The 106800-nt window shown below is 66.0% G+C and carries 103 protein-coding genes, 2 pseudogenes and 1 riboswitch; of the genes and pseudogenes, 42 read left to right on the forward strand and 63 right to left on the reverse strand.

Translation table 11 applies throughout. From position 1 onward, the window contains the following. Positions 1-116: 116 nt before the first annotated feature. The 11 genes from E6O51_RS17455 to E6O51_RS17505 form a co-directional block, all read right to left on the reverse strand. Positions 117-917, reverse strand: a complete 801-nt coding sequence (locus tag E6O51_RS17455; protein ID WP_136386295.1) for a LabA-like NYN domain-containing protein — start codon at positions 915-917, stop codon at positions 117-119. 46 nt (positions 918-963) lie between these two features. Next, positions 964-1407, reverse strand: coding sequence for a hypothetical protein (locus E6O51_RS17460; RefSeq protein WP_136386296.1), 444 nt, complete (start codon positions 1405-1407; stop codon positions 964-966). Continuing rightward, positions 1397-1987: a nucleotidyltransferase domain-containing protein gene (locus E6O51_RS17465; RefSeq protein ID WP_230976832.1), complete on the reverse strand. Its 591-nt coding sequence runs from the start codon at positions 1985-1987 to the stop codon at positions 1397-1399. The genes E6O51_RS17460 and E6O51_RS17465 overlap by 11 nt, the downstream gene beginning before the upstream one ends. A 176-nt stretch (positions 1988-2163) precedes the next feature. Further along, entirely contained in the window at positions 2164-2577 is a 414-nt protein-coding gene (locus E6O51_RS17470; protein WP_136386297.1) for a type II toxin-antitoxin system VapC family toxin, read from the reverse strand. After that, complete coding sequence (locus tag E6O51_RS17475; RefSeq protein WP_136386298.1) at positions 2574-2825, reverse strand: type II toxin-antitoxin system Phd/YefM family antitoxin; 252 nt, start codon at positions 2823-2825, stop codon at positions 2574-2576. The genes E6O51_RS17470 and E6O51_RS17475 overlap by 4 nt, the downstream gene beginning before the upstream one ends. A gap of 250 nt (positions 2826-3075) precedes the next feature. Continuing rightward, the gene (locus E6O51_RS17480) at positions 3076-4485 is read right to left on the reverse strand and encodes a mannose-1-phosphate guanylyltransferase/mannose-6-phosphate isomerase (RefSeq protein WP_136386299.1); all 1410 of its coding nucleotides are present in this window, start codon (positions 4483-4485) and stop codon (positions 3076-3078) included. 24 nt (positions 4486-4509) lie between these two features. Continuing rightward, positions 4510-4977, reverse strand: a complete 468-nt coding sequence (locus tag E6O51_RS17485; protein WP_136386300.1) for a GDP-mannose mannosyl hydrolase — start codon at positions 4975-4977, stop codon at positions 4510-4512. Positions 4978-4982: 5 nt separating this feature from the next. Further along, complete coding sequence (locus E6O51_RS17490) at positions 4983-6191, reverse strand: glycosyltransferase WbuB (RefSeq protein ID WP_136386301.1); 1209 nt, start codon at positions 6189-6191, stop codon at positions 4983-4985. Further along, a complete protein-coding gene (fcl, locus tag E6O51_RS17495) occupies positions 6192-7163 on the reverse strand; it encodes a GDP-L-fucose synthase (RefSeq protein WP_136386302.1) in 972 nt (323 codons plus the stop codon). Positions 7164-7167: 4 nt separating this feature from the next. Then, positions 7168-8289, reverse strand: a complete 1122-nt coding sequence (gene gmd, locus E6O51_RS17500) for a GDP-mannose 4,6-dehydratase (RefSeq protein WP_136386303.1) — start codon at positions 8287-8289, stop codon at positions 7168-7170. A 104-nt stretch (positions 8290-8393) separates the two neighbouring features. Further along, on the reverse strand, positions 8394-9056 hold the full coding sequence (locus E6O51_RS17505; RefSeq protein WP_211091451.1) for an FkbM family methyltransferase: 663 nt from the start codon (positions 9054-9056) through the stop codon (positions 8394-8396). A gap of 185 nt (positions 9057-9241) precedes the next feature. On the opposite strand from E6O51_RS17505, the pseudogene E6O51_RS17510 reads away from it, so the two are divergent. Next, positions 9242-9981 (forward strand): annotated as a pseudogene (locus E6O51_RS17510) (IS5 family transposase). Positions 9982-10636: 655 nt separating this feature from the next. Here E6O51_RS17510 and E6O51_RS17520 read toward each other — a convergent pair. From E6O51_RS17520 to E6O51_RS17590, 15 genes and pseudogenes are all read right to left on the reverse strand, one after another. After that, the gene (locus E6O51_RS17520) at positions 10637-11845 is read right to left on the reverse strand and encodes an O-antigen ligase family protein (protein WP_136386306.1); all 1209 of its coding nucleotides are present in this window, start codon (positions 11843-11845) and stop codon (positions 10637-10639) included. A 57-nt stretch (positions 11846-11902) separates the two neighbouring features. After that, positions 11903-12808 (reverse strand): hypothetical protein, encoded by a 906-nt coding sequence (locus E6O51_RS17525; RefSeq protein ID WP_136386307.1) that lies wholly within the window; start codon positions 12806-12808, stop codon positions 11903-11905. 309 nt (positions 12809-13117) lie between these two features. Continuing rightward, positions 13118-13750 carry a PIG-L deacetylase family protein gene (locus tag E6O51_RS17530; protein ID WP_136386308.1) on the reverse strand — a complete coding sequence of 211 codons (633 nt, stop codon included), beginning with the start codon at positions 13748-13750 and terminating at the stop codon, positions 13118-13120. Then, entirely contained in the window at positions 13747-14448 is a 702-nt protein-coding gene (locus E6O51_RS17535; protein ID WP_136386309.1) for a WbqC family protein, read from the reverse strand. Before E6O51_RS17535 ends, E6O51_RS17530 begins: the two co-directional genes overlap by 4 nt. Further along, positions 14445-15323 carry a hypothetical protein gene (locus tag E6O51_RS17540; RefSeq protein WP_211091452.1) on the reverse strand — a complete coding sequence of 293 codons (879 nt, stop codon included), beginning with the start codon at positions 15321-15323 and terminating at the stop codon, positions 14445-14447. Before E6O51_RS17540 ends, E6O51_RS17535 begins: the two co-directional genes overlap by 4 nt. Positions 15324-15403: 80 nt before the next feature. Beyond that, the gene (locus E6O51_RS17545; protein WP_136386311.1) at positions 15404-16081 is read right to left on the reverse strand and encodes a cytidylyltransferase domain-containing protein; all 678 of its coding nucleotides are present in this window, start codon (positions 16079-16081) and stop codon (positions 15404-15406) included. Then, entirely contained in the window at positions 16078-17094 is a 1017-nt protein-coding gene (locus E6O51_RS17550) for an N-acetylneuraminate synthase family protein (RefSeq protein WP_136386312.1), read from the reverse strand. The genes E6O51_RS17545 and E6O51_RS17550 overlap by 4 nt, the downstream gene beginning before the upstream one ends. A 4-nt stretch (positions 17095-17098) precedes the next feature. Next, positions 17099-17674 carry an acyltransferase gene (locus E6O51_RS17555; RefSeq protein ID WP_136386313.1) on the reverse strand — a complete coding sequence of 192 codons (576 nt, stop codon included), beginning with the start codon at positions 17672-17674 and terminating at the stop codon, positions 17099-17101. Beyond that, positions 17671-18753, reverse strand: coding sequence for a radical SAM/SPASM domain-containing protein (locus E6O51_RS17560; RefSeq protein WP_136386314.1), 1083 nt, complete (start codon positions 18751-18753; stop codon positions 17671-17673). Before E6O51_RS17560 ends, E6O51_RS17555 begins: the two co-directional genes overlap by 4 nt. Further along, positions 18746-19597 carry an NAD-dependent epimerase/dehydratase family protein gene (locus E6O51_RS17565; RefSeq protein ID WP_136386315.1) on the reverse strand — a complete coding sequence of 284 codons (852 nt, stop codon included), beginning with the start codon at positions 19595-19597 and terminating at the stop codon, positions 18746-18748. Before E6O51_RS17565 ends, E6O51_RS17560 begins: the two co-directional genes overlap by 8 nt. Next, on the reverse strand, positions 19590-20303 hold the full coding sequence (locus E6O51_RS17570) for a nucleotidyltransferase family protein (protein WP_136386316.1): 714 nt from the start codon (positions 20301-20303) through the stop codon (positions 19590-19592). The genes E6O51_RS17565 and E6O51_RS17570 overlap by 8 nt, the downstream gene beginning before the upstream one ends. Next, the gene (locus E6O51_RS17575; protein ID WP_136386317.1) at positions 20296-21291 is read right to left on the reverse strand and encodes an NAD-dependent 4,6-dehydratase LegB; all 996 of its coding nucleotides are present in this window, start codon (positions 21289-21291) and stop codon (positions 20296-20298) included. Before E6O51_RS17575 ends, E6O51_RS17570 begins: the two co-directional genes overlap by 8 nt. A gap of 172 nt (positions 21292-21463) precedes the next feature. Then, positions 21464-22051 (reverse strand): annotated as a pseudogene (locus tag E6O51_RS17580) (IS5 family transposase); the annotation flags it as partial. A 140-nt stretch (positions 22052-22191) separates the two neighbouring features. Next, a complete protein-coding gene (locus E6O51_RS17585; RefSeq protein WP_136386318.1) occupies positions 22192-23463 on the reverse strand; it encodes a lipopolysaccharide biosynthesis protein in 1272 nt (423 codons plus the stop codon). A gap of 35 nt (positions 23464-23498) precedes the next feature. Beyond that, positions 23499-24335 carry a Wzz/FepE/Etk N-terminal domain-containing protein gene (locus E6O51_RS17590; protein ID WP_168735318.1) on the reverse strand — a complete coding sequence of 279 codons (837 nt, stop codon included), beginning with the start codon at positions 24333-24335 and terminating at the stop codon, positions 23499-23501. Positions 24336-24627: 292 nt separating this feature from the next. Here E6O51_RS17590 and E6O51_RS17595 point away from each other — a divergent pair, with 292 nt between their 5' ends. From E6O51_RS17595 to E6O51_RS17610, 4 genes are all read left to right on the forward strand, one after another. Then, complete coding sequence (locus E6O51_RS17595) at positions 24628-26382, forward strand: carbamoyltransferase family protein (RefSeq protein WP_136386320.1); 1755 nt, start codon at positions 24628-24630, stop codon at positions 26380-26382. 93 nt (positions 26383-26475) lie between these two features. Next, positions 26476-27459 (forward strand): glycosyltransferase family protein, encoded by a 984-nt coding sequence (locus tag E6O51_RS17600; RefSeq protein ID WP_136386321.1) that lies wholly within the window; start codon positions 26476-26478, stop codon positions 27457-27459. Positions 27460-27558: 99 nt separating this feature from the next. After that, on the forward strand, positions 27559-28377 hold the full coding sequence (locus tag E6O51_RS17605) for a glycosyltransferase family 2 protein (protein ID WP_136386322.1): 819 nt from the start codon (positions 27559-27561) through the stop codon (positions 28375-28377). A 25-nt stretch (positions 28378-28402) separates the two neighbouring features. Then, the gene (locus E6O51_RS17610; protein ID WP_211091453.1) at positions 28403-29749 is read left to right on the forward strand and encodes an O-antigen ligase family protein; all 1347 of its coding nucleotides are present in this window, start codon (positions 28403-28405) and stop codon (positions 29747-29749) included. Positions 29750-29768: 19 nt separating this feature from the next. On the opposite strand, the gene rfbC is transcribed toward E6O51_RS17610, so the two are convergent. From rfbC to E6O51_RS17630, 4 genes are all read right to left on the reverse strand, one after another. Beyond that, entirely contained in the window at positions 29769-30314 is a 546-nt protein-coding gene (rfbC, locus tag E6O51_RS17615; protein ID WP_136386324.1) for a dTDP-4-dehydrorhamnose 3,5-epimerase, read from the reverse strand. After that, the gene (gene rfbA, locus E6O51_RS17620) at positions 30314-31189 is read right to left on the reverse strand and encodes a glucose-1-phosphate thymidylyltransferase RfbA (RefSeq protein WP_136386325.1); all 876 of its coding nucleotides are present in this window, start codon (positions 31187-31189) and stop codon (positions 30314-30316) included. Before rfbA ends, rfbC begins: the two co-directional genes overlap by 1 nt. Positions 31190-31415: 226 nt before the next feature. Further along, positions 31416-32480 carry a porin gene (locus E6O51_RS17625; protein WP_136386326.1) on the reverse strand — a complete coding sequence of 355 codons (1065 nt, stop codon included), beginning with the start codon at positions 32478-32480 and terminating at the stop codon, positions 31416-31418. 273 nt (positions 32481-32753) lie between these two features. Next, positions 32754-33785, reverse strand: a complete 1032-nt coding sequence (locus tag E6O51_RS17630) for a porin (protein ID WP_136386327.1) — start codon at positions 33783-33785, stop codon at positions 32754-32756. 447 nt (positions 33786-34232) lie between these two features. Between E6O51_RS17630 and E6O51_RS17635 the strand changes: the two genes are divergently transcribed. Next, complete coding sequence (locus E6O51_RS17635; protein ID WP_269140109.1) at positions 34233-35270, forward strand: porin; 1038 nt, start codon at positions 34233-34235, stop codon at positions 35268-35270. 77 nt (positions 35271-35347) lie between these two features. Here E6O51_RS17635 and E6O51_RS22295 read toward each other — a convergent pair whose 3' ends face one another. Then, entirely contained in the window at positions 35348-35500 is a 153-nt protein-coding gene (locus E6O51_RS22295) for a DUF4160 domain-containing protein (RefSeq protein ID WP_230976834.1), read from the reverse strand. Positions 35501-35607: 107 nt separating this feature from the next. Between E6O51_RS22295 and E6O51_RS17645 the strand changes: the two genes are divergently transcribed. Continuing rightward, entirely contained in the window at positions 35608-35886 is a 279-nt protein-coding gene (locus tag E6O51_RS17645; protein ID WP_136386330.1) for a type II toxin-antitoxin system TacA family antitoxin, read from the forward strand. After that, complete coding sequence (locus E6O51_RS17650) at positions 35886-36419, forward strand: GNAT family N-acetyltransferase (RefSeq protein ID WP_136386331.1); 534 nt, start codon at positions 35886-35888, stop codon at positions 36417-36419. Before E6O51_RS17645 ends, E6O51_RS17650 begins: the two co-directional genes overlap by 1 nt. A 104-nt stretch (positions 36420-36523) precedes the next feature. Here E6O51_RS17650 and E6O51_RS17655 read toward each other — a convergent pair whose 3' ends face one another. Continuing rightward, complete coding sequence (locus E6O51_RS17655; RefSeq protein WP_230976835.1) at positions 36524-37792, reverse strand: DUF4160 domain-containing protein; 1269 nt, start codon at positions 37790-37792, stop codon at positions 36524-36526. Positions 37793-38042: 250 nt separating this feature from the next. Between E6O51_RS17655 and E6O51_RS17660 the strand changes: the two genes are divergently transcribed. Together E6O51_RS17660 and E6O51_RS17665 are read left to right on the forward strand one after the other, a co-directional pair. Continuing rightward, the gene (locus E6O51_RS17660; protein ID WP_136386333.1) at positions 38043-38282 is read left to right on the forward strand and encodes a type II toxin-antitoxin system prevent-host-death family antitoxin; all 240 of its coding nucleotides are present in this window, start codon (positions 38043-38045) and stop codon (positions 38280-38282) included. Further along, positions 38282-38659 carry a type II toxin-antitoxin system VapC family toxin gene (locus E6O51_RS17665; RefSeq protein WP_136386334.1) on the forward strand — a complete coding sequence of 126 codons (378 nt, stop codon included), beginning with the start codon at positions 38282-38284 and terminating at the stop codon, positions 38657-38659. The genes E6O51_RS17660 and E6O51_RS17665 overlap by 1 nt, the downstream gene beginning before the upstream one ends. A gap of 43 nt (positions 38660-38702) precedes the next feature. On the opposite strand, the gene E6O51_RS17670 is transcribed toward E6O51_RS17665, so the two are convergent. After that, entirely contained in the window at positions 38703-40946 is a 2244-nt protein-coding gene (locus E6O51_RS17670) for a BUD32 family EKC/KEOPS complex subunit (RefSeq protein WP_136386335.1), read from the reverse strand. A gap of 111 nt (positions 40947-41057) precedes the next feature. Between E6O51_RS17670 and msbA the strand changes: the two genes are divergently transcribed. The 3 genes from msbA to E6O51_RS17685 are packed head-to-tail and all read left to right on the forward strand — an operon-like array spanning position 41058 to position 44523. Further along, positions 41058-42911, forward strand: coding sequence for a lipid A export permease/ATP-binding protein MsbA (msbA, locus tag E6O51_RS17675; RefSeq protein ID WP_136386336.1), 1854 nt, complete (start codon positions 41058-41060; stop codon positions 42909-42911). Further along, positions 42908-43864, forward strand: coding sequence for a hypothetical protein (locus E6O51_RS17680; RefSeq protein ID WP_136386337.1), 957 nt, complete (start codon positions 42908-42910; stop codon positions 43862-43864). The genes msbA and E6O51_RS17680 overlap by 4 nt, the downstream gene beginning before the upstream one ends. Further along, entirely contained in the window at positions 43861-44523 is a 663-nt protein-coding gene (locus tag E6O51_RS17685) for a glycosyltransferase family protein (RefSeq protein WP_136386338.1), read from the forward strand. Before E6O51_RS17680 ends, E6O51_RS17685 begins: the two co-directional genes overlap by 4 nt. Positions 44524-44570: 47 nt before the next feature. Here the strand turns inward: E6O51_RS17685 and E6O51_RS17690 are convergent, their stop codons facing one another. The 16 genes from E6O51_RS17690 to cobU all read right to left on the reverse strand — a co-directional run bounded on the left by E6O51_RS17690 (position 44571) and on the right by cobU (position 57351). Beyond that, complete coding sequence (locus E6O51_RS17690) at positions 44571-46040, reverse strand: lipopolysaccharide kinase InaA family protein (RefSeq protein WP_136386339.1); 1470 nt, start codon at positions 46038-46040, stop codon at positions 44571-44573. Further along, positions 46037-46858: a lipopolysaccharide core heptose(I) kinase RfaP gene (gene rfaP, locus E6O51_RS17695; protein WP_230976836.1), complete on the reverse strand. Its 822-nt coding sequence runs from the start codon at positions 46856-46858 to the stop codon at positions 46037-46039. The genes E6O51_RS17690 and rfaP overlap by 4 nt, the downstream gene beginning before the upstream one ends. Positions 46859-46866: 8 nt before the next feature. Further along, the gene (locus E6O51_RS17700) at positions 46867-47988 is read right to left on the reverse strand and encodes a glycosyltransferase family 4 protein (RefSeq protein WP_136386341.1); all 1122 of its coding nucleotides are present in this window, start codon (positions 47986-47988) and stop codon (positions 46867-46869) included. Positions 47989-48025: 37 nt separating this feature from the next. After that, a complete protein-coding gene (locus E6O51_RS17705; RefSeq protein WP_136386342.1) occupies positions 48026-48793 on the reverse strand; it encodes a lipopolysaccharide kinase InaA family protein in 768 nt (255 codons plus the stop codon). Further along, positions 48790-49884 (reverse strand): lipopolysaccharide heptosyltransferase I, encoded by a 1095-nt coding sequence (gene waaC, locus E6O51_RS17710; RefSeq protein WP_136386343.1) that lies wholly within the window; start codon positions 49882-49884, stop codon positions 48790-48792. The genes E6O51_RS17705 and waaC overlap by 4 nt, the downstream gene beginning before the upstream one ends. A gap of 1 nt (position 49885) precedes the next feature. Further along, positions 49886-50929 carry a lipopolysaccharide heptosyltransferase II gene (gene waaF / locus E6O51_RS17715; RefSeq protein WP_408003422.1) on the reverse strand — a complete coding sequence of 348 codons (1044 nt, stop codon included), beginning with the start codon at positions 50927-50929 and terminating at the stop codon, positions 49886-49888. A 113-nt stretch (positions 50930-51042) separates the two neighbouring features. Beyond that, complete coding sequence (rfaD, locus tag E6O51_RS17720) at positions 51043-52014, reverse strand: ADP-glyceromanno-heptose 6-epimerase (RefSeq protein ID WP_136386345.1); 972 nt, start codon at positions 52012-52014, stop codon at positions 51043-51045. Beyond that, positions 52011-52970, reverse strand: coding sequence for a D-glycero-beta-D-manno-heptose-7-phosphate kinase (gene rfaE1 / locus E6O51_RS17725; protein WP_136386346.1), 960 nt, complete (start codon positions 52968-52970; stop codon positions 52011-52013). Before rfaE1 ends, rfaD begins: the two co-directional genes overlap by 4 nt. 83 nt (positions 52971-53053) lie before the next feature. After that, entirely contained in the window at positions 53054-53341 is a 288-nt protein-coding gene (locus tag E6O51_RS17730) for a type II toxin-antitoxin system RelE/ParE family toxin (protein WP_136386347.1), read from the reverse strand. 9 nt (positions 53342-53350) lie between these two features. Next, positions 53351-53611 (reverse strand): CopG family ribbon-helix-helix protein, encoded by a 261-nt coding sequence (locus tag E6O51_RS17735; protein ID WP_136386348.1) that lies wholly within the window; start codon positions 53609-53611, stop codon positions 53351-53353. A 68-nt stretch (positions 53612-53679) separates the two neighbouring features. Beyond that, complete coding sequence (cobC, locus tag E6O51_RS17740; RefSeq protein ID WP_136386349.1) at positions 53680-54231, reverse strand: alpha-ribazole phosphatase family protein; 552 nt, start codon at positions 54229-54231, stop codon at positions 53680-53682. Beyond that, on the reverse strand, positions 54216-54986 hold the full coding sequence (locus tag E6O51_RS17745) for an adenosylcobinamide-GDP ribazoletransferase (protein WP_136386350.1): 771 nt from the start codon (positions 54984-54986) through the stop codon (positions 54216-54218). The genes cobC and E6O51_RS17745 overlap by 16 nt, the downstream gene beginning before the upstream one ends. Positions 54987-54993: 7 nt before the next feature. Continuing rightward, positions 54994-55392, reverse strand: a complete 399-nt coding sequence (vapC, locus tag E6O51_RS17750; protein WP_136386351.1) for a type II toxin-antitoxin system tRNA(fMet)-specific endonuclease VapC — start codon at positions 55390-55392, stop codon at positions 54994-54996. 2 nt (positions 55393-55394) lie between these two features. Continuing rightward, positions 55395-55631 (reverse strand): type II toxin-antitoxin system VapB family antitoxin, encoded by a 237-nt coding sequence (gene vapB, locus E6O51_RS17755; RefSeq protein WP_136386352.1) that lies wholly within the window; start codon positions 55629-55631, stop codon positions 55395-55397. A 60-nt stretch (positions 55632-55691) separates the two neighbouring features. Further along, on the reverse strand, positions 55692-56729 hold the full coding sequence (cobT, locus tag E6O51_RS17760; protein ID WP_136386353.1) for a nicotinate-nucleotide--dimethylbenzimidazole phosphoribosyltransferase: 1038 nt from the start codon (positions 56727-56729) through the stop codon (positions 55692-55694). 58 nt (positions 56730-56787) lie between these two features. Beyond that, positions 56788-57351: a bifunctional adenosylcobinamide kinase/adenosylcobinamide-phosphate guanylyltransferase gene (gene cobU, locus E6O51_RS17765; protein WP_136386354.1), complete on the reverse strand. Its 564-nt coding sequence runs from the start codon at positions 57349-57351 to the stop codon at positions 56788-56790. A 76-nt stretch (positions 57352-57427) separates the two neighbouring features. After that, positions 57428-57676: riboswitch (cobalamin riboswitch) on the forward strand. A gap of 124 nt (positions 57677-57800) precedes the next feature. On the opposite strand from cobU, the gene E6O51_RS17770 reads away from it, so the two are divergent. The 8 genes from E6O51_RS17770 to bluB are packed head-to-tail and all read left to right on the forward strand — an operon-like array spanning position 57801 to position 65639. Further along, a complete protein-coding gene (locus tag E6O51_RS17770; RefSeq protein WP_136386355.1) occupies positions 57801-59612 on the forward strand; it encodes a TonB-dependent receptor domain-containing protein in 1812 nt (603 codons plus the stop codon). A gap of 5 nt (positions 59613-59617) precedes the next feature. After that, on the forward strand, positions 59618-60637 hold the full coding sequence (locus E6O51_RS17775; protein ID WP_136386356.1) for a FecCD family ABC transporter permease: 1020 nt from the start codon (positions 59618-59620) through the stop codon (positions 60635-60637). Next, complete coding sequence (locus tag E6O51_RS17780) at positions 60634-61410, forward strand: ABC transporter ATP-binding protein (RefSeq protein ID WP_136386357.1); 777 nt, start codon at positions 60634-60636, stop codon at positions 61408-61410. The genes E6O51_RS17775 and E6O51_RS17780 overlap by 4 nt, the downstream gene beginning before the upstream one ends. 5 nt (positions 61411-61415) lie before the next feature. Beyond that, positions 61416-62234: an ABC transporter substrate-binding protein gene (locus E6O51_RS17785; protein ID WP_136386358.1), complete on the forward strand. Its 819-nt coding sequence runs from the start codon at positions 61416-61418 to the stop codon at positions 62232-62234. Continuing rightward, complete coding sequence (gene cobO, locus E6O51_RS17790) at positions 62231-62836, forward strand: cob(I)yrinic acid a,c-diamide adenosyltransferase (RefSeq protein ID WP_136386359.1); 606 nt, start codon at positions 62231-62233, stop codon at positions 62834-62836. The genes E6O51_RS17785 and cobO overlap by 4 nt, the downstream gene beginning before the upstream one ends. A gap of 10 nt (positions 62837-62846) precedes the next feature. Beyond that, positions 62847-63713, forward strand: coding sequence for a uroporphyrinogen-III C-methyltransferase (gene cobA, locus E6O51_RS17795; RefSeq protein ID WP_136386360.1), 867 nt, complete (start codon positions 62847-62849; stop codon positions 63711-63713). Further along, entirely contained in the window at positions 63706-64989 is a 1284-nt protein-coding gene (locus tag E6O51_RS17800; protein ID WP_136386361.1) for a cobyrinate a,c-diamide synthase, read from the forward strand. The genes cobA and E6O51_RS17800 overlap by 8 nt, the downstream gene beginning before the upstream one ends. Then, the gene (bluB, locus tag E6O51_RS17805) at positions 64986-65639 is read left to right on the forward strand and encodes a 5,6-dimethylbenzimidazole synthase (RefSeq protein WP_136386362.1); all 654 of its coding nucleotides are present in this window, start codon (positions 64986-64988) and stop codon (positions 65637-65639) included. The genes E6O51_RS17800 and bluB overlap by 4 nt, the downstream gene beginning before the upstream one ends. Before the next feature lie 48 nt (positions 65640-65687). Here bluB and E6O51_RS17810 read toward each other — a convergent pair whose 3' ends face one another. Both E6O51_RS17810 and E6O51_RS17815 read right to left on the reverse strand, forming a co-directional pair. After that, positions 65688-65975 carry a ComEA family DNA-binding protein gene (locus E6O51_RS17810; protein ID WP_136386363.1) on the reverse strand — a complete coding sequence of 96 codons (288 nt, stop codon included), beginning with the start codon at positions 65973-65975 and terminating at the stop codon, positions 65688-65690. Between the two features lie 151 nt (positions 65976-66126). Beyond that, positions 66127-67557 carry a DEAD/DEAH box helicase gene (locus E6O51_RS17815; RefSeq protein WP_136386364.1) on the reverse strand — a complete coding sequence of 477 codons (1431 nt, stop codon included), beginning with the start codon at positions 67555-67557 and terminating at the stop codon, positions 66127-66129. A 211-nt stretch (positions 67558-67768) separates the two neighbouring features. Between E6O51_RS17815 and ampD the strand changes: the two genes are divergently transcribed. After that, positions 67769-68341 carry a 1,6-anhydro-N-acetylmuramyl-L-alanine amidase AmpD gene (gene ampD / locus E6O51_RS17820; RefSeq protein WP_136386365.1) on the forward strand — a complete coding sequence of 191 codons (573 nt, stop codon included), beginning with the start codon at positions 67769-67771 and terminating at the stop codon, positions 68339-68341. A gap of 352 nt (positions 68342-68693) precedes the next feature. Then, on the forward strand, positions 68694-69392 hold the full coding sequence (locus tag E6O51_RS17825) for a lytic transglycosylase domain-containing protein (RefSeq protein WP_136386366.1): 699 nt from the start codon (positions 68694-68696) through the stop codon (positions 69390-69392). 115 nt (positions 69393-69507) lie between these two features. On the opposite strand, the gene E6O51_RS17830 is transcribed toward E6O51_RS17825, so the two are convergent. Both E6O51_RS17830 and E6O51_RS17835 read right to left on the reverse strand, forming a co-directional pair. Beyond that, complete coding sequence (locus E6O51_RS17830; protein WP_136386367.1) at positions 69508-70683, reverse strand: pyridoxal phosphate-dependent aminotransferase; 1176 nt, start codon at positions 70681-70683, stop codon at positions 69508-69510. Between the two features lie 94 nt (positions 70684-70777). Further along, entirely contained in the window at positions 70778-72622 is a 1845-nt protein-coding gene (locus tag E6O51_RS17835; RefSeq protein WP_136386368.1) for a phosphoenolpyruvate carboxykinase (GTP), read from the reverse strand. A 328-nt stretch (positions 72623-72950) separates the two neighbouring features. On the opposite strand from E6O51_RS17835, the gene E6O51_RS17840 reads away from it, so the two are divergent. From E6O51_RS17840 to E6O51_RS17850, 3 genes are all read left to right on the forward strand, one after another. Continuing rightward, positions 72951-75224 (forward strand): NADP-dependent malic enzyme, encoded by a 2274-nt coding sequence (locus E6O51_RS17840; protein WP_136386369.1) that lies wholly within the window; start codon positions 72951-72953, stop codon positions 75222-75224. A gap of 103 nt (positions 75225-75327) precedes the next feature. Continuing rightward, positions 75328-76464 (forward strand): patatin-like phospholipase family protein, encoded by a 1137-nt coding sequence (locus E6O51_RS17845; protein WP_136386370.1) that lies wholly within the window; start codon positions 75328-75330, stop codon positions 76462-76464. Positions 76465-76634: 170 nt separating this feature from the next. After that, positions 76635-77549, forward strand: a complete 915-nt coding sequence (locus E6O51_RS17850) for a serine hydrolase (protein ID WP_136386371.1) — start codon at positions 76635-76637, stop codon at positions 77547-77549. Between the two features lie 6 nt (positions 77550-77555). On the opposite strand, the gene E6O51_RS17855 is transcribed toward E6O51_RS17850, so the two are convergent. Continuing rightward, the gene (locus tag E6O51_RS17855) at positions 77556-78278 is read right to left on the reverse strand and encodes an IclR family transcriptional regulator (protein WP_136386397.1); all 723 of its coding nucleotides are present in this window, start codon (positions 78276-78278) and stop codon (positions 77556-77558) included. Positions 78279-78458: 180 nt separating this feature from the next. On the opposite strand from E6O51_RS17855, the gene E6O51_RS17860 reads away from it, so the two are divergent. From E6O51_RS17860 to E6O51_RS17885, 6 genes are all read left to right on the forward strand, one after another. Then, complete coding sequence (locus tag E6O51_RS17860; protein ID WP_136386372.1) at positions 78459-79184, forward strand: (Fe-S)-binding protein; 726 nt, start codon at positions 78459-78461, stop codon at positions 79182-79184. After that, positions 79184-80617: a LutB/LldF family L-lactate oxidation iron-sulfur protein gene (locus E6O51_RS17865; RefSeq protein WP_136386373.1), complete on the forward strand. Its 1434-nt coding sequence runs from the start codon at positions 79184-79186 to the stop codon at positions 80615-80617. The genes E6O51_RS17860 and E6O51_RS17865 overlap by 1 nt, the downstream gene beginning before the upstream one ends. Next, the gene (locus E6O51_RS17870; RefSeq protein WP_230976839.1) at positions 80614-81561 is read left to right on the forward strand and encodes a D-2-hydroxyacid dehydrogenase; all 948 of its coding nucleotides are present in this window, start codon (positions 80614-80616) and stop codon (positions 81559-81561) included. The genes E6O51_RS17865 and E6O51_RS17870 overlap by 4 nt, the downstream gene beginning before the upstream one ends. A gap of 10 nt (positions 81562-81571) precedes the next feature. Next, on the forward strand, positions 81572-82225 hold the full coding sequence (locus E6O51_RS17875) for a LutC/YkgG family protein (RefSeq protein ID WP_136386375.1): 654 nt from the start codon (positions 81572-81574) through the stop codon (positions 82223-82225). Between the two features lie 537 nt (positions 82226-82762). After that, positions 82763-83482, forward strand: coding sequence for a pseudouridine synthase (locus E6O51_RS22310; RefSeq protein ID WP_230976840.1), 720 nt, complete (start codon positions 82763-82765; stop codon positions 83480-83482). Then, a complete protein-coding gene (locus E6O51_RS17885) occupies positions 83482-84834 on the forward strand; it encodes an AmpG family muropeptide MFS transporter (RefSeq protein ID WP_136386376.1) in 1353 nt (450 codons plus the stop codon). Before E6O51_RS22310 ends, E6O51_RS17885 begins: the two co-directional genes overlap by 1 nt. 16 nt (positions 84835-84850) lie before the next feature. Here the strand turns inward: E6O51_RS17885 and E6O51_RS17890 are convergent, their stop codons facing one another. From E6O51_RS17890 to E6O51_RS17920, 7 genes are all read right to left on the reverse strand, one after another. Continuing rightward, positions 84851-85648 (reverse strand): undecaprenyl-diphosphate phosphatase, encoded by a 798-nt coding sequence (locus E6O51_RS17890; RefSeq protein ID WP_136386377.1) that lies wholly within the window; start codon positions 85646-85648, stop codon positions 84851-84853. Between the two features lie 147 nt (positions 85649-85795). Continuing rightward, positions 85796-85996 (reverse strand): hypothetical protein, encoded by a 201-nt coding sequence (locus E6O51_RS17895; protein WP_136386378.1) that lies wholly within the window; start codon positions 85994-85996, stop codon positions 85796-85798. 127 nt (positions 85997-86123) lie between these two features. Then, positions 86124-87323 (reverse strand): ABC transporter permease, encoded by a 1200-nt coding sequence (locus E6O51_RS17900; protein ID WP_136386379.1) that lies wholly within the window; start codon positions 87321-87323, stop codon positions 86124-86126. A 3-nt stretch (positions 87324-87326) separates the two neighbouring features. Continuing rightward, positions 87327-88535, reverse strand: coding sequence for an ABC transporter permease (locus E6O51_RS17905; protein ID WP_136386380.1), 1209 nt, complete (start codon positions 88533-88535; stop codon positions 87327-87329). Further along, a complete protein-coding gene (locus E6O51_RS17910) occupies positions 88535-89242 on the reverse strand; it encodes an ABC transporter ATP-binding protein (protein ID WP_136386381.1) in 708 nt (235 codons plus the stop codon). Before E6O51_RS17910 ends, E6O51_RS17905 begins: the two co-directional genes overlap by 1 nt. 7 nt (positions 89243-89249) lie before the next feature. Then, entirely contained in the window at positions 89250-90404 is a 1155-nt protein-coding gene (locus E6O51_RS17915) for an efflux RND transporter periplasmic adaptor subunit (protein WP_136386382.1), read from the reverse strand. A 63-nt stretch (positions 90405-90467) separates the two neighbouring features. Continuing rightward, positions 90468-92192, reverse strand: coding sequence for a glutamine--tRNA ligase/YqeY domain fusion protein (locus E6O51_RS17920; RefSeq protein WP_136386383.1), 1725 nt, complete (start codon positions 92190-92192; stop codon positions 90468-90470). A gap of 109 nt (positions 92193-92301) precedes the next feature. Here E6O51_RS17920 and E6O51_RS17925 point away from each other — a divergent pair, with 109 nt between their 5' ends. The 3 genes from E6O51_RS17925 (at position 92302) to E6O51_RS17935 (ending at position 97555) form a co-directional block, all read left to right on the forward strand. After that, a complete protein-coding gene (locus E6O51_RS17925; protein ID WP_136386384.1) occupies positions 92302-93555 on the forward strand; it encodes a mechanosensitive ion channel family protein in 1254 nt (417 codons plus the stop codon). A gap of 85 nt (positions 93556-93640) precedes the next feature. Beyond that, complete coding sequence (locus E6O51_RS17930) at positions 93641-94501, forward strand: universal stress protein (RefSeq protein WP_136386385.1); 861 nt, start codon at positions 93641-93643, stop codon at positions 94499-94501. A 99-nt stretch (positions 94502-94600) separates the two neighbouring features. Then, entirely contained in the window at positions 94601-97555 is a 2955-nt protein-coding gene (locus E6O51_RS17935) for a Kelch repeat-containing protein (protein ID WP_136386386.1), read from the forward strand. A gap of 31 nt (positions 97556-97586) precedes the next feature. Here the strand turns inward: E6O51_RS17935 and E6O51_RS17940 are convergent, their stop codons facing one another. Next, complete coding sequence (locus E6O51_RS17940; RefSeq protein WP_136386387.1) at positions 97587-98333, reverse strand: cation:proton antiporter domain-containing protein; 747 nt, start codon at positions 98331-98333, stop codon at positions 97587-97589. A gap of 132 nt (positions 98334-98465) precedes the next feature. Here E6O51_RS17940 and crcB point away from each other — a divergent pair, with 132 nt between their 5' ends. Beyond that, a complete protein-coding gene (gene crcB, locus E6O51_RS17945) occupies positions 98466-98861 on the forward strand; it encodes a fluoride efflux transporter CrcB (RefSeq protein WP_136386388.1) in 396 nt (131 codons plus the stop codon). Between the two features lie 18 nt (positions 98862-98879). Then, complete coding sequence (gene hrpA / locus E6O51_RS17950; RefSeq protein ID WP_136386389.1) at positions 98880-102950, forward strand: ATP-dependent RNA helicase HrpA; 4071 nt, start codon at positions 98880-98882, stop codon at positions 102948-102950. 12 nt (positions 102951-102962) lie between these two features. On the opposite strand, the gene E6O51_RS17955 is transcribed toward hrpA, so the two are convergent. Continuing rightward, a complete protein-coding gene (locus E6O51_RS17955; protein WP_136386390.1) occupies positions 102963-103316 on the reverse strand; it encodes a hypothetical protein in 354 nt (117 codons plus the stop codon). Positions 103317-103574: 258 nt separating this feature from the next. On the opposite strand from E6O51_RS17955, the gene rpsF reads away from it, so the two are divergent. From rpsF to dnaB, 5 genes are all read left to right on the forward strand, one after another. Beyond that, positions 103575-103961 (forward strand): 30S ribosomal protein S6, encoded by a 387-nt coding sequence (rpsF, locus tag E6O51_RS17960; protein ID WP_136386391.1) that lies wholly within the window; start codon positions 103575-103577, stop codon positions 103959-103961. 1 nt (position 103962) lies between these two features. Continuing rightward, the gene (priB, locus tag E6O51_RS17965; protein WP_136386392.1) at positions 103963-104277 is read left to right on the forward strand and encodes a primosomal replication protein N; all 315 of its coding nucleotides are present in this window, start codon (positions 103963-103965) and stop codon (positions 104275-104277) included. 2 nt (positions 104278-104279) lie between these two features. Further along, positions 104280-104546, forward strand: coding sequence for a 30S ribosomal protein S18 (gene rpsR / locus E6O51_RS17970; protein WP_136386393.1), 267 nt, complete (start codon positions 104280-104282; stop codon positions 104544-104546). A 15-nt stretch (positions 104547-104561) separates the two neighbouring features. After that, positions 104562-105014 (forward strand): 50S ribosomal protein L9, encoded by a 453-nt coding sequence (rplI, locus tag E6O51_RS17975; RefSeq protein ID WP_136386394.1) that lies wholly within the window; start codon positions 104562-104564, stop codon positions 105012-105014. 120 nt (positions 105015-105134) lie between these two features. Continuing rightward, positions 105135-106538, forward strand: a complete 1404-nt coding sequence (gene dnaB, locus E6O51_RS17980) for a replicative DNA helicase (protein ID WP_136386395.1) — start codon at positions 105135-105137, stop codon at positions 106536-106538. Positions 106539-106800: the final 262 nt, after the last annotated feature.

Genomic DNA, 106800 nt, shown 5'->3' on the forward strand with positions numbered 1-106800 from the left:
AAGGAGCAAAAACGGAGGGCAACAGCCCGAGGACGACCCGATCGGAAGCGAAAAACGCCATCAAAGTCGAAAGCCCGTCACTGATACGCGCTCGAAATCGGTCCGCGGGCATTTGTTCAGCACTTCCTTAGCTTACTTGTCGTTTCACCTTCTTCCAGGTCGAACTCCAGTACCAGATCCCGGCTTGGCAGTGCTTCTGTAGCCAGCGTTGCCGGCAGTTGTGAGGCGTGCAGAAAGCAGGTTGCCCACGGCGAGGCAGTGTCCCGCGAGTCGGTGAGCCACAATGGACCTGCCGCCTTGCGCAAGAAGCGCACGAAGCCGTAGCCATTCTCGAAGTGGTAGCACACACCGCGGGCGAAGCCGCCGGCCACCCCCCAGTCGTTGCCATCGCGGCCATTACGTTTGCGTTCGGTCGATACCAGATGCGGAACCAGATAGCCCGAGGTAAAGCTATCCAGTGCATTACGCAGCGCACGCGACACATTGCGAAACGCCAGCCCCTCCACCCGGCAGCCCATGCTTTGTGCCGTCTCGACCACGCGGACGAAATCGCTGTCGCCGCTTGCCAGCAACACAGTGTCGAGTCTTGGTGCCTGCTGCAGGATGTCAAGCGCGATGTCCATGTCGCAGTCAGCCTTGGAATAGCGCCTGCCTTCGCCATCGTCGTACCAGCGCACCGGCTTGCGGAACACCTTGAAACCATTGTCGCGCAGCGCGTCGTAGAAGCGTTGCTGGCCGCTGCGGTAGGCTGAATCCGTGTCGGCACGGGCGGCATCGAAGGGCAGGTAGGCATTCAGCCGCACCAGTTCGCCGCCGTCGCGGGCGGCAAAACGGCGCAGGATGTCGAGTCGCAGGCCGTAGCCGCCGTTCATGCCGATGTTGGCGAAATCAATGAAAACGCCGGTGCGATTACACACAAAAATGTCCTTTCGGAAACAAGAGCAGATCACGCAAATGGGGCCCTCACTCCGAGGTTCCTGCGTGAAACTTGATCATTGCCAGCGCTTTCAAGCGGACGGCCTGCTCGATGCATTCTTTCAACGCCTGATCGGTGATCAGTTCGCCGTCGTAGTCGCTGAGGTTACGCTGCTTTCTGAGGCCGTCTAGGGTGCGAACGACCGTCGCCTCAACGCCAAGGGTGTGTGCCAGGCACTGGATGGTGATTTGATGGTGCCCCGGTTTGCTGGTTGCAGTCCGGTAGCCCTGTGAGAGCAAGGCAGCATCAGCGATGGCACGGATCGCCGTGTAAGCGCAATCGAACCGCGTTTCAGCGCTGTTCTCGGCGCGCTGGGCATCGGTCAATCGACTTTGTGCGGTCGCCAGCATCTTGTTCAACAAATCCTGCGAGAAGGGCACTTTGTCCAGTTGTCCGATGCGGGCCAGGTTCTCGAGTGCATCAGAGGGCATTCGCGTCTCCGATCAGCATGATCCTGGGCTTGTCGAGCACGTCCAATAGGAAGGCGTTGCCCGCCGCTTTTTTTGTTTCCCATTCGTGGGGGCTCATGACCTTGGGGTTGATCTCGCGGCTGAGCGCGGACTGAGCCTCATAGGTGGCGTTGATGATGTCGGCGAATGTCACGTCTCCGACCACCATGAGGTCGATGTCGCTGTTGGCGTTCTCGGTGGCACTGGCCATGGAGCCAAAGATAAAAGCGGCCTGGATCTGATCAGCAAGCGGCGCAAGGCTGAACCGCAGCGTGTCGGCTAGGCCGACGGTTTTTCTGATCAAGGCCTGTAGCTCGGGGAACACGGGGTGATCTTTGTTGGCGCAGAATCGCGACTGGTTGCCAACCCGTTGGCTGTGCAGAAGACCTGCCGCGCAGAGCGCATCGAGTTCCTTCTTTAGTGTGCCAGGCGCGGCATCGATCAATCTGGCGAGTTCGCGCAGATGAACTTGCTGATCTGGCCTCATGAGCAGCAAGCCCAGCACCTTGCGCCGGTACTGATTCGGGAAGAGCAGATCAGAAGCGGAGACGGGTGTTTTCAATTAGGAAACATATGTTTTTCATTCGGAAACGTTTATATGTTAAGAGAATTTCAGCTAGTGTCAAGGAAGCGCTTCAATCTTCGCCTTCCACTGCGGTAATCGTAATGTACCCACACCCACATAGCGGCCGAAGGTCGGCGATGTGTGGTCGATATCCGCTGCTACGCTATGCCAGATCAGGTTTCCCACGGATTCACGAGTTGCACGCCCAGTCCCGCGAAGTCCTTGATGTTACGCGTCACCAGCGTGAGGTCGTGCTGCAAGGCCGTCGCCGCCAGCAGTCCATCAATGGCCGGCAACGTGCGACTGGCGCTGGCTTGCACACGGCCCCAGCGGTCGGCCACTTGTTCGTCGATGCCCAGCAGTCGTCCGACGAAGTAGTTGGGCAATTCCACTTCCAACCAATCCGTGAGGGTCTGGCGAGATGCGGGATCGGTCACGCCTTCGATGCCCTTGCGGATTTCGCCGAGGCTCAAGACCGAGAGGTAAAGCGACTGGCGAGGACGCGCCTGCATCCACGCCACGACCTTGGTGTCGGCTCGTCTGTTCCGCAACTCGGACAGGACGTTGGTGTCGACGAGGTAACTCAAAGCGTGATCTCACGCGGCAGGCTGCGGTTGCGTCCGAACTCGACTTCATCGTGACCCGCCAACGGCGAAGCGCGCATGAAATCGACTAGCGACCGTTCGTTTCCGGAAAGGCGGTCGAACAGCTCGCGCGACACCACGACCGCTTTGGCCTGCCCGTGCAGCGTGATCTCCTGTGGCCCGTTCTCGACCGCGCGCTTGACCAGTTCCGAGAATCGCGCTTTAGCGGTTTGCATTTGCCAGCTTTGCATGACCCAGCCTCTTAAGACCTAACAGGTCTGACCTAACAGGTCTTAACTCTATCCGATCCCAACTCTCATGACAAATTGGATTTCCGTCCTTGCCGTTTCATGTGTCCGGTGGCCGGCTCGATGGCCTACGCCGCTTCAGGGCCTTGATGATGCAGCGCCGTCGTCCTGAGCGCAGGATGTGCCTTCCTTCGATATCCACACCTGGTAGTCCTTGCCCACGATGGCCGTGAAAGGCAATTTTCCGGTCAGATCACGCCCGCCCATACTTATCCTCGAACCTCACAATATCGTCCTCCCCCAGGTACGCCCCCGACTGCACCTCGATCAACTCCAGCGGGATCACTCCTGGGTTCTCCAGCGCATGCACCTGCCCGATCGGAATGTAGGTCGACTGGTTTTCCGTGACTAGATAGGTCTGATCCCTGTTCGTAACCTTGGCAGTGCCACTCACCACGATCCAGTGCTCTGCGCGGTGATGGTGCATTTGCACCGAAAGCTTGGCGCCTGGCTTCACCGTAATCCGCTTCACCTGATAGCGGTGGCCGTTGTCGATCGAGTTGTATATGCCCCAGGGGCGGTGCACTTCGCGGTGGCTGATGTGCTCCTGCCGCCCTTCGGCCTTCAGGCGCTCGACGACCTTCTTTACGTCCTGCACCTTGTCCCTGTGTGCCACCAGCACGGCATCCGGGGTTTCGACAACCACCAGGTCTTCTACCCCTACTGTGGCCACCATGCGGCTGTCGGCGTGCACGTAGGTGTTGCGGGTGCTCTGCCCGAGCACGTCGCCCTTGAACACGTTGCCGCCGGCATCCTTGATGCTCATATCCCACAACACGGACCACGAGCCCACGTCGCTCCAGCCCGCGTTCAGCGGCACCATCACGGCGTCCGCGGTTTTCTCCATCACCGCATAGTCGATGGAGTCTTCCGGGCACGTTTCAAAGGCGGCGGCGTCCACGCGGGTGAAGTGCATGTCCTGCGCACCGCCCTCAAGAGCTTTGCGACAGGCGGCCAGGATGTCCGGGCGGAATCGCCCCAACTCTTCGAGATACCGGCCAGCCCGGAACATGAACATGCCGCTATTCCAGAAGAAGCGACCGCTCGCCACGTAGTCCTCGGCCGTGGCGAGGTCGGGCTTCTCTACGAAGCGGGCGACTGCAAATCCGCCGTTGCTGGCGGCTGCGCCCTGTTCGATGTAGCCATAGCCGGTTTCCGGATGGCTGGGCTTGATGCCGAAGGTTACCAGCTTGCCGTCGTTCGCCAGCGGTAGCGCCGTCTCGATGGCGGCGTGGAAGCTGTCGACGTCCTGAATCAGATGATCGGCGGCGAGCACCAGCAGAACAGGATCCTCGCCTTCCGCAACTGCCTGCAGGGTAGCCAGCGCAATTGCCGGTGCGGTGTTGCGGCCCACCGGTTCGAGGAGGATGTTGGCCTCCTCCATGCCCAGCCGGCGCAGTTGCTCCGCCGCGAGGAAGCGATGTTCTTCGTTGCAGATCAGACTGGGGAGGGCGGTTTCAAGACCCTGCAGGCGCTGGATTGTGGCCTGCAGCATCGACAATCGGCCGTCGCCCAGCGCGAGAAACTGCTTCGGGTTGAGCTGGCGCGAGAGGGGCCAGAGCCGTGAGCCGGAGCCGCCGGCCATGATGATGGGCAAAAGCATGTCAATGTCCGTCAATAACAATATTCATCCAAATACTGACAGGTAGGTCCGCGTGTTCTTGTGCACTTCGGTGCTCGTCCTTGCTTCGGCGAGCGGCCACCAGCGGTAGCGCCCATGTTGTTCGCTAGGCGGGGTCAGAATGCAACCGTCTGGCAACGTGATCCGGTATGCGACAACCACGTAATGCGTATTCGGTTCGGCAGGTGCGCCGAATGCGCTGTCCGAATAGAAGTGTTCATGGACACCGAGCAACTGCGCATCACGGCGCTCGAGAGTCTGTCCCAACTCGTTGAGTGTCAGGCGGCGGAAGGCGTTGTCCAGGCGTTCGTTCTTGAGAATGCGTCCGCCGGGAACGAACCAGTAGCCCTTCGCAGGGCGGTTAAGGCGTTCGCCAAGCAGAATTTCCCCGCGTGCGTTTTGCACAACCAGATCGATCGAGACCAGCGGCGTTGCAGCCACCACCGCGCGGAACGTTTCTGCTGGTAGGTGCATGGCGCTCAAATCTCCGTCAGGAATCGACCCAGGATGCGGTCCTTGTCCAGAAACTCGCGGGCATATTCGGTGGCGATCGCATTCGGTCGCGGCATCGAGAGTGCGTGCTCGATGCCTTCGATCAGTGCGTCCACCGACTCCGGTTCAACCCGCGCCGCAATGCCTGGGAATTCCTCGCAGAGCAGACCCAGGCTCGTGTCCGGATCGGCGGTGATTACTGCGTTGCCCCCCACAGCCAGGATGTTGGTCAGCTTGGATGGCAGCACGGCGTCGGCCGCGCCCCGTCTCTGGACCACCAGATGGCAGTCTGCGGAGGCCAGCAGTGCCGGAAGGTCCTCATAGGCCTGCAAAGGCGCAAACAGCAGATTGGTCAGCCCCTTGTGCTGCGCCATCTCCACGAGACGGGCTTTTCCCGCCCCCTCGCCGACGAGCAGAAACTGCAGCTTGTGGCGATTTCGCAAGCGGTCGGCCGCCTCGACTACCGTCTCCAGCCCCTGCTTTTCGCCGATATTTCCCGAGTACAACAACACGCGTCTGTCCGGGGCTGCGCCCAGACGCGAAAGCAATGCGGAATCGCGGGCCACATCCCGGAACCGTGCAGTTTCGGACCAGTTCGGGAAGAGGCGTAGGCGATCTTCGTTCACACCCTTCTGGCGAGCCCGTTGCAGCATGCCGCTGGAAATGGTCGATACCCGATCGAAGGTACGCAGGATTGCCCGCTCGGCGGCGAACGCGAACCGCTTCAGCAGCCCGCCTTTGGCAATCCCGAGCCCGAACAGCGCATCCACCTCGTAATCCTGGATGTGCAGTACCGATTTGGCGCCACTCATTTTCGCAAGCAGCAGCGCCTGGGGCGCACAAAAGAGGGTGGGTACCACCAGGATCACCAGATCCGGCTTCCAGCGAAGTTGCCCCAATACAGTGAGCGACGATGACGCCGAAAAGCTAGCCAAGTGCAGCATGCGCTTGACCGCGCTCGGCTTCGCCGGCACGTAGAGCGGGCAGCGGGTCACCCGCACCCCGTCCTCCACACGTGTGTCGTATCGTCGACCGGAAAATGCTTGCCAGATTTTCCAGTCCGGGTAGTAGGGCGGAGTGCTTACCACCCGCACTGCATGTCCCTGCTCAGCGAACCAGCGGGCCATTTCCCCGCTGTATTTACCAATGCCTGTCAGTTCCGGGCTGTAGTTGATGCCGTACACTAGAATTTTCATTCAGCGCGTCCGGGTCTGCTCTACGTTGTCGAGATACCAGCCGTAGGTTTCACGCAGCCCATTCTTGAGGTCGATGCGTGCTCGCCACCCCAGCCGCGCCAGCCGGCTCGCATCCATCAACTTGCGCGGTGTGCCGTCCGGCTTCGTCGTGTCGAACACGAGCCTGCCCTCGTAGCCGATGACTTCAACTAGCGTTTCAGCCAACTCGCGGATGGTCACATCCGTACCGGCGCCGACGTTGATGTGCGAGCGCATCGACTCGGTTTCGCTGACGTAGCGTTCCTGCGGGATGCTCTGCAGATGCACCACGGCCTCGGCCAGGTCATCCACATGCAGAAATTCGCGCATCGGCGTGCCGCTGCCCCAGATCACCACTTCGGGTGTATCGGCGATCTTGGCCTCGTGGATGCGTCGCATCAGTGCCGGGATGACGTGGCTGTTCTCGGGGTGGAAGTTGTCGCCCGGGCCGTAGAGGTTGGTGGGCATGGCGCTACGGTAGTCGCGACCGTACTGGCGATTGTAGCTCTCGCACAGCTTGATACCGGCAATCTTGGCAATGGCGTAGGGCTCGTTGGTGGGCTCGAGCAGGCCGGTGAGCAGCGCCTCTTCCTTGATCGGCTGTTCGGCAAATTTGGGGTAGATGCACGACGAGCCGAGGAACAGCAGTTTCTGCACGCCATGAGTGTGGGCGGCGTGGATGATGTTAGCCTCGATCATCAGGTTCTGGTGGATGAACTCGGCAGGGTAGGTGTTGTTGGCGTGGATGCCGCCGACCTTGGCCGCGGCCAGATAGACTTGATCGATCCGGTGGGCAGCGAAAAAAGTGTTGACGGCGTGCTGGCTGGTGAGGTCGAGTTCGTTACGGCCCGCGGTGAGAATGTTGGCGCAGCCCAACAATTGTAGCCGGCGCACGATGGCCGAGCCGACCATGCCTCGATGGCCGGCGACGAAGAGGGTGTCGGCGGGGTTCATGGGCTCAGATTTCCGTTGTAACCGGCACGTCGTGCCCGTGCGCCTTCAGGAAGGCGTGGCGCTGGGCGATCTTGAGGTCTTCCACCACCATCTCGGCACACATCTGCTGCGCAGTAATCTCCGGCATCCAGCCGAGTTTTTCCTTGGCCTTGCTGGGATCGCCGAGCAGGGTTTCAACTTCGGCGGGGCGAAAGTAGCGTGGGTCGACGCGAACGATGACGTCACCCGTTTTCAGCGCCGGGGCCTTGTCGCCTTCTTCTATATGTGCGACCACCGCATATTCCTCGACGCCCTTGCCCTCGAAGCGCAGCGTGATGCCCAGCCCCGTCGCCGACCAGCGGATGAACTCGCGCACGGAATACTGCACGCCGGTTGCGATCACGAAATCTTCCGGCTGCTCCTGCTGCAGCATCATCCACTGCATGCGCACGTAGTCCTTGGCGTGACCCCAGTCGCGTAGCGCATCCATGTTGCCCATGTAGAGGCAACTCTCCAGACCCTGTGCGATGTTGGCGAGGCCGCGGGTGATCTTGCGGGTGACGAAGGTCTCTCCGCGGCGCGGGCTCTCGTGGTTGAACAGGATGCCGTTGCAGGCATACATGCCGTAGGCCTCGCGGTAGTTCACCGTGATCCAGTAGGCGTAAAGCTTGGCGACCGCATAGGGGCTGCGCGGATAGAAGGGGGTGGTCTCCTTCTGTGGGATTTCCTGCACCAGGCCGTAGAGCTCGGAGGTAGAGGCTTGGTAGAAGCGCGTCTTCTTGTCCAGGCCGAGCAGGCGGATGGCCTCGAGCAGGCGTAGCGTGCCCATGGCGTCGACATCGGCCGTGTATTCGGGCGACTCGAAGCTTACCGCCACGTGTGACTGCGCGCCTAGGTTATAGACCTCGTCAGGCTGCACCTGCTGGATGATGCGGGTGAGGTTGGACGAGTCGGTGAGGTCACCGTAGTGCAGGACCATGCGCGGGTTGGGTTCGTGCGGGTCCTGGTAGATGTGGTCGATGCGCTGGGTGTTGAAGCTCGAGGCGCGGCGTTTGATGCCGTGGACTTCATAGCCTCTTCCGAGCAGGAATTCAGCGAGATAGGAACCGTCCTGGCCGGTAATGCCGGTGACTAGTGCTTTTTTCAATGTTCACTCCAAAGCCAAAATTATGAAACGAATAAATCCGTCGCCTATTAAATGAACACGTCGATTACAGAGCTGCAGAACGCAAAGATTAGGCAAATTCTCAGCTATTTAAAAGTCGTAGCCCAAGGAGCAGAAAAAAGAAAGTCCGCTTGAATCGCACGACCTTTGCTGTCGTAAGTCATATTGTAAACTCCACTGACTCTGAAGTCGTGAAGATAAAGATATGCAATTACATCACAAGCCAGAGCCTGGCCCTCATACAGTTCAAGGAAAGAGCATTCAACATAGATCCAGTCGATATTCGGAAAAGCATTTGTACAGCCCTGCAAAGCATTAAGTTCGAAGCCCTGTACGTCCAGTTTTAAGAGGCATGGGCGTTGCAAGGTCGCTGCATCAAGCAGCTCGCTCAACGGCGCTTGTCGTACAGTGTCGGTATGGCTCTCTTGGGTGCCAGGGAACAGTTCGGACTGCAGGCGTCCAATCGGCAATAGGGAAGAGGAGTCGTCGCTGGCACTCACATGAATGGGGACCAGTTTATTCTCTGGGCCTATTGCAGCTTGAGTAAGGTAGAAACGAAATTCAGGGAGCAGCAGGCGGCGATATCTGTTGGCAGGTCCCTCCAGTGGCTCGAACGAGTATATGCTGCTACGTGGGAACATGTATCTAGCTATCAAGGCAAATTGTCCTTTGTTGGCACCGATGTCAATCACAGTGCCGATCGTCCCTAAGCACTTTAGTGCATTAAGATGCTCGGTAGAGGCAGCCACACCCCTCACCAAACTCCTGAGGAGTAAAGGGTGCAAAGTAACACTAACACCAATTGCTTTTTGAAGCTTTTTTATAATTGACCTAAACATACACGATGTCGCCTTTTCAGAAGCAATGATTGGTGAGGAAACTCTGATCTATTCAGAGTCGTTAAAATATTGAAGTCACAAATCACGCCACGTCCATGAAGCAAACGACCTTCGCCTCGCTGGCCTTTGACAGCAAAAAAACAGACCCGCCGGGAACGCTTCCTGTCGGAGATGGATGCGGTGGTGCCTTGGGCCGCATTGCCGACGGTGATCGAGCCGCACTATCCGACGACAGGTCGGTGTGGTCGTCCGCCGATGGCGCTGGCGACGATGCTGCGAATCTACTTCATGCAGCAGTGGTACGCGCTGTCGGGCCCGACTATCATTCATGCCCCGCCCTCGACGAAGAACCGGGACAGGAAGCTCGATCCCGAGAGGCATCAGACGAAGAAGGGCAAGCAGTGGTACTGCGGCATGAAGGTGCATGTCGGCGCCGACGTTAATTCCGGGCTCGTACATACGGTTTCGGTCACGCCGGCCAACGCCTGTGACAGCAGCCAGTTGCCGCACCTGCTGCGCGAGGGCGACCGGACGGTGTTCGGCGACAAGGGCTACATCAACAACAAGCTCAAGCGCCTGGCTCGCAAGGCCGGAGTGTTCCGGGCCGTGTCGCTCAAGGCAAGCATGGCGCACCCGCTGACCGGGGCCAACAAGCTCTTTAACCACAAGATGTCCCTCGATCCGTGTGCGGGTCGAACACGTGTTTCGCGTCATCAAGCGCCAGTTCGGCTACACGGAGGTGCGCTACAGGGGGATCGCGAAGAACGCCGCTCGGGTGTTCTCGCTGATCGGGCTGACCAATCGTTACTTGGCGAGGCGGGCGCTGATGAGTTGATAGGTGAAGTCCGTCCTCGGCGCCCGCGAACGGGCGCGTGGGGTTGAAACGGTCATGAAAAGCAGCAGTAGGAGCGGAAAAAACGATCATCAGAGTCGGCGGCGAATGGCTGGCTTGGGTGTGATAGCCCAGAACATCAATTGATCAGAGCTTCCCTAAGCTTCGTTTACGCACGGGTATCGCTGGGCTGCCATGGCACACCCAGCCAGCCGGTAAATCTCGCGTCACTATCGATCCAGCGCCAACAATACATCCGTGCCCAATACGGACATTTCCAATAATTATTGACCCAAAGCCGATCAGATTGTCGCCTTCAATTATCACGGTGCTTGGAGGGAGCCGACCTCCCCAATAGACATTCTCCGATATGCCATCAAATTTATGATCGTTACCAATGATGCTAACGCTGCTTGAGATCAAAACTCCGTCACCGATCTCAAGGTTTGTTTCAAGATGAAAATTTGCGCCTATGCTTATGTCGGTTCCAAATCTAATATATTCAGGCGGTAAGAACGTACAATTCCTACCAAAATGGAAATTTTCGCCGTGCTTAAGTTTATCTCCCAGTTTTAAGCGTAGCCTGGCAAGGCGTGCGGTTCGAACCAATGCCCTAACGAATATGAGGGGTCGTGGGATAGGCTGGAAAGGAGACGGTCTACTCATTTCTTACCTCGGTAAGTTTTCGAGAAATACATCCTGATAAATACCAGAAAAGTATCCCAAATACGGGCCATCGTAGCGTCTCGTGGAAAACACCATAAACTAATGCGGCTCCCAAAGCTGCTGATGCAGCCCTCAAGATGATGCCCATGCGTAAATCCCTCGCTGCTCTCCACGTTACCTGATAAAAGATCAGCAGTTCGATGAAGAGCCCAATTACACCTGTGCGAAAAATTGAATCTATAAATTGACTGTGCGCCGATGTGGATGGGATGACGTTTCCGAGTGGGTCAATTATGTCTATAGGGAAATACGAAGGGCCTAGTTGTCCAAAGCCAAAGAAAAAAGCCGTAGGGTGTTGAGTGAGAGTCTCTAGAAGCCCTTTCCATACTTCGATTCGAATGTTTGCAGAATAATCCTTTTCGATCACATCCTTTGAGAAAAAATATTCCTCAAATCTAGATGTTATTTGTTCTGCTATTGTGCCGTCTTGGCTAAGAGTTATCAATAACATGAAAGCCAAAAAACCTATGACTGTGACGAAAAGGGTCGCGATTTTCTTGATTGGAAGGAGTGGGATAAGAAAGAATATAACGGCAAACCATGCAACGTAAGCCGCACGTGTTAATGAGAGAAGTACTACTGCAGTTCCAAGTGCCCACGAAATAAAAAAATATTTCTTTAAGTAAATGGCAATTGCGCCGAAAGTCCAGGACCAGAATACGATTATTAATGGCATTCGCTGTTCTGTTATTTGCCTGGCAAGATACAGATCTCCGGAAAAAATAAAGAAGAGTATTAAAGATATGGTGGTGGCTAGAAAAATCAAATTAAATTTTGACAATATCGTCAATAGTTTGGCGTCTGGTATGTGTGTCAGCCGTCCGATAAAATATGGGGAGATAATAATAAATGACCACGCTAATGAGACGAATCGTGCATTGAAGGTAGTATGGGTTTCTTGGTTTATGTGAAAAGCAGTTCCAAGGAGAAAGGAAATGAATATCCAGACGATGTATATAAAAACAAATTTATCTATATTTGATTTTAATCCAATGGTTCTCGATTTTATCAAGGCAAGCTTTGCTGCTGTGGTAAAAAGAGATATGGCTAGCCATATAGCTGAAAGGTAATAGATGGGGGCCCCGCCGATAGAGTAATATAAGGGAAATATCGAGGAGGCAAATAAAAGAAGCGGAAGCATATTTTTTCAAGGATGCGGTCAGTCCGCTCAAGAAAAGAGTGAAAGATGTGTATGACGCTATATGTTTAGGTGTGCGTCTGTGACGATCGAATCTGCTGGAATTCTTTCAAATGCATCAATATATGTTTTACTGCTTGCATTTTTTATTTTGATATTGTGTGTTTTTGCGTATTCATTCAGGGTGTAATATTGATTAAAGACTTGCCCCCAGCGAATGAATATCTCTCCAATATTGAATTGTGCGTGAGCGTCCTTATAGATTGGTCTGGGCGGGGCTTCATTGTCATAGAAATGAGTTTGGTTTGCCTCGAGGATGTTTTTTTCAGTTATTTTTATTTCTTCATGCCAAGAGTGGTCTGCTCCAAAAATATATATGTTCTTGTATTTTGCTGATATTGCTAAGAATGTCGTGGCGATTAACACATTGTAGGCCGGGGGGAGTGCAAGATTTTTGTCATAAAGAATGCGGATCAAGCTTGGGAAACCTGTTGCAGGTACTCTATTGTAGTATTTTATTGAAATGTTTTTATTTGATATTTTTTCTATGAATTCAGAATTTCTTGCTTCGTATGGAACTATTAGCGTTAGGGGCCATTTTGTTTTTTGATTAAGGCTCTGTTGGAGCCCGTCGAGAAGGCTTTTGACCTCTTGCGATATATCTTTTTTCCAATGGCTTGAATCTGCTAAAACGTAGTGAGTTGGCTTTATGGATTCAAAAAAATCTGAATTTGCAAAGAGATTTACCGACCATATATCAAAATCACCTTCTCTCCTTGCGTTTTTTATGGTTTCTCTGCCGTTCTTTAGCGAGGGGCCGTTTCCAAGAACAATTGCATTGTTGGCGGTTCTAGCGGGTGTGGCTAAATTCGTTTTCTTTGAGAATAGAATTACGGCGGCAAATGAGGCTGCTGTTTGAAGTGTCAAACTGAGGATTGACGAGAGTTTTTTAAGTGTACTTTTCATTTTCTCTGGAGAAGTTACATTAAGAGACCGAATTGCTCCGCAACTTCAGGCTCCGGTCCGGTTGTTCATCTTCGCTCTTCGGGTCAAGAGCAGGCCGGCATCGAACCAGCCCATGTTTTCTGAGAAGTCAATTTCCACTGGAAACGGCGCAGAGCCGGTATGCCTCCTTGTCGAGCAAGTTGGGCCGCAGCACTAGCAAATGCCCCCGACGCCCCCTGCCGCATCAGGTCGGCTAGCAGGGTTTGCCGGCTACTCGAAGAGATCATGCATATGTAGGCTCTGTCTCCATGGCTCGGCGGCGGGATTGCCTTAAAGCTCCAGCCACTTCACCACTTCGAATATTTCGGCATAGCGCACGCCAATGCGCTGTCCCGCGTTCTCCGCCTCATTGCGGAAAAAGGCGATCCATCGCCGACCGGTCCGCTCCATTTCGGAAGCATGGGCTTCGATCGCACGCTGCTTGGTGTTCCAGTGATCCGTGATATCAGTATAGAAGTTTCCACGGAAGTCCTGGGTCGAGTGGTACCAGTTGCTGCGGTACATCAACAGCCGCGGCACATGCCGGCAGCTGTGCAGTGACGCTCTTGCAACGGCCTGGTGATCGTGGTGGATGTCACCTACCCAATGCGTGTAGACGAGGTCGATTTTCAGATCTTCAACCAACTTGAGTATCTTGATGTTCAAGGCATCGACGAATTCGACCTCCAGCGTCTTGAAGTCGCCGCAATGCAGTTGCCGGACGCCCAGGATTTTCATCGCTTCATCCGCCTCCTCACGGGCTACCGTGCTGCTGCGAACCGATTGGTCATACTGGTTTGCAAACCCGGAAACCGTGGCAACGAAGACATAGACATCGTCACCTTTGCTCGCGTGGCGGGCCAGTGTCCCACCACAACCCAGCTCGACGTCGTCGAAATGCGCACCTATCGCAAGAATCTTCATGGTCGACTCCTCAACAGGGCTCGGGTCCCCATCACCCCACAATTGAACAATGCATCCAGAACTGAAAGATTAGGCACGAATGGCCCAAATTGTTGAGCGTAAGTCGGGTGCTCAAACGATTGCCAGATCAGTTTGATGTCTGCAGCGGCAAACTTTTCGGGTTCCATGTAAGCTCGCGCACCATTACCAGACAGATAGCGCGAAGCCCCGACCTTCTTCAGCAAGTCGATCAGCAACTCATTCTTCTGTCCTTGTGGCTGGAGCGTACTGGAAAAAACGAAGGGAATGCGCACGTCCAGGAGGTCAGCTAGGGTGTCCAGCCACCGGAGGTTAAAGTCAACCATCCGTACAGGAACCGTACGATACAAATTCTCGACCACCGGCATAATCTCGGCATATGCTGGGGCCTTGCGGTAGTTCTGGCGCAGCAAGGCCAAGTTGCCGTCCACCCACTGGTTGTCCGCGGTGAGTTCGATCTGGTTGATTGGGGTACCCAAGGGCGGCTTCTTGATGCCCAAGGTCAACCAACGCTCACCGGTCTCTGTCTTGATCTTGTCGCGGTGGGTCCAGCTCCGGCTGGTATTGGTGACAAATTGCACGTGATCCAGCGCGATGAACAGGTCGGCCTGCAAGAAGCGGTGGAAGAAGCCCAGATATGGTGCGAAATCCGGCTGGTGGATAACAACCGTGCGGCTCATGAACCCTCCTCTGCTAGATTTCTCAAAGCTTTCACCACGCGGTCGCAGCCGAGCAGATCAACCGCGCGCATGCCTGCCTGGCTCATTTGGGCCATCTGTAGCCGGCGGTGGAGCACAGATAAGTCCAGATCTTGGTGGAAACCCGCAAACACGCTTCCACCTAGCCGCTCGAGCGCACGCCCTACAGGCACTTCAAAGTGTTCATTGGCCACCACAATGCAAGGCAATCCCATCGCATTCGCTTGGAATGGAGTCATTCCACCGCCTGTAATGGCAAGGTCATGTCGTGCCATCTCATCCGCCAAAGAGGGAACTCCACGGTGGTGTACCGTGAAGAAATCCGACGGAGACCGGGCCTGCACGGCCTCCACGTCCGCTACATGCTTGAATGACGGCCCCAGGACAACCGACGCGCCCTGCCCCAACGACAACAGTGCATCCATGATTCGTGGCGTGACACCCCAGGTGTCGCTGCCCCCCATCGTCACCAGCCAAGCGGAGGCGGTTTCGCGAACACGCCTCAGGCCCGCCAGCTTTGGATCGAGCACTAGGTAGTCGACCCCGCTCAGGATGCGGCGGCCGAGCAGGCTCCCGGTATCGTCGAACACGAGTGCGGCGATGTGCAGGTCGGCAACAGCCGCACCCGCCCCACGGTCATCGAAAGTCGCCAATCGGACCCCACAAGATTTAACTCGATTGGCATGATCCTCGCTGGTGTCCAGTCTGTCGTTCACCCACACTTTCACGCTCGGGTGAGCAAGCAGCCAGGAAGCTTCCCAATTGTTGTCACTGCCCAAGTTAACCACATCGACTCGATGACCGTGACCCCGAATCAGGTTGAGAGCGACCGGATCGTCATTGACGAGGAAGTGCAACGGCAAGCCGCACCCGCGCAACCCATCCGCCAATGTTAACGAGCGGTAGAGGTGGCCGAGTCCACGCGCATGCGAACTCTCTATACAGATTGCGAACACAGTCGAATCGCCTCTTCAGTTTCGAGCGGACGGCCCAGACTCGCGTTCGCCAACTGGCATGCCCTCTGCCAATCATCCAGGGTGTCTACTGTCAGACGGAGCGCGGGGGCCACCTTGGCGGCAGGAACAACAAGACGTCCGATCCGGAATGCTTCGGGCATTTCCTCGATGTACTCGTTGACATGTTCCCGATGATTGGGCTTATGCCCTTCGGCATGACTCTTCGCCAGCGCCGCTCTGCTGAAAATTTCGGCCCCAACGCCCAGAGGCATCTGCCCAAAGGAATGGCTGTAGTCGTAGCAGCCCGAAAGATGCAAATCCAGCAAGCGGTCCAGTTCCTCGATGTCGGTAAAGGGATTGTCGGCCGTCAGGCGCACCACATGCTCGAACCCGAACTGTTCAGCACACCGCCAATAGCGATCCAGCACGTCGGTCTCACTGCCACGGAAGGTCACCACTCCCTGCGAGTGGCACCACCGCGCGATCTCGTCATCCTGAACCTCGGTGGACGTCGCAACCACAATCACGACACGGTGGCGCAGATGGCCAAGGCGATCCAGCACATGCGCCAGAAGAGGGCGCCCCGCAATATCGCGCAACACTTTCCCGGGCAGGCGAGTCGAACCCATGCGCGCCTGAACGACAGCGCCGACGCTCACACCAAGTCTTCCCAGGTCAAGACGCTGTCCGGCTCCAGATCCCGCGCCAGGCGTCGCCCGAACAGATGGGAAAGGAACTTTGGCGCGATTCCATAGCCCGGTCGCTTGACCGCGACATCTCCGGCGCCAATGACATCACCGGCTTTCATGGATCGCTGCAGCACGACACTTTTCCGGTTGTTGCGCCGGGTGATCTCCTCGCTCGCGGCGGGTTCCTTGATGCCACTGCCGTGCATGACCTCGAAAGCACGAACGGCGTCAACGAGCCACTTCATTTCAGCCGGATCGGCGGAAAGCATGTGGTCCGGCCCCTCCGCATTCTTGTCCCAGGTGAAGTGACGCTCGATGACACGCGCACCCATAGCCACTGCACACAAGGACGCCACCGGTGTCAGCGTGTGATCGGAGTAACCCACGTCAATCTCGGGGAAGGTAGCCATGAGCGTCTGCATCGCAGCAAGATTCACGTTTTGCGGATGAGTCGGATAGCTGGTGATGGCATGCAGCAGCATCAACTGCCGACAACCCGCCTCCTGAATGACCGACACCGACTCTTTAACCTCGTCCAGTGTGCACATTCCGGTGGAAAGAATCAGCGGCTTTCCGGTCTTCGCTACATACCGCAGGAATGGTAGGTTCACCGCGTCATCGGATCCAATCTTGTGCGCCCCCACGCCACAAGCCTCGAGAAGGTCGACATCGAGTTCATGAGAGGGGGTCGAGAACCAGTCGAGCTGCTTGGTCTCGGCATAGCGAAAGACCTCGTGATGCAATTCGGCGTCAATTTCGTACTTCTTGAAGAGTTCATACTGGGATGCAACCCCCGTGTTTTCCATATCGAAGACCGCCCGCTTGCTCGCAACGGTCTCCGCACGGTATGTCTGCAGTTTGACAGCATCGACCCCACAAGCCGCCGCCTCGTCGATGAGACGCCGGGCTTGCTCGCGCGTGGTGAAATTTCCGCCGATCTCGGCAATGATGTAGCAGCGATCGCTGCGATAGTTCTTGAACATTGGATCAACTCCGAAACTTCACGACCCGCGCCGGCACGCCCACAGCAATGCCATAGTCAGGCACATCGCCGGTAACGACAGCATTCGCCCCGATGACGGCTCCGGTGCCAATGTGGACGTTCATCAGTATCTTGGCCCCTGCGCCAACCCATACATCGTTGCCGATCACCACCTCGCCGATGATTGCCTGCTGGTTCCGAATGGGCTGATCACGCGCAATGCCATGGCTGTGATCGATGATCTGCACATCCGATCCGAGCAGCACGTTGCTCCCGATGCGGATCAGATTCTTCGCTGTGATGATATTCCTGCGTCCGACAACGGTGTTCTCTCCGATGAACACCTTAGGGGCGGGCAGTGTCAGTTGGAAAAAACTGTGATCCTGGATGGTGCAACCATTGCCCACCTCCAGAACCGCGCCGTCCGCCAGACGGAACTCCGCACTGCGCTTGATGACCAACCCGCTTCCCGCACGACTGAGAAATCGCCAGGATTTGTACCGCGTCACCAGATGCTGCCAGACCCCACCACGGTAGCGATAGCTCGCCTTGTCCGGCGAGGAGGCCCCCTGAACTGTCATTTCCCGATCTCCTGGATCCGGAACACATAGTTCTTCACAGTGAAGGTTCGGCCACCGACCTCGGCCGCCTCGTCCTCCGTCTTGCGGGGAAGGTAGCATCGGCGGCACACGGCACTGCGCATGAATCCACGGTCCTGCTTCTGCAGTTCCCGAACCGCATTCATCTTCTCACCATGCCACACTTGGTGAACCGTCTCGGTCCTGATGTCACCGATAACCTCGCGGTTCTCCTCATCGTTGGAGCATTTCATCACCAGACCATCGGCGCCGATCACCAGCCGCTGATATTGCTGTGGGCAGGTGAAGTTCACCAGATACTCGATATGCGTGTCGTTCCCCAGGTAGTCGATCAGAGGATTGAACGCAACGAGATCGACATGGGGGGCGAAAGTGTCGTAGTACTCCTGCACGTTGTCACGTATGGCCGGCCAGATACCCTGGACTTTGATGACCGGACGATGCAGGCCACGCCCTTTTTTGTACTCGTTCATCGCGCGAATCTTTGCCATCAGGTCGTTGAACTTGATGGGCTTGCGGATCTTTTCGTAGGTCTCTCCCACACCGTCCGCAGAAATCGTGATCCAGTCGATACCGGCGGCGACGATTTCCTTGAAGAAATCCGGTGTGAGCTTGCCCCCATGGGTGAGCGTCGAAACCTCTTTTATGCCCTTGGACTTGGCGTAGCGGATGCAGTCGGCGAACCGCTTGTGCAACAGCGCTTCCCCGCGGAGCGACAGGCGGATGGCAGGAACCTTTCCACCGATCTCATCGATGATCTTGGTGAAAAGCTCCCAATCCATGCGCGTGGTGTTGACGTGCTCCTTGAACTGGTCGGTGATCGTGTAACACATGGGGCAATGGAGGTTACAGACCGACGACAACTCCAGATCGACCAGCAGGGGGTAGTCACGAACCTCTTGCCGATTGGGTAGCTCTGCCCAGTCCCGCCGGTAGATAGCGTACTCGTCCTCCCAGCCTTCGCCACGGTAACGCTCGAACTGCGCCTCCCGTTCTGCGGTGTCCATCGAATAGTTGCCCTTGTTAATAGGGACATAGCGTCCCCCGGTACCGTCAGCCATGATCAACTTCCTTTAACATGTCCTGCACACCCGTTACCAGATCAAAGTTCGGAGCCCAACCCAGAACCCGGGCAGCCAAGTCAACATCAGCGCGAACATCCAAAATTTCCTGATTCCTGGGCGCCTCTGCAGAAACCACTGGCAGAGAGGTGCCGGCCGCCTCTTGCAATGTGGCGATGATCTCTGCCACGGAATACGAACGGCCGCTTCCGATATTGAGAATATGCATGCCCCCAGGGGCGCTCAAAGCTCGCGCAAATGCGTCGATAACGTCGGGTAGATAGACATAGTCGCGCCGTGGGGCGAGGTCCATGACACAAATCTCTTTGCCTGACAGTTGGCTGATCAGGGTCGGAATCAGGAACTCGGCCCGCTGCCCTCGGCCAAAGACATTGAATATTCTCAATACCGTCGTGTCTACGCCGAAATGGCGCGCAGCAAACTCGCAGCACTGTTCCGCGACTCTCTTGCTGAACGCATAGGGGTTGTTCGGGTTGACCGGATCGGTTTCTCGTATGGGGAGGCGTAGCGGAATACCGTACACATAGGCGCTCGCCAAAACCATTCGTGCACCATGTTGTCGGCACCAATCGAGGCCACGCTGGGTGCCGATGACATTCGCCTCTAGGAATTGCGACGGGTACTGCCAGCTGTCCGGAACGTAGGTCCGGCCAGCCAGATGTACCAGCGCACGCGCCTGCGGCAGCTTAGCCCAGAAAGCCGCATCCGCTACGTCACCATCGGCATGGGTGACCGATAACACCTCGCGCCCTTCAGCCCTCAGCCTCCGGGACAGCGCCTGGCCAATGAACCCCCCCGATCCTGTCACGACAACGTCAAACACCCAGAAAATGCTCCTTCATAGCCTCGAACTCGTCGATGGCGAGTGCGTAGTCATCCGGGCGACCGATGTCGAGCCAGTATCCATCAAAGGGCCGAACCCGCGCTTGTTCACCAGCGGACAACATGTCCAGCATGAGGCTGTCGAATCCATAGGCCCTCCCGATGGGGATGTGCTCCAGAACGGCCGACGAAAGCATGTAGACCCCCATGCTGACCAAGAAAGACTCGCGCGGCTTCTCACGGAAAGCCGTGAGCTTGCCGGACGCGTCGGTTTCCAGTACACCGTAGTCTATGTGGTGCTCCCGTCGCTTGGAAGAAATAGTAAATAAATCACCAGCCTCTACATGCTCATCGTGGAAACGGGCGAAATCCAAGTCTGAAAGTATATCTCCGTTCATCACCAGGAAATTGGATGGCAAATCGGAAATTAGCTTCAGTGGCCCCATGGTTCCCAGTGGGGAGGTCTCGCAAGAATAGTCGATCCGAATCCCCCAGCGGCTGCCGTCTTGGAAGAAAGCCTTAATAATCTCTGCCTGATGATTAACAGCCATCGTAATGTGATCAAATCCATGCCTTATTAATTGGCGTAATATGACCTCCAGAATCGGGAATTCCCCGATCGGCATTAGTGGCTTGGGCAGGACCACCGTATAGGGACGAAGTCGCGTTCCTTTGCCACCAGCCAGGATAACGGCACGTCTAGACATTGTAGATCCCTGCCTTGTAGAAGCTCAGATTTTCCTTCTGAACAAACCATGCAACCGTTTCCGCTAGGCCGCGCTTGAATCCATCGAGACCGCCATATGCCGGCTGCCAATCCATCAGTGACCTAGCCTTTCCGTTCGATGCCCACAGGCGCTCCACTTCACTTTTCTCTGGCCGAAGCCGCTGGCTATCAGAGATTATCTCCACTTCGGCATTCATTACGTCTGCAATCGCACGAACGGTGTCACCGACTGAGATCTCGAAATTGCTTCCAAGGTTTATCGTTTCCCCGACACACCTGTCCGAATTCATAGCAGCTATAAACCCGGCAACCGTGTCGGAAACAAAACTGAAATCCCTAGTAGGGCGGACCGAACCGAGTTTGATCTCTCGCATACCGTTGGCAATCTGAGTGATAATTGTCGGAATGACTGCCCTTGCGGACTGGCGTGGCCCGTAGGTATTGAAGGGACGAAGTAAGGTGATGGGTGTGCCGAACGACGTGTAGAACGACATGGCTATCTGATCCGCACCGATCTTGCTCGCCGAATAGGGTGACTGCCCTTGCAGGGGGTGATCTTCGGTAATCGGGACAAACCTTGCTGTCCCATACACTTCGCTAGTGGAAGTCTGCACAACTCTTTGAACACCAAGGTCACGGGCAGCCTGGATTACATTCAATGTACCCCGGATGTTTGTGTCGACATACATGTCAGGTGAATGGTACGAATAAGGAATGGCAATCAACGCTGCCAGATGCAGAACGACGTCGCAGTCTTTTACGGCCGTTCGCACACCATTCGGATCCCGAACATCTCCAGAAAATATTTCAAATTTACCTTGGACATCTTTTTCGCAGCGATCAAGCCATCCCAAGGAACCAAAAGAATTGTACAGAACAAAGGCACGCACATCGTACCCAGCTCGAACCAACGCCTCTGTCAAATGAGACCCAATAAATCCATCAGCCCCGGTAACTAAAATACGCATATATTTCCTATTGCTAAGGAGCCCCTGATCAGTTGATTTTCTGAGCACTTACACCCAAGCCAGCCTTGTTGCGCCGACTCCGATGATCGATCTTCCCGCTTTTACCGCTGTTTTTCGGGGCCATTTCGATCCCAAACGCCCGTTTTCGGGCGCAGCAGACGGATTTCGCTCATCAACCCATCAGTGCTCGTCTCGCCAAGTAAGGATTGGTCAGCCCGATCAGCGAGAACACCTGAGCGGCGTTCTTCGCGATTCCCTTGTAGCACACCTTCGTGTAGCCGAACTGGCGCTTGATGACGCGAAACACGTGCTTGACCCGCGCACGGGTCGAGGACGCCCTGTGGTCGAAGCGCTTGTTAGCCCCGGTCAGCGGGTGCGCCGTGCTCGCCTTGAGCGACACGTCCCAAAACACGCCGGCCTTGCGCGCCAGGCGCTTGAGCTTGTTGTTGGCGTAGCCCTTGTCGCCGAACACCGCCCAGTCGTCCTCGCGCAGCAGATGCGGCAACTGGCTGATGTCACAGGCGTTGGCCGGCGTGACCGAAATCGTATGTACGAGCCCGGAATTAACGTCGGCGCCGACATGCACCTTCACGCCGAAGTACCACTGGTTGTCCTTCTTAGTCTGATGCATCTTGGGACCGCGCTTCCTGTCCTGGTTCTTCGTCGAGGGTGGGGCGTGGATGATGATCGCGTCCACTATCGTGCCGCCCTTGAGAAGCAATCCTCGCGTTTCGAGCGTATCGTTGATGACGTTCATCATCTACTTCTTGCAGCAGTGGTACGCACTGTCGGACCCGGCGATGGAAGATGCGCTCTGCGAGATCGAATCGATACACCGGTGACGAGTATGGTTTGGTCGGTAAGCATGGGTCGTGAGTAGTGACGTGTGTGTAGTACAAATCAGAGGTGGCCGTCAATGGATGCGCTACTGCGGCGGAAGGCCATGTATTTTGCTCCAAATAAAAATGCAAAGGCCGCAGCCGCTGCGGCCGGGACGGCACGATCGTCGAGAGGGGTGGTGAAGATCAGCGTGCAGATAGCAAACAGAGGTAGGGAAACGAGGTGAGTCAGGATGATGGGGCGGTCGCGGCGAAGGGCGTATAAACCATAGTGCGGCACCATGCTGAGGGCAAAGAGTACTGCGCCGAGCACCGTCCAGTACAAAAGCGGATAGTGCTGAGCATAGATCGGATTGTCGAGCCAATCGATGACCCACGGAGCAGCGATGAGCAGTCCGCTGGCGAGAACGATGACGGCCACCGTAGTCTGGATCATGAGGCGGCGCATCTGTAACTTGAGGGCCGCGTGGTCCTGCCTGCTGGCGGAGGCGATCAAGGCTGGATAGGCGAAGGAGAAAACGGCCGCATCCATGAAGCTGTTCAGAGCGTTTGCGAAACCAATGAAGAGTACATAAGCCGCAAGGACCTCGACACCGCCCAGCGATTCGATCCAGTAACGATCGACTGTATATAGGGCGCGGAGTGAAAGAGTCGCGACGAGAAAGGGGAGGGCGATACGAATGCCACGTCGGATCCAATGCCAGTCTATGGCGAGGGCCAAGGATGCCGTGTTCAGCTTGCGCAATGGAACGAGGCCAAGCACGCAGGCGGCGATGACCCCGCAGAGCCAGTTTGAAAGGACGAAATTGAGTGTGCGCTGACTAGGGTCGAACCATAGCCAGATGGCCACGACAATTGCCCACAAACCCGAACGGACAAACAGCACGATACTTGCCCAGAGTGGATACGAAAGGGCGACGAGTAAACGGTTGAGTTCCTGAGCGATATGTTCCAAGGCCAAAAGAGGAAAAAACCATATGGCAAGATGCCAAGGTAGTAACTCCACGCCGAACAGGATCAGGCAGACCGGTAGAAGAAAAGTGTAGCTAATGAGGAAGAACGCCCCCTGATCGCGAATCATCGCCGCCCATAGGTCGCGTCTGGAAACGATCATCTCGCGACTGGCATAGGTGTAGAAGTCTGCCCCCAGCCCCATGAGCACGAACATAATGGTGGCGGCAAACAGGCCGTAGAGGCCGACATCGGCGGGTTCGAGAAATTTCGCGAGCACGAAGATGAGCGCGAACTTGCTTGTAAGCGTGGCACTGCGCAAACCGATGTTGAGCAGGCGCCGGGTAATGGAAAGAGGGGGCAAGGTGCGGCGGTGCTGCACGTGGTTCGGGGGCAAGACTTGTGCTCTGTTCGGAGTTAGCTGGCGTTTTCGCTGGAAGTATTCTTGATTCTTGAAACGAACTCAGTCACAAAGGCGAGGAAAATGCCCGCCATAAGACCGAGCACGGCAGCAAGCACAAGAGCAAGTACTTTCCTGGGCTTGGATGGTTTTGCCGGTTCCACGATTTCACCGAGCAACTCGGTCGGACGGCTTTGCGGTGGTGTAACTTGCTGCGCAAGGCGCAACCTTTCCTCATCATGCTGGTTGATCGAGTTGATGATGGGGCCGCGTTCCAGCATTACGAGCGATGCCTGGACGCTGTCGCGTTCCTTGAGCAATTCGAATTGCTCGGTGATGTCGTCAAATTGCTGCTGCAGTGCCGCGCGCTGCTCTCCCAGGCGCGCAAGCCGCTCAGATATAGGCTTGAGGTTTTCCTCATAGACTGCGTTGTGCCGGGCTTGAACACTATTGGCGACATCACGCAGCAGCCGTGCCGCATCTTCGGGGGTATCGCCTTCGACGGTCAGCTGCAGAGTCGTGGTGATGCCCTTCTCGATGCTGACGCCGGTCACGAAGGGGCGGTCACGCTTGATGCCCTCGGCTACTTCCTCGCCGTGTTCCGCAATGATCCGCGCAGCTAGCTCCGTTGCATTTTCGAGCAATCCGTCGCTGGCCTGGACTTGGCCGATGCGCAGCTTGACGTTGGCCTCATATACGGGCGGGTATAGAAGCGCAAAAGCTACGCCCGTGGCGAGACAGAAAGTGAGACTTGCAAGGATGAGCAGTCTGCGCCGGACGAGGGTTTGCCACAGTTCGAACAAGTCGATTTCGCTATCCGCGTATGCCTGCGGGCTTGGCTGGCTGTTATGCATGGCTGGCTGAATCTGCGAGGGGGCGCGCATTATCGCATCATATCGAAGGGCCGGACACCCGTGATGTGTTACGCGGTTTGTGTCGATACCCTATTCCGAGTACGCCAGAAGGTGGTTCTACGGCTATCTGCCAATCGCGTTCAGACGGTCAGTTGATATGGCAAGCAGCCGTCTGGGACCGGTAGTGCTGGGGGACTGGGCCGGATGTCGCCTCGGAGGAGGTATAATCCGCCCCCTGTCTGGCCCCGGGGCTTGAGGTCGCGGGCGCCACTCCCGATTCTGAGGATTCCCTGTGGCATTGACTGTACTCGGCCTTTCCGGCGCGCTTACCCATGACCCCTCCGCTGCCCTCTACATCGACGGCAAGCTCGTTGCCGCAGCGGAGGAAGAGCGCTTCGTGCGCGATAAGCACGCCAAGAACCGCATGCCCTACGAGGCGGCGCGCTTCTGCCTGGACTTCGCCGGCATCAGGCCCAGGGACGTTACCGCGGTCGCCATCCCCTTCGCGCCCATCAGCATCTTCGAGCCGGCGCGCTGGCACTACGCCAAGCGCTACTGGTACGCGCCGGATCGCGGGTTGGACGCAATCCTTACCGGCAATAGGCGCTTCCACCGCTACAAGCGCCGCATCGAATGGTGCCTGCAGCAGCTCGGCTTCGATCTTTCCCGCACCGAGATCGTGCCCGTGGAGCACCACCTCACCCACGCCTCCAGCGCCTACCACCTCTCTGGCTTCCAGGAGAAGACCGCCATCCTCGGCATCGACGGCAAGGGCGAGTACGCCACCACCTTCTTCGGCTGGGGCGAGAACGGCCGCATCCACAAGATCAAGGAGTTCTACGATCCGGATTCGCTCGGCGGCCTGTACGGCGCAATCACCGAGTACCTCGGCTTCGAGATGCTCGACGGCGAATACAAGGTCATGGGCATGGCACCCTACGGCGACCCGTACAAGTACGATTTCTCCCGCCTGGCCCGCTTCGAGAACGGCGAACTGTTGATCGACACCGAGCTCGCCAACGTCATCGGCCTGCGGCGCTACAAGGAGAAGGGCAAGGGCTACTACTTCTCGCCCAAGCTCATCGACTGGCTAGGACCCATGCGCCACGGCGACGTCGCCGACGAGCCCTACATCCACTACGCCGCGAGCATGCAGAAGCTGTTCGAAGACCTCGCGCTGCAGATGATGGACTACTATTTGGGCGACATCCTGCGCGAAACCGGCAAGCTAGTCTTCGCCGGCGGCGGGGCGCTCAACGTCAAGCTCAACCAGAAGATCATCGCCCGGCCGGAGGTGAAGGAACTCTTCGTCCAGCCCGCCTCCGGCGATTCCGGCACGGCGGTGGGGGCGGCGTCCTACGTGTCGGTCGCGCGCGGCGTGCCGGTGGAGAAGATGGAGCACGTCTACCTCGGTCCGGCGTACAGCAACGAGGACGTCATCGCCGCCTGCGCCCGCCATCCGGCCCGGCCACAGTGGGAGAAGATCGCCGACGGCGACACCGCCGTGCCCCAGCGCATCGCCCGCATACTCGCCGACGGCCACCCGGTGGCTTGGTTCCAGGGCCGCATGGAATTCGGCCCGCGCGCGCTCGGCGGCCGTTCCATCCTCGGCTGCCCCAGCGCGCCCGGCGTGGCCGATCGCATCAACGAGCAAATCAAGTTCCGCGAGCGCTGGCGCCCGTTCTGCCCCAGCATGCTGGACACCGTCGGCTCGCAGATGCTGGGCACGGATCACCCCGCCCCCTTCATGACCTTCACCTTCGAGGTGGCCGCCGGCTGGAAGGAGCGCGTGCCCGAAGTGGTGCACGAGGACGGCACCGCCCGCGCCCAGGTTCTGAAGCGCGAGTACAACCCGCGCTACTACGACCTGATGAAGGAACTCGAACGCCTCACCGGCAACGGCGTGGTGCTTAATACCTCCCTCAACCGCCGTGGCGAGCCGATGATCTGCTCGCCCACGGATGCGTTGAACATGTTCTTCGGTTCAGATCTGCAGTACCTGATCATGGAAGACATTCTGGTGGTGAAGGGCGAAGCCACGGCGTGATGCCCGGCCCTTCGGCGATCGAGCCGCCGCAAGGGCCGCGCCGCACCTCGGCGATCTACTTCAAGACAACATTCCATACCGAGCCGAACTGACATGAAAACGATGTTGCTGCTGATGGAGCGGCGCAGGACCATTCTCGACACCTTGTACGAATCGATTTCGAGCCACCTTCCCCAGTGCGACGTCTTTCGTCTCGACGAGGCGCAGCAGCAGAACCTCGCCGGATTCTTCCGCGATCATGCCCCCTCCGGGTACGACCGGGTCGTCATCTACTCGCGTCTCAAGCGGCTCAAGGGGCAGGTGCGCGTGCTGTCGTTCGTCCCGGGCCTGGTCTTTTTCGAGTACGACGCCTGGCAGAACTACGCGTCCGAAGACAAGCGCTTCGGGCAGTACTCGAAGTTCTATCGTGCCCTTCCCGGATGTCGCGTGATCTCGTCGGGCTGCGGGGTTTCCCGGCGCCTGCGTAGCGAGGGCATCGACGCGAGGTTTGTCCCCAAGGGGTTCGACGACCGTGTGATCACGGACCTAGGCCGGGAACGCGACATCTTCGCCGCTTTTCTCGGCAGTACGAACAATCAGTCCTATGCGGCGCGCCGCAGGACGCTCGAAGCCATCGGAGAGGGGTTTCCGCTGGAAGTGACGCGCACCAACCCGGGCGGGGATTATGCGGAGATGCTGAACCGGATCCGTGTGTTCGTGAGCGTGGATACGGGCATGGGCGAATACATGCTGAAGAACTTCGAATCCATGGCCGCCGGCTGCGTCCTGCTGGCCCAGGACCAGGGGGCGGAGGAGAACGAAGCCGTCGGCTTCAAGGACATGGAAAACGTCGTGCTCTATCGAAGCGCGGAAGAAGCCGTGGAGCGGTTGAAGATGCTGCGGGATTCGCCCGAACTGTGCGACCGGCTGGCCGCTGCGGGCCGCCGCCATGCAAACGAGCACTTCACCTTCTCGAGGCTGGGCGAGCTGATCGCCCTGGCGATCGCCGCGCCGATGCCTGCAGCGAAAGCCCCGCCCTTCTTCGACCGGCTGATTGCCAGAATCAAGTACCCCTGGATGCTGCGGTGCGTCCACTGAGTATGCGCATGACCGCTTTCCGGCAGAAGTCCGTGGAGGCGGGATGCCTCCTGTCCGAACGATGCCTGCTGCAGGCAGACGGCTCACTACCGACAAAGAATGATAAAGAAACTGCGTAGACGCCTGCGTGCCCTCTGGTGCAGATTGAAACTCGCGTTGCGTTGGCGCTTCCGCCGTCCAGCGCCAGCGCACGGTCGCAACCGGGAGCTGGTCGTTTCACTGACCTCGTATCCCAAGCGTTTTTCTTCCCTGCATCTCACGCTCAGGAGCCTGCTGACGCAAAGCGTCCGCCCGGACAGGGTCATCCTGTGGCTCGCCGAGGCAGACCGGAGCGCGCTTCCGGCGGCCGTGGAAGCCTTGCAGCAGGAAGGGCTGGAGATTCGATACTGCGACGACCTGCGGTCGTTCAAGAAGATCATCCCGACGCTGTCCAGCTTTCCGGAAGCGGACATCGTCACCGCCGACGACGACCTGTACTACTGGTCCGACTGGCTGAAGGAACTGGTCGTGGCCGCGGAACGGTTTCCGGGCAAGGTCGTGGCCCACCGCCTGCACAAGGTCGCTTGCGATGGGCACGGCATCCGTTCCTATCGGGAATGGCCGAAGAACATCAGCGACCAGACCGAGGACCCGCGCAACTTCGCCACCGGCTGCCTGGGCGTGTTCTATCCGGCGGGCTGCTTCCACCCCGACGTGCTGGACCGGGATGCCTTCATGCGGCTGTGTCCCGAAGCCGACGACGTCTGGCTGTACTGGATGGTGCGCCGTAACGGCCGCTTTGAAGTGCATTCCGGCACCCGGCATGGCCAAGTCAACTGGCCGGGCAGTCAGCAGGTGAGTCTCTGGAAGCGGAACCGGCATCGGCACGGCAACGATGCCCAGATCCAAGCGATGGTCGAAACCTATGGTCGTCCATGATGATATGAAACCTGACGGTGTGGTGATGGACAATATGAAGCGTTGGTACGGGCCGGCATTCGCGTTGCTGACGATTGCTTTTCCCGCCATCTGGTTCCTCTCGGCCGGGGCCACCGACTGGTTGGCCCGTACCATGTTCTGGCTCCTGGTGCTGGGCGCGCTGATAGGTGTGCAGCCGATTCACCGGGACCGGGTGGTTCAGTTGTGTGCAGTGCTGGCGCTGCTGGTAGTGGCCGGCTACGTGTGGCAGCGGTTCACGGTGCCAGAAGCTTTACTCGGTGGTTCATCGGCAAGGAAGTACATCCCCGCTTTTTGCTTCTTCGTCGTAGTGGCATATGGTGCGGCTGTGATGCCGCGGGTCTCGCCGTTTCTGCTCCTGCTCAGTGCCGGCATCGGGCTGCTTGTTCATCTGTTGTGGTTTGTGCCCGCAGGTGACTGGGCGGCCAGTTGGCGCCTGAAACGGGTCACTTTTGGATTCCATAATTGGGAGCACGCAGCCATCCTGTTCTCAAGTGCACTGTTGGCTGCGGTGATTTTCCTGCCACGGGCCGTATCTTCCTCTCCGCCCAGGGCACGGGGGCCGGTACTGGTGCTTTCCGTTGCTTTCATCCTGATGGCAATGTACTTCGTTGTTACTCTGCAGACGCGCGCGACTTGGCTTGGGCTTCTTCTTTCCGGGTTTGTCGCGTTGCTCTTCGGCGTAGGTTCACTGTTCGTCCGGCGTCGTTCCATAGACCGCCGTACCGTCGTGCGATGGGTAGTCGCGGGTGCCGGCGTCGTACTGGTGGGATCGGCAGCGCTCTACTTCTGGGCTGGTGACATCGTCGCGAAGCGCTTGGCAGCGGAAGCAGTCAGTATCGAAACGATCAAGGAGACAGCCCGGCTGGAAACGGTACCACGTAGCAGTATCAAGGTAAGGATTGGCACGTGGGCTGCAGCACTCGACTGGATTGCCGAACGGCCGGTTTTCGGCTGGGGAGGGCGCGCCGCATCGAGGCTGATCGAGCTGTCGCCTTATTTCGATGAGCGTTTCAAGAATCAGTTCGGCCATCTCCACAACTCATACCTGGAAACCCTGCTCAACGTAGGCGGGGCCGTCATGGCATGTATGATCACCATCGTCCTGTTGGTCGCCTGGCGTACCGTGGCGGCCTGGCGTCAGGGGTGGATACCGACCGATGTATTCCTGTTCGCCTGTGCGTTCTACCCTTTCTGGGCAACGGTCAACCTGTTCGAGTCTTACATCATGTACGACTCGGGTTTCCTGCTTAACGCCCTAGTCGGCGGGTTTGTGTATTCTTGGTACCTGCGCAGCCAACATGCCACGGATGCGCGGCGCGGAGCCTTGAACGAACAAGTCCGCCGAGCGTAACTGCTGCAGGCAGGCGAACTCACCGCAGAAGCGCCCGCAGCGTACCACCCTGCCCATCCTTGGCGGAGATAACGGGCTGCATGCCATCCAGCGGCCAGTCTATCGCCAAGTCGGGGTCGTTCCAGGCGATGCAGCGTTCGTGCTCAGGGGAGTAGAAGTCGGTGGTCTTGTATAGGCACTCCGCCGTGTCGCTAAGTGTGAGGAAGCCGTGCGCGAAGCCGGGCGGAATCCACAACTGCAGCTTGTTGTCGGCGGAAAGGGTTTCACCCACCCAGCGGCCGAAGGTGGGTGAGCCGGGGCGGATGTCCACCGCCACGTCGAACACCGCACCGTGGACTACCCGTACCAGTTTGCCCTGCGCATGGGGCTCCATCTGGTAATGCAGGCCGCGCAGCACGCCGCGCACCGAGCGGCTGTGGTTGTCCTGCACGAACTCGGGCGCCAGTCCAGTGGCCTCGCGGAAGACCCGCTGGTTGTAGCTTTCGAAGAAGAAGCCGCGTTCGTCGCCGAACACCTTGGGGGTGAACAGGATGACGTCGGGGATGGCCAGGCGGGTGGCCTGCATCAGAACACCTTCGCCTGCAGCAGATTCAGCAGGTACTGGCCATAGCGGTTCCTGGCCAAGGGTTTGGCCAGCGCGCCCAGCGCGTCGTCGTCGATCCATCCGTTACGCCAGGCGATCTCTTCCGGGCAGGCCACTTTCAAGCCCTGGCGCCTTTCCAGCGTGGCGATGAACTGGCTCGCGTCCAGCAGGCTCTCGTGCGTGCCGGTGTCCAGCCACGCGTAGCCGCGGCCCATGATTTCCACCGACAGGCGACCCTGTTCCAGGTACAGCCGGTTGAGATCGGTGATCTCCAGTTCCCCCCGCGTCGAAGGCTTGAGGCTGCGCGCCAACTCCACGACCTGGGGATCGTAGAAGTACAGCCCGGTCACCGCGTAGCGGGATTTCGGGCGGGCGGGTTTTTCCTCCAGCGACAGGGCCTTGCCGGCGGTGTCGAACTCCACTACGCCGTAGCGTTCCGGATCGTGCACGTGATAGGCGAAGACGCTGGCCCCCTCGGAGCGTGCGGCGGCCTTGCTCAGCAGCAGATGGAAGTCGTGGCCGTAGAAGATGTTGTCACCCAGCACCAGGGCGCAGCGTTCGCCGGCGATGAAGTCCTCGCCGATCAGAAAGGCCTGTGCCAGTCCGTCCGGGCTGGGCTGCACCGCGTATTGCAGACGCAGGCCCCAGCGGGAACCGTCGCCCAGCAACTGCTCGAAGCGCGGTGTGTCCTGCGGCGTAGAGATGACCAGGATGTCGCGGATGCCCGCCAGCATCAGCGTGCTCAGCGGGTAATAGATCATCGGCTTGTCGAACACCGGCAGCAGTTGCTTGGAGACGGCCAGCGTGGCCGGATGCAGCCGGGTGCCGGCACCGCCGGCGAGGATGATGCCTTTCATGGGGTTCTGGCCCGATCAGGATGCCTGTGCGCGGATGCGCGATTCTACGCGCTGGGGCCAGAAGTGTCACCGCGAGGAAGTTCCGCTGGGACGGCACGGCCCTGGTTCGGCAAATAATTGCTAGTGTTCGTAAGCCAATCGATCGGAATGCGCACCGCCCTCATCGGGCGTAAACAAAAAAACGGGCGCCGAAGCGCCCGCTTGCCATTCAAACCATCCGAGATGATTAGAACTTGTGGCGGATACCGACGTTGAGGCCCTTGGCGTAATCGACGCCGGTGGTCAGGCTGCCCTTGTAAACCGAGAAGAGGCCGTCGGCTTCGTCGTTGGTGTTGATCTTGGCGTAGGCGGCGTACAGGTTGGTCCGCTTGGACAGATCGTGGGTGTAGCCCAGCGCCCACTTGCGGGCCTTGGCTTCGGGAGCGCCGTCCGCATCGATGGTGTTGCGGGCGTAGGACGCCAGCACCTTGCCGGCGGTGCCGACCGGCACGCTCGCACCGATCAGCCACTGCTTGGTCTTGAAGTCAGTGACGGCAGAGTCGGTCTTGAGCTGGCCATAGACGGCGGACAGGCGGACGGGGCCGAAGTCATAGGCGGCGCCCAGATCCCACACCTTGTCCTTGTAGTCGCCGGCGTCGATCTTGACCTGGTGGTAGTTCAGGCCGACGAACAGGGGGCCGTTGCTGTAGTTCGGGTTGATCGCCCAGATCTTGGCGTCGCCGCTGTCGGCACCATCCACGGTCAGTTCTTCGTCGCCGAGGCCGTTGCGGGTGTAGCCGGCGATGACGTTGAAGCCGCCAAAGCTCGGGGAGATATAGGCCAGCAGGTTGTTCAGACGGATGGTGTCCGGGGCAGCGAAGGCTCCGTTCAGGTACACGCCACGGCCGTAGTTGATGTCACCCACGGTGCCGGTCTCGAACGGATCGACCTTGCCCAGCAGCAGGAACTGCGGGGTGTATTGACGGCCGGCCGCGACGGTACCGAAACCGCCGGACAGGGCCAGGAAGGCTTGGCGGGTATAGTTGCCGCCGGTGCCGAGGTCCACGCCGATGGATTCTTCCAGCACAAAGGAAGCCTTCAGGCCGTTGCCCAGGTCTTCCACGCCGCGGAAGCCGATGCGGCTGCCGGACTGCAGGCCGGAATCGATGCCGGAACGGTTGTCGAGCCACTCGGAACCGGAGTAGTGCGTGAAGCCGATGTCGACGATACCGTAGATGGTCACGTTGGACTGGGCGAAAGCCGGAGCGGAAACCAGACCGGCGACAGCCAGCGCAATCAGTTTCTTCTGCATGTAAATCTCCTCTTGCTTGAAGTAGAGGCAGCGGTTTCCCGCAGCCTGTGGACCTCTCTAACGAGAAGTTGTGAGGATTCTGCTAATCGCGACAGCAGGTGACAAGTTTCCGACAAGGAAAAGTCACGGAGCTGGAAAGAAACTGTAGCGTTCTTGCAACACTGCCCGGTCGTTACGGTGATTTGCGCGTGGTGCGGTATTGGAAGGAGCAATCGGGGGCAATGAAAAACGGGCGCCGAAGCGCCCGTTGGTCATGCGGATCGTGAAAGGCGATCAGAACTTGTGGCGGATACCCAGGTTGAAGCCCTTCTCGTAGCCCGTACCGTTGTCGACTGCGCCGGAGCCGCTGGTCTTGAAGAGGATTTCATCCGAACGCTTGGCGTAGGCGACATACAGGTTGGTACGCTTGGACAGGTCGTGGAAGTAACCCACGGCGATCTGTTTGCCTTCGCGGTCCAGGTCATCGAACTCGGCGGTCACGTAGGAAACGGCGAACTTGCCGGCGCTGCCGACCGGGACGCTGGCACCCACCATCCACTGCTTGCGGGTGTCGTCGCCGTAGTTGGCATCGTTGTCGTAATCGATCTCGCCGTACAGGGCGCTCAGGCGCACGGCGCCGAAGTCGTAGGCGGCGCCCAGCTCCCAGGTGTCGGATTCACGGTCGCCAGTGGCGGCTTCCGCTTCCGTATGGATGTAGTTCAGGCCGACGTGCAGCGGGCCGTTCTTGTAAACCGGGTGCAGGGCAAAGACTTCGAGATCGGTGTCGGGCTGGCCCTTGGTAATGGCGGATTCGTCAGCGGTACCGTTGAGGGTGTAGGCGGCCGTGAGGCTGAAGCCGCCGAAATCCGGGGTGACGTAGGCGAAGACGTTGTTGAGGCGGTCGGCAGTCTTGGCGTAGACGCCATTGGCCTGGCCGACGGTACCGCCGCCGAACGGGTCGATGGCATCCACGAAGCGGTGCTGCGGAGTTTCCTGGCGGCCCAGGGCCACGGTGCCGAAGCCGCCGGACAGGGCGAGGAAGGACTGGCGTGTGTAGCCCGAGCCTTCGCCAAGGTCAGCCTTGATCGATTGCTCCAGCACGAAGGACGCCTTGAGGCCGTTGCCCAGGTCTTCCACGCCACGGAAACCGATGCGGCTGCCGGATTGCAGGCCGCTGTCGAGGGCGGTACGGGAATCGTAGGTGTCGGAACCGGAGCGGTGGTCGACGCCGATATCTACGACGCCGTAGATGGTGACGTTGGACTGGGCGAAAGCGGGGGCGGAAACCAGGCCGGCGACGGCCAGCGCGATCAGTTTCTTCTGCATGTGAATCTCCTTGCATGACGTTGGGGGGCGCGGTTTCCCGCGGCCCGTGGGACTCTCTAAGCGAGAAGTCGGGCCGATTCTGGAAGCCGTGTGCGACCCCAATGTGACGGTGCAAGGACTGGACGGGGGAACCTGTCTTTTCGGAGGTGTTCTGTTGTATTCACGCAACAATGGTGTGATGTGAGGCTCGTTCCGGGCTGGCGGTTTCGGGCAGGGCGTTGCCATGCATCGTGCCCCGCGGCCGGTACGGCCTGCGTTTGCACCGGCTGCGGGGCGTTTTGCATTGAAGTACGGTTTTTTGAACGGAATCCCGGCGGAGGGCGTGGTCAACAAGCAGCCGCATGTCTGTTGCGCCGCGTCGGAACCGTGCGCAAAAGCATGCGGGGCCTGGGGTTTCCAGGCATTCTTGGGGGCTGGGCCGGGCACATGTAAACGAAACTGATTGCACTGGCTGTCGCCGGTCTGGTTTCCGCTCCGGCTTTCGCCCAGTCCAACGTGACCATCTACGGTATCGTCGACGTCGGCGTGGCTCACCACTCCGGTTCGAGCACCCACGACAGCCGCACCGGCATCGACTCCGGCATCCAGTCCGGCAGCCGCATCGGTTTCCGCGGCGTGGAAGACTTGGGCAACGGCCTGAAGGCTGCCTTCGTGCTGGAATACGGCATCAAGAATGACCAGAACTACGGCATCGGTCACGGCACCGATAGCGATAACCTCCAGGGTTCGACTGCCCGTCAACAGTACCTCGCTCTGGTCGGCGGGTTCGGTACCGTGGCCTTGGGCCGCCTGGAAACCCCGCAGCACCAGTTCCTGGCCGGCATCGACCCCTTCGGTGACGGCACCGTCGGTACCTACGCCACTGCCTACTCCAAGGTCACCCGCCTGAACAACGTCGCCGCCTACATCTCCCCGGACTTCGGCGGTTTCACCGTCACCGCTGCCTATACCGCTGACGGCCTGGACGATGAAGAAAGCACTCCCAAGGCTCTTAAGAGCGGAGACCTCGAAGTCTGGGCCATCAACCCGGTCTACAAGAACGGTCCTCTGGTCGCCGGCGTGAACTATCAGCGCGCCGAGATCGACAACGGGGCTGTCGACTTCAAGCAATGGGACCTGGCGGGCGCCTATGACTTTGGTCCGGTGCGTTTGAGCGCCATCTACGGCCAGATCGACTATGACCAGGCCGCCGCCACTCACGACAAGCGCAAGCAGTGGGTGCTCGGCGCGGCCGTCCCGGTCGGCGCCGCCGGCAAGGTGCTGGTGTCCTACAGTGAGTTCGATCTCGAAGGCAAGGGTGCCAACAAAGATCTGGACGGCTCCAAGTGGGCCGTGGGCTACACCCACGATCTGTCCAAGCGTACCAACCTGTACGCCGCCTACGCCAAGACCTCCGATGACCTCGGTCTGAAGTCGACCTCGGGCGCCGTTGAGAACGACCCCTACACCAAGGGCTTCAACCTCGGCATCCGCCACAAGTTCTAATCGTCTTTCCGGCGTTTGAACGGCAGAACGGGCGCTTCGGCGCCCGTTTTTCATTTGTCCGCTTTCCCGCGTAGCCGCTACCGTAGCGGCTCCATCCTGAAGAATTCCCCTTCCGGCCCGCCCGCGTGCCAGTTGGCCAGCAGTTCCTCACGGTGGATTTCCACCCACGCCCTCACCAGCACCAGCTTGTGCTCGGGCAGGAAGCCGGAGATTACCGTGTTGGACGCCACGCTTGTTCCTCTGCCCTGCGGGAAAGCCCGGGAGGACGGGAGTGTCTGTGTTTGTACGCCCAACGTGCTAACATGGCACACAAAATCAATAGCGATGTGAGGTTTTCATGGGTACGACAACCGTGCGTTCGGCGCGCCTGGGCTTGCGTGCGACGCCCCAGCAGGAGGCCGTGCTGCGGCGGGCGGCCGAAATTGCCCATAAGTCGATGACGGATTTCATCCTCGACAGTGCCTGCCAGGCTGCCGAACGGACACTGCTGGATCAGTGCCTGTTCCTCGTTTCCGGCAGCCAGTCGCAGGTGTTGCTGGAATTGCTGGACCGCCCGGCGCAGGTGCATGATGGCCTCAAGGATCTGTTTTCCCGTCCCGCCCCCTGGGAGCGTTGATGCTGCTGACGGCGCCACAGGCATTGGCGGCGAGCCACTTGATCGACGATTTTGATTGCGGCAAGCCCAGTCTGAACGCTTGGCTGGTGCGCTACGCGCAGCAGGCGCAATCGAGCGGTTCGGCCCGAACCTATGTGGTCGCGGACGATCGGCGGGTTGTCGGCTATTTCAGCCTGGCCGTCGGCCAGGTTGCGACGCTGGAGGTTCCGGAGCGCATACGCAAGGGTATGGGTGCCTGTCCGATTCCGGTGGTCATCCTCGCCCGGCTGGCGGTGGCCCGGCCGATGCATGGCCGGGGCATCGGCGCAGGGCTGCTGCAGGACGCGATTCGGCGTACGGTGGCCATTTCCGAGCAGGCTGGTGTACGGGCTTTGCTGACGCATCCGGTAGATGACGAGGCGGCGCGTTTCTACCGCCGCTTCGGTTTCGAGGACTCGCCCGTGCGGGAGCAGCAGTTGCTGTTGTTGCTCAAGGATGCACGCAAGCTGCTTACATCCGCCGGCGACCCGGCATCCCGGTCTCGTTCGTCCTGAGCCTGCAGAAGGACGATTCATTGCCGGTCAAGGGCTTCGACAGGCTTGTCCTGAGCGAAGCCGAAGGGCTCAGCCCGAACGGTTGACGGTTGTGCAGAGTTTCCCTACCGCAGCGGCTCCATCCTGAAGAATTCCCCTTCCGGTCCGCCCGCGTGCCAGTTGGCCAGCAGTTCCTCACGGTGGATCTCCACCCACGCCCTCACCAGCACCAGCTTGTGCTCGGGCAGGAAGCCGGAGATTACCGTGTTCGACGCCACGTCAACCCCCGCTTCCGCGCCTTGCCACTGGGCCATGACGAAGGGCGGGCGCCCCCGCCATGCCCGGCCCGTCACGAATGCCACGACGACACCGTAGAACGCCGCGATCATCTTCAACTCGCTGCGTTTCAGGCGCGGCATGTACGGCCTGACGTAGAGGTGGGAGAGGTCGAGGCCGGCGATCTCATAGCGCTCGATGGCTTCGAACAGGGGCGGCAAGGGATACAGCTCGTTGCCGTACCTGCGGCCGGCCGACGGCGTGGTGTGCCCGGTGAGGGCGTCGCCGACCGCTTCCTCGATGCCTACGGCCCGGCACGCATCCTTGAAGGTGTGACGGAAGGAATGGAACACCTTGCGCGTATCGGTGATTCCGACCTTGTTGCGCAGCCAGGCGGAGAAGAAGGTACTGAAATACCCGCCCAACCGGCCCCGCACGTTGCGCTTGAGGTCCGGGAACAGCATGACCGCACCGTCCATCTTCTCCACGTAGTCCATGAAGCCGATGGCGAGGAGGATCGGGTGTATCGGGATGCGGCGCTTCGAGGAGACGTTCTTCAACTGCGCGTGGACCGCTTCATCGCTGATGTGGAGGTAGTGGCCCAGCCCATTGGCCGTGTGCACGTCGCGTACCAGCAGTTGGGCCAGTTCTTCGAGGCGCGCGCCCGTGAACAGCGCCAGCAACGGCAGCCAGAACGCCGCCTCCCGCCCGCCGCCCCGTGGCCGTTTGCCGGCGGTGTAGGTATCCGACCGGAACACCCGGTTCAACTCATCGGCGGTGAATGCCAGGCGCGTCTTCGCCGCCCCCTGCACGGGCGTACGCACCTGCTCGGCCGGGTTGGTGGAGATCAGTTCGTAATCGACGGCGGTGCGAAAGATCGTCCTGAGAATGCCGACCTTGTGGTTTGCCGTCGTGGCGCTTTGTCCCCGTACCAGCAGGGAATCCCGGTATGCCAGCACGTCGCGGCGTTGTACGTCGGCCAGGGGTTTGTCGGCGACGAAGGCCGCGAATGCGCCCAGCACCTTGCGGTATTCGTCCAGGGTAGTCGTCCGCCGTTTCGTGGATGACAACTGCCAAAGGTCGAACAGCGCGGAATAGGGGTCAAGGTCGGTGACCACGACTGCAGCCGCGCACGAGGCGGCCGTTTGCTGATTCTTTGATGACATGGCGAGGAGGTGGCACAAGGGTGTGTGCCGAGCATAGCGAAGCACGATGCACGGTGCTCGCCACGACATCCAGGGGGGCGGTGCTTGGACGCCAGGCCGGCGGCCGAAGGTGTTGCGAACCGAACGTGCCTGAATCACGGGATACGGCTGGCACCCATTCTCGTCGAAGTTATACTTTGTTGTGTAACTTGAAGGAGGTGCCATGGAAGCGACGACCAAGGACTTGCGCTTGCATACGGCCGAGGTGCTGGCGGCAGCGGACCGAGGGGAGCGGGTGGTCATCACCTATCGGGGGCGTTCGCGCGCCGTCCTGACCCGTTGGGAAGGCCCCGAGCGGGCCGCAAGCGACGCACGCAACCCCGCTTTCGGTTTGTGGCGCGACAGCGGCGAGACGGTCGATGAGCAAATCCGGCGCCTGCGTCAGGGCAGGGAATTGCCGTGATGCTGGTGGACACCGATGTGCTGATCTGGAATCTGCGCGGCAATGCCAGGGCGGCAGACTTGCTGGATGCGGCGCCGGGGTTCTCGATTTCCGCGGTGACGTACATGGAACTGGTGCAGGGCATGCGCGACAAGCGTGAACTCAGGACGATCAGGCAAGCGCTGTCGTTCTGGTCGGCGCGCATCGTGCAGATCGATACGGCGGTGTCGGCGCGCGCGTGCTTTCTGGTGGAACAGCACGCACAGTCCCACGCGATGCGCCTGGCCGATGCCTTGATCGCGGCGACCGCACTCGAACTGGGGATAGTTCTGCTTACGGCCAACGACAAGCATTACAAGGCGGTGGATGGGCTGGAGCTGAAAGTGTTCCGGCCGTAGTCGGCTTGGTGCAAGGCCGTGGAACCACAGGAAAACGACCAGATCAGCGCTTGAGTTTGCGGTAGAGCGCGGTCTTGCGCAGTCTGCGCTTGAGGGCGGCCTTGAGGTCGTAAAGAGCGAAGCTGGCGCGCTGCAGGGGGGTGAAGCGGCGGCCGAGGCCCTGGAGGTAGAGCGCCATGAAGGCTTCGCGGCCTTCGGGGTGGAGCTTGTGGCAGGCGCGGGCGAGGTCGGACAGGCGCTGGCGCAGGGGCACACCCTGCGGGTAGAGGCGGATGCGGGCGGTGTCGATGAGGGCGAAGTCCGGTTCGCCGGGTGCGGCGGCGCTGACCAGGATGTTGCCGCCGGAGAGGTCGCGGAAGAAGATGCCGCGCCCGTGCATGCGCAGCAGGAAGTCGGCGAGGCGGGCGTAGACCGTCTGCGCAGGGAAACCGGCGGGCTCTTCGCCGCGGGTATAGGCGGAGAACAGTTTGCCGATGGAGGTGTCCCCCGGCACGTATTCACAGGTGTACCAGTTGAGGGTGAGGTCGCGCCCGCTGCGCTGTTCGAACCAGGCCACCGGCGCTGCCGAACCCAGCCCGCGGCGCAGCAGTTCGGAGGCGCCGTTCCAGCTCCGGCGTGCCTTGGAGGGCTTGAGGCGGTCGAGCAGTTTCTTGTGCAGGTGGTGCTTGACCGGCTGCTTGACGGCGAGCCGGGCCACCGGGTTGCGCGGGTCAGATACCGTCCAGATGGCGTTGCGGGCGCGGCGCAGGGTGTCGGCCTGCCTGGGTCCGCCGACGTGCTCCGGGTGCAGGGCGCGGATCAGTGCGTCGGCTTCCGGGCCGTCCGCCGCGCGCACCATGCCGTGCCAGTCCGCGTTGCGGCAGTAGTAATGCAGGCCGCTGCCGTGGGCATGCACGGTGAGGCCGGGCAGGGGCGCGGCAGCGGGGGAAACGGCCGGCGCCTGACCCGCCGGCCAGGCGAGATAGAGCGGCTTCTCGGTCACGGCGAGGGTGACGAGGCGGGTTTCGAGGGCCGCGGTGCCGCTGAGCTCGGCGCCGTCGCGGTCGAAGATGCGCACGGCGGCGAGTGCGGCGGCATCGTAGAGGTCGGGCAGCGCCGCGGCGCGGGCGTTGGTGGTCCACACCACGTGGATGGAGCGCGTGGCGTTGTCGAAGGCGTGTACTTCCAGGTCCTGCCCGCGGTTGAGGCGGCCGCGGTAGACGCTGCCGGGGATCAGTCGGTTGAAGGCTGCCAGGGCATGGAAGGCCGGGCGCGGGCGGTAGGCCGGGCCGGTGACGGCGGCGTAGTGGGTGATGCGTTCCAGTCTGGGATAGGGCTGTCTGCCGTCGTCGACCAGGCCTTCGCGATGACAGGCAAGCGGCCCCCAGCCGGCGTGTTCGAGGGCGCCGGAGGCGGCGCACAGGACGAAATAGCGGGTGAGGTAGTCGGCCTGTTTCTGTTCGCTGTCCGGCAGGCGGCGTTCGATGCGGGGCAGGGTCCAGAACGCGGCGGGCGAGGCCAGGCGCGGCACGCCGGCCTGGGCGCCGATGCGGGCGAGCAGGCGGGCCTTCTTGACCAGGTTGAAGCGGATCAGCGGGGCGAGGCGGTGGCCGAGGATTTTGTGGTCCCAGCGTTCGGGGCGGATGGCGCGCTCGGCGAACAGGTTGTCGGTGTGGATGTCCGGCAACTGGCCACGGTCGCGCAGCAGTGAGAGCAGGCCCACGTTGTAGACCGGTTCGAAGTCGGTGATGCTGGGGCCGGCCAGCACCAGGCCGCGGCGGCGCACTTCGTCGTGGGCGACGCCCCAGGCCGCGAGCAGACCGTCCAGGCTGTAGCCCGCCCAGCGGCGGCGGTTGACCGTGGAGGTGACTTCGATGAGGTCGGCAAGCGCGCCGAAGCGGTCCAGCGTGTCGGCGACGAAGCTGCGCCAGCGTTCCTCCACGCCCGCGTCCGGCATGCGGCGGGCTTCGTCGAAGGGCTGCAGCAGGTGCAGCGTGATGCGGTAGCCGGCGGCGGCGAGCTTGGGGAAAAGGCGCCCGGCGGGACCGTCGGCGTCGCCGTAGGTGAGGTCGATGCGCACCCGGCGCACGCCCAGGCGGGCGAGGTGTTCGAGCTGCAGGTCGTCGTGGGCCGGATCGGTCGCCGCGGCCACGCCGACGCCAGTGAAGTCGTCCGGCACGCGGTGACCGGCGGGCGGCAGGTGGCCGCCCCGGTACAGGAACCCGCCGCGCAGCAGCGCGCGCAGCACGGCGAGGCCGAAACGCGTGCCGGTGCGCAGAGGGTTGGGGGTGAGGGTGCTTGCTTGCATGGGGCCGCCGGAGAAGGACTGCGGATTGTAAGTCAGGCTTCCGCCGGGCGCATGGGCCGTATGGCGGCCGTGGTACCATCGCGGCCCTGTCCGTGCCGGATGTTTCCTACGATGCAAGCTGCCGCTCCGGCGTCTTCCAGGCCGCACGAAAGTTCGTTCAGGGTCTACCTGCGGCTGCTGTCCTACGTGCGGCCCTATGTGGGGCTGTTCGTGCTCAGCCTGGTGGGCTACATCGTCTTCGCGTCGGCGCAGCCGATGCTGGCGAGCGTGCTGAAGTACTTCGTGGACGGCCTGGCGGAGCCGTCCGGCGCCGGCCTGCACGGCATCCCGCTGCTCGAAGGCATGCAGATCATGCACGGCGTGCCCCTGCTGGTGGTGCTGATCGCAGCCTGGCAGGGCGTGGGCTCCTTCCTGGGCAACTACTGCTTGGCGCGCGTTTCCCTGAGCCTGGTGCACGACTTGCGCCGCGCCCTGTTCGACGGCCTGCTGAAGCTGCCCAACAGCTATTTCGACCACCACAGTTCGGGCCACCTGATCTCGCGCATCACCTACAACGTGACCATGGTCACCGGGGCCGCGACCGATGCGATCAAGACGGTGGTGCGCGAGGGCCTGTCGGTGATCTTCCTGTTCGGCTACCTGCTGTGGATGAACTGGAAGCTGACCCTGGTGATGATGGCCATCCTGCCGGTCATCGGCCTGATGGTGGGCAGCGTCAACCGCCGGTTCCGCCGGCAGAGCCGCAAGATCCAGGTGGCGATGGGCGATCTGACCCATGTGGCTTCGGAGATGATCCAGGGCTACCGCGTGGTGCGCAGTTTCGGCGGCGAGGAGTACGAGTCGGGTCGTTTCAGCGACGCCAGCGCGGGGAACACGCGCAAGCAGCTCAAGCAGGTGAGGACCTCGGCGCTGTTCACCCCCGCGCTGCAACTGGTCACCTATTCGGCCATGGCGGTGCTGCTGTTCCTGGTGCTGCTGCTGCGCGGCGAGGCGTCCGCCGGCGAACTGGTGGCCTACATCACCGCCGCCGGCCTGCTGCCCAAGCCCATCCGCCAGTTGTCGGAGGTGAGCGCGACGATCCAGAAAGGCCTGGCCGGCGCGGAGAGCATCTTCGAGCAACTGGACGAGGCTCCCGAAACCGACCGGGGCACGGTGGAGAAGGCCAGGATCAGCGGGCACATCGAGGTGCGTGGCCTGTACTTCGCCTATCCGGGCGCGGCGCACAACGTGCTCGACGGCATCTCCTTTTCCGCCGAACCCGGCCAGATGGTGGCGGTGGTGGGACGGTCGGGCAGCGGCAAGTCCACGCTCGCCAGCCTGATTCCGCGTTTCTACCATCACGAGCGGGGGCAGATCCTGCTCGACGGCGTGGACGTGGAGAACTACACCCTGCGCAACCTGCGCCGCCACATCGCCCTGGTCGGCCAGCAGGTCACGCTGTTCAACGACACCGTCGCCAACAACATCGCCTACGGCGACCTGGCCGGCGCACCGCGCGAGGCGATCGAACGGGCCGCGGAAGCGGCCTATGCGCGGGAGTTCATCGACCGCCTGCCGCAGGGCCTGGACACCCTGGTGGGCGAGAACGGCGTGATGCTTTCCGGCGGCCAGCGGCAGCGCCTGGCGATTGCGCGGGCCATCCTCAAGGATGCGCCCATCCTGATCCTCGACGAGGCGACCTCGGCGCTGGATACCGAGTCGGAGCGGCACATCCAGGCGGCGCTCGACAGCGTCATGAAGGGTCGGACCACGCTGGTGATCGCGCACCGGCTGTCGACGATAGAGCGCGCCGACATGATCCTGGTGATGGACGGCGGACGCATCGTCGAACAGGGCCGGCACGCCGAACTGCTGGCGGCCGGCGGGGCGTATGCGAACCTGCATGCCATGCAGTTTCACGAGGGGGAAGAGCGGCGGCTGGCTCGCGGAGGGGAACCCGGGGCGGGCGCTGGCGAGAAGACATGAGCAAGCTGCATACCATCATCCGGCGCCTGCGCCTGGGCACGGCCTATCGCCATCAGCTCACCTGCCATCCGGACTTCGGTCTGGAGCGCCATGAAGACGGGTGCTCCGTGTTGTGGCGCGGCAGGCGGGTGGGGCGGGTCGGTCTCGTGGGGCCGTTGAAGAACCGTTATGGCGATCACTGCTTCACCGTCGCCACCGGCCCTTCCCTGGGCGAAGTGGACCTCGGGCGTCTGGCGGGGCATGACTGCATCAGCCTGAACTGCGCCATCCGCAAGTTCGCCGAAGCCGGCATGCGGCCGCGCCATTGCGTGATCGTCGACCGCCGGATTTTCGAGAACCAGTGGGAGTGCGTCCGGGACTCCATCACCAGCGGCGCCAACTGCTTCTTCTCGGCGGTCGGCTTGTCGCGCATCTGCGAGCGCGAGCCGGAGTTGCTGGGCCATGACAACATCTTCCTCATCGAGGCCATCGGGCGCCGTTTCGGCTTTCCCGGCGTCGACAAGGAGCGCTTCCATGCGGCCTACCGCGACGACCCCGAAGTGGTGCTCGACCCGGAGCACGCGGCGCAGGCCAGGACGATAGGCTTCAGCCTGAACGCGGACAAGGGTTTCTTCCCCGGCAAGACGGTGGCGACCTGGGCGGTGCAGCTCGCCTGCTTTCTCGGGTACCGCAGCAACTACATCCTGGGCATGGACCTGGGCGGCACGGGCAAGGCGCATTTCTATGGCGACAACCGCATGCGCCCGCCCGATTTCCTGAAGGATTATGATCCGTATATCCGCGTCGCCTTCGAGCTGGCCCGCCGCGCCGCGGATGATCGAGGCTTCCGGATCTTCAACCTGTCCGCCCACAGCACCTTGCCCGCCGAGATCATTCCCAAGATAAGCCTGGAAGAGGCGCTGGCCGATGCGAGCGGCGCTGCCATTTTTTCGGAGAGAGTTGTCCAGCCATGAAGATCGTCATTCCCCTGCAAACCTGCTCGACGCGAATTCCGAGGAAGAACATCCGCCCCTTCTACAAGGACGACTCCCTGTTCGACATCAAGGCCAAGCAGATTCTCGCCTTCGAGGCGCCGGAAAACGTCTATGTGTCGTCCGAAAGCGAGGAAGTGTGCGCCCTGTGCGACAAGTACGGATTCCACTTCATGCCGCGCGACCCGGCGCTGACGGGCAACAAGGTCTTCCAGCCCGACCTGGTCAAGGCGCTGACCGACCCCATCCCGGGTGACGACGACATCATGTGGATACAGGTGACTTCGCCCCTGTTCAATCAATTCACCGAGGCCCTGGAAGTCTGGGAGAAGGTGCGCGACGAGTACGATTCCCTCGTGGCCGTGAAGCCCTTCAAGGGCCATCTGCTCGATGAAAAGGGCAACCCGGTGAATTACGCCTTCGGCTACTGGCACAAGGTCTCGCAGGAGCTGCCGAAGCTCCATTCGGTGCTGTGGAGCCTGTTCATCCTCAAGCGCGCCACCGTCAACCGCTTCCACTACCACATCGGCGTCAAGCCCTACCTCTTCGAGACGCACGGCATGGTGGTGGACATCGACTATCACGACGATTTCGAGCTGGCCAGCCTGATCTACGAGAAGATCCACAGCGTGGTGGAATAGGCCGGGCCGGCGACGGCGCGCGATGCGCGCCCGGCCCGCGTCGCGCTTCAGCCGGGCAGGTGGGCGTCCAGCCAGCGATGGAGGGCGCTGCCCTCGGGCCAGTTGCGCAGCAGGCGCTCGCGGTCGCGCCGCCAGGCGCGGGCGTGGGTGGCCTGGCTGCGGTGCTGCCGCATGGCGTCCAGGTCGATGAACTGCACCGTCCGGCCGTCCCACAGCAGGTTGGTGGCCTTCAGGTCGCCGTGGCTGATGCGCTCCCGGTGCAGGGTGGCGAAGATGGCGACGAGAGCGGCGGCGACGTCGGGCGGCGGTTCGCGGTCGGCGTCGAGCAGGGTCAGGAGATCGGTGCCCGCGCAGTATTCGTTCACCAGCCACGCGCGGCCCCGCAGCGGGCCGCGGCGTTCCTCTACCAGCGCCAGCGGTGCCGGCGTCGGAATGCCGAACAGGCGCAGCCGATGACCCTCGCGCCACGAGTGCCAGCCACGGCTGGGGCGCCACAGGCGCGAGAGGGCGTGGCGGGCATTCTTGATGTTGTAGCGCTTGACGACCAGCGGCCGGCCATCCGCTTCGACCCGGGCGACGGTGCAGGTGTTGCCGCGCTTGAGCAGATGCCCGGCGTCGATGGCGCGGTCGGGACCGGCCAGCAGGGGCGCGAGCGCGTCGGCCTCGCCGCGCACGACGGCGCTGTAGCGATCCGGGGTGCGTTCCACCTTGAAGAGCGTGCAGTCACGCCCGGTCTTGCCGAGGTAGTCCTGCAGGCGCCAGGCGCGCGCTTTCGTGAGCGCCCGCTGCAATGCCCCATTGCCGGGCGGACGTGGATTGGTCAGGCGGTAGGCCGCCAGCAGCGCGTCCAGGTGGCCGTCCCAGGTACGCGGCAGTTGCGCGAGCAACAGCGCCAGGTCGCGGGCGGCGGTGCCTTCGGCGAGCGGGCCGGGGCCGTGGCGGCGCACCGCGTCGCCGTCGATCAGCAGCAGGCGGCCGTCGTGGCGCAGGAAGTTGCCGAAGTGGAGATCGTCGTGGGAAAGGCCCGCCACGTGCGCCTGGCCGAGCAGGGCGAAGGCCGGGGCGAGGAGGGCGGTGGCGGCGGCGAACTGCCCGTCGCCCGGCATCGCCCCGGCGAGGGGGTGCCAGCCGTCGAGCAGGGTGTCGGCGCCGTCGAGGAAGTCGGTGAGGAGCGCATGGCCGCCGCCGGCGAGTGGCCCGGCCGCGACCAGCGCCGGGGTCGGCACGCCGGCGGCGGCGAGCGCGGCGATGCCGTCCCGTTCCCGTTGCCAGTTGCGTTCGCTGTGCCCGTCGATGAAGAGTTTGACCAGGCGGCGCGCGCCGTCCGCGTCCACCGCTTCGCCCACCACCCGCTTGCCGGGCAGCACGCGCAGCAGGCGGTGCACGGTCAGCTCGGTCTCTCTTCCATCCGCCAGGCGCACGCGAAAGGGTGCGGCGGGATGGCGGCCGGCGGCGCGCAGGGCGGCGGCATCCGTCAGTGGCGGGGCGGGCGGAACGGCGGCGGGGCGGTCCGTCATTTCTGCAGGGCCGGACGGTTGGCGAACTTGCGTTCGTAGCGCCGCTTGAGGCGCGCGGCCTCCCGTGCCAGGTGGCGCAGCAGGGCGGCTTCGCGCTGCAGTGTGGCGCGCAGCGGGCCGGGGAAGTAGCGGCGCAGGAAGCGCAGCTTGTCGCGGGTGGTGAGGCCGATGTCCAGCGCCGAGAAGTACAGCGCGGCCAGATCCTTGTCGCGCCAGCGCCGCGGCGTGGCGGGCCTTACTTGCGCGCGGTGCAGGTCGATCAGCGCGAGCTGCGGGGTGTCGCCCGGCGCATCCGTGCGCAGCAGGAAGTGGCAGAGGTAGAAATCCCGGTGGTTCATGCCGCCTTCGTGCATGCGGCGCGCGATGTCGGCCACTGCGGCGATCAGCGCGCGCTTGTGGGCGGGCGTCGGCGGGGTGTCGCGCCAGCGGCGGGTGTGCACGTCCAGATCCTCGGCCGGCTCGATGGCCTCGGTGACGAGGAAGGACTCGCGCCGCGCCGGGCCGCGGCCGCGCTCGCCGTAGGCGACAGCGGTCATGGTGGGCACGCCCAGGGCGTGGCAGGTCTGGATCGCCCGCCATTCGTTGCCGGCGCCGAGCACGGGGTGGCGCAGGTGGAGCAGTTCCTCGGCGATGCGGCCCCAGCCGATGCCGGTCTGGCGCTTGAGGTAGTAGCCGCGGCCATCGATTTCGAAGCGCAGCGTGCGGCGGCCTTCCAGGTCGCGCACCACTGTGCCGTCGGCGGCGTCGCGGGCGAGCTCGGCGGCGGCGGCGAAGGCGTCGCGGTCGGCCCACAGGCCGGACAGGGGCGGGGTCAGCACCAGCCCGTTCATCCGCGTCGGCCCAGGATGATGTCCGCCGCTCGTTCGGGCTGGGAATAGAGATCGGTCCGCTCGGCGAAGGCCAGCGCGTTGCGCTGCAAGCGTGCACGCGTCTTCGGGTCTCCGAGCACTTTGGCCAGTGCTTCGTCCAGCGCCGTCTGGGTGAAGGGTTCGGGAATGACCACGCCGGCGTCGGCGTCGTTGATGTAGTGCGCATAGCCGCAGGCGGCAGTGGTCAGCACCGGCAGCCCCGCGACGACGGCTTCGAGCAGGACCATGCCCGCCGCTTCGGCGTAGGCGGGATGGATCAGCAGGTCGGCGCCGAGCAGGAAGCGCGGGATGTCGTCGCGTCCCTTGAGGAACTGCACCCGTTCGCCCAGGCCCAGGGCAGCGGCCTGCAGGCGGAAGGGTTTCGGGTCGTCCTGGCCGATGACGATCAGCCGGGTACGGCGGGCGAGCGCCTCCGGCAGCGCGGCCAGCGCGCGCAGGCTGCGGTCCACGCCCTTGGTCCTGAAGCCGGAACCGATCTGCACCAGCAGCAGGTCGTCGGCGCCCAGGCCGAATTCGCTGCGGAAGGCGGCGCGGATTTCGGCGGCGTCGGGCGGCGCGCGGCGGTCGGAGGCGATGCCGGGCGGCAGGAGGTGGAAGCGCCGGGCCGGCGTGCCGTAGTGGCGGGCGAAGAGCGGCTGCTGCATGGCCGAGATGGTCAGGATCTCGGTCTTGCTCTCGGGCGCGAACACGGCGTGCTCGTAGGCCGCGAAGTGGCGGTAGCGCCGGGTGAGGCGGTAGAGCGGGTTGCGCAGGGAGCGCGCCTTCTCCGCGAAGCAGGGGTCGGCGGCGAAATAGACGTCCAGCCCGGGCATCTTGTTGAAGCCGACGATGCGGTCGACGGGGCGGCGGGCGAGGTCGGCCTGTACCCAGGCGGTGAACTTGCGATAGCACCCGGGGTTGGTGAGCGCGCGGACCGGCACCCGCACCAGGTCGAAGCCCGGCGGCACTTCCCCCTGCCATTCCAGCGCATACACGCGGATGGTGTGGCCCCGGGCCTGGCAGGTCAGGGCGATGCGCCGGAAGTCGCGCTGCATGCCGCCGTAGGGGAAGTACTTGTACAGGCAGAACGCGAGCTGCATCAGGCGTGGGTCTCGTGGATCGGGCGATTCGTGGGGGTCATGCCTTGCCCTGCTTGCGCCGCCGCCGGTGCTCGGCGGCGTGCATGACGTGGCGGATGGCTTTCTTGCCCGTCTCGTCCAGGCGCGTTTTCCCGGCGTAATCGAGATAGAAGCGCAGGCGCTGGGTACGGCTCAGGTAGATGCGGGCGGTGTTGTCGAGGGCGGCGAGGTCCTTGGCAACGCGGTAGTTTAGCAGCGGACCGTGCCAGAACCGGCCGGTCGGGCAGTCGATGAGGAAGATCCGCCCGCTTTCCTCCTGGTAGAGCAGGTTGCGCCAGTGCAGGTCGTTGTGGGCGAAGCGGTGACCATGCAGGGTGCGGACGATCTGCGCCACGTCGGCGGAGAGCCGGGCGACGAAGGCGCGCTGGCGCAGGCGCGGGTCGCCGCTGCGTGCCATGCGCAGCAGGTCCACGGTGCCGGGGATTTCCTCGGTGACCATGGCGCCGCGGCGAAAGATCAGGCCCAGCGTGCGCTCCAGCCCCCAGGCCACCACGCGCGCGGTGGGGATGCCCCACTGCGCGAAGCGCTGCAGGTTGCGCCATTCCGCGGCGATGCGGGGCATGCCGAGAAAGCGCCGCAGGTACTTCCCCGCGGTGCCGTAGCGCTTGACGAAGTAGTTGCGGCCGTCCGCGCGGACCAGGACCACGTCGCTGATCTGGTCCTGGGTGACCCGTTGCCCCGTGAGGGAAAACGCCGCTTCCAGCGAGCGGAAGGATTCCCGCGCCGCGGGTCCGAGGACGGCGCCATCGAGGTGCCAGCCGCTCATGCTTGCAGGGCCGGGCGGTCGGCGAACGCCTCGTGGAGCAGGGGTTGCAGGCGCTCCCAGACGCGCTCGGGGGCGACGCGGGTGAAGCAGGGCGGCCAATCGTGTTCGGCGTCGAAGTGCTGGAGGTCGGCTTCCGTGGGGCGGTAGGTGCAGGTCTTGCCCAGGCAGGGGGCGCAGGGGAAGTCGCTCGCCAGGTGGATCTGGCCCGGCCCCCAGGCGCCGGTGAAGCCGGGGTTGGTGGGGCCGAAGAGGGAGATGGTGGGCACGTCCAGCGCCGCGGCGAGGTGGCCGAGGCCCGTGTCCACGGCGACGCAGGCGCGGGCACCGGCCAGTTGGGCGGCGATTCCGGCGAGCTTGAGCCGGGGCAGCACGGTGACGTCCGTAAGGCCTTCGGCCAGGCGTTGGGCGCGGGCGAGTTCGTCCTCGTTGCCCCACGGCAGGCGCACCGGCCAGCCGGCGGCGGTGGCGGTTTCCAGCAGGCGGCGCCAGCAGGCTTCCGGCCAGTGCTTGGTGGCCCAGGTGGTGCCGTGCAGGAAGACGAGGTAGGGGCGGCCGTCGGTCGCGGCGGATGGGGCATCGGCCAGCACGCGGGCCCGGTCCAGGCCGTAGCTGCCGGCGTCGGTGGGGACGGGATAGCCGAGGGCGTGGGCGAAGAGGGCACGGGTGCGTGCCACCGCGTGCTGGCCGCGGGCGACGTGGTGGCGGTGGGTGTAGAACCAGGTGGCGAGCCGTTCGCGGGCGGAGGCGCGGTCCAGGCCATGGACGGGGGCGCCCGCGTAGCGGGTCAGCAGGGCGCTCTTCAGCAGGCTCTGGGCGTCGATGGTGAGGTCGTGGCGGTTGGCGAGGAGCTCCCGGGTGAAGCGCCGCCATTCGCCGCTGGTCCAGGCCCGCAGCGGCGCCTTGCGCCAGCGCCGGATGGCCACCGGGATGACCCGGTCCACCGCCGGGTGCCAGGCGGGAATCTCGGCGAAGGCCTCTTCCACCACCCAGTCGAAGCGGATGCCGGGGATGGCGCGCGCGGCATCGGTGAGCGCCGGCAGGGTGTGGATGATGTCGCCCAGGGAGGACGTCTTGACGAGGAGTACCCGCATCTCAGCGTGGCCACACGATCATCGGTTGGGGCAGCACATCCAGTTGCGCCAGCGCGGCCACGACGCTGTCCGGCGTGATCTCGTGCAGGCAGCGGGTGTGGCCCAGGGGACAGGTGCGCTCGAAGCAGGGCGAGCATTCCAGGCGTAGGTAGCGGATCGCCACGCGCTCGGCGAGCGGCGGGGTGTGGTCGGGCGTGGAGGAGCCGTAGATGGCCACCAGCGGCACGTCGAGGGCGGCCGCCACGTGCATCAGGCCGGAGTCGTTGGTGACCGCGGCCTGCGCCATGGCGAGGAGATCCACCGCGTCGCCGAGCTGGGTGCGGCCGCACAGGTTGATGACCGACTCTTCCATGTCGGCGGCGATGACCTCGCCGAATTCGCTGTCCTTGGCCGAACCCAGCACCCAGACCTGGAAGCCGCGCTGCACGAGTTCCTCGGCCAGCGCGGCGAAGTGGGCCAGCGGCCACTGCTTGGCCGGGCCGTACTCGGCGCCGGGCATGAAGGCCACCGCGGGGCGCTCCGGGGAGAGGCCGAATTCCGTCCGCAGGCGGGCCTGGTTGGCCTGGTCCGGGACCAGCCGCGGACGCGGGAAGGGCTCCGGCAGTGGCGCGCCGGCCACCCGGCCGAGGGCGACGAAGCGCTGCACGGTCATCGGCAGCGCGGCCTTGTCCAGCGGGCGGACGTCGTTGAGCAGGCCGTAGCGCATCTCGCCGCGAAAGCCGGTGCGGCGCGGGATGCGGGCGAAGAAGGGGACCAGTGCGGACTTGAACGAGCCGGGCAGCACGATGGCCTGGTCGTAGCCGGCGCCGGCCAACTCCCGGCCCAGGGCGCGGCGCTTGCTCCAGCCGAATTCGCCGTGGCCCAGGGGCATGACGATGCCGCGGTGCACTTCCGGCATGCGCTCCAGGATGGGCAGCGACCAGCCCGGGGCGAGCACGTCGATCTCGCACGGCGCACCGGCCTTGAGGGTCTTGAACAGGCTCTGCGCCATGACCATGTCGCCGACCCAGGAGGGGCCGACGACCAGGATGCGGCGCGGGGAGATGTCGCTGCCTGTCCGGCAAACCGATACCGTTCGGGCTGAGCCTGTCGAAGCCCGGTCGACGGCATCGCCCTTCGACAGGCTCAGGGCGAACGGTGCTGGATGCTCGATGGCCATCACAGCCCGCGGGCGGCCAGCCAGTCCAGATAGCGCGGCACGCCCTGTTCCACGGTCAGGAAGGGGCGGTCGTAGCCGGCGGCGCGCAGCGCGCCCATGTCGGCTTCGGTGAAGCTCTGGTAGCGGCCCTTGAGGTGGTCCGGGAAGGCGATGTAGTCGATGCCGCCCCTGGCCGGATCGTCGCCCTGGGCGCGGAACCACTTGATGGCGGCGTGGGCCATGTCGTTGAAGCTCTGGGCGTGCCCGGTGCCGACGTTGAAGATGCCGGAGACCAGGGGGTTGTCCAGCAGCCACAGGTTGACCGCCACCACGTCGTCCACGTGGATGAAGTCGCGCCGCTGCTCGCCGGGGCCGTAGCCGTCCGAGCCCTCGAACAGGCGCACTCGGCCGGATTCGCGCAACTGGCCGTTGAAGTGGAAGGCGACGCTGGCCATGCTGCCCTTGTGCTGTTCCCGCGGGCCGTACACGTTGAAGTAGCGCAGGCCGGCGACCTGCGTGGGCAGGCTGCCCAGTTGCGGGCGCAGGTGGCAGTCGAACAGGAACTTGGAGTAGGCGTACATGTTGAGCGGGTGCTCGTGCTCGCGCGCCTCGCGGAACACCGGGCCCATGCCGTACACCGAGGCGGAGGAGGCGTAGATCAGCCGCGTGCGCTGCGCCGTACACCAGGCCAGCAGGGCCTTGGTGTATTCGTAGTTCACGCCCATGACGAAGCGCCCGTCCCACTCGGTGGTGGAGGAGCACGCGCCTTCGTGGAACACCGCCTCCACCGGGCCGAAGGTCTCGCCGGCCCGGATGCGGGCGAGGAAGTCGTCCTTGTCCAGGTAGTCGGCGATGTCCGCGTCGGACAGGTTCAGGCACTTGCGCCCGTCCGTGAGGTCGTCCACCACCAGGATGTTGCGGATGCCGCGGGCATTGAGCCCCTGCACGATGTTGCTGCCGATGAAGCCGGCGCCGCCGGTGACGATGATCATGCCTGTCCTCCGTGGGATTCGCTTGCTGCGCGCAGTTCTTCCATGCTGACCGTGGCGGTGCCGAGCTTGGCCACCACCACGCCGGCGGCGAGGTTGGCGAGCGCGGTGGCGTCCGCCAGCGCCAGCCCGCAGGCCAGCCCCGCGCCCAGCACCGCCACCACCGTGTCGCCCGCGCCGGTCACGTCGAACACGTCGCGGGCGCGGGTGGGCAGGTCCAGCGGCGCCTGGCCGCGCTGCAGCAGGGTCATGCCGCGCTCGGAGCGGGTCACCAGCAGGGCGTCGATGTCCAGCGCGTCGCGCAGGGCCTCGCCGCGGGCACGCAATGTGGCTTCGTCCGCACAGTGGCCGACGACCGCCTCGAACTCGGTCATGTTGGGGGTGAGCATGGTGGCGCCACAGTAGCGGCCGAAGTCCGTGCCCTTGGGGTCCACCACCACCGGCACCCGCCGTTCGCGCGCCACGCGGATCAGGCTGCCCACCTGGGCCAGCGTGCCCTTGCCGTAGTCGGACAGCACCACCGCATCGCAGCCGGCCAGGGCGGCCTCGAAGGCCTGCTCGATGCCGGCGGATTCCAGCACCGCGAAGTTGTCCTCGAAGTCCAGCCGGATCAGTTGCTGGTGGCGGCTGATGATGCGCAGCTTGGTGATGGTGGGGTGCTGCGGCGCTTCCAGCAGCCGGCAGGCCACGCCGCCCGCTTCCAGGCGCTCGCGCAGCAGGCGTCCCGCCTCGTCGCGCCCGACCAGCCCCACCAGTTCGGCCCTGCCGCCCAGGGAGGCGGCGTTGAGCGCCACGTTGCCGGCGCCCCCGGCGCGGAACTCGTCGTTCTCGACCCTGACCACCGGCACCGGCGCTTCCGGCGAGATGCGGTTGGTCGAGCCGTGCCAGTAGCGGTCCAGCATCACGTCGCCGACCACGAGCACGCGGCCGGCGGAAAAGTCGGGCAGGGGAGGCAGCATGAAGAACGCGGCAGCCTGTGGATGGAAAGTCGGCAATTATCCCACGAAGGCCGGGGAGCGAGCGCGTTTGTGACGGTTCGCCATCACTGGCCGGGGGGACGGTTCTCGCGCTGATGCCAGATGCGCAGGACGTGGAGCGCATCGTCCTGCAGCAGGTAGACGACGTGATACGGCGTGACCAGATCCCGCACGGCGTCGGGGTCGGGCGCCTGCGCGACGGGGCGCCCCAGGCGCGGATTCGCGCCGAGTCCGTTCATCCGGCGGATGAGATCGGCGGCAATGCGGGCTGCAGCGGTCGGGTTGTGCTCGGCGATGAAGGCACGCAGCCTCACGAGGTCATCGATGGCTTCGCGCGTGTAGCGGATGCGCATTGCGCGGGCTCAGGGAGCAGGTTTTTCCGCCGCGGAACCCCAGCTTTCCAGCCAGGCGTGGACCTCGTCGCCCGCTACCGTGCGCCCGCTGCGCACCGAATCCAGCGCCGGCAAGGTTTCCAGCCAGCGTTCTTGCTCCTGCCCCTGGCGGGCAAGGAAATCCTCGATGGCCTTGTTGATCAGCCAGTTCCGGCTGCGCTGCAGGCGGTGGGCGAGGTCGTCCAGCGGGGCTTCGAGCTCCTGCTTGAGGCGGATGCTGGTGGTGCTCATGGCCGGGTACGTCCGAATACGATGTAGCACAGTGTAGTGCGCCGGGCACCGATTGCAAGCAGCGCCGTTCAGCGATTGAACCACTTCAGCACCACGCCCCAGCTTTCCACGTCCAGGCGGGTGGCGTGGCCGCAGGCGAAGTCCAGCCCCAGCCAGCGTTCGGCCGGCAGGCCGAGCAGATGGCCGGCGATGGCGCGCAGCGGGCCGCCGTGGGCGACCACCACCACCGGGCGCTGCGGCGCGCTGGCGAGCAGGCCGTCCAGCCAGTGCAGCACGCGCGTGCTCATCTCCCGCGCGGATTCGCCGCCGGGGGCGCGGAAGCCGAGGGGGTCGTGGGCCCATTCGTCCAGCGCCGCGCCCAGGGTGGAGAAGAGTCGCCCTTCCCAGTCGCCGAAGTGGATCTCCTTCAGGCGCCCGTCCAGTTGGGGGCGGCCCAGTTCCTCCGCCAGCAGGCGGGCGCGGGCAAGGGGGCTGGCGTGCAGCTCGTAGGCGGCCGGCAGCAGCGGGCGCAGGCGGGCGGCGGTCTCCGCGGGCGGCTCGGCCAGGCCCACGTCACGCTGGCCGTAGCAGGTGCCGGGCGGCACGTCCGGCCGCGGATGGCGGATCAGGTGAAGTTCCATGCGACGAGAATGCCGAGGTAACACGCCAGTTCCGTGCCCTGCTGGGCCGCGCCGAGCAGGTCGCCGGTGTAGCCGCCCAGGCGGCGCAGGAAGATGCGTGCCGCCCACAGGGTGACCACGGCTACCGCGGCGAGGGCGGTGAGCGCCTCGGGCGGCGCGAGCAGGGTGAGCGGGACGAGGCCGAAGAATGCGGCGGCGGCCAGTTCCGCCGGGCGTAGGGCGTGGGCCAGCGGCTTCGATTTCGAACTGGCGTCGTCGCGCGCGTAGGGCAGCCAGTGGATCAGGCTGGTGGCGGCCAGCCGCGACAGCGGATGCGCCGCCAGCAGCGCGGCCGCGGCGACCTGCGGGCCGTGGGCCGCCAGCTCCACCAGCGCGGCGGCCTTGGCGAGCAGCATCAGCACCATGCCCACGGTGCCGTAGCTGCCGTTGCGCGAGTCCTTCATGATGGCCAGCACCTGCGCCTTGTCCCGGCCGCCGCCTAGCCCGTCGCAGGCGTCCGCCCAGCCGTCCTCGTGGAAGGCGCCCGTGAGCCGGATGGTGACCGCCATGGACAGGATCGCCGCCAGCGACACCGGCAGCACCAGCGCGAACGCGAGGAAGGCCCCCGCCCCCACTCCGCCCACCACCCAGCCCACCAGCGGGAAGTAGCGCGCGGCGTTGTTCAGGCGCTCCGGCGACCAGGGCACCCAGGCCGGCACCGGGATGCGGGTGAAGTAGCCCAGCGCGGTGAAGAAGAGTTCGAGCTGGTAGCGCATGGCCGGGTCAGGCCCAGTTCTCCAGGCGCAAGCCCGCCACGCGTTCGAACTCGGCGAGATTGTTGGTGACCAGGATCAGGCCGTGCGAGCGGGCATGTGCCGCGATCATCATGTCGTAGGGGCCGATGGGCTGGCCCCGGGCGAGCAGTTCGGCGCGGATCTGCCCGAAGTGGAAGGCCGCGGCTGCGTCGAAATCCAGCACGTCCAGGCGGGCGATGAAGCTTTCGAGCACTTCCATGTTCTCCCGCGGGCGGGAAGAGCGTTCCGCACCGAAGGCCAGTTCGGCCAAGGTGACCGTGGAGATGGCGAACTGGCCCTCATGCTGCCCGAAACACTCCCTGACCTGCTGCGGGCGGTTGCGCATCGTGTAGATCACGATGTTGGTGTCGAGCAGATACTTCAGCACGCCTACAGCCCTTCCCGCACCTGGTCTTCGGGCTGATCCCGCGTCTCCATGAAGTCCGCGCTGACGGTCGGTCCGTCGAACCAGGCGTCCCAGCTCTCGCCGGCCGGCGTGATGATACGGGTGTGGCCGACGGCGATCACGCTCACTTTCTTGACCGTTTCGGGGAGTTCGCACGCCTTCGGCAGGCGTACCGCCTGTGTCTTGTTGCTGCGAAAGAGGGTCGTTTGCGTGGTGCCCATGGTGTCTCCAGTCCGTCGGGGGTTTGAATATAGTTGAAGTATATCCAAGCTGCTGGGCAATCAGCAGCCCTTGTCGCTCACGCCGGCCGACTCGAAGCTCGCCATCTCATTGAGGAAGTTCACCGCCGCCTGCACCAGCGGCCAGGCCAGCGCGGCGCCGGTGCCTTCGCCCAGGCGCAGGTCCAGGTCCATCAGCGGGTCGGCGCCCAGGTGGGCGAGCTGCACCCGGTGGCCGGCCTCCTGGGAGCGGTGGGCGAACACGCAGTAGGGCAGCACGGCCGGGGCGATGGCGTGGGCCGCGAGCAGGGCGGCGGTGACGATGAAGCCGTCGATCAAGAGCAGCATGCGCCGTTCGGCCGCGCCCAGCATGGCGCCGGCCATCATCGCGATCTCGAAGCCGCCGTATTCGGCCAGCACCGCGAGGGGGCCGGCGGGACGGCCGCCGCGGGCCAGGGCCTGTTCCAGCAGGGCGCGCTTGCGTGCCAGGCCGGCATCGTCCAGCCCGGTGCCGCGGCCGGTGACGGTGGCCAGGCTCTCGCCGGTCAGGCAGTGGGTGATCAGGGAGGCGGAAGCCGTGTTGCCGATGCCCATCTCGCCGAAACCCACGCAGTTGCAGCCGTTGGCGGCCAGCGCATGGGCCAGTTCGCGTCCGCGGGCGAGCGCCGCCTGCACGGTTTCCGCGTCCATGGCCGGCCGTTCCAGATAGTTCGCCGTGCCCGGGCCGAGCCTGGCGGCGATGAGGCCGGGGCGGCGGCCGAAATCGTGGTTCACGCCGGCATCCACCACCGTGAGGTCCAGTTCCATCTGGCGGCAGAACACGTTGATCGCGGCCCCGCCGGCGAGGAAGTTCTCCACCATCTGCCAGGTCACGTCCTGCGGGAAGGCGGACACGCCCGCGCGCGCGGCGCCGTGGTCGCCGGCGAACACCATGACGTGGGGCTGGCGCAGTTCAGGCGCGTCCGTGCCCTGCACGAGGCCGATCTGCAACGCGAGCGCTTCCAGCCGGCCCAGCGCCCCGGGCGGCTTGGTCTTCTGGTCGATGCGTTGCTGCAGCCGGGGGGCGAGCGACTGGTCGGGTACGGAGATGCGGAAGTCCATGGCAGGCGGGGTTTCGTGGTGGCGGTCGAGGGCGGCAAGGGTAGCACGGCGGCGCCGGCTACCCGTTGCGGGCCGGGGCACCCTTCAGCGTGAGCGGCAGGCCGGCGGCGACGAAGGTCACGGTGTCGGCCAACCGGGCGAGCTGCTGGTTGAGGCGGCCGGCCTCGTCGCGGAACAGCCGTCCCAGCGGGTGCTCCGGCACCAGTCCGAGGCCGACCTCGTTGGCGACCAGCAGGATGGTGCCGGGCAGTTGCGGCAGCGTGGCGAGCAGGGCTTCGCGTTCGGACTTGAGGCGCGGCAGCGCATCCGCCTCGGCGCCGGGCGGCAGGTCTTCAGCGCCGGCCAGCAGGTTGGTGAGCCACAGGGTCAGGCAGTCGACGATCAGGCAGCGTTCCGCCGCCGCCTCGCGGGCGAGCGTGGCGGCCAGCGCGTGGGGGGCCTCCACGGTGCGCCAGGCGGCAGGGCGGTCGGCCTGGTGGCGGCGGATGCGCGCGGCCATTTCCTCGTCCAGCGCCTCGGCGGTGGCGATCACGGTGACGGCGGCGGCGGACGCCAGCGCGCGGGTTTCGGCGTGGCGGCTCTTGCCGGAGCGGGCGCCGCCGAGGATCAGTTCGATGGTCATGGAGATGTTCGGGCGGATGGCTCTGGCGCAGCACAAGGGGGCGCGGAAACGGTATTATCCGCCCCGCACCCGTTACAGGGTGCAACGCGTTTCAGGTGCCCGCCGGCCGTCCACGCCGCGGGTTAAACGGGAAACAGGTGCGTGACGGCGGGTGGGCTACCCGCGCCGCAATGCCTGTGCTGCCCCCGCAACGGTAAGCGAGCGCAAGGCGCATCAGCGAAGCCACTGGGCCGAACGGCCCGGGAAGGCGATGCGCCCCGGTCCGGTACGGTTCGTACCGGCACGGCTCGCGAGCCCGGATACCGGCCTCGAACGCACTGGCGGATGTGCCGCGGGGTGGCGGCGACGGGCGCGTTCCCTCCTGCTCCTCGTTTCCCCGGCGTGCGCATCGTTTCGACGACTGTCGCGGCGTGCGGGGACGCCTGTCGCGGCACAGGGAGCAAATCATAATGACAATCCGCTATTCAGCGGCCGCGCTGGCAGTGGCTGCCGTGTTTCCTCATGCCGTCCTTGCCCAGGCGGACGACGAGTCCGTGGGTGCAACCATGGTGGTCACCGCCGCGCGCATGCAGCAGCGCGCCGAGGAGGTGCTGGCCAGCACCGAAGTGATCGAGCGCGAGGCCATCGAGCGTGCCGGCCATTCGACGCTGATCGACGTGCTGCGCACGATTCCCGGGGTGCGGGTGGCGAGCAACGGCGGGCCCGGTTCGAACAGCAGCCTCTTCATCCGCGGCACCGAATCCCGCCACGTGCTGCTGATGATAGACGGCCTGCGCGTCGGCTCGGCGACCAGCGGTCAGCCCACGCTGGAAGCGATTCCGCTGGCGATGATCGAGCGCATCGAGGTCCTGCGCGGCCCGGCCAGCGCGCTGTATGGCTCGGAAGCGATCGGCGGCGTGATCCAGATCTTCACCCGCAAGGGCGCGAAAGGTTTCCGCCCGTCCGTGTTCGCCGGCTACGGCAGCGACGACACGCGGCAGATCAATGCCTCCGTCGCGGGCGGGGCCGAGCGCCTGCGCTACAGCCTCACCCTGGGCGAGGACCGCACGCGCGGCTTCGACGCCCGCACCGACGAGGTCACCCACGATCCCGACCGGGACGGCTTCCGCAACGCCTTCGCCAGCGCCAACCTGTCCCTGGGCCTGCGCGAGCGCGACGAGATCGGCCTCAACCTGTACGGCTCCAAGGGGCGCAACTGGTTCGACGCCAACCTGACCTACGATTCCCATCTCGACAAGCGCCTGGATTCCGTCGGCCTGTACGCCATCAACCAGCTCGCGCAAGGCTGGCGGAGCACGCTGCGGGTCGGCCGCTCGCGGGACCGGCTGGACAACCGCAGCACCGTGGGGGAGCCCTCCCAGTTCCACACGCGGCAGAACCAGTTCTCCTGGCAGCACGACATCGACCTGCCCGTGGGCACGCTGCTGGCGGCCTTCGACTACGTGAAGACGCACGTGGACGGCACCACCGCCTACGTGGAGGACGAGCGCACGGTCAAGGCCTGGCTGCTGGGCTGGTCCGCGAAGTTCGACGCCCACAGCGTGCAGGTGAACGTGCGCCGGGACGACAACTCCCAGTTCGGCGGCAAAACGACCGGCCTCTTCGCCTACGGCTACCAGATCGATCCGCAGTGGAGCGTGCGCGGCAGCATCGCCACCGCCTTCAACGCGCCCACGTTCAACCAGCTCTACTACCCGGATACGGGCTTCGGCGGCGGCAACCCGGACCTGGAACCGGAACGGGCGCTCAATCGCGAGGTGGGTCTGCGTTGGGACGACGGCATGCACAGCGTCGAGGCCACGTACTACGACAACAAGGTGCGCGACCTGATCAGCGGCTGGCCGCCGGCCAACGTGGATGAAGCCCGCCTGAAGGGCCTGGAACTGGCCTACCGCGTGGATATCGGCAAGCTCGCCGTGCAGGTCGGCGCGGACTGGCTGGATGCGCGCGACGAGGCGACCGACAAGCGCCTGGTACGCCGTGCCGGCAAGGCGGCCTTCCTGCGGGTGGACCACAGCATCGGCGCCTGGTCCTACGGCGTGGACGTGAACGGCCAGGGCCACCGCTACGAGAATGCCACCAACACGCAGCGCATGGGCGGCTACGGTCTGGTCGATGCCTATGTACACTACCGCCTGGCTCATGACTGGCGCGTGGAAATGCGGGCGAACAACATCCTCGACAAGAAGTACGAACTGGCGCGCAACTACGCCACCGCGGGCGCCAGCTACTTCGTCGGCGTGCGCTACGCGCCGCACTGACCGCCATGAGCACCGCCCGCGCCCAGCTTGCCCACGTTTCCCTGTCCGCCGGGCGGCGGCGGGCGTGGGCGGTGATCGCCGGGCTGGCACTGGCCGGCGCGCTGGCACTGGTGTGGGCGCTGGCGGCGGGCGAGCTGGACATCCCCGCGCGCAGTGTGCTCGGCGCGCTGTTCGGCGGCGAGCAGGGCATGGCGGCGGACGTGGTGCGCCACCTGCGCCTGCCGCGGGCGGTGGCGGTGTACGCGTGCGGCGGGCTGCTGGCCATGGCCGGCGCGCTGATGCAGGTGCTGCTGCGCAATCCGCTCGCGGACCCCTACGTGCTCGGCGTGTCCGGCGGCGCGGCGGTGGGCGCGCTGCTCGCCATGCTGCTGGGCCTCGCGCCCATGCTGGTCGATGGGGCCGCCTTCGCCGGGGCGCTCGCCGCCATGCTGCTGGTGTTCGGTCTCGCCCACGGCGACGGTTCCTGGACGCAGACGCGGCTGCTCCTCACCGGCGTCATCGTCGCCGCCGGCTGCGGCGCGGCGATCACGCTGATGCTGGCCCTCGCCCCCGATGCCCGCGTGCATTCCATGCTGTTCTGGCTGATGGGCGATGCTTCCGGCGCCACCCGGCCGTGGCCGGCGCTGGTGGTGATGGTGGCGGGGCTCGCCGCGGCGCTGCCCTGCGCGCGCGAACTCAACCTGCTGGCCCGCGGTGAACTGGCCGCCCAGGCGCTGGGCGTGCAGGTGCGGCGGCTGCGCTACCTGCTCTACGTGCTGGCCTCGCTGCTCACCGCGGTGGCCGTGACCCTGGTCGGTTCGGTCGGCTTCGTCGGCCTGGTGGTGCCGCACCTGGTGCGCTTCGTCATCGGCAACGACCAGCGCCTGCTGCTGCCCGCCGTCGCGCTGGCCGGCGGCGCGCTGCTGACGCTGGCCGACACCGCCGCGCGCACCGTGATCGCGCCGCTGCAACTGCCGGTGGGCGTGCTCACCGCGCTGATCGGTGTGCCGGTCTTCCTCTTCCTGCTGGCGAGGCACCAGCGATGACGCCGGCCGCGCCCATGCTCGAAGCCGACCGCCTCGCCCTGCGGGTGGGCAGCCGCTGGCTGTGCTGCGAGTTCAGCCAGCAGCTCGTTGCCGGGCAGTGCCTGGTGCTGCTGGGCCCCAACGGCGCCGGCAAGACCACGCTGCTGCACACCCTGGCCGGACTGCGCGAACCGGGCGCCGGCCGCGTGCTGCTGGGCGGGCGGCCCTATGCCGGATGGCGGGCGCTGGATGCGGCGCGCTTCCGCGGCGTGCTCGCCCAGCAGCAGCCGGACCACTTCTCCTCCACGGTGCTGGAGACCGTGCTGGTGGGCCGCCACCCCCACCTGGGGCGCTGGGGCTGGGAAGGGCCGGAGGACGAGCGCGTCGCCCGCGAGGCCCTGGACAGCGTGGGGCTGGCCGAACTGGCCGGGCGCGACATCCTCACCCTGTCCGGCGGCGAGCGCCAGCGCGTGGCCGTGGCCGCGCTGCTCGCCCAGGCGCCGCAACTGCTGCTGTTGGACGAACCCACCAACCATCTGGACCTGCACTACCAGATCGCCGTGCTCGACCTCATCCGCGGCCTCGCGGACCGGGGGCGTGGCGTGGTCATGGTGCTGCACGACATCAACCTCGCCGCCCGTTACGCCGACCAGGTGATCCTGCTCGACGGGCATGGCGGCGTGTGCGCCGGCGCGCGCGACGAGGTACTGCAGGCCGGGCTGCTGAGCCGCGCCTTCGGCCATCCGCTGCGCCGCTACGAACTGGACGGGCGTACGACCTTCCTACCGGATTGAAAGCCATGAAAACCAGATTGCTTTTCCTCTTTCGCACCTTCCTCGCCGGCCTGCTGCTGGCGGCCGGTCCCGTCGCGGCGGCCGGCGACTGCCCGCGCATCGTCAGCCAGTCCCCCTATCTCAGCGTCGCCCTCGACTGGCTCGGGCGCGGCCACTGCATCGTCGGCGTGTCCCGCTACGACCGCCTGTTCGACACCCTGCCGCGCACCGGCGGCGTCATGGACCCGGATGCGGAAACCATCGACCTCCTCGGACCGGACCTCCTCGTCGCCTCCAACTGGGCCTCCGAGGAGACCCTGCGCAAGGTCCTGCCGGCCGGTGCGAGGCTGCTGCGCGTGGACGGCTTCACCTCGGTGGCCGATGCGGAGAACATGCTGCGCGAGCTGGGCCGCGCCAGCGGCGCGCCCGACGTGGACGTCCGCCTGGCCGCCTTCCACAAGGAATGGACGGCCGCCGCGGCCGCCATCCGCGGCGAAGGGCGGCGCGCGCTGGTCCTGTCGGCCTGCGAAGGCTCGCCCTATTCCTTCGGGCGCGGGCACTTCGTCGGCGACGCCTTCGTGCAGGCCGGCTTCGACGTGGTGGAGACGGCCCCGCGCCTGCGCCACATCCGCCCCGGCGAAGAGATCGAAGACCTGCTGACCGCGGTCGAAACCCTCAAGCCGCAGGTGGTGTTCTCTCTGGACCGCGCCACGGCCGCCCAGTGCAGCGCGCTGCTGGGCATCCTGCCGGTGGAAGTGGTACACCTGGGCGGCGAAAACTTTTTCCATCCCGGCGCCGGCGTGCTGGCCGGCTACGCCGAACTTGCGCAGAAGATGAAGCGATGACCGAAGCCGACATGGACGCGCGCCACCGGGCGCGCATGCAGCGCAAGAAGGCGGTGGTGGAGCGGAGCATCGCCGCCGCCCGGGAAGAGCGGGGCGTGCTGCTGGTCAACACCGGTAACGGCAAGGGCAAATCCTCGGCGGCCTTCGGCCTGGTGGCGCGCGCGCTCGGCCACGGGCTGAAGGTGGGCGTGGTGCAGTTCATCAAGGGGCGCTCGGACACCGGCGAGGAAGCCTTCTTCCGCGCCCAGCCCGGTGTTTCCTGGCACGTGAGCGGCGAGGGCTTCACCTGGGACACCCAGGACCGGGCGCGGGACGTGGCCACGGCCGCCGCCGCGTGGGACAGGGCGCGCGCCTTCCTCGCCGACCCGGGCATCGGCCTGGTGGTGCTGGACGAGCTCAACATCGCGCTCAAGTACCGCTATCTTGAGATCGACACCGTGCTGGCCGACCTGCGCGCCCGTCCGGCCATGCAGCACGTGGTGGTCACCGGCCGCGCCGCGCCGCCCGAACTGGTGGCCGCCGCCGATACCGTGACCGACATGGGCGTGGTCAAGCACGCCTTTGCGGCCGGCGTGAAGGCCATGCCTGCCATGGAGTGGTGAACAGGACGCAATGCCCTTGCCCGAACTCGCCTCCCCCCGCCCTGGCCCCCAGCCCGGCCACGTGTACCTGGTCGGCGCCGGACCGGGCGACCCGGAACTGCTCACGCTGCGCGGCGCCCGTCTGGTGGCGGGGGCCGACGCGGTGGTGTACGACAACCTGGTGAGTCCGCTCATCCTCGACCTGGCGCCGGCCGCGGCCGGGCGCATCTACGTGGGCAAGAAGGCCGCCGACCACACCCTGCCCCAGGACGAGATCAACGCCCTGCTGATTCGCCTGGCGCGGGAAGGGCGGCGCGTGGTGCGGCTGAAGGGCGGCGACCCCTTCATCTTCGGGCGCGGTGGCGAGGAGATGGAGGCGCTGATCGCGGCCGGCATCACCGTGGAAGTGGTGCCCGGCGTCACCGCCGCGGCCGGCATCGCTGCCTACGCGGGCATCCCCTTGACCCACCGGGAGCATGCCCAGTCGGTGGTGTTCACCACCGGCTTCCTCAAGGACGGCGCGCTGGACCTGGACTGGCCCATGCTCGCCCGCCCCAACCAGACCCTGGTGATCTACATGGGCGTCTCGCGCCTGGCGGAGATCTGCGCCCGCCTGGTGGAACACGGCCTGGCGCCCGGCACGCCGGCCTGTGTCATCGAGCGCGGCACCACCGCGCGCCAGCGGGCGGCGGTGGGCACCCTCGCCGATCTCGCCGCGCGGGTGGCCGAGGCCGGCATTCGCCCGCCCGCGCTCACCGTGGTGGGCGGCGTGGTGGGCCTGTATCCGCGCCTGGCCTGGTTCCATCCGGCCGGCGAGGACGATCCCGGGTCGGCGCCCCACGCTGGTTGTACGGCGGTGCACCGGGACGGCGGCGGGGAAGGGGGCGCCGATGACTGAGCGCTGTCCGGCCCTGTTCGTCGCCGCGCCGGCCTCCGGCCAGGGCAAGACCACGGTGACCGCCGCGCTGGCTCGCCTGCACGCCCGCCAGGGGCGGCGGGTGCGGGTGTTCAAGTGCGGCCCGGATTTCCTCGACCCGCAGATCCATACGGTGGCGAGCGGGGCGCCGGTGTACAACCTGGACCTGGGCATGTGCGGCGAACAGGATGCCGCGTGGCGCCTGCGCGCCGCGGCCCGCGAGGCCGAGCTGATCCTGGTGGAAGGGGTGATGGGGCTCTTCGACGGCGACCCCTCCGGCGCCGACATCGCCCAGCGTTTCGGCATCCCGGTGATGGCGGTCATCGACGCCCGCGCCATGGCGCAGACCTTCGGCGCCGTGGCCTGGGGCCTCGCCCATTACCGCGCGGGGCTGCCGTTCTCCGGCGTGCTCGCCAACAACGTGGGCAGCGCGCGCCACGGGGAGTTGCTGCGCGCCGCGCTGCCCGCCGGCATGCGCTGGTACGGCGCCGTGCCGCGGGAGGCGGGGGCCGCGCTGCCGGAGCGCCACCTGGGCCTGCTGCAGGCGGCCGAGATCGCCGACCTGGGCGCGCGCCTGGATCGCATGGCCGACGCGCTGGCCGAGACCGGTGCGGGAGAACTGCCGCCGCCGGTGGATTTTCCGTCCGTGGCAGCGCCCGTGGTGGAACCGCTGCTCGCCGGGCGCACCGTGGCGGTGGCGCACGATGCGGCCTACGGCTTCATCTACCCGGCCAACCTGGACACGCTGGCGGCGCTCGGTGCGCGCATCGTCTTCTTCTCGCCGCTGGCCGGCGAGCGTCTGCCTCCCTGCGATGCCGTCTGGCTGCCCGGCGGCTACCCGGAACTGCACGGCGAGCGCCTCGCGGCCAATGCCGGATTCTGGCGGGACCTGCACGCCCACGCTGTGGCCGGCAAGCCCCTGCTCGCCGAATGCGGCGGCATGATGAGCCTGTTCGACGCGGTGGTGGACACAGCCGGCGCCGCGCACACTTTCGGCGGCCTGCTGCCGGGCCGCGCCGTGATGCAGCCGCGCCTGTCCGCCCTGGGCCTGCAGATCGCGGAACTACCGGAAGGACGGCTCGGCGGCCATACTTTCCACCATTCGCAGACGGAGACGCCGCTCGAGCCGCTGGTGCGCGCCCGCCGCCCGGACGGCGGCGAGGGCGAGGCGATCTACCGCCGCGGCCGCCTCACCGCCTCCTACGTGCATTTCTATTTCCCCTCCAATCCGGCCGCCGTGGGCCGGCTCTTCGCATGAAACCTTCTGCGCACCGCTATTCCGAACTCGAACGGCAGGCCGTCTACCGCGCCATCGCCGAACGCCGCGACATGCGCCACTTCCTGCCCGACCCGGTGGCGCCCGAGGTGCTGCAGCGCCTGCTGTGGGCGGCGCACCACGCCCCCAGCGTGGGCTACATGCAGCCCTGGCGTTTCATCCGCATCACCGACCGCGCCCTGCGCGAGGCCATGCACGGGCTGGTGGAGGAGGAGCGCCTCGCCACCGCGCGCGCCCTGGGCGAGCGGGAGGAGGAGTTCATGCGCCTGAAGGTGGAGGGCGTGCTGGACGCGGGCGAGGTGCTGGTGGTGGCGCTGGCCGACGGGCGCGAGCGCCACGTGTTCGGCCGCCGCACGCTGCCGGAGATGGACCTGGCCTCGGTGGCCTGCGCCATCGAGAACATGTGGCTGGCGGCGCGCGCCGAAGGGCTGGGCCTGGGCTGGGTGTCGATCTTCGATCCGGACAGGCTCGCCGCGCTGCTGGCCATGCCGGAGGGCGCCCGGCCGGTGGCCATCCTGTGCGTGGGCCACGTGGCCGACTTCTACCCCCGCCCGATGCTGGAGATCGAGCACTGGGCCGAGCGCCTGCCGCTGGCCGAGGTGCTGGGCGAGAACCGCTGGCCGGGCGGGTAAACGAAAACAGGCTCCCTGCGGAGCCTGTCGCAAGCCGTGGGCGGCCCGTTACTTGGCGGCCGTACGCGGGGCCGGCACGCCCACGGTGATCTGGTCGCCCAGCTTCTCCACCGTCTTGTCGCCGATGCCGGGCACCTTGGCGAGGTCCGCCGTGGTGGCGAACTTGCCGTGCTGCTGGCGGTATTCCACGATGGCCTTCGCCTTGGCGGGGCCGATTCCCTTGATCTGTTCGAGTGCCGTGGCATCCGCGGTGTTGATGTTCACCGGTCCGCCGGCGAGAGCGAGTGCGGGACCGAGGGCGAGGGCGACGACGAGGGTACGCAGGAAACGCTTCATGGTGCTGCCTCCGTGGTTGATGACCACGGAATTCTTGACTGTGACAAATGAATTTGTCAACGTGCACGTGTCATTTCGTCGGTGCGAGTGAAAACGGCCGTCCCGCAGCAGCAGGACGGCCGTTTTCTTTTTCAACTGCCGGGGGATGGGTTCAGCGCTTGCCGTCGCCCGGCTTGGAGGAGAACAGCGCGGGGCGCTGCGACGGGCGGCGGCCGGCGTCGCTGCGTGCCTCGTCGCGGCGCGGGCCGCGCGCGGGCTGTTCGCCCGCCGCCGCCTTGCGCGGCTGCTTGTTGCGCGGCGGGTTGCCGTGGGCGTCGGCGCGGGGGGCGGGGCGGCCGCCTTCCGCGGTGTGGCGCGGGCGCTTGTGCTCGTGGCGGCCGTGGGGCGGCGTGCGCGGCGGGCGGTCGTCGCCCGCGTCGTCGGCAGAGGTTGCGCTGGGCACGAAGCCCTGGGGCACGGCGCGCTCGATGCGGCGCTTGATCAGGCGCTCGATGGCGGCGAGCAGCTTGGTCTCCTCGGCGTCCACCAGGGATACCGCCGCGCCGCTGGCGCCGGCCCGGCCGGTGCGGCCGATGCGGTGCACGTAGTCTTCCGGGACGTTGGGCAGCTCGAAGTTCACCACCTGGGGCAACTGGTCGATGTCCAGGCCGCGGGCGGCGATGTCCGTGGCGACCAGCACCTGCAGCTTGCCGTCCTTGAAGTCGGCCAGCGCCCGGGTGCGGGCGGACTGGCTCTTGTTGCCGTGGATGGCGGCGGCCGGAATGCCGTGCTTGGCCAGGTATTCGGCGAGCTTGTTGGCGCCGTGCTTGGTGCGGGTGAACACCAGTACCTGGAACCACTGCCTTTCCCGGATCAGCCAGGCCAGCAGTTCGCGCTTTTGCTTCTGGGGAATGGTGTAGACCGACTGCTCCACCAGTTCGGAAGCGGTGTTGCGGCGGGCCACTTCGACGCAGCCCGGGTTGTGCAGCAGGCCGTTGGCGAGTTCGCGGATTTCGTCGGAGAAGGTGGCGGAGAACAGCAGGTTCTGGCGCTTCTTCGGCAGCAGCGCGAGCACCTTGCGGATGTCGCGGATGAAGCCCATGTCCAGCATGCGGTCGGCCTCGTCCAGCACCAGAATCTCGACGCCGGAGAGGTCCAGCGTCTTCTGGCCGACGTGGTCCAGCAGCCGGCCAGGGGTGGCGACGAGGATGTCCACGCGCTTGCGCAGCGCGGCGATCTGCGGGTTGATGCCCACGCCGCCGAACATCACCATGGAAGTGAGCGGCAGGTGCTTGCCGTAGGTCTGTACGGATTCTTCCACCTGGGCGGCGAGTTCGCGCGTCGGCGTGAGGATCAGGCAGCGCGGCCGGCCGGCGGCGCGCGGGTGGGTGTGTTCGGCCGCCAGGCGGTGCAGCACCGGCAGTGTGAAGCCGGCGGTCTTGCCGGTACCGGTCTGGGCCGCGGCGAGCAGGTCGCCGCCGGCCAGCACCAGCGGAATGGCCTGGGCCTGGATGGGCGTCGGCGTGGTGTAGCCCGCTTCGGCAATGGCGCGCAGCAGGGGTTCGGCCAGCCCGAGGCTGGCGAAATCGGTTTGGTTCGTCATGTAGGGAAAAGCTCCAGCGGCGGCCTGCCGCCCGTTGCGGGCGGCACCAATCGAGGCTGGCGGGGCAAGGCCGGCAAGGGAATGGATGCCGGCGGGGTGAAGAGGGTTTTGCGGCCGCAGCGATTGGCAAGTGCGGAGCAAGCGGCGGATTGTACGGGAATCGCGCCGCCGTGGGGGATAATCTGCACTTTTCGGCGAAGGTGGCGGCAGGATGGGCGAACAGGCGCAGAAGGCAGGGGAGTTTGCCGATGGCTGGCTGGCCGGCGTGCGCCGCGTGCCGTCGCCGAACTTCGACGCCCGCCCGCCGGGCACGGCGGTCGAACTCGTCGTGGTGCATGCCATCAGCCTGCCGCCCGACTGCTTCGGCGGCCCCGGCATCGAGCAACTCTTCACCAACTGCCTGGACCCGGCCGCGCACCCCTACTACGCCGCCATCCACGCCCTGCGCGTGTCGGCCCACTTCCTGATCCGGCGCGACGGCGAGGTGACCCAGTTCGTCAGTGTCGATGAGCGCGCCTGGCATGCCGGCGCGTCGTGCTGGCAGGGGCGGGAGCGCTGCAACGATTTTTCCGTCGGCATCGAACTGGAGGGCTGCGACAGCCTGCCCTTTGAGGCGGTGCAGTACCGTCGCCTGGCCGATCTGATCGCGTCGCTGAAGGCGGCCTACCCCATCCGCGAGGTCACCGGGCACGAGCACATCGCCCCCGGCCGCAAGACCGATCCCGGCCCGTGTTTCGACTGGGAACGGCTGCAGGCGCTGCTCGCCGGACGCGCCCCGGCGTGATCCGCGCCACGCCGGCGAGGATGGGCCGGCTTTACATTGTTTAAAAGAATCAATATCATCCGCCCGTCTGCTGCATTGCGGCAAACATTTTTCAGCATGTTTCTGGTGCGGCTCCGGGCCTGGGGCGATCTGCCTGGCCGGGTGCAACGAATGGCCGCTCGCACCGCGGGGCCCGCTGTCTGGTTGCGGCAGCGCGCTTGAACGACGACCGGCGACCGCAAGCTTTCTCCCGCCGCCGACCCCGCTCCGGGTCGTGCCGGCAAGATCTCTCCGGACCTTCCCGTACACCCCACGGTGGGGATAGGGCCGGCCTGGACCAAGCGCGCGGTACCGGCACGGAGGAACCGACCCTATGTCCGCAACTCGTTTCATCGGCGCCGCACGCAGGGGCGCCACCCTTCTCATGCACGCGATCCACGGCGGCCTGCTCGGCGCCGGGCTGATCGCCTTCGCCGCCCTGGCCGCCAATCTGATGGAGCACGGGCCGCTGCGCTATTTCGACGGCAGCATGGCCGAGGCCCATGCCGCGGTGGCGTCGCGCTACGATTTCGGCGCCGCCGCCGTGGAGCCGGAGCCGCCCACGCTGTCGGCCGAAATGGAGCGCGTGCGGGACTACGTCGCCCGGCGCTACCGCGTCTCCGCGGTGGCGCTGGAGCCGGTGCTGATCGCGGCTGAGGACAGCGCGCGCAGCGTCGGCATCGATCCGCTGCTGGTGGTGGCGGTGATCGCGGTGGAATCCAGCTTCAACCCCTACGCCGAGAGCCACGTGGGCGCCCAGGGGCTGATGCAGGTCATCCCGCGCTTCCACATGGACAAGATCGGCGCGGAGGCGGGCGAGGACGCCCTGTTCGACCCGGAACTCAACGTGCGCGTAGGCACTCTGGTGATCCACGAAGGGCTGCGCCGCTTCGGTTCGCTGCAGGCCGCGCTGCAGTACTACGGCGGCGCGCGCGGCGATCCCGAGGCGGCCTACTACCGCCGCGTGATGGCGATGAAGCAGCGCCTGGCGGCTGCGGCCGGACGCGGGCAGGCGACGACTACCGGCGTCTGAACGCCGGCAACTGGATACCCGTTCGGGCTGAGCCTGTCGAAGCCCGCTTTCCGCCCTTCGACAGGCTCAGGGCGAACGGCATTGTCACTTCACCGCTGTACCTGTTCCGGCCGCTTCAGCCGAGCAGCCGGCCCATGCGCTCGCAGGCTTCCAGCAGGCGCGCCTCCCGCGTGGTGTAGGCGATGCGCAGGTGGCGGCGCGGTAGATGGTCGCCGAAGTCCAGCCCTGGCGTGGCGGCCACGCCGGCCTCCTCGATCAGCCGGCGCGCCAGCGCCTCGCTGTCCTCGGCCAGGTGGCTGGTGTCCGCGTAGATGTAGAACGCGCCCTGGGGTTCGGTGGCGATGCCGAAGCCCAGTTGGCGCAGGGCCGGCAGCAGGGTGTCGCGGCGGCGGGCGAACTCGTGGCGGCGCTCCTCCAGGATGTCCAGTGTGGCCGGCGCGAAGGCCGCCAGCGCCGCGTGCTGCGCCGGCGTGGAGGCCGAAATGAAGAAGTGCTGGGCGAGCTTTTCCACCTCGCGCACCCAGCACCGGGGCACCACCAGCCAGCCCAGGCGCCATCCGGTCATGCCGAAGTACTTGGAGAAGCTGTTCACCACGAACAGGTCCTCGGCCGCGGCCAGCGCGGGCTGGGCCAGCACGGTGGAGGCTTCCACGCCGTAGGTCAGGCCCTGGTAGATCTCGTCCACGATCAGCAGGCCTCCCCGCGCGCTCGTTGTGCCGTGCAGCGCGGCCAGTTCGCCGGCCGTGAGCAGCGTGCCAGTGGGGTTGGACGGGGTGGCCACCATCAGGCCCCGGGTCTGGGGCTGCCAGGCGGCGTCCACCTGGGCCGGCGTGGGCTGGTAGCGGGTGGCGGCGTCCACCGGCAGCGCCCGCGCGCGGCCTTCCACGCTGCGCACCAGGTGGCGGTTGGAGGGATAGCCCGGATCGGGCTGCAGCCATTCGTCGCCCGGGTCGGTGGAGACGGCCAGGGCCAGCATCAGCGCGCCGGAGGCGCCGGGGGTGACGACGATGCGCTCGGGCGCCACGTCGGCCTGGAAGCGGTCGCGGTAGAAGCGGGCGATGGCCTCCCGCAGCGCGGGCAGGCCCAGCGCGGCGGTGTAATGCACGTCGCCGCGGGCGAGGAAGCGGGTGGCGGTTTCCACCATGGGCTGCGGCGTGGGGAAGTCCGGCTCGCCGACTTCCATGTGGATGATGTCGCGCCCCTGGGCTTCGAGCTCGCGCGCGCGGCGCAGCAGCTCCATGACGTGGAAGGGCTGGATGTCGGCCATGCGGCGGGCGGGTTGCGGGGGCATGGGGCGTCCTCGGCAGGGTGGGGCGGCAAAGCAAAAAAGCGCCGGCGGGCCGGCGCTTTCTCGGGGCGGCCGGCGCGGGGCCGGCTGGGCACGGTCAGACCGACAGGGCCAGTTCGAACAGCTCGCGCTTGAGCACCAGTTGCTTGGGCAGGCGGTCCTGCAGCTTGTCGAACCATTCCTTGTGCAGGGCCAGTTCCTGCTTCCAGGCTTCGGCGTCGACCTGGGTCAGGGCTTCGAATTCCTCGCGCGTGACCTTGGCACCGCTCCAGTCGATGTCCTCGAACTTCGGCATCCAGCCCAGCGCGGTTTCCTTGGCGGCGACGCGGCCCTTGACCCGGTCCACGATCCACTTCAGCACGCGCATGTTCTCGCCGAAGCCGGGCCACATGAACTCGCCCTTCTCGTTCATGCGGAACCAGTTCACGCAGAAGATCTGCGGGGCGTGCTCGATGACGTGGCCCATGCGCAGCCAGTGGTTGAAGTAGTCGCCCATGTGGTAGCCGCAGAAGGGCAGCATGGCGAAGGGGTCGCGGCGCACCACGCCCTGGGCGCCGAAGGCGGCGGCGGTGGTTTCCGAGCCCAGCGTGGCGGCCATGTACACGCCGAAGTTCCAGTTGAAGGCCTGGTACACCAGCGGCACGGTGGTGGCGCGGCGGCCGCCGAAGATGAAGGCGGAGATCGGCACGCCCGCCGGGTCTTCCCAGGCCGGGTCGATGGACGGGCACTGGCTGGCCGGGGCGGTGAAGCGGGAGTTGGGGTGGGCGGCCTTGCGCCCGGTTTCCTTGGCGATCTCCGGCGTCCAGTCCTTGCCCTGCCAGTCGATCAGGTGGGCGGGCGCTTCCTTGCTCATGCCTTCCCACCACACGTCGCCGTCGTCGGTGAGCGCGACGTTGGTGAAGATGATGTTCTCCTTCAGCGTCGCCATCGCGTTGTAGTTGGTCTTCTCGGAGGTGCCGGGGGCCACGCCAAAGAAGCCGGATTCGGGGTTGATGGCGTAGAACTTGCCGTCCTTGCCCGGCTTGATCCAGGCGATGTCGTCGCCCACCGTGGTGATCTTCCAGCCGCCGAAGCTCTGGGGCGGGATCAGCATGGCGAAGTTGGTCTTGCCGCAGGCCGACGGGAAGGCGGCGGCCACGTAGGTCTTCTCGCCGGTGGGCGATTCCACGCCGAGGATCAGCATGTGCTCGGCCAGCCAGCCTTCGTCGCGGGCCATGGTGGAGGCGATGCGCAGCGCGAAACACTTCTTGCCGAGCAGGGCGTTGCCGCCGTAGCCGGAGCCGTAGGACCAGATTTCCCGCGTTTCGGGGAAGTGCACGATGTACTTGGTGGTCGGGTTGCACGGCCAGCGGCTGTCCTTCTCGCCATGCGCCAGCGGGGCGCCGACCGAATGCACGCAGGGCACGAATTCGCCGTCCGTGCCGAGCACTTCCAGCGCGCCGCGGCCCATGCGGGTCATGGTGCGCATGTTGGTGACCACGTAGGGGCTGTCGGTGATCTCCACGCCGATGTGGGCGATGGGGCTGCCCAGCGGGCCCATGGAGAACGGCACCACGTACAGGGTGCGGCCGTGCATGGACGCCTTGAACAGGCCGTTCAGGGTTTCCCGCATGGTCGCCGGGTCTTCCCAGTTGTTGGTCGGGCCGGCGTCGGCCTCGTCCCGGGAGCAGATGAAGGTGCGGTCCTCGACGCGGGCGACGTCGGAGGGGTCGGAGCAGGCCAGATAGGAGTTCTTGCGCTTTTCCGGATTCAGCTTGATCAGCATGCCGGATTCGACCATCTCGGCACACAGGAGGTCGTATTCCTCCTGGGAGCCGTCGCACCATACGACGCGGTCGGGTTCGGTCAGGGCGGCGATTTCGGCCACCCATTTCTTCAGACGTTCGTGGCGGACATACGCCGGGGCTGCAGCATGGGCTGCTTCGGAAAAGCGTCGATTCATGACGTGGAGCTCTCCTCTCCTGATTGCGGATGCAGGTCTTCCCGCCGATCGAACGCCGTGCTTCTCGGCGGGGCGGCGGGCATCCTTCGCGCTGCCCCGCTTGCGGAAAATACGTGGAGTTTCCGCGGTCGGCGAAAGCCTAGAATTATGCCACGGAGCGCAGTGGCCGGCAGAAGCGCTGGTTCCACATGGCAGTTTTACTTTTCGTAATGTGGAAAATGCCGCAACGGAGTATGCTTTGCCCTTCGCATCCGGCCCTGCGGCCTTCCGGTCGCGCGGAGATACTGAACGACACAACAACCACAATAACCAGAGACGGGAAAAAGACATGGACGAACTGATTCGCGCTGCCGCGCTCGACTACCACCGCCATCCCCGCCCGGGGAAGATTTCGGTGACGCCCACCAAGGTGCTTTCCAACCAGCGCGACCTGTCGCTGGCCTATTCGCCCGGCGTGGCCGCGGCCTGCGACGCCATCGTCGAGGACGCCGGACAGGCCGCCGAGCTGACCGCGCGTTCCAACCTGATCGGCGTGGTCACCAACGGTACCGCGGTGCTGGGCCTGGGCAACATCGGCCCGCTCGCCGCCAAGCCGGTCATGGAAGGCAAGGGCGTGCTGTTCAAGAAGTTCGCCGGCATCGACGTGTTCGACCTGGAGATCAACGAGCCCGACGCGGACAAGCTGATCGACATGATCGCCGCGCTGGAACCGACCTTCGGCGGCATCAACCTGGAAGACATCAAGGCGCCCGAGTGCTTCTACATCGAGTCGAAGCTGCGCGAGCGGATGAAGATTCCGGTGTTCCACGACGACCAGCACGGCACCGCCATCGTGGTGGGCGCGGCCATCCTCAACGGCCTGCAGATGCAGGGCAAGGACCCGAAGAAGATCAAGCTGGTCACCTCCGGCGCGGGCGCGGCGGCGCTGGCCTGCCTGGACCTGCTGGTGATGCTGGGCATTCCGGTGGAGAACATCTGGGTCACCGACATCGAGGGCGTGGTGTACGAGGGCCGCACCGCGCTGATGGACCCGATCAAGGCGCGCTACGCCAAGAAGACCGAGGCCAGGAAGCTCGCTGAGGTCATCGAGGGCGCGGACGTGCTCCTGGGCCTGTCGGCCGGCGGCGTGGTCAAGGGCGAGATGGTGGCGAAGATGGCGCCCAACCCGCTGATCCTCGCGCTCGCCAACCCCACGCCCGAGATCCTGCCGGAAGAGGTCAAGGCGGTGCGCGACGACGCCATCATCGCCACCGGGCGTTCGGACTACCCGAACCAGGTCAACAACGTGCTGTGCTTCCCCTTCATCTTCCGCGGCGCGCTGGACGTGGGGGCCACCACCATCACCGACGAGATGAAGCTCGCCGCCGTGCGCGCCATCGCCGAACTGGCCCGCGCCGAGCAGAGCGACATCGTCGCCGCGGCCTACGGCGAGAAGGTGGGCGGCTTCGGCCCCGAGTACATCATCCCGCGCCCCTTCGATCCGCGCCTGATCGTCAAGATCGCCCCCGCGGTGGCGGAGGCGGCGATGGCCTCCGGCGTGGCCACCCGCCCCATCACCGACTGGGAGGCTTACCGCGGCCAGCTCAACAACTTCGTCTGGCACTCCGGCCTGATCATGAAGCCGGTGTTCGCCGCTGCGCGCGAAAATCCCAAGCGCATCATCTTCTCCGAGGGCGAATCGGAGAAGGTGCTGCGGGCGGTGCAGACCGTGGTGGACGAGGGCCTGGCGCGGCCGATCCTGATCGGCCGGCCGGAAGTGGTGAGGAACAACATCGAACGCTTCGGCCTGCGCATGGCCGTCGAGCGCGACTTCGAGCTGGTCAATCCGGAGTCCGACCCGCGCTTCAGGGAGCTGTGGCAGCACTACCACGGCCTGATGGAGCGCCGCGGCGTGTCGGTGGAATACGCCAAGAAGGAAGTGCGCCGCCGCACCACGCTGATCGGCACGCTGCTGCTCAAGTTCGGCTACGGCGACGGGCTGATCTGTGGCACCTACGGCATGCACCGCCTGCACCGGGAGTTCGTCGAGACCGTGCTCGGCCGGCGGGAGGGGGTGGATCACCTGTATACGGTGAACCTGCTCAGCCTGCCGGGCCGCACCCTGTTCCTCGCCGACACCTACGTAAACTACGACCCCACCCCCGAGCAGGTGGTGGAGATGACCCTGCTCGCCTCCGAGGAGATGAAGCGCTTCGGCGTGGAGCCGCGGGTGGCGCTGCTGTCCCACTCGTCCTTCGGCTCGGCCGATTCACCCACGGCGGAAAAGATGCGCGCCGCGCTGCGCATCCTGCACGAGCAGCATCCCGACCTGTCGGTGGAAGGCGAAATGCACGGCGACTCGGCGCTCGACGCCAAGCACCGTCTGCAGATCTTCCCCAACGCGAAGATGCGCGAGGACGCCAACCTGCTGATCTTCCCGACCCTGGACGCGGCCAACATCGCCTTCAACCTGCTCAAGAACGCCGCGGGCGAGGGCATGACCGTCGGTCCCATCCTGCTGGGTGCGGCCAAGCCGGTGCACATCCTCACCCCGTCCACCACCGTGCGGCGCATCATCAACATGACCGCGCTGACGGTCGTGGAGGCCGGGCAGGAGGGGTAAAAGCACGGATTGCCGGTGATTCCGCCGCCTGTTCCATGCCCGCACCGGGGCCTGCCGCGGTAGCATCCGGGGCATCGGCGATGGAGACGCGGGGGAGGCGGCGGTGAACCGGGACGGGGAAAGGGCGGCGCTGGTATTGACCGGCGGCGGCGCTCGCGCCGCCTACCAGGTCGGCGTGCTGGCGGCTATCCGCGAACTGCGCGGGCGCAGCCCGGGCAACCCCTTTCCCATCCTGTGCGGCACCTCGGCCGGCGGCATCAACGCCGCCGCACTGGCGGTGTTTTCCGCGGATTTCAACGCCGCGGTGCGCAAGCTGGTGTGGATCTGGCGCAATTTCCACGTGGAGCAGATCTACCGTACCGACCCCGCCGCCCTGTTCGGCTCCTTCCTGCGCTGGGGCTCCGCACTGACGCTGGGGTGGGCGTTGCGCCAGACTCCGCGCGCGCTGCTCGACAACGCGCCGCTGGGGCGCCTGCTCGCCCACGTGCTGGACTTCTCCGCGATCGAGCGGGCCATCGCCGCGGGGCACCTCTACGCCGTGTCGGTCAACGCCTCCGGCTACACCTCCGGCGAGAGCCTGGCCTTCTTCGAGGCCGCGCCCCAGGTGCAGCCCTGGCGCCGCGCGCAGCGCGTGGGCATGCGCGCCCAGCTCGGGGTCGAGCATCTGCTCGCCACCAGTGCGCTGCCTTTCGTGTTTCCGGCGGTGAAGATCCACCGCGAATACTTCGGCGACGGCTCCATGCGCCAGCTCGCGCCCATCAGCCCGGCCATCCACCTGGGGGCCGACCGCATCCTGGTGATCGGCGCCGGGCGGCTCGCCGAGGAAGGCCGCCAGCGCACCGACAGCTACCCTTCGCCGGCGCAGATCGCCGGCCATGCCCTGTCGAGCATCTTCCTCGACACGCTGGCGGGCGACCTGGAGCGCCTGGAGCGCATCAACACCACCGTCGGCGCGCTCACCCCGGCCCAGCGCGAGGCCGCCGGCATCCGCCTGCGGCCGCTGGAGACGCTGGCGATCTCGCCCTCCCGGCGCCTGGACACGATCGCCGGACGCCACCGGCGCAGCCTGCCGCCGCTGCTGCGCACCGTGCTGGGCGGCATGGGGGCGATGCGGCGCGAGGGTTCGACGCTGCTCTCTTACCTGCTGTTCGAACCGCCCTTCACCCGTGCGCTGATCGAGCTGGGATACCACGACGCCCATGCGCGGCGCGGCGAAATCGCCGATTTCCTGCGGCTTTGAGGAGGGTGGGAATGACTACGGAATGGATCGGGGGCCCGGTGCGGGCGAAGTTGTGACGGGGTGTGATGCCCACTAGTTCGCAAATAACTTCAAAAAAACTTGCTATCTCTCTATTTTTAATAACAATAACGAAGAAAACGCTGAACCCTTTCCCAACGGATCCGCTCGACATGTATCGAACCATTGCCGCCGCCCTGTTCGGGCTCGCCCTTGCCCAGGCCGGCCTGAGCGCGCCCGCGGTGGCCGCGCAGGGCACCGGGAAGCCGTCCAAGACCGCGGCGAAGCCGGCGGACGAGGCGCATGCCGGCGAGCCCAAGCTGATTTCGAGCGCCTTCGCCATCGCCCACCAGCTCACCGGCGAGATCATCGCCGAGCACAAGGGCGAAGAGGTGCTGCCCATCGCCTCCATCACCAAGCTCATGACCGCCATGGTGGTGCTCGACTCGGGCCAGGGGCTGTCCGACGCGCTCACCATCTCCCGGGCCGACTTCGATACGCTGAAGGGCACCGGCTCGCGCCTGCCGCTCGGTACGCGCCTCTCCCGCGAGCAGATGCTGCTGCTGGCGCTGATGTCGTCCGAGAACCGCGCCGCGTCGGCGCTGGCGCGCCACTATCCCGGCGGCGAGGACGCCTTCGTCAAGGCCATGAACGTCAAGGCGCGCATGATAGGGCTCAACGACACCCGCTTCTTCGACGGCACCGGCCTCGATCCGCGCAACGTCTCCAGTCCGCGCGACCTGGTGAGGATGGTGGCCGCCGCCGCCGAGTATCCGCTGATCCGCGAATTCACCACCGCCGACGAGCGCCAGGTGCGCGTCGGCCGCCGCCTGCTGCAGTACCGCAACAGCAACAGCCTGGTGCGCAAGCCCGGGTGGGACATCGGCCTGTCCAAGACCGGCTTCATCCGCGAGGCCGGCCGCTGCGTGGTGATGCAGACCTGGCTGCAGGGCGAACCGGTGATCATCGTGCTGATGAACGCGCGCAGCCGCTGGGCGCGCGACACGGACGCCAACCGGCTGCGGGAATGGCTGCAGAGCGTCGGCCTGCATCGCCTCGCCCACGCCGGCAGCCAGCACGAAGGCTGACGCGGGTCAGCGCTTCACGTACCCCATCGCCTGGGAGATTTCCTCCGCGGTCTGGCGCACCAGCGGCGCCCAGTCCGGGTTGAAGCGCTCGGACGGCGTGGACAGGGACAGGCCGGCGATCAGCTCCCCCGAGTCGTCGCGGATGCCCGCGGCGATGCAGCGCACGCCGTTCTCCACTTCGTCCAGGTCGAAGGCCACGTTGTGGCGGCGCACTTTGTCGAGTTCCCGTTCCAGCGCCGGCAGCGCGGTGATCGAAGTCGGCGTGGACGCCGGCAGGCCGGTGCGGCGCGCGTAGTCGCGTACCGTCTCCGAACCGTCTTCCACCAGGAACAGCTTGCCGGTGGCGGTGGTGTGCAGCGGCGCGCGCGCGCCGACGATGTGCACCACGCGCACCGCCGAGCGGCCGCTGGAGGTGCGTTCCACATAGACGATCTCGTCGCCGTCGCGGATGCCCAGGTTCACGCTCTCGCCGGTGGCCGCGTGCAGCTTGAGCATGGCCGGCATGGCGGTCTCCCGCAGGGAGATGCGCGACTTCACCAGGCTGCCCAGTTCCAGCAGGCGGATGCCCAGGCGGTAGACGCCCGGTTCGGTGCGCTCGACGAAGCCGCTCTGGCTCATGGCGCCGAGGATGCGGTGGGCGGTGGAGGGGTGCAGGCCGGTGTCCAGCGCGAGCTGCTTGAGCGGCACCGGGTCGTTGTGGCGCGCCAGGGCATCGAGCAGCTTCATCATGCGCTCGATGACCTGGATGGGATTCTTCGCTTCCGGCGCTGCGGCTGCCGAAGGCCGGGTCTTGGTATTGGTGGGGGCCACGTCGATCCTGCGGGTTTTCCGTAACTTGCGAATGGTAGCCGGCTGGCTTAATTTCGCCTAGTGAAATGAAGCGGCGGGCGCCGCCAGGGGGAGGGGGGAATGCGGGTAGGCCTGTTCGTGACCTGTCTGGTGGATCTGATGCGTCCGCGCATCGGCTTTGCGGCACTGAAGCTGCTGGAAGGCGCGGGCTGCGAAGTGGTGGTGCCGGAAGGCCAGACCTGTTGCGGCCAGCCCGCGTACAACGCGGGGGACGCGGCCACCGCGCGCGGCCTGGCGCTCAAGGTGCTGGACGATTTCGAAGGGCTGGACTGGGTGGTGGCTCCCTCCGGCTCCTGCGGCGGGCAGATCGTCAAGGCCTATCCCGAGCTCCTCAAGGACGACCCCGCCAACCACGCCCGCGCGCTGCAACTGGCGGCGCGCACGCGGGAGCTGACCGATTTCCTCGTCAACGTGCTCAAGCTCGAAGCCGTGCCCGGCCGCTTCGACGGCACGGTGACCTACCACGACTCCTGTTCCGGCCTGCGCGAACTGGGCGTCAAGGCCCAACCGAGGCAACTCCTCGCCAGGGTGCCCGGCCTGCTGCTCACCGAGATGGGCGGCTGCGAGGAATGCTGCGGCTTCGGCGGCACCTTCTCGGTGAAGTTCGGCGACATCTCGGCGCAGATCGCCGAGCGCAAGGCGCGCAACGTCCAGGCCAGCGGCGCGGATGCCGTGGTGCTGGGCGACCTGGGCTGCATGCTCAACATCGAGGGCAAGCTGCGCCGCATGGGCGACGAGAACACGCGCGTGCTGCACGTGGCCGAAGTGCTGGCCGGAGACGCCTGATGCGCAGCCAGGCGATGTTCTTCAAGGCGCGCGTGGGCGACAAGCTGGCCGACCCCGTGCTGCAGGAAAACCTGGGCAAGGCCAAGAGCAAGTTCGTCGATGCCCGCGCCCGCGCGGTGGCCGAATACGAGCGCGACGAGGGCGCCGACTTCGAGTCCCTGCGCGAGGCCGGCCGCGCCATCCGCAACCGCACCCTGGCCAATCTGGACGTGTGGCTGGAGACCTTCGAACAGAAGGCCGGCGAGCGCGGCGCCCAGGTGAAGTACGCTCGCGACGGGGAGGAAATCTGCCGCCTGGTGGTGGAGATCGCCCGCCGCCACGGCGTGACCAAGGTGGTCAAGTCCAAGTCCATGCTGTCGGAGGAGGCCGGGCTCAACAAGGCGCTCGCCGAGGCGGGCATCCAGCCCGTCGAGACCGACCTGGGCGAGTACATCCTGCAGATCAACGACAACGAGCCGCCGTCCCACATCATCGCGCCGGCCTTCCACAAGTCCAAGGAAGAGGTCGCGGAGCTCTTCACCCGCACCCACGGCAGGCCGAAGAAGAGCGGCATCGAGGAGATGACCCGGGAGGCGCGGGAGACCCTGCGCAGCCACTTCCTGAGTGCCGGCATGGGCATCTCCGGCGGCAACTTCCTGATCGCCGAGACCGGCTCGGTGACGCTGGTCACCAACGAGGGCAACGGCCGCATGGTGACGACCATGCCCAAGGTGCACGTGGTCATCACCGGCATCGAGAAGGTCATCCCCACGCTGGAGGACTTCGCCACCCTGATGCGCCTGCTGCCGCGCTCGGCCACGGGTCAGCACATCTCCAACTACGTCTCGGTGCTCACCGGCGTGAAGCGCCCGGAGGACCTGGACGGGCCGGAGCACCTGTATTTCATCCTGGTGGACAACGGCCGCGCCAGCCTGCTCGGCACCGAGTTCCAGGAGATGCTGCGCTGTATCCGCTGCGGCGCCTGCATGAACCACTGCCCGGTGTACCAGACCGTGGGCGGCCACGCCTACGGCTGGGTGTATCCGGGGCCCATGGGCTCGGTGCTCACGCCCCTCTACACGGGCATCGCCAACGCGCTCGACCTGCCCCACGCCGCCACCCTGTGCGGCCAGTGCAGCGTGGTGTGCCCGGTGAAAATCCCGCTGCCCGAACTGCTGCGCGGCCTGCGGGAGAAGCAGGTGGACATGGACCTGCGCCCGAAGAGCGAACGCCTGGCCTTGCGCCTGTGGGGCTGGGTCGCGCGCCGGCCGTCGCTCTACGGGCTGGCGGCGAAGCTGGCCGTGCGTTATCTCAACTGGCTGGCCGAGGGCCGCGACCGCATCCCGCTGCTGGGCATCGCGCCGGAATGGACGAAGGGGCGCGACTTCCCCGCGCCGCAAGGGCGCACCTTCCGCGAGCTGTATGCCGAACGGCGCCGGAGGGAAGGGCGGTGATCACCATCGTCTGCCTGGAGCGGGATGCCGTCGGTGCCCGTTTCCGCGCCCCGGACCTGCCCCACCGCTGGATCGAATACCCCGCCACGGAGCAGGCCGACGTGGCGGAACGCCTGGCCGGCGCCCAGGTGGCCATCATCAACAAGCTCCGGCTGGGGGAAGCGGAACTCGCCGCGCTGCCGGACCTGCGCATGGTCGCGGTGGCCGCCACCGGGGCGGACAACATCGACCTGGCCGCCTGCCGCGCGCGGGGCATCGTGGTCTCCAACGTGCGTGGCTACGCGGTGGACAGCGTGCCGGAGCACGCCCTCCTGCTGATGCTGGCCCTGCGCCGACGCCTGCTCGACTACGTCGCCGACGTGCGCGCCGGGCGCTGGGCGCGGTGCGAGAACTTCTCCTTCTTCGACCACCCCATCGTCGACCTGGCCGGCAGCACCCTGGGCATCGTCGGCCATGGCGGCCTGGGGCAGGGGGTGGCGCGTCTGGGCACGGCCTTCGGCATGCGCGTGCTGCTCGCCGAACGCCGCGGCGCGGCCGTGCCGCGCTCAGGACACACCGCCTTCGACGAGGTGCTGGCGCAGGCGGACGTGCTCTCCCTGCACTGCCCGCTCGACGACGCCACCCGCGGCCTGATCGGCGCCGCGGAACTGGCCCGCATGAGGCCGTCCGCGATCCTCGTGAACACCTCCCGCGGCGGGCTGGTGGACGAGGCGGCCCTGGCCGACGCCCTGCGCGCCGGCCGCCTCGCCGGCGCGGCCACCGACGTGCTGTCCGCCGAGCCGCCGCGCGACGGCAATCCGCTGCTCGCCCCGGACATCCCCAACCTGATCGTCACCCCCCACGTGGCCTGGGCCTCCGCCCAGGCCATGCAGCGCCTGGCGGACCAGGTCATCGCCAACATCGAAGCCTACGCCGCCGGCGCGCCGCGCAACCGGCTGTACTGAAGGACCATCCATGCAAGCCCGTGAAGACATCCTTTTCCGCGTGCGCGCCGCCCTCGGCCGCAGCGACCGCAACCGCCACGAGGGCGAGACCGACGTGCAGGCCGCCTTCGCCGCCCGCGCCCAGGGACCGCGTCCGCAACTGGGGGCGGACCTGGCGGCGCGCTTCCGCCACGAGTGCGGCGTGCAGTCCTCCACGCTGGACGAGGTCGCCGCGCTGGCCGACGTGCCCGCGGCAGTGGCGCGCTATCTCGCCGAACGGGGCCTGCCGCCGCGCGCCGTGGTGTGGCCGAAGTACGCCGGCCTGCCCTGGGCCGCGGCCGGTGTGGAGGCCGAGGCCCGTGCCGCGCGGGATGAAGACCTGGTGGGCATCACCGGCTGCTTCTGCGCCATCGCCGAAACCGGCACGCTGATGACCTGCTCCGCGCCGGACACCCCGCCCTCTACCAGCTTGTTGCCCGAAACCCACATCGCCGTCGTGCCGGTGTCGCGCATCGTTGCCGGCATGGAGGATGGCTGGGCGCTGGCCCGGGCCGAGCTGGGCGAGCTGCCGCGGGCGGTGAACTTCATCTCCGGCCCCTCCCGCACCGGCGACATCGAGCAGACCATCGTGATCGGCGCCCACGGTCCCTACCGCGTGCACCTGATCCTGGTGCGGGAAGGCTGATCGCGCGCCTGTCCGGGCGGGTCGGGATCGGGGATAATGCGCCCTTCGCCCGGCGCATCGCCGGGCCGTCCGAGGTCCGCCTTGAGCACCCCACGCAGAACGCCTCCCGCCCCGGCTCCTTCGCGCATTGCCGGCACCCTGAAAGCGCGCCCGAAACCGGAGGAAGCGCCGGCGGAGTCGCCGGCGCCGGAAACGGCCGCGGCGCCCGCGCCGAAACGCACCGGCGCGGCGAAGGTACCGGCCAGGCTGGCCGGCGAACGCAGGACGGGGGCTCCGCGGAGGGAAGGGGCGGGCAAGCCCACCGCCGGCAAGCCGGCAGCCGGTAAATCTCCTCGCCCGCAACCGGGGGGCGAACGGAAGCCGGCCGGCAAGCCGGGAGCATCCGAAACGCGCGCCCGACCCCGCCGCACCGGCGAGGACAAGCCCGCGGCACCCCGTCCGGCCGCCGCGCGCCGCGCCGAGCCCCGGCCGTCTCCCCATCCTGCCGAACCGCGTCCGGCCCCACGTCCTGCGAGCACGGCGCCGGCCGCCGAAGGCGTGCGCCTGTCCAAGGTCATGGCCGAGCGCGGGTTGTGCTCCCGGCGGGAGGCGGACGGGCTCATCGAGCGCGGCTGGGTGTTCGTGGACGGCCGCCGCATCACCGAACTGGGTACCCGCATCGACCCGCAGGCGAACATCGCCCTGGCCCCGGAAGCGCGCCGCCAGCAGGCGCAGCGGGTGACCATCCTGCTGCACAAGCCGGTGGGCTACGTCTCCGGCCAGCCCGAGCCGGGCTATGAGCCGGCCGTGGTGCTGATCACCGCCGGAAATCAATACGACCGCGGGCAGGCGCAGAACTTCCATCCTTCCCAGTTGAAGGGCCTGGCCCCGGCCGGGCGGCTGGACATCGATTCCACCGGCCTGCTGGTGCTGACCCAGGACGGGCGCATCGCGCGCCAGTTGATCGGCGAGGATTCCAAGGTGGAGAAGGAATACCTGGTGCGCGTGGAAGGCGAGTTGCCGGCCGAAGGTTTGGCGCTGCTCAACCACGGCCTGGAGCTGGACGGCCGCCGGCTGCGCCCGGCCCAGGTGGAATGGGCCAACGAGGACCAGTTGCGCTTCGTGCTGCGGGAAGGGCGCAAGCGCCAGATCCGCCGCATGTGCGAGCTGGTGGGGCTGAAGGTCACGGGCCTGAAGCGCGTGCGCATCGGCCGCGTGCCCTTGGGCGACCTGCCCGCCGGCCAGTGGCGCTATCTGCGCGAGGACGAGCGCTTCTGATGCGTACCCGGCTGGCGGCGGCCTTCGCCACCTACTGGAACCGGCGCATGCTGACGCTGCTGGCGCTGGGCTTTTCCAGTGGCCTGCCGGCGCCGCTGGTGTTCTCCAACCTGTCCATCTGGCTGCGGGACGAGGGCGTGAGCCGTACCGACATCGGCCTCTTCGCGCTGGCCGCCACGCCCTACGCCATCAACTTCCTGTGGGCGCCGGTGCTGGACCACCTGCGCCTGCCTTGGCTCACGGAGCGCTTCGGCCGCCGGCGTGGCTGGGCGCTCGCCACCCAGGTCGCGCTGATGGGCGCCGTCCTGTGGATGTCATCTGCCGCGCCGGCCCAGCACCTGTGGATGATGGCGGTGGCCACGCTGCTGGTCACCACGGCCAGCGCCACCCAGGACATCGTGATCGACGCCTACCGCATCGACGTGCTGGAGCCGGAGCAGTACGGCGCCGGCTCCGCGGTGGCGATCTGGGGTTGGCACCTGGGGGGCACGGTGGTGGGCGGCGCCGGTGGGCTGGTGCTGGCCCAGCACTTCGGCTGGCAGGCGGCCTACCAGGTGCTCGCCCTGGCAGTGCTGGTGGGCATGGTCGCCATCCTGCTGAGCCCCGAACCCGCCCGTGGCGTGCCGCGCGCGGTGGCGGCGGCGGAAGAGGCGGTGCGTGTGCGCCTCGCCCGGCGCCTGCCGGCCGCGCCAGCGGCGGTCGCGGCCTGGCTCTACAACGCGGTGGCGGCGCCCTTCGCCGAGTTCATGCGGCGGGAGGGCTGGGTGCTGGTGCTGGTGTTCGTGTTCGTATTCAAGTTCGGCGACGCCATGCTGGGACGCATGTCCGGCGTGTTCTACCGGGAGCTGGGCTTTTCGCTGACCGACATTGCGGAAGTCTCCAAGCTCTATGGCTTCGCCGCCAACCTGGCCGGGGTCTTCCTGGGCGGCGTGCTGGCGGCGCGCATCGGCGTGCTGCGGGCGCTTTTCGTCGCCGGCGTACTGGCGGCGGCCACCAACCTGACCTACGCGGCGCTGGCCGTGGTGGGCCAGCAGAAGTGGATGCTGGCGGTGGCGGTGGTGTCGGACAACTTCACCGGCGGACTGGTCACGGTGGCTTTCGTCGCCTACCTGTCCGGGCTGTGCAACGTGGCCTACACGGCCACCCAGTACGCCCTGCTGAGTTCCCTGGGCAATCTGTCGCGCATCTGGCTGTCGGCTTCGGCGGGCTACGTGGTGGACCGCCTGGACGGGGACTGGGCGACCTTCTTCATCCTCTGCGCCGGCCTCGCGCTGCTGGGCCTGCCGTTGCTGGTGTGGCTGATGCGCCGCTTCCCGTCCCACGTGGGCGCGGCGCAGCGCGCCGCGGCCTGACGCTTTCAGCCTGCGTTCAGAGGTAGATCCACAGCAGCACCGCGCCCAGCAGCAGGCGGTAGGCGACGAAGGGCTGCATGCCGATGCGGTTGATGAAGGCCAGGAACCAGTGGATGCACAGGTAGGCGCTGATGCCGGCCAGCACGGCGCCGGCGATCAGCGCGGACCAGTCCACCGGGTGGCCGTTGGTCAACAGTTCCAGGGTTTCCAGGCCGCCGGCGAGCACGATGACCGGGATGGAGAGCAGGAAGGAAAAGCGCGACGCGCCCTCCCGGCTCAGGCCGGTCAGCAGGCCGGCGGTGATGGTGATGCCGGCCCGCGAGGTGCCGGGAAACAGCGCCAGCGCCTGGGCACAGCCCACCACCAGCACGTCGCGCCAGGTGAGTTCGTGCTCCGTGCGCGTGCCGCGCCGGCGCCAGTCCGCCCAGCCCAGCAGCAGGCCGAAGGCGATCATGCCGATGGACAGGGTCACCGGCGAGCGCAGGTAGGCTTCGACGATGTCCTTGAATGCCAGTCCCGCGAGGCCCACCGGAATGGTGCCCAGGATCACCGCCCAGGCCAGCCACGCGTCGCCGTCGAGCTGGCGGGTGGTGAGCGAACGCGTCCAGCTTCTTGCCATGCCGGCCAGTTCGCCGCGGAAATAGAGCAGCACCGCGGCGAGCGTGCCCACGTGCAGGGCCACGTCGAAGGCCAGGCCCTGGTCTGGCCAGCCGGTGAGGACGGGCACCAGGATGAGGTGGGCGGAGCTGGAAATGGGGAGGAACTCGGTGAGTCCCTGTACGACCGAGAGAACGACGACTTGGAGCCAGTCCATGGAATCCGCTGAATGGGTTGCGGGTTGATGCCCGCAGCCTGCGGACACGGGAGACGCGGGCGCGTCGAAACTGCCGCCCGCGCGAAGCGCCCGGCATTCTCGCACAAAACGCCCGTTCTTCCGGTCAGACCCTTGTGTCGGCGCGTGTCACGGCGCGTGGTGGGTGGCCTGGAACTCTTCGACGTGTTCGGCATCGAGTCCGCTGACTTCGGTGAAGCAGCCTTCCAGCGGACAGATTCGGCCCGGCGGGCAATGGTGTTCGCGCGCGCATTCCTGCTGCGTTTCGTCGAGCAGGACCATCTCGTGTACCTTTTCGCAGCGCGCGATCGGGGAATCAAAGAAGCACATGATCTCCTCCTCTCGTGTCGTCGCGACCTGTGCCCTTGGACACGGTCGCTGTCCCACTCTCAATCTAGGCGAGCGCTGCGGACCGTGACGGATTAGCGCGACGCGGTTTGATCTGGCGCAAAAGACCCTACTCCGAGCGCAGGGATTCCACCGGATCGAGGCCCGCCGCGCGCCGGGCCGGCAGCACGCCGGCGGCGAGGCCGATGAGGACGGCCACCCCTTCGGCGAGCAGCGCGAAATGCCACGGGGTGGCGACCGGCAGCGCGGGCAGGACGGCGGCGACCAGTTGCGCGATGCCGGCCCCGGCCGCCAGGCCGAGCGCACCGCCCAGCGCGGAGAGCAGCACCGCTTCGGCGAGGAAGAGCAGTAGCACGGTGGCACGCCGCGCGCCCAGCGCCACCAGCAGGCCGATTTCGTTGGTGCGCTCGGCCACGGCGATGGTCATGATGGTGACGATGCCCACGCCCCCCACCGCCAGGGAGATGCCGCCCAGCGCGCCCACCGCCATGGTGAGGATGTCGAGGATGTTGGAGAGCGTGCGCAGCATATCCTCCTGGGTGGTCAGCGTGAAGTCGTCGCGGCCGTGGCGGGCGGTGAGCACGCGGCGGATGTCGGCGGCCACGCCGGCGGCCGGCACGCCTTCGGCGTAGGAGACGTTGATTTCCAGCAGTCCGTCGCGCTGGAACAGGGCCAGGCCGCGGCCGGCGGGGATGTAGGCGATGTCGTCCAGGTCGAAGCCGAGCACCTGGCCCTTTTCCTCCATGACGCCGATGACCCGGTAGCGCTCGCCGCCGATGCGCACGCGCTCGCCCAGCACGTTGGTCTCGCCGAACAGTTCGCGCTTCAACTTGGCGCCCAGAACGACGAAGGCGCGCGCATGGGCCGGATCGTCCGGCGGCAGGAAGCGGCCGCTGCTGATCCGCATCGCCACCACGTCCACGAAGCCGCTGCCCACGCCGTAGACCGAGGTGCGCCGCACCCGGTTGTTGCCATGCACCTCGGTATTGCCGAACACCACGGGGGTGACGCCGGTCACGTTGGGCAGGCGTTCCAGCGCCGCCGCATCCTCCAGCGTCAGTTCCCGAGCGGTGTTGGGCACGCCGGGCGGGCCGCCGCGGGCGCCCTGGCGGCCCGGCGTGATCTCGATGATGTTGGTGCCGAACTGGGTGAACTCGGCCAGCATGTAGCGGTGCAGGCCTTCGCCGATGGAGGTGAGCAGGATCACCGCGGCGATGCCCACGGCGATGCCGAGCAGGGTCAGGAAGCTGCGCAGGCGGTGGGCGGTCAATGCCCGCAGGGCCAGCCACAGGAAGTCGCGCCAGGCCATGGCCTATCGCTTTGCCAGCGCCTGCACCGGATCGAGCCGGGCGGCGCGGCGTGCCGGCTGCACGCCGAACAGGATGCCGGTGGCGAGCGCCGTGCCCAGCCCGGCGGCCACCGCCCAGTCCGGCGGCCAGGACGGCAGCACCGGCCAGGCCAGGCGCAGCAGCGCCGCGCCCCCCTGGCCGAGCGCCACCCCTGCCAGTCCGCCGGCCAGGGACAGCAGGCTGGCCTCGGTGAGGAAGGCGTTGCGGATGGTGCGCGGTTCGGCGCCCAGGGCCTTGAGCAGGCCGATCTCGGCGGTGCGCTGGGTCACGGACACCAGCATCACGTTCATCACCAGGATGCCCGCCACCGCCAGGCTGATGGCGGCGATGCCGGCCACCGCCATGGTCAGGGTGCCCAGGATGCGGTCGAAGGTCTCCAGCACGGCGTCCTGGGTCAGCAGGGTGATGTCCTCCTCGCCCGCGTGGCGGTTGCGGATGATGTCGGTGATGTCCGCCTTGGCCGCTTCCAGGGCGCTGCGGTCGCGGGCCTCCACCAGGATGCGGAACAGGGTGTTGGTGTCGAACATGGCCAGGGCGCTGGCCACGGGGATGATCACCTGCTCGTCGGTGTTCATGCCCAGGCCCTGGCCGGAGGCGGCCATGACGCCGATGACGCGGAAGCGCCGGTCGCCGAGGCGCACCAGGCGGCCCACCGCCGGCTCCGCGCCGAACAGCTCGCGCTGGATGGTGGCGCCGATCACCGCCACGTTGGTGGCGCGGCGCAGGTCCTCCCGGGGCAGGAAGCGGCCGGCGGCCAGATCGAGCCGGCGTACGGCGGTCATGTCGCTGCTGGTACCCACCACCACCACCTCCCGCAGGCGGCCGCCAGCGGAGATTTCGCTGTTGCCCACCAGCAGCGGTGCGATGCGGGTGACTCGGGGCGAGCGCAGCAGGGCCTCCGCGTCCTCCACGGTGAGGTCGCGGGGCGTGGAGGTGACCAGGCTGCCCGGGTTGATGCCGCCGGTCTCGGAGCGGCCCGGCAGCACGATGACCAGGTTGCTGCCCAGGGCGCCGAATTCCCCCACCACGTAGCGCCGCGCCCCGTCCCCCAGCGCGGTGAGCACCACCACCGCGGCCACGCCGATGGCCATGGCCAGCACCATCAGCACCGTGCGCAGCGGGTTGCCGGTGGCCGCGCGGGTGGCGAAGCGCAGGGTGTCGGCGGCGCGCATCAGGGGTTTGCGAAGGTGTCGGCCGGCGTTTGCCGCAGGTCGTCCACGATGCGTCCGTCCTCCATGCGGATGCAGCGCCGGGCGCGCGCGCCCATGGCGGGGTCGTGGGTGACCACGATCAGCGTCACCCCGCCGGCGTTGAGCTCTTCCAGCAGGCGGGTGACCTCCTGGCCGGTGGCACGGTCCAGGTTGCCGGTGGGTTCGTCGGCCAGCAGCAGCGCCGGGCGCATGATGGTGGCGCGCGCGATGGCCACGCGCTGGCGCTGGCCGCCGGAGAGCTGGTCCGGGCGGTGGCCGGCGCGGTCCTCGAGGCCGAAGTCGCGCAGCGCGGCGGATACCCGCGCGTGGCGCTCGGCGGCCGGAACGCCGGCCAGCATCAGGGGCAGGGCGACGTTCTCCGCCGCGGACAGGCGCGCCACGAGGTGGAAGCTCTGGAACACGAAGCCGATGCGCTCGCGCCGCACTGCGGCCTGCTCGTCGGCGTCCAGCGTGGTGACGTCGCGTCCTTCCAGGTGGTAGCGGCCGGCGTTGGGGCGGTCGAGCAGGCCCAGCAGGTTGAGCAGCGTGGACTTGCCCGAGCCGGATGGACCCATCACCGACAGGTATTCCCCCGCCTCGACCCGCAGCGCCACCGACTGCAGCGCATGCACCTGGCTGTCGCCCAGCGTGAAGATGCGCTCGATGCCGCCGAGTTCGATCAGGGCCATGGCCGCGTCAGCGCCGGGCCGCGTCTTCGGCCACCACGCGCGCGCCGGGGCGCACGCCTTCCCGCTCCAGCGAGGTGACGATGTGCTCGCCCCCGGCCAGCCCGGCGGAGACCTCGGTGTATTCCCAGTTGGCCACCCCGGTCTGCACGCGGCGTTCTTCCAGCACGCCGTCGGCGCCCACCACCAGCACGGTGTTGCCGGTGCGCAGCGCGGCGGTGGGCACGCGCAGCACGTCTTCCCGCGTGGCGAGCACGATCTCCACGTCCGCGCTGTAGCCCACCAGCAGGCCGCGCGCCTCTTCCTGGGAGGCGAAATCCACGTCGATGTCCACCGTGCGCGCCTGGCGTTCCTCGGCGGAGACGAAGGGGGCCACCCGCCGCACCGTGGCGGCGAAGTGGCGGCCGGGCAGGGCGTCCACGCTGACCCGTGCGGACTGGCCGGGCTGGATGCGGGGCGCGTCCACCTCGTCCATGGGGGCCTTCACGTACAGGCAGGAGTCGTCCAGCAGTTCGATGGCCGGCGGCGTGGCCACGCCCGGCGGCGAGGGGGTGGAATATTCGCCCAGCTCGCCGGTGATCTTGGCCACCGTGCCGGCGAAGGGGGCGACGATGACGATGCGGCCCAGATCGATGTCCGCGGCGGCGAGTTGGCGTTCCGCCGTGGCCACGTCGGCCCGGGCGCTGGTGCAGGCCGCGCGGCGCGCGTCGGCGTCGGTGCGGGCGCTCTCCACCCGCGATGTGGAGACGAAGCCGCGGGCGGCCAGCGCTTCCTGGCGCTCGGCCTCACGTTCGGCATTGACGGCCACGGTGCAGGCCTCGCGCGCCCGGCTCCTCGCGGTGGCGAGCTGCGTCTCGGCTACCTGGACGCGCGCGCTGAGGTCCTGGTGCCACAGGCGCATCAGCACCTGGCCGGCCTCGACCCGGTCGCCTTCGTCGACGCCCAGGTATTCGATGCGCCCGCCCAGGATCGTGGACAGCCTGGTGCGCTGGCAGGCTTCCACCTCGCCGGCCCGCGTGTTCGACACGCTGGCCTCGACCCGGCCCCGGTCCACGGCGCGGGTGGCCACCGCCAGCGGCTCGGGGCGGGCGAACCAGGCAAGCGCGGCAGCGAGCGCCGCCACGAGCACGACTGCGATGAGGATGCCGCGCCACCTGCGTGTCATGGTCCGGTCCTGTTCAGCACGGCGTCCATGCTACCCGGATCGTCACCGCGGGCAAGTGCGGGCCTACTTCTTCCAGGTGTCCTTGAGCGTCACCGTGCGGTTGAACACCGGCGCGCCGTCGCGGGAATCCAGGCGGTCGGCGACGAAGTAGCCGTGGCGTTCGAACTGGAAGCGCTCCTCGGGCCGAGCCTGCTTCAGGGCCGGTTCCAACCAGGCGCGGATGACGCGCACGGAGCCCGGGTTGAGGTCGTCCAGGAAGCTGCGCTCCACGCCTTCCGCATCACCCTCGCGGCGGGCGCCGGGGTAGGGGTGGGCGAAGAGGCGGTCGTAGAGGCGCACTTCGGCCTGGTAGCCGTGGGCAGCGGAGACCCAGTGCAGGTTGCCCTTGACCTTGTAGTTGTCGGCGCCGGGCGTGCCGGACTTCGAGTCCGGCATGTACTCGGCGAGCACTGCGGTGACGCGGCCGTCGGCGTCCTTCTCGCAGCCGGTGCACTTGATGACGAAGCCGTAGCGCAGGCGCGCCATGTTGCCGGGGTAGAGGCGGTGGTAGCCCTTGACCGGCTCTTCCATGAAGTCCTCGCGCTCTATCCACAGTTCGCGGCCGAAAGGCATGTCGCGCTTGCCCAGTTCCGGCTTCAAGGGGTGGTTGGGCGCCTGGCACAGTTCCGACTGGCCTTCCGGGTAGTTGGTGATGACGAGCCTCAACGGGTCGAGCACGGCGACGCGGCGCTCGGCCGCTTCGTTGAGATGCTCGCGCATGCATTCTTCCAGCACGCTGATGTCGATCCACGAATCCGCCTTGGACACGCCGATGCGCTCCGCGAACAGGCGGAAGCCTTCCGGCGTGTAGCCGCGCCGGCGGGCGCCGATCAGGGTGGGCAGGCGCGGGTCGTCCCAGCCGGCCACGAAGCCTTCCTCCACCAACTGGATCAGCTTGCGCTTGGAGAGCACCACGTAGGTCAGGTTGAGGCGGGCGAACTCGATCTGCTGGGGCAGCGGGCGCGGGAAGTAGCCGCCTTCGGTGAGCGCGTCCAGCAGCCAGTCGTAGAAGGGGCGCTGATCCTCGAATTCCAGCGTGCAGATGGAATGGGTGATGCGCTCGATGGCGTCCTCGATGGGGTGGGCGAAGGTGTACAGGGGGTACACGCACCACTTGTCCCCGGCGCGGTGGTGGGCGGCCTTGCGGATGCGGTAGATGACCGGGTCGCGCAGGTTGATGTTGGGGCTCGCCATGTCGATCTTCGCCCGCAGCGCGTGGGCGCCGTCGGGGAACTCGCCGTCGCGCATGCGGCGGAAGAGATCCAGGTTCTCGTCCACGCCGCGGCCGCGCCAGGGGCTGTCCTTGCCCGGCTCGGTGAGCGTGCCGCGGTAGGCGCGCATGTCCTCGGCGGAAAGCGAATCCACGTAGGCCCTGCCGGCGCGGATCAGGTATTCCGCGTACTCGTACATGCGGTCGAAGTAGTCGGAGGCGAAATACTGGTGCGGACCCCAGTCGTAGCCCAGCCAGCGCACGGCGTCCACGATGGAATCCACGTATTCCTGCTCTTCCTTCTCCGGGTTGGTGTCGTCGAAGCGCAGGTGGCACACGCCGCCGTACTGTTCGGCCAGGCCGAAGTTCAGGCAGATGGACTTGGCATGGCCGTAGTGCAGGTAGCCGTTGGGCTCGGGCGGGAAGCGGGTTTCCACGCGGCCGTTCCACTTGCCGCTGCGGTTGTCCTCTTCGACGATGTTGCGGATGAAGTTGCTCGCGGCGGCTGGCGCCTTGTCGGCGGGCGTATGCTGGGTCATCGGGTGCTCTGTACGGATGGCGATTGCGGCGGGGTTGAAGCGTTGGCGGGCATTGTAGCCGAAGCCCGCCGCTATAATCCCCGGATAGCGGAAGGATGTCGGAGGATTCATGGCTGAATGGATAGCACGATGGCATGAATGGCTGGCGCAACAGCCGCTGGCCTATTCGCTCACCGCCCTGGGCCTGCTGGTGCTGCTCGCCTGGCTGGCCAACTGGATCACCAAGCACGTCCTGCTGCGCGGCCTGCGTCGCCTGGTGGAGACGCTGGACCGGGTGGAGGGCGACCGCTCCCACCTGATGCGGGTCATCGCCCGCCTGGCCAATGCGGTGCCGGCGCTGGTGCTGTCCACCGGCATCGGGGCGGTGCCGGGGCTGCCCGAGGCGCTGGTGAAGGTGGTGGTCAATGTCTGCAACGCCTTCGTGGCCCTGACCATCGCGCTGGCGGTGGGCGGCGTGCTGGATCTGGTCAACGGGCTCTACGAGCGCCGCCCGGACGCCCATCGCCGGCCGATCAAGGGCTATTTGCAGGTGGCCAAGATCGTCATCTACGCGGTGGCGACCATCCTCGTCATCGCCAACCTCATCGACCGTTCGCCGCTGATCCTGCTCTCCGGCCTGGGCGCGATGGCCGCGGTGCTGATGCTGATCTTCCAGGACACGCTGCTGTCCCTGGTGGCCAGCGTGCAACTGGGTTCCAACGACATGGTGCGGGTGGGCGACTGGATCGAGATGCCGGCGCAGAACGCCGACGGCGACGTGATCGACATCGCGCTGCACACGGTGAAGGTGCAGAACTGGGACAAGACCATCACCACCATCCCGACCAAGAAGCTGATCACCGATTCGTTCAAGAACTGGCGCGGCATGCAGGAGTCCGGCGGCCGGCGCATCAAGCGCAGCATCTACCTGGACCAGCAGAGTGTGCGTTTCCTCACCGACGAGGAAATCGCCCGCCTGGGCCGTATCGCGCTGCTCTCCGGGTACCTGGCCACCAAGCGCAGCGAACTGGGCGAATGGAACAACGCCCACGCCGCCGACGCCAGCGCGGAGGTCAACCACCGCCGCCTGACCAACATCGGCACCTTCCGCGCCTACATCGAGCACTACCTGCGCAAGCACCCCGGCATCCACCAGGGCATGACGCTGATCGTGCGCCAGCTCGACCCCACCGCCGACGGCCTGCCGCTGGAACTGTACTGCTTCACCAACACCATCGCCTGGGTGGCGTATGAAGGCATCCAGTCCGACATCTTCGACCACCTGCTGGCCATCGTGCCGGAATTCGGCCTGCGCGTGTTCCAGCACCCGAGCGGCGCCGACATGCGTGCCATGGGCGAGGCGGTGGCGGAACAGGCCGCCTGAGGCCCGTCGCATGGCGGGATGCGCCGAGTTGGGGCATCATCGGCCCGACCGGAGCGGACGTGGATAGACAGGGAGAAGCGGTGTGATGGCGAGCGGGCAGCCTGCGGCGGTGGTGTTGGGGACCGATCTGAGCGCGCGCTGCGACCGTCCGCTGGACCGCGCCGCCCAACTGGCCGGCGAGTGGAATGCCGAACTGGTGGCGCTCCACGTGCTGGAAGGGCCCCAGGAGCCCGACCTGGCCCTGCGCTGGAGTACGGACGAAGATGCCGGCGATGCGGACATCCTCGCCCGGCGGGAACTGATGCGGGAACTGGCGGGGCTGGAGGTGCGCGCCAGCCTGCGCATCGCCCGGGGCGACGTGGCCGACGCGATCCGCGGCGCGGCCGAGGAGAGCGGCGCCGGGCTCATCGTCACCGGCATGGCCCGCAGCGAGGTGCTGGGGCGCTTCCTGCCCGGCTCCAACGTGGAACGCCTGGCGCGCATGGACACCCCGCCCCTGCTGGTGGTCCGCAACCGGGTGCGCGGCCCCTATCGCCGGGTCGTGGTGGCCACGGACTTTTCCATGCCCTCCTGCCGGGCGCTGCAACAGGCGTTGGCCTTCCTTCCCGGGCGCGAGGCGGAACTCTTCCACTCCCACCTCTCCCCCATGGGCATCCAGCCGGACGAAGCGGCCACCCAGTCCATCCGCCAGGGCATCGAACGAAGCGAATATGCTGCCTTTCTCGATGCCTGCCCCGTCCCGGAAGCCGCCGGCCAGTCCCTGCGCCTGACGGTCACCTTCGGCCCCCTGGAAACCACGCTGACCAGGCACGTGCGGGAGAACGACGTGGACCTGGTGGTCATGGGCACGCAGGGCCGGTCCGGCCTGGGCGGCATCCTGCTGGGCAGCACCGCGGCCCGGATGCTCGACTGGCTGCCCTGCGACATGCTGATCGTGCATCGCTGAGCGGCTCCGCACGGTGCCGGCCCATGGCGGCGGCATCCGGCTTGACCTGATGGACGCGGCATTCCAGACTAGCCGCCTCCATGACACGGTTATGGCCAGATGTCCCTTCGCGCCCTTCGCTGCCGGAATGTCCTGCTCGTCCTCCTGACGGTCTCCTTCACCTTCGCATCCAGGGCCAGCGACGAACCGCCGTCCTCCGTTGCCGGGCGCACGGACGCCTCCGATGTCGGGGACGGCGAGGCAGCACGGCCACTCACCCATTTCCAGCCGCGCTACGGCCATACGGTGACGGTGAGCACCGACGGGCACATCCTCATCGCCGGCGGGGGCAGGGAAGAGGGGCTGGTGGATTGGGCGGAAACCTTCGATCCCCGGACCCGGCGCTTCGCCCGCACCGGCCGCTTGAACCAGCCGCGCACCGACCACCAGGCCCTGGCCCTGCCCGATGGCTCCGTGGTGGTGGCAGGCGGTATGGCTGCGACTCCCCAGGCTCCCAGGGAGAGGGCCGCGAACCACCCGGAAGTGTGGGAGCCGGTTTCCGGCACCTGGAAGATGCTGCGCGAAATCCGCTTCGAGGCGGACGAACGGGCGCACATGGGCCTGCGGCAAGATGGCAGCGTGCTCTTCCTTGCCTCCCGGGAGGCGGGTGAGAACGAAGCGGAAATACCCGGGGCCTACCGGGCGTGGATCTGGAATGTGGCGAGTGGCCGTGTTGAGCCCCGGTCCGTGGAGGTGGCCCCCCGCGCCGGTGCCGGAATCGCCATCCTGCCGGACGGGCGGGTACTGTTCGCGGGCGGGGCGCGGGTGGAGTTCTTCCCCGGCTACTCCTGCGCCGAGGGGCGCGATGGCCAACTGGCTGGCGAGGAAGCTGCCGGCGAGGAGCGGGGCGACTGCAAGGACGAACCCGCGGGCTGGTATGGCATCCCGCTGGACAGTGCGGAAATCTGGGACAGCCGATCGGGCGCCGTGACGGCCATCGACCCCCTGCCTCACCTCTGGTGGATGGGGAGCCCCGTGACCCGGGTGCTGCGGAACGGCAGCGTGGTCATGGCCCGGCTGCGCCCCTTGAGTCCCTACGCGGACGGTCGCAGCGTGCCGCTCTTGTGGGAGGCCGGCAGCGGGAAGTGGCGGGAACTCCCCGCCATCACGGACGGAAGGGACCCGGCAAGCCTGGTGGAGTTGGCCGATGGCACGCTGGCGATCCGTTCCGGGCGCCTGCCGCCGGGCGCGGCGGCCTGGTCGGCGACCCCGCCCCTGCAGGACGTGGAGGCCCGCCTGGCGGAACTGGCATCCGGCGAGTTGCTGTCCATTTCCACAACCGGCGTGCCGCTGGCGATCCATGACACGCAGACCGGCCAATGGGAGCTGCCGGCGGTGACGGTCCAGCCGCCGCCCTGGTCCTCGGGGCCTACGCTGCTGCCCCTGGCGGACGGCCGTCTCATGGTCGTGGCCCACGTCCCGGACGCGCGGCCGGGCGGGCTGGGCAGCTTCATCTGGAGCCCGTCCGATGGCCTGTGGCGCAAGGGCGGCCGGCTGAAGACCATGATCGGGACGCCGGGTCAGGCCATCCAGTTGCCTTCTGGGCGGGTGCTGCACCTGGGGCGCCGCGACGACCACCTCGTCTGCGAAACGGCGCTGCCCGACGGGCGGGACTGGCAATCCTGCAAGAACTTCGTGGCGGAGAAAGTGCCGGATGCGAAGCCCCGTCCCTGGTGGGAAGAACGCAGCATCGCCCTGGAATTGCTCGATGACGGCCGGGCCATCGTCCTGGGACATTCGGAAGCCTTCATCTTCGACGAGGAAACGCTGGGCTGGGCCAGGACCCAGGTGGAATGGGGCCAGGAGCGCCTGCCGTTCGGCACGCCCGTACGGCCGGCCAGACCCGATGCCCAAGTCCTGGACCCCCGCACCGGGCAATGGCTGGATGCCACGGCGGCCTCCACGCGATACCGGGAACTCAATCACAACGGCAGCCCGCCGCGCCTGTTCTGGAACCGGGAACGGCGCCACTGGGAATACGCCTTCGACCAGACGAGCCCCATGGGCACCCACGGGATGCGCCTGCCCGATGGCTGCATCGCCTCCTGGCGCAAGGACGCGCTGGCCGTCTTCGACCCCGCCGCCGGCCTGGTCACCACATACCCCGCGCAAGATTTCTCCACCGACGTCCCCGACGGCAGGACGGTGCTGAAGGATGGCACCGCCGTGGCCGTTTCCACCGGCGGCGGGGACGGGGCTTTCAAGACGCGCCGGATCGCCTGCAACGGTTTCGTGACCGCTGCGGGCCAGGAGGCGACCGGATCGGCGCCGGTCCCGGAAGAACGGGTGGAACCGGCCTCGCGTGCCGTGCCGCGGGCCTCGTCACCGCCCCGGCCGGCGGGCGCGGCGCTGTGGGAATACCGCTGGATCGCCCTCGCAATTGCCGGTCCGGCGGTGTTCTATGCCCTGGTGCGTCTGCTGGGTCGCCTGCTGCGCCGCCATGAGCGGGAGCAGCCGGCCGGCGATGGCCCGGCCCGGCCGCAGGTCGGCTCCCGGGGCTTCCGCCGGACCCTGCGGGTGATCCTCTACGGCGTTGCCCTGGCTCTCGCCCTGCCCCTCATCGCCAACATCCTCATCTTCAAGGCCGTGGATGCCGTCGAAGACAGTTGCGTGAGAAAGGCGAGCGGCTGTCTCGATGCCGAAACCGGCATCCTCAGGCCGGTGGCCGCCCTCGCCCGGGAGCAAACCGGGGCCGATCACACGCGGATTCCCTGCGAGTACGTCGGGAGCTGGTCCTATGGGCGAGCCCGCAAGGCCATGCGCATCGAACTGCAGGAATCCGGGCGCTATCAACTGACCGAAAACAAGGACGGTACCAAGGGCAGGGCGGTGGACCGGGGCTACTGGGCGGTACAGGGAGACAACATGCTCTGGCGCACCAGCGATCCGAGGGTCGAGATGGAAGTCGACGTCAATTCCATCCTCGCCAAGGACGATGCGGCATTCGAGTTGCAGGAGCGGGACGGCAGCCACACCCGCTTCGAACTGATCGCCCGGGGCGAGTGTTCACGCTGAGACGCCTCGGGGCCACGACGGCGTTCGGCGCTTACACCCCGAAGCGCTGCAGCACGTGGCCCGTCATGCCGCGGGCGAGTTCCTCTTCGCCGAAGAACACCGTATCCAGGCCTTCCTTGCGCAGCAGCCTGGATTCCTCCTCGCTGTGGGTGCGCAGCACGATCTCGATGCCGGGGTTGAGGGTGCGGGCGATGTCCGCCATCTGCCGCACGTTGAGCGGATCGGGGGTCGCCACCACCAGCATCGCCGCATTGGCGACGTGGGCCTGCACCAGCACCGCCGGGTCGGCGGCGCGGTGGCTGAACTCGGATTCGCGCATCACCATGCCGGCGAAGAAGGCACCCAGCGCGAAGGACACCGAAAACAGCGTCGCGGCGCCGTAGGCGATGCTGATCGCCGCGGCGACGACGGAGAGGGTGAACAGCTCCCGCGAGCCGGTGCGCGCCACCTGCCACAGCAGCCAGGGCAGGATGCGCCGCCCTACCAGCAGCATCACCGCGATGAAGCCGGCCACCTGTAACAGGGTCAGGCCTATGGTCTGCCACAGGGGCGCGGGCTCGCCGCCGCCGGCCACCGGCGAGCCCAGCACGCCGGCCAGGGGCGGCACCAGCACCAGCACGGTGGCTAGGTCCTCCACCACCAGCCAGCCGATCACGATGCCGGCGAGCAGATAGCCCACCAGCGCGGGCAGGCGCAGCCGCTCCGCGACGAAGCCGAGGATCAGCGCGAGGCCGAAGCCGGCTGCGATCGTGGTGATCAGCGAGATGTTGTGTTCCATTCAATATCCGTACCGGCTCGTCGGGGAGACGCCGCGGCGCGCAAGTATACCTTCCCGCCCTGCGGGCATCCGCCGGGGCTCGGTTAGAATGCGGTCCGTTCACCCGCTGTTCTCCGTCCAGGTCCGATACCCATGTCCGCCCACGTTTCCGTTCTGTCCTTTGCCGCGGTCGGTATCGGCGGCGCCTGCGGCACCTGGCTGCGCTGGGGACTGGGCATGCTGCTCAATCCCCTGTTCGCACCACTGCCGTTGGGCACGCTGGCCGTCAACGTGGTGGGCGGCTTCCTGATGGGGGGCGTGCTGGCCGCGGTCCAGGCCTGGCCGGAGATGCCCCCGGCGCTCAAGCTGCTGCTCACCACCGGCCTGCTGGGCGGTTTGACGACCTTCTCCACCTTCTCCGCCGAAGGCCTGCTGCTCGCCCAGCGCGGCGCCTGGGGCTGGCTGGCGGTCCATACGGCGGCGCATGTCCTGGGCGCGCTGCTCGCCGCCTGGGTGGGGTTCGCGCTGTTCAACGCGCTGCGTGCCTGAGTGCGGAACCATTCGTCCGTGAAGCCGGCGGCACATGCCGCGGGCCAGGCGTTCGACGACTGCCTCGCGGCCGACCGGGGCCGGCTGATCGGCCTTGCCCGTGCGCTGGCACGGGCCAGCGGCGCCAAACGGGACAAGCTGCAGGCCGATCTGGAAAACCTGCGGCAGCGTTCCCGCGCCGCGGTGGCCGCCCGCCGCGCCGCGCTGCCGCGCCCGGATTTCCCCGCCGAGCTGCCGGTCAACCAGCGCCGCGGCGAGATCGCCGCCGCCATCGCCGCCCACCAGGTGATCATCGTGTGCGGCGAGACCGGCTCCGGCAAGACCACCCAGTTGCCCAAGATCTGCCTGGAACTGGGGCGCGGCGTGCACGGCCTGATCGGCCACACCCAGCCGCGCCGCATCGCCGCGCGCAGCACCGCGGCACGCATCGCCCAGGAGCTGAAGTCCGAGCTCGGCCAGGCGGTGGGCTACAAGATCCGCTTCACCGACCGGCTGTCGCCGTCGTCCTGCATCAAGCTGATGACCGACGGCATCCTGCTCGCCGAAACCCAGGGCGACCCGTGGCTGGCGGCCTACGACACGCTGATCGTGGACGAGGCCCACGAGCGCAGCCTGAACATCGACTTCCTGCTCGGCTACCTGCGCACGCTGCTGCCGCGCCGGCCGGACCTGAAGCTCATCGTCACCTCCGCCACGCTGGATGCGGAGCGCTTCGCCCGCCATTTTGCCGATGGGGCCGGCAATCCGGCGCCGGTCATCGAGGTCTCCGGGCGGCTGTACCCCATCGAGATGCGCTATCGCCCGGTGGCCGAGGAGGAAGAAACCGAGCGCACTGCCAGCCGGCGCGACGCCAGGAAGCGCGATCTCTACGAAGCCCTGGTGGATGCCGTGGACGAAGCCCACGCCAGCGGCCCCGGCGACGTGCTGGTGTTCCTGCCCGGCGAGCGCGAAATCCGCGAGGCCGCCGAGGCGCTGAGGAAGGCCCACCACGCCGCCGGCACCGAAGTCCTGCCGCTCTTCGCGCGCCAGTCGGCGCAGGAGCAGGCGCGCGTGTTCGCCGCCTCCCAAGGCCGCCGCGTGGTGCTGGCCACCAATGTGGCCGAGACCTCCCTCACAGTGCCCGGCATCCGCTACGTGGTCGATACGGGGTTGGCGCGCATCAAGCGCTACAGCTATCGCAACAAGGTCGAGCAACTGCAGGTGGAGAAGGTCGCCCAGTCCGCCGCGCGCCAGCGTGCCGGGCGATGCGGGCGGGTCATGGACGGCATCTGCTTCCGCCTCTACGACGAGGAGGACTTCGAGCGCCGCCCGGCCCACACCGACCCGGAGATCCTGCGTTCGTCGCTGGCCGGCGTGATCCTGCGCATGAAGGCGCTGGGCCTGGGCGCGGTGGAGGACTTCCCCTTCATCGACCCGCCTTTGCCGCGCATGATCGGCGACGGCTACCAGCTCCTCGCCGAACTGGGCGCGGTCACCGACGACGAGGCGCGCGACCTCACCCCCGTGGGGCGCGAACTCGCCAAGCTGCCGCTGGACCCCAAGGTCGGGCGCATGATCCTGGCCGCGCGCGAACGCGGGTGCCTCGCCGAGATGCTGGTGGTGGCCGCCGCCCTGTCGGTGCAGGACCCCCGCGAGCGCCCGCAGGACAGCCCCGGCGCGGCCGACCAGGCCCATGCGCGCTTCCGCGGCGGCGAACAGGACCAGCGCTCCGAATTCCTCTGGTACATCCACCTGTGGCGCGCGTGGGCCGAGGTGCAGCGCCACGAGTCCTCCAGCAAGCAGAAGGCCTGGTGCAAGAAGCACTACCTGTCCTGGCTGCGCCTGCGGGAATGGCGCGATGTATACAGCCAGCTCCACGCCCTGTGCGCCGAGCACGGCTGGCACCCGGAGGGCGGGGCGGAAGAACCCGCCCCTGCCGGCGAAGCACGCCCCATCCCCTACGAGCCGCTGCACAAGGCGCTGCTCGCGGGCCTGCTCGGCCACATCGGCTGCCGCGCCGAGGACGCCTCCGGCCCCCAGGCCGGCAGCTATCTCGGCGCCCGCGGCATCCGCTTCTGGCCCCATCCTGGCTCGACGCTGGCGAAGAAGGCCGGCAAGTGGATCATGGGCGCGGAACTGGTGGAGACCACGCGCCTCTTCGCCCGCTGCCTCGCGCGCATCGAGCCGGAATGGATCGAGGAGGTGGGCGCCCACCTGCTGCGCCGCCACGTCTATGAGCCGCACTGGTCCAAGACCGCCGGCAGCGTGCGCGCCTGGGAGCGCGGCACGGTGCACGGCTTGGTGCTGTACGCGCGCCGCGGCGTGTCCTACCGCGACACCGACCCGGCCCTGTGCCGCGAACTCTTCATCCGCGAGGGGCTGGTGCAGGGCGAGATCGCCGAGGGCGCGGCCCGCGCCATGCCCTTCCTGCGCCATAACCTCAAGCTGGTGGCCGAGATCGAGCGCCTGGAGCACAAGAGCCGCCGCCCCGACGTGCTGGTGGACGAGGAACTGATCCACGCCTTCTACGACGCCAAGCTGCCGCCCGAGGTGGCGGACCTGGCCAGCTTCGAGCGCTGGCGCAAGGAGGCCAAGAAGACGGAGCCGAAACTACTTCACCTTGCCCGTGAGCAACTGATGCGCCACGAGGCCGAAGGCATCACCACCGAGCGCTTCCCGGCCCATTTCGAGGTGCTCGGCCAGAAGCTCAAGCTCGCCTACCTGCACGCGCCGGGCGAGGCGGACGACGGCGTGACGCTCACGGTGCCGCTGGCCATGCTCAACCAGATTCCCGCCACCCGCTGCGAATGGCTCGTGCCCGGCCTGCTGGAAGAAAAGGTGGCGGCACTGCTGCGTACCGTGCCGCAGAAGCATCGCCACCGCCTGCAGCCCATCGGCGACAGCGCGGCGGCTTTCATGGCCCTGTTCGAGGCCGGCGAACTGGATGCCGACGAAGCGCTGCTGCGCGCGCTGCAGCGCTTCGTCGAGGAACGGGTGTCCCTCAAGCTGCCCGCGGAGAGCTTCCGCGCCGAGAACCTGAACCCGCACTGCTTCATGAACTTCCGCCTGGTGGACGAGCACGGCCGGGTGCTGGGCCAGTCGCGCAACCTCGCCGAACTGCGGACGAAGTTCCGCGAGCAGGTCGCCAGCCAGTTCCGCACTGCGCGCATCGAGGGTGTGGCCGAGGCACCCGCCGCGGCGGCTCAGAAGGCCGCACCCGCGGCCCCGGCTGCGCAGGCGCCCGCGGCGGACGGGGCGCTCACCGGCCTGACCGCCTGGACCTTCGGCCCCTTGCCGGAACTGCTTGAGGTGCGCGTGGCGGGGCGAGAGGTGATCGGTTTCCCCGCCCTGCACGACGACGGCGACAGCGTCTCGCTGCGCCCCTGGGACACGCCGGAGGAAGCCGCGCGTGTACACGCCGGCGGCTTGGCACGCCTGTTCGCGCTGGCGCTCAAGGACCAGGTGCGCGCCATCGAAAAGCTGCCGGGACTGCGTGAACTGGCGCTGCAGATGATGGGCTTCGGTTCGGAAGCGGAACTGAAGGCCCGCCTGGTGGCGGCCACGCTGCGCCGCTGCTGCCTGCTGGAACCGCTGCCGACGGACGCCGACGCCTTCGCCCGGCGTTGCGCCGAGGCCAAGCCGCGCATCACGCTGGTGGCACAGGAGTTCATGCGCCTGGCGGGGCAACTGGCGGCCGAGCACGCCGTGCTGCAAAAGCGCCTGTCCGGGCTGAAGACCTTCCCGGACGCGGTGGCCGACATCCAGACCCAGGTCGCCGCCCTATTGCCCAAGGATTTCCTCGTCGCCTTCCCGTGGGAGCGCCTGGCCCAGTTCCCGCGCTACCTGAAGGGTGCAGCGATCCGGCTGGACAAGCTTCGTAACAACCCGGCGCGGGACGCGCAATTGCTGGCCGAGTGGCGTGCGCTGGCCCAGCAGTGGGAACGGGAGCGCACCGCCAAGCGGCGCGCCGGGGTGGACGACCCGCAGATCGAGGAATTCCGCTGGCTCCTGGAAGAACTGCGGGTCGGCCTGTTCGCCCAGGAACTGAAGACGCCCATGCCGGTATCGGTCAAGCGCCTGCAGAAGATCTGGGAGACCCGTCCCCGTTGATCCGCTGCGGGGTCAGCGGATCGGGATCACCACGGGCGGCAGGCTGATGACGACCGCCGGTTGCGGCGGGTCGTAGCGGTAGCCGAAGGCCGGATAGGCCGGGTAGGGCAGATAGTGGTAGTGATGCACGACCCGCGGCGGAGCCGGGCGGTAGACGTGCTTGTGGACGATCACCTTTTCCTGTATCGGACCGTAGTGGTGGCGCCCGTCGTAGTGCTGCCTGGCGGACTGGTGCTTGTGCTGGCCCCAGCCCGGACCGAATTGCCGGAAGTGCCCGTTGTCGCGGGCTTCGGCCGTGCCGCCCAGGCTGAGCAGGCCGCCGCACAGCAGCGCGGCGAACAGCTTGCGGGAGTGGTTCTTGATCATGGTCTTTCTCCGCTGTGGAAGTACGGATGCCGGGCGCGGTGCCGGTGCGGGGTTGACCGCGATGCTGGGTCCTGCGTGCCCGCAACGGGGCGCGGGGATGTAAGTAGGGATTTGTATCGGCGCGGCACCGGCGCCGCCTTGACGGGGGCTCGCAGGGCGGTCTTTGATTTCGCAGGAAAACTTGTTAATATCACGGGCTTCCCTTGCCCCACCGGTTCTCGCATGCCGGGGGGCTGTCATCAACCGCAAGGAGTCTGCATGCGACACTACGAAATCGTTTTCATCGTCCACCCGGACCAGTCCGAACAGGTCCCGGCGATGATCGATCGCTACAAGGCGATCGTCACCGCCCGCAACGGCCAGATCCACCGCCTGGAAGACTGGGGCCGCCGCCAACTGGCCTACCCGATCCAGAAGGTGCACAAGGCCCACTACGTGCTCATGAACATCGAGGCCGACGGTGAGGCCCTGGGCGAACTGGAACACGCCTTCAAGTTCAACGATGCCGTGCTGCGCCACCTCGTCGTCAAGATGAAGAAGGCCGTCACCACGCCGTCGCCGATGATGAAGGAAGAGAAGTCCCGCTCGCTGACCCCCGCCGCCGCTGGCGAGGAAGACAAGCCTGCCGAGACCCAGTCGGCCTGAGGTGGATGATCCGGGGCTGAACGAAGTCCGTCTCGACGCCGTGCTGGCAGAACTGCAGCCGCTGCGTCGAACCCCAGCAGGGGTGCCGGTGCTGAACTGCATTCTGGCGCATGAATCGAGGCAGGTCGAAGCGGGTGCTCCGCGGGACGTCTCGGTGGAACTGCAGGCGGTGGCGGTCGGCGAAGCGGCCGGCCTGCTGGCGGTGGCGGCTCCGGGCATGAGGATACGGGCCACCGGTTTTCTCGCCGCGAAGAGTCTTCGCAGCCGGGCACCGGTGCTGCACCTGAACAAGATCGAATTTCTGGAAGGAAACTGAAAATGGCTTTCAAGCCCAAGTTCAAGAAGAAGGATGACCGCGGCCGCGGCCTGTTCAAGCGCCGCAAGTTCTGCCGCTTCACCGCGGAGAAGATCGAGGAAGTCGACTACAAGGATGTGGACATCCTCAAGGACTTCATCACCGAGAACGCCAAGATCATGCCGGCGCGCATCACCGGTACCAAGGCCGGCTACCAGCGCCAGCTCTCCGTGGCCGTCAAGCGTGCCCGCTTCCTGGCGCTGCTGCCGTACACCGACCTGCACCAGTAAGGGGAGAACGGAAACATGCAGATCATTCTTCTCGAAAAGGTCGTCAACCTCGGCGGTCTGGGCGACGTGGTCAAGGTCAAGGACGGCTACGCGCGCAACTTCCTGATCCCGCAAGGCAAGGCCAAGCGCGCCACCGAAGCCAACAAGGCCGAGTTCGAAGCGCGCCGCGCCGAACTCGAACGCCTGCAGGCCGAAAAGCTGACCGCCGCCCAGGAACTGGCCGGCAAGCTGGAAGGCGTGACCGTGCAAGTGGCCCGCAAGGCCGGTATGGACGGCCGCCTGTTCGGCTCCGTGAGCAACGCCGACATCGCCGAAGCGCTGGTCGCCCAGGGCTTCGACATCGAGCGCTCCGCCATCCGCATGCCGGAAGGCCCGCTCAAGCAGGTCGGCGACTCCCAACTGGAAGTCGCGCTGCACTCCGACGTGGTGACCACCATCAACGTCTCCGTGCTCGGCGAACAGCAGTAAGCGTCGGCCGTACCCGCGTGCAAGGGGCTGCTTCGGCAGCCCCTTGTCGTTTCTGCGTCGCCGAAGAGCGGCTGCGCTCCGTTAGAATCTTCTCCTTCCCACCCCGCCCGGACCCCGATCATGGACAGCAGCACCCGCAGCAGATTTCCGGATCAGTTCGCCGATTCCCAGGTGGCCGGCCTCAAGCTGCCGCCGCATTCGCTCGAAGCCGAGCAGTCGCTGATCGGCGGCATCCTGCTAGACAACGCGGCCTGGGAGCGGGTGGCCGACCTGGTCGGCGAGGCCGATTTCTATCGCGACGACCACCGCCGCATCTACCGCCACATCGCCAAGCTCGTCGACTTCGGTAAGCCGGCGGACGTGGTGACGGTGTTCGAATCGCTGGAGAAGAGCGGCGAGGCCGAGCAGGCCGGCGGCATCGCCTATCTGGCGGAAATCGCCAACAGCACCCCATCGGCGGCCAACATCCGGCGCTATGCGGAGATCGTGCGAGAGCGGGCCATCCTGCGCAAACTGGTGGCGGTGGGCGACGAGATCGCCGCCAGCGCCCTCGCCCCGTCCGGCAAGGACGCCAAGCTGCTGCTCGACGAGGCCGAAGCCAAGGTGTTCGAGATCGCCGAGGCCGGCGCGCGCCATGCCAGCGGCTTCGTCTCCATCCAGCCCATCCTCAAGCAGGTGGTGGACCGGGTGCAGGAACTCTACGACCGCGACAACCCCAGCGACGTCACCGGCGTGCCCACCGGTCTCGTGGATCTGGACGGCCTGACCTCCGGCCTGCAGCCCTCGGACATGATCGTGGTCGCCGGCCGTCCGGCCATGGGCAAGACCACGTTCGCCCTCAACGTCGCCGAGCACATCGCCGTCGAGTGCCGCCTGCCGGTGGCCATCTTCTCCATGGAAATGCCCGGCACCCAGCTCGCCACCCGCTTCATCTCCTCCATCGGCCGCATCGACCAGAGCAAGATCCGCTCGGGCCGCCTCGGCGACGAGGATTGGCAGCGCCTCACCGCGGCCATGGGCAAGCTCTACGACGCACCCATCTACATCGACGAGACGCCGGGCCTCAACCCCATAGACCTGCGTGCCCGCTGCCGCCGCCTCGCGCGCCAGTGCGGCAAGCTCGGCCTGATCGTCATCGACTACCTGCAACTGATGAGCAGCACCCGCGATGGGGACAACCGGGCTGCCGAGCTGTCGGAAATCTCGCGCTCGGTGAAGTCGCTGGCCAAGGAACTGCACGTGCCCATCATCGCGTTGTCCCAGCTCAACCGCAGCCTGGAGCAGCGCCCCAACAAGCGTCCGGTGATGTCCGACCTGCGTGAGTCCGGCGCCATCGAACAGGATGCGGACATCATCATGTTCATCTATCGCGACGAGGTGTACAACCCCGATTCGCCCGACAAGGGCAGCGCGGAGCTGATCATCGGCAAGCACCGTAACGGCCCCACCGGCATGGTGCGGCTCACCTTCATCGGCGAGAGCACCCGCTTCGAGAACTACGCCGGCGCGCCGGGCGGCTATTGAGGTATTCGTGAGTCGAATGTCATGAAAGTCGGAATTTGTTGACAGGCTGTTTGAGGTCTTTATAATTCGCGCCTCTTTGGCTGGATGCGGTGCTTCCGGAGGGCTTGGAAGCGGCGCATCGGTCGGGGGAAGGGGAGCGGTACTTCCGGTGTCTGGGTGGTGAGTTGGGGCGCTGGAGGGGGTTGACGGGAGTAGTTGTATGGGTCAAACTTTCGCTTCTTCGCTGCCCGCGCAGCGGTTCTTTAAAAACCTGGACAATCGA

Source organism: Pseudothauera rhizosphaerae (assembly GCF_004801305.1).
Lineage (GTDB): Bacteria > Pseudomonadota > Gammaproteobacteria > Burkholderiales > Rhodocyclaceae > Pseudothauera > Pseudothauera rhizosphaerae.

Bases quoted from the DNA above. Each gene is read 5' to 3' on its own strand.
- E6O51_RS17460 (WP_136386296.1), bottom strand. From the start codon at position 1,407: ATGCCCTCTGATGCACTCGAGAACCTGGCCCGCATCGGACAACTGGAC.
- E6O51_RS17475 (WP_136386298.1), bottom strand. From the start codon at position 2,825: ATGCAAAGCTGGCAAATGCAAACCGCTAAAGCGCGATTCTCGGAACTG.
- E6O51_RS17480 (WP_136386299.1), bottom strand. From the start codon at position 4,485: ATGCTTTTGCCCATCATCATGGCCGGCGGCTCCGGCTCACGGCTCTGG.
- E6O51_RS17485 (WP_136386300.1), bottom strand. From the start codon at position 4,977: ATGCACCTACCAGCAGAAACGTTCCGCGCGGTGGTGGCTGCAACGCCG.
- E6O51_RS17490 (WP_136386301.1), bottom strand. From the start codon at position 6,191: ATGAAAATTCTAGTGTACGGCATCAACTACAGCCCGGAACTGACAGGC.
- fcl (WP_136386302.1), bottom strand. From the start codon at position 7,163: ATGAACCCCGCCGACACCCTCTTCGTCGCCGGCCATCGAGGCATGGTC.
- E6O51_RS17520 (WP_136386306.1), bottom strand. From the start codon at position 11,845: ATGCTTCCGCTTCTTTTATTTGCCTCCTCGATATTTCCCTTATATTAC.
- E6O51_RS17525 (WP_136386307.1), bottom strand. From the start codon at position 12,808: ATGAAAAGTACACTTAAAAAACTCTCGTCAATCCTCAGTTTGACACTT.
- E6O51_RS17530 (WP_136386308.1), bottom strand. From the start codon at position 13,750: ATGAAGATTCTTGCGATAGGTGCGCATTTCGACGACGTCGAGCTGGGT.
- E6O51_RS17535 (WP_136386309.1), bottom strand. From the start codon at position 14,448: ATGAGCCGCACGGTTGTTATCCACCAGCCGGATTTCGCACCATATCTG.
- E6O51_RS17550 (WP_136386312.1), bottom strand. From the start codon at position 17,094: ATGTTCAAGAACTATCGCAGCGATCGCTGCTACATCATTGCCGAGATC.
- E6O51_RS17555 (WP_136386313.1), bottom strand. From the start codon at position 17,674: ATGACAGTTCAGGGGGCCTCCTCGCCGGACAAGGCGAGCTATCGCTAC.
- E6O51_RS17560 (WP_136386314.1), bottom strand. From the start codon at position 18,753: ATGGCTGACGGTACCGGGGGACGCTATGTCCCTATTAACAAGGGCAAC.
- E6O51_RS17570 (WP_136386316.1), bottom strand. From the start codon at position 20,303: ATGTCTAGACGTGCCGTTATCCTGGCTGGTGGCAAAGGAACGCGACTT.
- E6O51_RS17575 (WP_136386317.1), bottom strand. From the start codon at position 21,291: ATGCGTATTTTAGTTACCGGGGCTGATGGATTTATTGGGTCTCATTTG.
- E6O51_RS17590 (WP_168735318.1), bottom strand. From the start codon at position 24,335: ATGCATAACAGCCAGCCAAGCCCGCAGGCATACGCGGATAGCGAAATC.
- E6O51_RS17600 (WP_136386321.1), top strand. From the start codon at position 26,476: ATGAAAACGATGTTGCTGCTGATGGAGCGGCGCAGGACCATTCTCGAC.
- E6O51_RS17605 (WP_136386322.1), top strand. From the start codon at position 27,559: ATGATAAAGAAACTGCGTAGACGCCTGCGTGCCCTCTGGTGCAGATTG.
- E6O51_RS17610 (WP_211091453.1), top strand. From the start codon at position 28,403: ATGGACAATATGAAGCGTTGGTACGGGCCGGCATTCGCGTTGCTGACG.
- rfbC (WP_136386324.1), bottom strand. From the start codon at position 30,314: ATGCAGGCCACCCGCCTGGCCATCCCCGACGTCATCCTGTTCACCCCC.
- rfbA (WP_136386325.1), bottom strand. From the start codon at position 31,189: ATGAAAGGCATCATCCTCGCCGGCGGTGCCGGCACCCGGCTGCATCCG.
- E6O51_RS17625 (WP_136386326.1), bottom strand. From the start codon at position 32,480: ATGCAGAAGAAACTGATTGCGCTGGCTGTCGCCGGTCTGGTTTCCGCT.
- E6O51_RS17630 (WP_136386327.1), bottom strand. From the start codon at position 33,785: ATGCAGAAGAAACTGATCGCGCTGGCCGTCGCCGGCCTGGTTTCCGCC.
- E6O51_RS17645 (WP_136386330.1), top strand. From the start codon at position 35,608: ATGGGTACGACAACCGTGCGTTCGGCGCGCCTGGGCTTGCGTGCGACG.
- E6O51_RS17650 (WP_136386331.1), top strand. From the start codon at position 35,886: ATGCTGCTGACGGCGCCACAGGCATTGGCGGCGAGCCACTTGATCGAC.
- E6O51_RS17660 (WP_136386333.1), top strand. From the start codon at position 38,043: ATGGAAGCGACGACCAAGGACTTGCGCTTGCATACGGCCGAGGTGCTG.
- E6O51_RS17665 (WP_136386334.1), top strand. From the start codon at position 38,282: ATGCTGGTGGACACCGATGTGCTGATCTGGAATCTGCGCGGCAATGCC.
- E6O51_RS17670 (WP_136386335.1), bottom strand. From the start codon at position 40,946: ATGCAAGCAAGCACCCTCACCCCCAACCCTCTGCGCACCGGCACGCGT.
- msbA (WP_136386336.1), top strand. From the start codon at position 41,058: ATGCAAGCTGCCGCTCCGGCGTCTTCCAGGCCGCACGAAAGTTCGTTC.
- E6O51_RS17680 (WP_136386337.1), top strand. From the start codon at position 42,908: ATGAGCAAGCTGCATACCATCATCCGGCGCCTGCGCCTGGGCACGGCC.
- E6O51_RS17685 (WP_136386338.1), top strand. From the start codon at position 43,861: ATGAAGATCGTCATTCCCCTGCAAACCTGCTCGACGCGAATTCCGAGG.
- E6O51_RS17690 (WP_136386339.1), bottom strand. From the start codon at position 46,040: ATGACGGACCGCCCCGCCGCCGTTCCGCCCGCCCCGCCACTGACGGAT.
- E6O51_RS17700 (WP_136386341.1), bottom strand. From the start codon at position 47,988: ATGCAGCTCGCGTTCTGCCTGTACAAGTACTTCCCCTACGGCGGCATG.
- E6O51_RS17705 (WP_136386342.1), bottom strand. From the start codon at position 48,793: ATGAGCGGCTGGCACCTCGATGGCGCCGTCCTCGGACCCGCGGCGCGG.
- waaC (WP_136386343.1), bottom strand. From the start codon at position 49,884: ATGCGGGTACTCCTCGTCAAGACGTCCTCCCTGGGCGACATCATCCAC.
- rfaD (WP_136386345.1), bottom strand. From the start codon at position 52,014: ATGATCATCGTCACCGGCGGCGCCGGCTTCATCGGCAGCAACATCGTG.
- rfaE1 (WP_136386346.1), bottom strand. From the start codon at position 52,970: ATGCTGCCTCCCCTGCCCGACTTTTCCGCCGGCCGCGTGCTCGTGGTC.
- E6O51_RS17730 (WP_136386347.1), bottom strand. From the start codon at position 53,341: ATGCGCATCCGCTACACGCGCGAAGCCATCGATGACCTCGTGAGGCTG.
- E6O51_RS17735 (WP_136386348.1), bottom strand. From the start codon at position 53,611: ATGAGCACCACCAGCATCCGCCTCAAGCAGGAGCTCGAAGCCCCGCTG.
- cobC (WP_136386349.1), bottom strand. From the start codon at position 54,231: ATGGAACTTCACCTGATCCGCCATCCGCGGCCGGACGTGCCGCCCGGC.
- E6O51_RS17745 (WP_136386350.1), bottom strand. From the start codon at position 54,986: ATGCGCTACCAGCTCGAACTCTTCTTCACCGCGCTGGGCTACTTCACC.
- vapB (WP_136386352.1), bottom strand. From the start codon at position 55,631: ATGGGCACCACGCAAACGACCCTCTTTCGCAGCAACAAGACACAGGCG.
- cobT (WP_136386353.1), bottom strand. From the start codon at position 56,729: ATGGACTTCCGCATCTCCGTACCCGACCAGTCGCTCGCCCCCCGGCTG.
- cobU (WP_136386354.1), bottom strand. From the start codon at position 57,351: ATGACCATCGAACTGATCCTCGGCGGCGCCCGCTCCGGCAAGAGCCGC.
- E6O51_RS17770 (WP_136386355.1), top strand. From the start codon at position 57,801: ATGACAATCCGCTATTCAGCGGCCGCGCTGGCAGTGGCTGCCGTGTTT.
- E6O51_RS17775 (WP_136386356.1), top strand. From the start codon at position 59,618: ATGAGCACCGCCCGCGCCCAGCTTGCCCACGTTTCCCTGTCCGCCGGG.
- E6O51_RS17780 (WP_136386357.1), top strand. From the start codon at position 60,634: ATGACGCCGGCCGCGCCCATGCTCGAAGCCGACCGCCTCGCCCTGCGG.
- E6O51_RS17785 (WP_136386358.1), top strand. From the start codon at position 61,416: ATGAAAACCAGATTGCTTTTCCTCTTTCGCACCTTCCTCGCCGGCCTG.
- cobO (WP_136386359.1), top strand. From the start codon at position 62,231: ATGACCGAAGCCGACATGGACGCGCGCCACCGGGCGCGCATGCAGCGC.
- cobA (WP_136386360.1), top strand. From the start codon at position 62,847: ATGCCCTTGCCCGAACTCGCCTCCCCCCGCCCTGGCCCCCAGCCCGGC.
- E6O51_RS17800 (WP_136386361.1), top strand. From the start codon at position 63,706: ATGACTGAGCGCTGTCCGGCCCTGTTCGTCGCCGCGCCGGCCTCCGGC.
- bluB (WP_136386362.1), top strand. From the start codon at position 64,986: ATGAAACCTTCTGCGCACCGCTATTCCGAACTCGAACGGCAGGCCGTC.
- E6O51_RS17810 (WP_136386363.1), bottom strand. From the start codon at position 65,975: ATGAAGCGTTTCCTGCGTACCCTCGTCGTCGCCCTCGCCCTCGGTCCC.
- E6O51_RS17815 (WP_136386364.1), bottom strand. From the start codon at position 67,557: ATGACGAACCAAACCGATTTCGCCAGCCTCGGGCTGGCCGAACCCCTG.
- ampD (WP_136386365.1), top strand. From the start codon at position 67,769: ATGGGCGAACAGGCGCAGAAGGCAGGGGAGTTTGCCGATGGCTGGCTG.
- E6O51_RS17825 (WP_136386366.1), top strand. From the start codon at position 68,694: ATGTCCGCAACTCGTTTCATCGGCGCCGCACGCAGGGGCGCCACCCTT.
- E6O51_RS17830 (WP_136386367.1), bottom strand. From the start codon at position 70,683: ATGCCCCCGCAACCCGCCCGCCGCATGGCCGACATCCAGCCCTTCCAC.
- E6O51_RS17835 (WP_136386368.1), bottom strand. From the start codon at position 72,622: ATGAATCGACGCTTTTCCGAAGCAGCCCATGCTGCAGCCCCGGCGTAT.
- E6O51_RS17840 (WP_136386369.1), top strand. From the start codon at position 72,951: ATGGACGAACTGATTCGCGCTGCCGCGCTCGACTACCACCGCCATCCC.
- E6O51_RS17850 (WP_136386371.1), top strand. From the start codon at position 76,635: ATGTATCGAACCATTGCCGCCGCCCTGTTCGGGCTCGCCCTTGCCCAG.
- E6O51_RS17855 (WP_136386397.1), bottom strand. From the start codon at position 78,278: ATGATGAAGCTGCTCGATGCCCTGGCGCGCCACAACGACCCGGTGCCG.
- E6O51_RS17860 (WP_136386372.1), top strand. From the start codon at position 78,459: ATGCGGGTAGGCCTGTTCGTGACCTGTCTGGTGGATCTGATGCGTCCG.
- E6O51_RS17865 (WP_136386373.1), top strand. From the start codon at position 79,184: ATGCGCAGCCAGGCGATGTTCTTCAAGGCGCGCGTGGGCGACAAGCTG.
- E6O51_RS17875 (WP_136386375.1), top strand. From the start codon at position 81,572: ATGCAAGCCCGTGAAGACATCCTTTTCCGCGTGCGCGCCGCCCTCGGC.
- E6O51_RS17885 (WP_136386376.1), top strand. From the start codon at position 83,482: ATGCGTACCCGGCTGGCGGCGGCCTTCGCCACCTACTGGAACCGGCGC.
- E6O51_RS17890 (WP_136386377.1), bottom strand. From the start codon at position 85,648: ATGGACTGGCTCCAAGTCGTCGTTCTCTCGGTCGTACAGGGACTCACC.
- E6O51_RS17895 (WP_136386378.1), bottom strand. From the start codon at position 85,996: ATGTGCTTCTTTGATTCCCCGATCGCGCGCTGCGAAAAGGTACACGAG.
- E6O51_RS17900 (WP_136386379.1), bottom strand. From the start codon at position 87,323: ATGGCCTGGCGCGACTTCCTGTGGCTGGCCCTGCGGGCATTGACCGCC.
- E6O51_RS17905 (WP_136386380.1), bottom strand. From the start codon at position 88,535: ATGCGCGCCGCCGACACCCTGCGCTTCGCCACCCGCGCGGCCACCGGC.
- E6O51_RS17910 (WP_136386381.1), bottom strand. From the start codon at position 89,242: ATGGCCCTGATCGAACTCGGCGGCATCGAGCGCATCTTCACGCTGGGC.
- E6O51_RS17915 (WP_136386382.1), bottom strand. From the start codon at position 90,404: ATGACACGCAGGTGGCGCGGCATCCTCATCGCAGTCGTGCTCGTGGCG.
- E6O51_RS17920 (WP_136386383.1), bottom strand. From the start codon at position 92,192: ATGACCCAGCATACGCCCGCCGACAAGGCGCCAGCCGCCGCGAGCAAC.
- E6O51_RS17925 (WP_136386384.1), top strand. From the start codon at position 92,302: ATGGCTGAATGGATAGCACGATGGCATGAATGGCTGGCGCAACAGCCG.
- E6O51_RS17930 (WP_136386385.1), top strand. From the start codon at position 93,641: ATGGCGAGCGGGCAGCCTGCGGCGGTGGTGTTGGGGACCGATCTGAGC.
- E6O51_RS17935 (WP_136386386.1), top strand. From the start codon at position 94,601: ATGTCCCTTCGCGCCCTTCGCTGCCGGAATGTCCTGCTCGTCCTCCTG.
- E6O51_RS17940 (WP_136386387.1), bottom strand. From the start codon at position 98,333: ATGGAACACAACATCTCGCTGATCACCACGATCGCAGCCGGCTTCGGC.
- crcB (WP_136386388.1), top strand. From the start codon at position 98,466: ATGTCCGCCCACGTTTCCGTTCTGTCCTTTGCCGCGGTCGGTATCGGC.
- E6O51_RS17955 (WP_136386390.1), bottom strand. From the start codon at position 103,316: ATGATCAAGAACCACTCCCGCAAGCTGTTCGCCGCGCTGCTGTGCGGC.
- rpsF (WP_136386391.1), top strand. From the start codon at position 103,575: ATGCGACACTACGAAATCGTTTTCATCGTCCACCCGGACCAGTCCGAA.
- rpsR (WP_136386393.1), top strand. From the start codon at position 104,280: ATGGCTTTCAAGCCCAAGTTCAAGAAGAAGGATGACCGCGGCCGCGGC.
- rplI (WP_136386394.1), top strand. From the start codon at position 104,562: ATGCAGATCATTCTTCTCGAAAAGGTCGTCAACCTCGGCGGTCTGGGC.
- dnaB (WP_136386395.1), top strand. From the start codon at position 105,135: ATGGACAGCAGCACCCGCAGCAGATTTCCGGATCAGTTCGCCGATTCC.